The organism is Rhizobium sp. TAL182, assembly GCF_002117725.1.
GTDB classification, from domain to species: domain Bacteria; phylum Pseudomonadota; class Alphaproteobacteria; order Rhizobiales; family Rhizobiaceae; genus Rhizobium; species Rhizobium esperanzae.
Map to the genome: position 1 here is coordinate 3,868,967 of NZ_CP021024.1, position 115,343 is coordinate 3,984,309.

Sequence of the window (115,343 nt, forward strand, 5' to 3'; positions counted from 1 at the left end):
CCATCAACGACGAGCTCGTCTATACTGCGGCGACCGGCCTGACCTGGAACATCAACCGCTATCTCGATCTCACCAGCACGCTCGGCTACGAGCTGACGACGCGCAAGGACGGCGACGACTCGCAGCAATGGCGCGCCGGCGTCGGCCTGAAGCTGAAAAGATAAACGCCGCGCCTCCGGTGGGAGGCGCGGCGCTCGATCGTTCATAGCTGCTCGCAAACCTTAATTCAGGCCGGCAAGCAGTTCCTTGAAGCCGCCTTCGACCGACGGACGGATATCGGCGCGTTCGAGGGCGTAGGCGACATTGGCCAGGATGAAGCCATCCTTGGCGCCGCAGTCGTAGGTCGTGCCACGGAAGTGGTAGCCGGCGAAATCCTGTTCCTTCAGCAGCTTCAGCATGCCGTCGGTAAGCTGGATTTCGTTGCCGGCGCCGCGCTCCTGGGTTTCGAGGATACTGAAGATCTCAGGCTGCAGGATGTAGCGGCCGTTGATGAAGAAATTCGAGGGTGCTGTTCCCTTGGCAGGCTTTTCCACCATGCCGGTGATGCGGAAGCCTTCGCCGATCGCTTCGCCGACGCCGACGATGCCGTATTTATGAGCCTGATCGGGGGCACATTCCTCGACGGCGATGATATTGCCGCCGCTCTGGCCGTAGAGGTCGATCATCCCCTTCATGCAGCCCTTGTCGCCCTTCATGATCATATCCGGCAGCAGCAGCGCAAAAGGTTCGTCGCCGACGATTTCGCGGGCGCACCAGACGGCGTGACCGAGGCCGAGCGGTTCCTGCTGGCGGGTGAAGCTTACCGTGCCGGCCTTCGGCAGTTGCTCGGCAAGAAGGGTGATTTCCGCCTCCTTGGCGCGCTCGCGCAACGTCTGTTCCAGCTCGAAATGAATGTCGAAATAGTCTTCGATAATGTGCTTGTTACGTCCGGTGACGAAGACCAGATGCTCGATTCCGGCTTCCAGCGCCTCATCGACGACATATTGAATGATAGGCTTGTCGACAACGGTCAACATTTCCTTCGGAACAGCCTTCGTTGCCGGCAGGAAACGCGTTCCCAACCCTGCCACCGGAAAAACTGCCTTACGAACTTTATTGTGATGCGCCACACAGGCCTCCTGCTTTGACTAAATCGCCTTTTAAATAAAGCCGTTCACGTCTGACTAGTATAGAATTGCGACTGTTTTGCAATGGTGACCGCCGCGGGCCGCCATGGTAAAGAATTTGTTGACTCCGTTCCTGTAGTCTCGGGTCTGGGCGGACATGATGCCCCTGCTGCACCCAAAAACTGAAGATGACGGATACGACTGTCGATGATCCAGAATCACAAAAACTCCTTTCGTGGTCTTGCTCTCGCCCTCGTTGTCGCCGCCCAGGTAGGGCTGGCCCCCGGCAACGCGAAAGCCGATTCCCGGTTCCAGAAATGGATCGCGGAATTTTACCAAACAGCCGCTGAGAGTGGCATCAGTAAGGCAACCTATCAAAAGGCCTTTTCCGGTGTGAGCGAACCCGACCCGACCGTGCTCGAAAAGGCGGCCTATCAACCGGAATTCACCTCGAAGATCTGGGATTACATTGATTCCCGCGTTAACCCCTACACAGTCAGGATCGGCCGCGAGATGGCCGTCAAGCATGCGCGCACGCTCAATGCGATCGAGCAACGCTTCGGCGTCGACAAGACGATTCTGCTCGCGATCTGGTCGATGGAATCGAATTACGGCGCGATCCTCGACAAGGACGACCGGCTGCACTATGTGCCGCGCGCACTGGCAACCCTTGCCTACGCCGATCCGAGCCGGGCCAAATTCGCCAAGAAGCAGCTGGTTGCGGCGCTGAAAATCCTGCAGAGCGGCGATGTGCCGGCACGTCAGATGACCGGCTCCTGGGCGGGCGCCATGGGCCACACTCAGTTCATCCCGACAAGCTACCTGCTCTACGCTGTCGATGCCGACGGCAACGGCCATCGCGATATCTGGAATTCGGTGCCGGACGCGCTTGCGACCTCGGCCAATCTGCTGATGAAGAACGGCTGGGATACCGGCAAGACCTGGGGCTACGAGGTCGTCGTTCCCGCCGCAGCCGCCAAGCAGGCCGGCAAGACCCATACGCTCGCCCAATGGGCGGAGCTCGGCCTGAAACGGCCGAACGGCAAGGCCTTCCGCGACGGCGGCACCAAAGCCGTGCTGAAAATGCCGGCCGGAGCCGGCGGCCCCGGCTTCCTGATGACGGCAAATTTCTTCACCATCAAGAACTACAATGCGTCGGACAGCTATGCGCTTGCCGTCGGCCTGCTGGCCGACCAGATCGCCGGCTATGGCGGCATGCAGCAGCGCTGGCCGCGTCCCGACGGCGCGCTCGACATCACCGAGAAATTCGAGCTGCAAACTCGTCTCAAGACGCTCGGCTATTACAATGGCGAGGTTGACGGCAATTTCGGCTCGGGGTCGAAAGCGGCGATATCGGCCGTGCAGGAGCGCATCGGCATGCAGCCGGACGGCGAGCCCTCGCTGCCGCTTTTGAACGCACTTCGCCGCTAGGCGCGGACGCCGGACAATAATCTGATTGGAAGCGGCAGAACCGCGACCTAAATAGTAAGCGGAGTGGACGCTGGCCTGCCCTGCGTGCAAGATGCCGGCAGATGCGGAACTGCCTATGACGAAAACTGATCGAACTCCAATCCGCCGGCTCGCGCTCGCCTTGACGACGGCTGCGCTATGCTTCGGCGCGCTTGCACCCGTTCGTATCGCCGAAGCCCAGGAGCAGCGCTACCAGCGTCGCTCGATTCTCGATTTCTTCCTGGGCCGGCGTTATCTCGACGACGAGCCGCAGGCCCCTGATGTCCAGCAGCCGAGACGCCAGCAGCGCAAGCGCCCGCCGGCGCAGAAAGCCGTGATCAATACCCGCACCGCATCGCCTGTGCGGCCGCCCGTGCAGGAAGAGCCGGTCGTGCAGAAGCTTGGCGACGCCCGGAAAATCCTGATCGTCGGCGATTTCCTTGCCAGCGGCCTCGGCGACGGGCTTACCGCCGCCTTCGAGACCTCGCCGGGCGTCATCGTCGACGCCCGCGGCAACATTTCCTCGGGCCTTGTCCGCGACGACTATTACGACTGGCCGGAACAGTTGCCGAAGATGATCGACGAGCTGAAGCCGGCAATGGTCGTCGTCATGATCGGCGCCAATGACCGCCAGCAGATGGTGACCGACACCGCCAAGGAGAAGTTCCGCACCGATGGCTGGTTTGCCGAATATCGCAGCCGTGTCCTTTCTTTCGGCAAGGAAGTCACCAGCCGCAAGATACCGCTGCTCTGGGTCGGTCTTCCCGCCTTCGAATCCGATCAGATGACGGCCGATGCTGTCCAGATGAACCAGCTCTATCGCAACCAGGTCGAGAGCATCGGCGGCGAATTCGTCGATATCTGGGATGGGTTCGTCGACGAAAACGGCACCTTCATCGTCACCGGTTCCGACGTGAACGGCCAGCAGGTGCGCCTGCGCACCTCCGACGGCATCAACCTTACCCAGGCCGGCCGGCGCAAGCTTGCCTTCTATGTGGAAAAGCCCGCCCGCCGGATTCTCGGCACCCAGGCAAGCCCCGATCTGGTGCGCCTCGACGAAAGCAATTTGCCAGGTCTCGGCCTTCCCACCAATCCGGTCGAGCACACCGTTCCGATCAGCCTATCCGATCCCAATCTCGACGGCGGCGCCGAGCTCCTTGGCGCAAGACCGCCACCGGTGACGCTGACGAAATCGCCGCGCGACCTCCTGGTCGAGCAGGGCAAGATGACGCCGGCACCTGTCGGTCGCGTCGACGACTACCGCATGCCGGCAGCCAAGACGCCGGCCGAAGTCTCGGTGAAATGAAAAAGGCTACGCGAGGCGGCCTTCTTACGCCGCCTGTGGCCAGCTCAGATAATAGTAGTTCGAGCCGATCAGCCCGAAGAAGGCATTGCTGTCGTTCGTCTGGTCGACATAGCTGCCGTTCTCCTTGACAAAGGCGCCGTCGGAGCCGCGCTCCAGATGCGCATCGAGGAAATCGCTCCAGCCGCTGATATCGATCGCCTCGCCGGCCTTGCTTTCCGTGTCGGCCTCATCCGGATCATCGACGTCCCAGGCGGGGATCGACACGCCCTGCGTCGGATCGGAGATGGTGAGCGTGCCTGCTTCGAGAGCAGCCAGCATGTCGTGAGCCTTGCCGCTTTCGCCTTCGGCCGCGGCCGCTTCCTGCAACTGCTGCTTCAGCATCGACATGAAGGAGGCGCTGGTCACATCGGCGCTGTCGCCGGTCGTGTCGGTCTCGTCGGAGGTGTCGTCCTTGGACGAAAGCGTGTCGAGCAGCCCCGACAGCGCCTGATTGGAGAGAAGCGACGGGGAACTCGAATCGAGTCCGTAGCTGCTCAGAATGCTTGCCGCCGACGAACTCTGCGTATCCTCCGAGCTTTCGTCGGAGCTACGAAGATTCTTCAAGGCGTATTGGGCCGAAACCATCCTGGTATTATCGAGTGCAGAAACCATTTGAATAATCCTTGTCGATCATTCGCGGCGGCTCCTCCTGAGCCCGCGTCAGGCATAAGCCTCACCGCCCGGCATTGCTTGAGGCTTGCGTCCCACCGAGGCGCGTCAAGCGGTCGCACCGGCAAAAAGAAGTCCCGCCGGACGCGCCGCAAGAAATAAAAAACTCCGCCGGAAAGGCGGAGTTCGTGTCTTCGTCAGCCTCTATGAGAGGCGATCAGTTCGGCAGGACGGTCAAGCCCATCAACGCCTCGTCGATGGCGCGCGCTGCCTGGCGGCCTTCGCGGATCGCCCAGACCACCAGCGACTGGCCGCGGCGCACGTCGCCCGCCGTCCAGAGCTTGTCGACCGAGGTCTTGTAGTCGCGGTCGTTGGCGACGACGTTGGTCGAGCCGCGCTTGTCGGTGTTGAGCGTCAGCTTGCCTTCGAGTTCCTTCAGCACGCTTGTCGTGAACGGGCCGCGGAAACCGATGGCGATGAAGGCGAGATCGGCGCGGATGACAAATTCCGTGCCCGCAACCGGCCGCCGGCGCTCATCGACCTCACAGCATTTAACGCCTGTCAGCACACCGTCTTCGCCGATGAATTCGAGCGTCGCCACCTGGAATTCGCGGACGGCACCTTCGGCCTGCGAGGAGGAGGTGCGCATCTTCGTCGCCCAGAAGGGCCAGACGGCGAGCTTGTCTTCCTTCTCGGGCGGCTGCGGCCGGATGTCGAGCTGGGTGACCTTGACGGCGCCCTGGCGGAAGGCTGTGCCGACACAGTCCGAAGCCGTATCGCCGCCGCCGACGACGACCACATGTTTGGCGCCGGCAAGAATCGGATCCGAGGGCCAGCCGACGCTGTCGATATTCTCGCGTCCGACGCGACGGTTCTGCTGCACCAGATAGGGCATGGCATCATGCACGCCGGCAAGGTCGGTACCCGGAATGCCCGCCTCGCGCGGCGTTTCGGAGCCGCCGCAGTAAAGGACGGCGTCGTGGTCGGCCAGCAATTGTTCGATCTTGAGGTCGACGCCGACATTGACGCCGCAATGGAAGGTGACGCCCTCGCCCTTCATCTGCTCGACGCGGCGGTCGATGAAGTTCTTCTCCATCTTGAAATCCGGAATGCCGTAGCGCAGCAAGCCGCCCGGCTTGGTCTCGCGCTCATAGACATGCACCTCGTGGCCGGCGCGGCCGAGCTGCTGGGCGGCCGCCATGCCAGCGGGGCCGGAGCCGATGACCGCGACCTTCTTGCCGGTATGGACCGTCGCCGGCTGCGGCCGGATGAAACCGAGTTCATAGGCCTTGTCGGCAATCGCCTGCTCCACCGTCTTGATGGCGACGGGCGCATCCTCGAGATTCAAAGTGCAGGCTTCCTCGCAGGGGGCGGGGCAAACGCGGCCGGTGAACTCCGGGAAGTTGTTGGTCGAATGCAGGTTCTGGATCGCCGCTTCCCAGTTGTTGTTGTAGACGAGGTCGTTCCAGTCCGGAATCTGATTGTGAACCGGGCAGCCGGTCGGGCCGTGACAATAGGGAATGCCACAGTCCATGCAGCGCGCGGCCTGTTTCTGCACTTCCGGGTCCGACATCGGGATCGTGAACTCGCGGAAATGACGGATGCGATCCGACGCCGGCTGATACTTCGCCACCTGCCGGTCGATTTCCAGAAATCCTGTAACCTTACCCATGTCTTCGTCCCTTACCCTCATGACCGCCTCACCGCGGCCAGTTGTGTGTCGTCAGTCCCCGGAGTCCCGGGCGGGTTGCTTGTCTTGACCGTCATTGGAACAGATCTCCTGAAGGACAACGCGCGATCCCGGCGGCCTTTCGCCGTCGTCATCGCTACGGGTCGTCGAGATGTTTCCGTCATCCGCCACCTGCAATCGGCAGGTGGCGGATGCTCCGGTTCAAATCATTCCGCGGCGATGCCCATCCTGCTACGCTCCATTTCCTCGAGCGCACGGCGGTATTCCACAGGCATGACCTTGCGGAACTTCGGACGGTAGTCGGCCCAGCTGTCGAGAATCTGCTTGGCGCGGGCCGAGCCCGTATAGTGCAGATGGTTGGAGATCAGCTGATAGAGGCGCTCCTCGTCGTGGCGCGTCATGTCGCCAGAGACGTCTACACGTCCCTTGTGCATGAGGTCGCCGCCATGATGATGCAGCTTCTCCAGCATATCGTCCTCCTCCGGCACCGGCTCGAGTTCGACCATCGCCATGTTGCAGCGGCTGGCGAAATCGCCGGCTTCATCGAGCACATAGGCGACGCCGCCCGACATGCCTGCCGCGAAATTGCGGCCGGTGGCGCCGAGCACGACGACGACACCGCCGGTCATATATTCGCAGCCATGGTCGCCGACGCCCTCGACAATGGCGATCGCACCCGAATTGCGCACGGCGAAACGTTCGCCCGCCACGCCGCGGAAGTAGCACTCGCCCTCGGTCGCACCGTAAAGCACGGTGTTGCCGACGATGATCGAGTTTTCGGCGACAATCCGCGAATTTTCCGGCGGCCGAATGATGATCTTGCCGCCCGAGAGCCCCTTGCCGACATAGTCGTTGCCGTCACCAATCAGGTTGAAGGTGACGCCGCGTGCCAGGAAGGCGCCGAAGCTCTGACCTGCCGTGCCGCGAAGGGTAACATTGATCGTGTCTTCCTTCAGTCCGCGATGGCGGAAGCGCTTGGCGACTTCGCCGGAGAGCATCGCTCCCGCCGAACGGTCGACGTTCTTGATGCCGACCTCGAAGGCGACAGGCGTCTTGTCCGTCAGCGCCGGTTGTGCCTGCTCGATCAGCACGCGGTCGAGAATGTCATCGATCGGGTGCTGCTGCCGGCTCGTCCAGAAGGTTTCCTCCTTGGCGGCATCGACCTTGTGGAAGATGCGGCTGAAGTCGAGACCCCTGGCCTTCCAATGCGCCAGCATCTCGTCCTTCTCCAGCAGTTCCGAAGCGCCGATGATCTCGTCGAGCCGGGTAAAGCCGAGCGACGCGAGAATTTCGCGCACTTCGTTGGCGACGAAGAAGAAGTAGTTGATGACATGCTCCGGCGTGCCCTTGAAGCGCTTGCGCAGCACCGGATCCTGCGTCGCCACGCCCACCGGACAGGTATTGAGATGGCACTTGCGCATCATGATGCAGCCGGCGGCAATCAGCGGCGCGGTGGCGAAACCGAACTCGTCGGCGCCGAGCAGCGCCCCGACGATGACGTCGCGGCCGGTCTTGAGGCCGCCGTCCACCTGCAGTGCAACACGCGAACGCAGACCGTTCAGCACCAGTGTCTGCTGGGTCTCGGCAAGACCGATTTCCCACGGGCTGCCGGCATGCTTGAGCGAGGTCAGCGGCGACGCACCCGTGCCGCCGTCGAAGCCGGCGACGGTGATATGATCGGCGCGCGCCTTGGCAACGCCCGCGGCAACCGTGCCGACGCCGACTTCGGAGACGAGCTTGACCGAGACGTCGGAGGTCGGGTTGACGTTCTTCAGATCGTAGATCAGCTGCGCCAGATCCTCGATCGAGTAGATGTCGTGGTGCGGCGGAGGCGAGATCAGGCCGACACCCGGCGTCGAGTGACGGGTCTTGGCGACCGTCGCATCGACCTTGTGACCGGGCAGTTGGCCGCCTTCGCCGGGCTTGGCGCCCTGCGCCACCTTGATCTGCAGCACATCGGCATTGACCAGATATTCGGTGGTGACGCCGAAGCGGCCCGAGGCGATCTGCTTGATCGCCGAACGTTCCGGGTTCATCGAACCATCCGAGAGCGGCATATAGCGGTCGGATTCCTCGCCGCCTTCGCCGGTGTTCGACTTGCCGCCGATCCGGTTCATGGCGATCGCCAGCGTCGTATGCGCCTCGCGGGAGATCGAGCCGAAGGACATCGCTCCCGTCGAGAACCGCCTCACGATATTGGCGGCCGGCTCGACCTCGTCGATCGATACCGGCTTGCGGCCGAGCGCCTCGGCGCTCTTGATGTTGAAGAGCCCACGGATCGTGTTCATGCGCAGCGCCGAATTGTTCACCATCTCGGCGAATTCGCGGTAGCGATCCTCGGCATTGCCGCGCACCGCATGCTGAAGAGCTGCGACCGCATCCGGTGTCCAGGCATGGCTTTCGCCGCGCATGCGATAGGCATATTCGCCGCCGATATCGAGCGTCGTCGCAAGCAGCGGATCCTTGCCGAAGGCGGCGTTGTGGCGAGCGACGGTCTCTTCGGCGATCGCTTCGAGGCCGATGCCTTCGATCATCGTCGCGGTTCCGAAGAAATACTTGTCGACCAGTTCCGACGACAGGCCGATCGCATCGAAGATCTGCGCACCGCAATAGGACTGGTAGGTCGAGATGCCCATCTTCGACATGACCTTGAGGATACCTTTGCCGACTGCCTTGATGTAGCGGTAGACGATTTCCGAGGCATCCACTTCCTTCGGGAACTCGCCCTTGGCATGCATGTCGAGCAGCGTGTCGAAGGCGAGATAGGGATTGATCGCCTCGGCGCCGTAGCCGGCGAGCAGGCAGAAATGATGCACTTCGCGCGGTTCGCCGGTTTCGACGACGAGGCCGACCGAGGTGCGAAGCCCCTTTCGGATCAGGTGATGATGGACGGCAGCCGTTGCGAGCAGCGCCGGAATGGCAATTCTATCAGGTCCGATCTGGCGATCGGAGAGCACGATGATGTTGTAGCCGCCCTTGACGGCCGCTTCCGCGCGTTCGCAGAGTCGGTCGAGCATCTCAGGCATGCCGGCAGCGCCGCGCTCGATGTCATAGGTGAAATCGAGCGTCTTGGTATCGAAACGGTCTTCCGTATGGCCGATCGAGCGGATCTTTTCGAGATCGCCATTGGTCAGGATCGGCTGACGCACTTCGAGACGCTTGGCATTCGCCATGCCTTCATGGTCGAGAATGTTCGGACGCGGGCCGATGAACGAGACGAGGCTCATGACGAGCTCTTCGCGGATCGGATCGATCGGCGGGTTCGTCACCTGCGCGAAGTTCTGCTTGAAATAGGTGTAGAGCAGCTTCGGCTTTTCCGACATCGCCGAGATCGGCGTATCGGTGCCCATCGAACCGATCGCTTCCTGACCGGTCGTCGCCATCGGCGACATCAGGATCTTGGTGTCCTCGGTCGTGTAGCCAAAGGCCTGCTGGCGATCGAGCAACGATACGTCGCGGCGCAGCGCCCGCGGCTCCACCGGCTTCAGGTCTTCGAGGATGAGCTGGGTGCGGTCGAGCCAGCTGCGATAGGGATGCGCCGTCGCAAGCTGCGACTTCACCTCGTCATCGGAGATGATACGGCCTTCCTCCATGTCGATCAGCAGCATCTTGCCCGGCTGCAGGCGCCACTTCTGGATGATCTTCTCCTCCGGAACCGGCAGAACGCCAGCCTCGGACGCCATGATGACGCGGTCGTCATCGGTCACGAGGTAACGCGCCGGCCTGAGGCCGTTGCGGTCGAGCGTCGCGCCGATCTGCCTGCCGTCGGTGAAGGCGACCGCAGCCGGCCCGTCCCACGGCTCCATCAGCGCCGCATGATATTCGTAGAAGGCCTTGCGTTCGGCCGCCATCGACTGGTTGCCGGCCCAGGCCTCCGGAATCAGCATCATCACGGCATGCGCCAGCGAGTAGCCGCCGCGCACCAGGAATTCCAGCGCATTGTCGAAACAGGCCGTGTCCGACTGCCCCTCATAGGAGATCGGCCAGAGCTTGGAAATATCTTCGCCGAACAGCGGCGAGGAGACGGAGGCCTGGCGCGCCGCCATCCAGTTGACGTTGCCGCGCAGCGTGTTGATCTCGCCGTTATGGGCGACCATGCGATAGGGATGAGCGAGCTTCCACGACGGGAAGGTGTTGGTCGAAAAGCGCTGGTGCACGAGGGCGACCGCGCTTTCGAACCGCGGGTCCGACAGGTCCTTATAGTAGGCGCCGACCTGATAGGCCAGGAACATGCCCTTGTAGACCACGGTCGTCGACGACAGGGACACCGGATAGAAATTGCTCTCTTCGCCTTCGAACTCGTCATAGATGCGGTTGGAGATCACCTTGCGCAGGGTGAACAGCCGGCGTTCGAACTCGTCATTGTTTTCGGCATCCTCGCCGGCGCCGATGAAGACCTGCACGTGATGCGGCTCGGTCGCGGCGATATCGGGCGCCTTTGACAGAGAGGAATTGTCGACAGGCACGTCGCGAAAGCCGATCAGGACCTGGCCTTCCTCTTCAATGACGTCCTTGATCACCTTCTTGAAGTGCTCGATCTGCTTTTCATCGCGCGGCATGAAGATATGGCCGACGCCATATTCGCCGGCCGGCGGCAGGGTGACCCCCTGCCCGGCCATTTCCTCGCGGAAGAAGCGGTCGGGAATCTGCACCAGGATACCGGCGCCGTCACCCATCAGCGGATCGGCGCCGACGGCGCCGCGGTGCGTCAGATTCTCGAGAATGAACAAGCCGTCCTTGACGATCTGGTGCGACTTCTCGCCCTTCATATGCGCGACAAAGCCGACGCCGCAGGCATCATGCTCGTTGCGGGGATCATAAAGGCCCTGCTTCTTCGGCAGGCCGGAGGCGGATTTGGACATATTGGCCGTCGCACGCGTCTTAGCAGCGGCAAATCGGTCAAATTCCATGGATGGCGTCTTCGTCATCGTCTTTCCTCCTGTCGAAACCCGCGGGGCCGCGGGCGGCTTTTTCGTCGCGCGCCGCAACCCGAAGATAGGTTCGGCGCATGACAGCGCTGTTGCATTGTGAAGATCGCCGCAGACATCTGCTTCAAAGGAAAGCAAACCGTCGCGTCCCGCGCCTGCCATTCGCCTCCGCGCGCCGCCCGTCCTGGGGCTTGGCGCTCGGAAGAACTATAGCGTGAAAGCGGGCCTGTTCCAGGGCTTTCGGCGCTTCTTCGGCCGCAAAGGCCAAAATAGGACAGCAACACTGTCCTAATTCATCTGTTCTATGCCAGAAAGCCTTTGGCTTCGCAAGTGCGCCACGGCAAAAATCGTCATTTTGCGAAGGAAGATTACCAAATCGATCGCAACCACGAAATAAAATTACGCGAAAGACGGATATTCTATTAATTGATTGCGCCGTTCAATTTTCGTGATGGATTATGGGCAATAGCCTTGATCCCGTAAAAGATTGCCGTAATGTCCGCTGCGAACCTTCCAACCTGTTTCGCTCCCCACGGTCCGCGCTATGTTCTTTGCTTCCGATAATTGGGCCGGCGCCCACAGATCCATTGCCGAACGCCTGCTGAAGGAATCGGCCGGTTTTGCTCCGGCTTATGGTGCCGGCGATCTCGATAAAAAAGTCGAGGCCCGCTTCTGCGAAATCTTCGAACGGGAGGTTTCCGTCTTCTTCGTCGCCACCGGCACGGCCGCCAATTCCCTGGCGCTGGCAAGCGTCCAGCGCCCGGGCGGCATTACTTTCTGCCATTCCGAGGCCCATGTAATCGAAGATGAATGCGGCGCGCCGGAATTCTTCTCCGGCTCCGCCCGCCTCGTTGCCGTCGACGGCGAATCCGGCAAGATTGATCCGGCCAGACTTTCGGCAAAGATCGCCCACTTCCCCGAGGACGCCCTCCGTCATGGCCGCGCCAGCGCTGTGACCATCACCCAGTCGACCGAGATCGGCACCGTCTATTCACTGCCGGAGATCGGCGAGATCGCCGCCATATCGAGAAAGCGCAATCTGCCGCTCCACATGGATGGCGCCCGCTTCACCAATGCGCTGATCGCACTCGATGCCACCCCGGCGGAGATGACCTGGAAGCGCGGCGTCGACATGCTGTCCTTCGGCGGCACCAAGAACGGCTGCTGGTGCGCGGAGGCGATCATCTTTTTCGATCCGGAGCGGGCTCGGGAGATGCCCTTCATCCGCAAGCGCGCCGCCCAGCTCTTCTCCAAGTCGCGTTTCATCGCCGCCCAGTTCGACGCCTATTTCGAAAATGGCCTCTGGCTCGATCTCGCCCGCCATTCGAACGCCATGGCAGACCGGCTGCGCGCCGGTATTGCCGCCAGTAGCGCCGGGCGCCTCGCCTGGTGGACCGCGACCAACGAGGTCTTTGCCGTCATCAGCAAGAGTGCTGCAAGAACCGCAGAGGAAAAGGGCGCAAAATTCTACGAATGGCCGGTGCCTGCGGCAACGTCGGAACTCGTTTCCGAAAGCGAAACCCTGATCCGCCTCGTCACCAGCTTCGCGACGACGGTGGCCGACGTGGATGGTTTCCTGAGGTGCCTGACCGCCTGATCGCCGACCAGAAGGATTTCCAGCCGGCTCCTCCGTGACGGCGATGATCATGCCGACCTCAGCCCCCTCACCTTTTGCAGAATATCGTCGGAGAGTGCCGAGACCAGCGCCTGATCCGCACCCTTGCGCGGCACCAATACGAATTCCACATCCTCGAGCACCGGCAATTTTCCCGCAGCAATTTCTTTCAGTCCGGAGGGAGCCATACTGCGCGGCTGCACCAGCACGCCCATTCCGGCCCGCGCCGCCGCCGTCAGTCCGCTCAGGCTGCCGCAAGTGCAGACGATCCGCCACGGCACCCCATTGCGCCCAAGTGCTTCCAGGGCGATCGCCCGCGTCACGCTCGGCGGTGGAAAAGCGATCAGTGGCAATGGACCGGAGGCGAGCACTCGTTCAGGATCGCGCGCCAGCCAGACGAGCGGCTCGCGATAGACAAGCTTTCCGCGCGCATCGCCAAGCCGGCGCTTGGCGAGCACCAGATCGATTTCGCCATTGTCCTGCATCTCATAAAGCACGCCTGAAAGCGCCACCGTCAGTTCCAGGTCGACGGACGGATGCGAGCGAACGAAATCCTCCAGCACCGCCGGCAGCTGGCTGGTGACGAAATCCTCCGACACGCCGAGCCGCAGGCTGCCGCGCAGGCTGTTGCTCTTGAACAGCGCCTGCACTTGCCCCTCGATCGAAAGCATGGCGCGCGCATGCGAAAGCAACGCCTCGCCGTCGCCGGTGAGCAGCACCTTATGCGTGTCGCGCGCGAGCAGCTTGCGTCCGAGCGCCGCCTCCAGCCGCTGAATATGCTGGCTGACCGTCGATTGCCCGAGGCCCAGCCTTTCCGCGGCAAGCGTGAAGCTACCCATCTGTTCGACGGCGACGAAACTGCGCAACTGCGAGAGGTCCAGCATAGAAAATCCAGTATCTCGATAACTGTTATTTCTTGCATCCTGGATCATAATGGACGACAGAACAATGGTTGCCTTATTGCTGCGAGACCGTCATGCGCCGCTTTCTGCCAGATACGTTCACGATCCTGCTCGTCTGCACCGTCATCCTCGCCTCCCTGTTTCCGGCGAGCGGCAGTTTTGCGGATTATTTCGGCATCGCCACCGATATTGCCATCGCGGCTTTGTTTTTCCTGCACGGCGCGCGCCTTTCTCGTGGCGTCGTCATTGCTGGTCTGCTGCACTGGCGGCTGCATCTGATCATCCTGCTGACGACCTTCGGCATCTTCCCGCTGCTCGGGCTCGGGCTCGGCTTCATCCCCGACGCGATCCTGCCACGGCCGCTTTATCTCGGCATTCTCTTCCTCTGCGTGCTGCCGTCGACGGTGCAGTCGTCGATCGCCTTCACCTCGATGGCCGGCGGCAACGTGCCCGCCGCGATCTGCTCGGCCTCAGCCTCGAACATTTTCGGCATGTTCCTGACGCCACTGCTGGTCGGCCTGCTCTTTTCCGTCGGCGGCCATGGCGGCTTCTCCTTCGACGCGCTTCAGCAGATCCTGCTGCAGCTGCTTGCCCCCTTTATCGTTGGCCAGATCCTGCAGCCCTGGATTGGCGATTGGATTCGCGCCAAGAAGAAGATTCTGATGCCGGTCGACCGCGGTTCGATCCTGATGGTGGTCTATCTCGCCTTCTCGACGGCGATCGTCGAAGGACTGTGGCACACTTTCTCGATTGCCGACATTGCCGTTGTCGTCGTCGCCGACGTCGTGCTTCTGGCGTTTGTGCTTGTTTTGACGATGTTCGGCAGCCGCTGGCTGGGCTTCGACAAGTCTGACGAGATCACCATCACCTTCTGCGGTTCGAAGAAGAGCCTGGCAAGCGGCGTGCCGATGGCAAACGTCATCTTCGCCGGCCAATCGATTGGTGCGATCGTGCTTCCCCTGATGCTCTTCCACCAGATTCAGCTGATGGTCTGCGCCGTCATCGCCCAGAAATATGCCGCAGCGGCAGCCCGGCGGGTAACGGAACAGCAGATGAAGGATGCCGCCAGCCCGGCCTGAACAATAAGATGAACGGCAATAAAAAACGGCGCCCCGATCGGAGCGCCGTCCATTGTCCCTGAGGAACAGCTGTTAATCGTTGATGACCTGCGCCTCGATCGCCTTCGGAGCCTCGACCGGCTCGGCGGCAATCGTGATCTTGCGGGGCTTCATAGCCTCGGGAATGTTGCGCAGAAGATCGATGTGAAGCAGGCCGTTCTTCAGCGAAGCTGCGGTCACCTCGACATGGTCGGCGAGCTGGAAGCGGCGCTCGAAGGCGCGCTTGGCAATGCCGCGATAGAGGAATTCGCCGCCTTCGGCGGTATCCTCGTTCTTTTCACCCTTCACGGACAGCACATGGGCATGGGCTTCGATCGAAAGTTCGGTCTCGTCGAAACCGGCGACCGCCATGGTGATGCGATAGGTGTTTTCACCGGTGCGCTCGATATTATAGGGCGGATAGGTCTGCGCCTGCTCCGGCTGAGCAAGGCTGTCGAGCATGGTGAAGAGCCGGTCGAAACCGACCGTCGAACGATAAAGGGGAGAGAAGTCTACGTGACGCATGATGTCCTCCTAGGGAAGCGACGTGTTGCGATAAAATGCCCTGAAACCCCATCTTGGCGGTCTCGGGACGGTTGCGCGGGCCCTTTTGGCACCCGCAGGATGGAGATGGTGATGCGATTCGGGGAGTTCAAGACCTTTTCGAAATCCCCTCGACCGGCCGTGAACCGCGCGTGAACGGCCGGTTCGGTAGGCGTTCAGACATGCCTGCCTAGAAATGACGATGTCGGGTGACACTGGCCCCGATGGCTGAAGTGCATCGTCCCTTCTTCTTCAGTCTAAACTTGGGCCGGCCGCGAGCGCCCTCACGCTCCCGCCGGCCCTTTTTCCCCCGCTTTCCAAGCCGGGCGCCATGCGCTATCCCTGATAGGAAAGCATTCAGCAGCGGCGCATTGGCAAGTCATGGATCAGGTTCTCTATTCGACGCCCGACAATCCTGCCCCGGAAAACCGCACCGAAGGGTTCTTCGAAACCCATGACGGCCACCGGCTGCGTTACGCCGTTTTCCGTTCTGGCGCCCAGGTCGCCAAGGGCACGGTCGTCATCATCCATGGCCGCAACGAATATATCGAAAAATATTTCGAGACGATCCGCGACCTGACAAGCAAGGGCCTCTGGGTCGCGACCTTCGACCTGCGTGGTCAGGGCGGTTCGTCGCGGCTCCTCAAGCGCCGCAATCACGGCCATATCCGCCGCTTTTCCGATTACGAGCGCGACCTCGACACCTTCCTCGAAAAGATAGTGCTGCCGGACACCCGACTGCCCTTCTACCTGCTCGGTCATTCCACCGGCGGACTGATTGCGCTGTCGGCCGCCCCCTATCTCACCACCCGCATCGACCGCATGGTGCTATCGGCTCCCTTCATCGGCCTGACCGGCCAGTCGGCCTCGCCCCGCGTCATCCGCACCTTCGCCGGCGCGCTGACGGCCGCCGGCCTCGGCTTCATGCCGCTGACCTCGAAGCTGAAGGAGCCGGATTTCCGCGACAATCCGTTGACCTCGGACGAAACCCGCTTCGAGCGCAATGTTGCGATGATGAAGGCCCACCCGGAACTGACGCTCGGGCCGCCGACGGCCCGCTGGCTGAGTGAAGCCTTCCGGACCATGGACCGGGTCACCTCGCCCAAGCACCTCTTCTCGATCACCATCCCGACCATCGTCATCGCCCCGACACGTGACGGCGTCGTGCCCTACACGGCACAGGAGCGGCTCTCGCGTTATTTCCGCGCCGGCCAGCTGGTGCCGATCAACGGCGCCCGCCATGAGATCTTCCAGGAACGGGATATCTATCGCGCCGCGGCGCTGGCGGCGTTCCACGCCTTCATTCCCGGCAGCGATGCCGAGGAAAACCATGATGTCGCCGCCCTCGGCACCTGAGCCGGATCAACCGAGCCGCCAGCAGAATCGGCTTTGCCGACCCGGGGCATCGGCTTTGCCGAGCCCGGGTTCAGCGCTGCAGGATGGCGATTGCCTGCTCGTAGACCGCGCGGCTGCCGGCGGCGATGATCGAGCCGCCGTTTTCAGGGCGTCCGCCGTCCCAGGTGGTGATGATGCCGCCCGCCCCCTCGATGACGGGAATGATGCCGCCGACGTCATAGGGTTTCAGTCCGTTTTCGATGACGAGATCGATATGGCCGGCGGCAAGCAGCGCATAGGCATAGCAGTCGCATCCATAGCGGAAGAGCCGCACCTGATCCTCGATCTCGCGGTATTTCTCAATCTCCCCGCCGGCGAAGAGATGTGGCGAGGTCGTGAACAGAATGGCGCTCGAAAGCGCCTCGCACTGGCGGGTCACCAGCCGCCTTTCACCCTCCGGGCCGGTATAGATCGAGCCGTTCTCGTCGGCGAAATAACGTTCGCCGGTAAAGGGCTGCTCGATCATGCCCATGATCGCCCGGCCTTCCTTCTGCAGACCGATCAGCGTTCCCCAGACCGGCACGCCCGATATGAAGGCGCGCGTGCCGTCGATCGGATCGATCACCCAGACATAGTCCCGGTCGAGCCCGACATCGCCGTGCTCCTCGCCGAGAATGCCGTGGTCGGGGAAATTCTCCTCGATCAGCGCGCGGATGGCGAGCTCGGCCGCCCGATCGCCCTCCGTCACCGGATCGAAGCCGGAAGAAAGTTTGTTCGTGACGTCGAGGCCGGATCGGAAGCGGGGCAGCGTCTCGGCGCGGGCGACCTCTGCCAGACGATTGAAGAATGAACGGTCAGGAAGCATGGTGACACCGTTTGGCTGGCGGGAATGCGCTTTCATAGCGAAAACGAGCGGGAATGCAAACGAAGCAGCCAACTTCAGGCGAATTGCCCAAAGATATCGCAGCGCAATATATTGCTTGACATTTGTGCAACGCAATAGTAGCGTCATCATTACAGTCTTCTGACTGTAAATACCCTCCTTGGGTGTTTCCTCCCTAGACTTAGCCGCGCTGACAAGCGCGGTTTTTTTTGGCCTGGGGAGGCAAGCGGAGAATCAGGAAATTGTAGATTTACTCGGCGGCCAGCGCCCGGTCACCGGCGAACTTTTCGACGTAATCCGCCATCTGCTGCATGAAGGCCGTCACGGCCTCGGCCACCGCGGCAAAATCCTCGCGCTTCTCCAGCGTCACCTCGTCGACATAGATCGCCCGGTTCACCTCGATCTGCAATGCATGCAGGCCGCGCGAGGGGCGGCCGTAATGTTCGGTGATGAAACCGCCGGCATAGGGCTTGTTGCGGATCGCCGCAAAGCCCATTTCCTCAAGGATAGCGATGGCGGCGCGCGAAAGTTCGGCCGAAGCGCTGGTGCCGTAGCGATCGCCGATAATGAAATCGGGCCGTCCGGTGCAACCGGCGACGCGCACATTGCCGGGCATCGAATGGCAATCGATCAGCACGCCGAAGCCGAACTGCACATGGGTGCGGGCAATCAGTCGGCGCAGCGCCGCATGGTAAGGCTTGTAGACCGCTTCGACCCGATCCAGCCCCTCCTGCACCGGCAGGCGCCGCGCATAGATCTCCATATTCTCGGCAACGATGCGCGGAATGGTGCCGAGCCCGCCGGCGACCCTCAGCGAATTGACATTGGCATAGGGCGGCAGCAGCCCGTCGAACATCCTGGGATCGAGCTCGTAGGGCTCGCGGTTGACGTCGAGATAGGCGCGCGGAAAGTTGGCGGCGAGAAGCGGTGCGCCGAGAGTGACGGCCGAGCCGAAGAGCTCATCGACGTAATGATCCTCGGAACGGCGGATGGCGATGCCTTCGAGCCTCGATTGCGCGATGAATTCTGGTGGATAAATGCGGCCGCTATGCGGGGAGTTGTAGACGAAGGGAATGGTCTGCGACACGGGCTCATGAACCTCAAAAAGCTCGTATTCGCGGATTTCCGGCACTTTCGGCCCTCTTTACCATGTCCTGAACTGACTGCTTCGGCCATGTTGCCAGTTGCCCGCCCTCAAGTCCATACTATGTAGAAGGGATGACCATCACGCACAGGCAATTCACCGGTTGTTTACCGGGCAAAGACTAGTGTAGACGGCTGGCAGCCCACCCAAAACCTATTGATTAGCGGTCTGGATTGATGACTCAGAAGATACTTCTCGCCGAAGACGACAATGATATGCGCCGTTTCCTGGTGAAAGCGCTCGAAAAGGCCGGCTACAAGGTCCTTTCTTACGACAATGGCGCCAGCGCCTACGACCGGCTGCGCGAGGAGCCGTTTTCCCTGCTGCTGACCGATATCGTCATGCCCGAAATGGACGGCATCGAGCTGGCGCGCCGCGCCACCGAACTCGATCCCGATCTGAAGGTGATGTTCATCACCGGTTTTGCCGCCGTGGCGCTGAACCCCGATTCGAAGGCGCCGAAGGATGCCAAGGTCCTTTCCAAGCCTTTCCACCTGCGCGACCTCGTCGACGAGGTCAATAAAATGCTTGCCGCGTAAGGCTTGTCGGGCGGCGCGTCACAAAACTGAAAAAAGCCTATTGACGGCTCCGAAGGTTTTGTGATCTATGCGCCGCCATCGGATGGGCGTGTAGCTCAGCGGGAGAGCACTACGTTGACATCGTAGGGGTCACAGGTTCAATCCCTGTCACGCCCACCATCCTAATTCGCTGAAAAGCAAAGGCCTTTCGAGAAATCGAGAGGCCTTTTTACATAGTGGCCCGCAGGTTCGATAAACCTGCCAATAGGAGTTCTCAGCGTGGCGCAGGTCATTAAACGACGCAAAACTCTCGTGGTGTCCAACGACAAGATTTCGCTGGCAGAAGGTGTCAGCCTTCCCCAGGGACGCTACCCCGTCACTGCCGAATATGTCGTATCTCACCTGCGAGGCAGGCCGGTCGAGCAGGCTGGCCGGGTGATGCTCCATCTGACGCGACAAAACCTCCTGGACTACGGCGTTGATCTGACCGGCAGCGCGATGCTGGGCAGCGACATCGATGTGAGCGGCAATGTGGCGCGCAAGGAAGCTATTCTGGAGTGATTTGCAGGGTATGGATGGTTGACCACTGTCCCCCACAGGGATGCACCTCCTGAGAGTGGCCAAGCCAAATTCGGTCACTAAACCATGTGAATTTTTGCCGATCCGGCGTATGGGGCGTTCGCCTCTCGCAAACGGGTGGGGTCAAAGGCAGGGATTAATTCTCGACCGGCAGCGCCGCAGTTTTTCCGCCCCTCGCCTCGCCGGCTTCCACGGCACCTGCGCCCACAAAGTGCTGCACGAACGAACTTGCAAGCCGTCACCCCACTGCGGCCTGACTTCCATCTTCACCATAGCAACCGGTGGAAAAGGCCAGCAACTGTCCGGTTTTACCCGAGTCATACAGAGGGCGGCTGCGGCGCGCCCGCATATAAGGATGTGCTCACGCCAGCATCAATTGCATACCATTGCTGAGTGCTCAGCCCCTCGTTGCTCGGAGTTCAAAAGTATGATTTTTGTGACAAACAGATGACGAGTTTGTGACAAAACGCGTGTGATTTCAGCAACATAGCGATGCTGCGTGTTGTCATGATCGACAATCACGTTGCGGTGCAACAACCCTTATGTAACTTCCGCGGCGAGGCAGACACCGAGCTAAAAAGGTGCCGCTTCGATCACACGGGGTGAAGACACGTAGGGACTGCCGATGGCAACGGTCTTCATCCTCTCGCATCTGAACTGGAGGTTATTCCATGAACATCAAGAGCCTTCTTCTCGGCTCCGCTGCTGCTCTCGCAGCAGTATCCGGCGCTCAGGCCGCTGACGCTATCGTCGCCGCAGAACCGGAACCGGTTGAATATGTTCGCGTCTGCGACGCTTACGGCACCGGCTACTTCTACATCCCGGGCACGGAAACCTGCCTGAAGATCAACGGCTACATCCGTTTCCAGGTTAACGTTGGCGATCGGGTTGGCAATTCGCTGACGCGCGCTAACGACTCCGACTGGGATGCCGTCACTCGCGGCCAGGTTCAGTTCACCGCCAAGAGCGACACGGAATACGGTCCGCTGACCGGCGTCATCGTCATGCAGTTCAATGCTGACAATGCCACCGACCAGAACGCCAAGCTCGACTCCGCTTACCTCGACATCGCAGGCTTCCGCGCTGGTCTGTTCTACAGCTGGTGGGACGACGGTCTCTCGGGCGAAACCGACGACATCGGTTCTCCGGTCACGCTGCATAACTCCATCCGTTATCAGTACGAAACCGACGCCTTCTACGCTGGCATCAGCGTCGACGAGCTGGAAGACGGCCCGTTCTACAACGACGAAACCGCCAACAACGTCGGCGTTGCCGTCGGTCTCGGCGGCAAGGCCGGTATCTTCAGCTACCAGATCACTGCCGGTTACGACACCGACAACGAAGAAGGCGCCGTCCGCGCCATGGGTACGGTTGCTGTTGGTCCGGGCACGCTCGGCCTCGCAGTTGTCTATGCATCCAATCCCAACGCCTATTACAACAAGGCTGAATGGGCGATCGCTGCCGAATACGCCATCAAGGCAACCGACAAGCTCAAGATCACCCCTGGTGTTCAGTACTACAGCGACTACGGTGTCACCGCTGGCGAATTCAACGACGGAGATGCCTGGAAGGTTGGCCTGACGGTTGATTACCAGATCGTCGACAACTTCTACGCCAAGGCTTCGGTTCAGTACCTCGATCCGGAAGACGGCGACGACTCCACCTCGGGCTACTTCCGCCTGCAGCGTTCGTTCTAATCAAGACTGCCGGTCAGACCGGCAGCTATTCATTCCTGATCTGACTGACCTCCGATCGGGAAAGAATGGGCCTGGACTTCCCTGCCGGGCCCATTCCCCCTTGACCAGAAGTCCAAGACGGCAGGCGCTTGATGAGCGCCGCCATTATTGGGCGTCACATCGCTCCCTTGCCGATGTCCCGCAAATTATGCCAGCAAGCTCAGCCGACGTTCGGCCCGTCGGCGATCGGCGGAATCTTTATGCTGCACGGAACCAAATTTCGGACACAGAGCCATGCCATGGCGAATCGAAGGTGAAGCGGTGATTCGCCTCGCCAGGACATGGGACTTGAGATCGAAATGAAGTTATCCGCGCTTGTTGCCGCCGGCTTTGTTGCCGCCGTCCTCGCCTTGCCAGCCTCCGCCGCGCCGGCCTCCCCGCCTGAGACATTTCCCGGCGCTCCTGGCGTCATTACGCTTTCCGGCAAATGCGCCAGACTGGTCGTCGCCAAGTTTGACGCCACCAAGGGCTGCAAAAACGAGCTTGCCAGCGTCACGCTGGCCAACGGTTCGGTGACCTTCATCTTCACTTCAGATGGAAAGGCGCTCGGCTTCCAGGGCGATGGCAGCGGCATCAAGCCAGCCTCCAACGGCAATGCTCGCCTGCCGTTGAGCCTCGTCACGACGGGCGTCGGCAACAAGATGACCGGCCAGGTCAAGGTCGCCGGCTTCTGCACCTTCGGCAATCCCTACGCCGGCGAGCCGATCGCGATCGAATGCACCGCCGAAAGCAAGGACTCCTCCTTCACCGGCAGCTTCCGCACCGGCGGCAAGCTGGTGAAAAAGGGGAAATAGCTCAGGCGGCGCACCACGCGCCGCCGCCCCCCGGCTGGCGCGCCAGCCCTTCCTTGATCAGCTGCACGCCAAAAGAGCGCCCGTCGCGCGAAACGATCCGCGGCGCGCCTGAGGCCTCGGTCTTTCCGGCGGCATCGATGGTGAAGGGGCCGGCGTTCAGAAGCGCCAGTAGGCGCAGCTTCGCGGCAAAGGCCACCCTGCGTTCGTCATCGCAGCGCGCCTGGTCGGCCACCGGGCTTGCCATATCGGCAATGACGATCTTTTCGCCCTTGTACCAGAAGACGCCGCCGTCGCCGACGCAATTGATGTGCGCGCCCTGCCCGCAATAGCCGAAGGCGCCCGTCGCCGTCTGCTGAGCCCCGGGAGAGGCCGGGGCCGGCACCGCCTTGACCGGCTGGATGGCCGGCGTCGGGATTGCGGCCGGCGGCAGCGGCTGCGGCTGCAGCGCGGCTCTCGGAGTCGGTGCGGCAAGCGCCACCTGCTTCGGCGGCACATCCTTCCTGGCGACAGGTCTCGGCTCCGCCATTTCCCGTGCGATCGGCGCCGACTGCCGTTCAAGCATAGGCCGAAGGCTCTTCCAATTGTCGTGAGCGACGATGCCGCCGATCGCGGCAATGCCGATCACTGCCCAGGGCAGCAATCCGCCGCGGCTGCGCGCTCTGCTCTTTCCTCTCGCCGGCGCCTTCCGGCGGCCGCGTGTCGCTGTCTTGGCCATCTGTTCGAATCCCGTGAGGCCGGGATTATCGCTGCCCAATCCTTTCCGAAAGGTTGGCGTGAGCCGGTTATCTTTGACGGCGTGTCGATTCGCTAGACAGCGAAACGCCCGGCATCGCCGGGCGCCTATCTCTGCAAAACTATCTTCCGCTTATTCCGGACGTGAGGCCGAAGGCTCGTTTTTCCCGGCCGATGCCGCGCCGCTGATGGGCGAACCGATCGGCTGTTTGCGTTTGCCGATCTCGATGCGCTTGTCGGCCCCCTCGCGGATGGCCTGCCATTCATTTTCGTGCCGAATAACAATATCTCGGGGCACAAAGTTCATTGTCATATGTTTCTCACCCTGTTTCGAATCGACCATCAGCACGCCGAGGCGGCTTCCGGAATAGCCGTTATTTCTTGGTTTTCGCATGGCCTTTGATGTCGGGACCACCCTTCGAGAGGTCCGCACCGCTCACATGTGCCGGCACGTGAATGTCGTGGTAGACGCCAGGGGTCAGCGTCAGGTCGACGTGATGCGGCGGCAGCACCTGTGCCTTCTGCATGCGGTTTGGCTTTGCCCGCTTCATGCGGTCGGATGCCTCTGTACGTTTATCGGGAATATGGGTCGAAGTGTGCATCATCCGCATCCTTTTCAGCTCAACCAGGGTTTAACGAGCGGGGGGGCGGATGGTTCCCGAAATTATGCGGTTTTACGTGGGGCGTTTGGCCTTGACTGGTTTGGGAAGTAGATTACCTAAGGCTTATCCCGCAGCCTTCCAGACATCGGCTACGGGGAACATTGGTGCCGGGCCCCTCTGGCGAGAGTTTTTACGGCGCTCTCGTGATGTCGGTACCGCCTGCAACTCAGCCGGCGGATTTTTCATCGATGAAAAAGCTCACCATGCCTCGTCAGCATGCCCGTTGTGGCATGCCGCGTTTTTCCACTATTTCTACCCTCTCCAGCAAGCCTTGCTGCGAGGTGCGGCCATGAACCAGTCCCAGACCACCAAATCCTCGCTCGGCTATTTCCGCTGGGCCTTCATCGTCACGGCTATCGGCCTTGTTCTCGGCGCTGTGCTTGGTTGGCAGACAACCGGCACGATCGGCGGCATGGCGACCGTCTTCTTCATCTGTGCCGTGCTTGCGGTGCTGGAGATCTCGCTCTCCTTCGACAACGCCATTGTCAACGCCAACAAGCTGAAGGAGATGACGCCGATCTGGCAAAAGCGATTCCTCACCTGGGGCATCATCATTGCCGTTTTCGGCATGCGCATCGTCTTCCCTCTGGCGATCGTCGCGATCGCCGCGCGCATCGGCCCCTGGGATGCCTTGGTGCTGGCCGCCCGCGAACCCGAGGAATATGCCCGCATTATGAATGATGCGCATCTGCCGATCGCAGCCTTCGGCGGCACCTTCCTGATGATGGTCGGCCTCAGCTATTTCTTCGACCATGAGAAGAAGATCCATTGGCTTCGCGGCCTGGAGAAGGTGATGGCGCGCTCTGCGACCATCAGGGGCATCGAGATCGCCTTCGTGCTGGCGCTGATGCTTGTCTTCTCCTGGCTGATTGGCGAGGAGGAGGCCAGCGTCTTCGTCCATTGCGCCATCTACGGCCTGCTGACCTTTCTCGCGGTCGAGGTCGTCGGCGAGTTGCTCGATGCGTCGCAGCAGACGATGAGCGCTGCCGCCAAGGGCGGTCTCGGCGCCTTCATCTATCTGGAGGTGCTGGATGCCAGCTTCTCCTTCGACGGCGTCATCGGCGCCTTCGCCTTGACGCAGAATCTCTTCGTCATCGCGATCGGCCTCGGCATCGGCGCCATGTACGTGCGCTCGATGACCATCATGCTGGTGGAGAAGGGAACGCTTGCCGAATACCGCTATCTCGAACATGGCGCTTTCTATGCCATCCTGATCCTCGCAGTGATCATGTATGCGCAGACCCTGGTGCATATTCCCGAGGTGATCACCGGCCTTGGCGGCGCGGCCCTGATCGGCCTGTCGCTCTGGTCATCCATCCGCCACAACAGGCGCGAGCGGGAAGATCATGCCCCCCGGCAGGAAGAACTTCACGCCTGACGTGGCAGACAATTGAAGGTCGCGACGCGCCTCAGCGTCGCGGCTGTCACTCGGACAAAAATAAAGCCCGCGACCATCCGGTTGCGGGCTGTTTCATTCCTGCATGGCTTGAACGGCTTAGCGGATGACCTGACCGAAGGAAGCCGGATCGATGCCGAGCTCCTTGAGGTCGCGGGCGCGCGGACGGCGACCGGCTTCGACAGCAGCGCTGACGGCGTTGGCGGCGCTCAGCGCAGCAAATGCGCGGCCCAGGAAACCGGCGTGGACCGAATTGCGGATGGCGGACATTGTCCTGTTCCTCTTACTCTAATTGACCACTCAGAGATGGCAGTGCGCTGTCGCATCGACAATGCACGTAAAATCACCGCAGCCATGCAAAAGAAGAGGCCGGCGCATGTTTCCATGGCCGGCCTTGAGGCAGGGGTAAGGTTGTCTTTTTCTAGTCTTCGTTTGCCGCCAGTTGCGACAGCACCTGGCCCCGACCGCGGATGCGCAGGATCAGCGGGATCAGGAAAGCGGCCGCCGCAACGATGAGAAGGCCTGCCGCGATCGGTGACATCACCAGCGTCGTCACATCGCCCTGGCTGATCGCCAGCGCGCGGCGCAGCTGCTGCTCGGCCAGCGGCCCGAGGATCAGGCCGACGACGGCAGGCGCGATCGGATAGCCGAAGAGCCGCATCACATAGCCGAGCAGGCCGAAGGCGAGCAGCATGCCGAGCTCGAACACGGAAGGATTGGCGCCGATCGTTCCGAGCGTCGCAAACAGCAGGATGCCGGCATAGAGCCACGGCTTCGGTATCGTCAGCAGCCGCACCCAGAGCCCGATCATCGGCAGGTTCAGGACGAGCAGCATCGCATTGGCGATGAGCAGGCTGGCGATCAGCCCCCAGACGAGCTGCGGATTGGTGGCAAACAGGAGCGGCCCCGGCTGCAATCCGTATTGCTGGAAGCCGGCGAGCATGATTGCCGCCGTCGCCGTCGTCGGCAGGCCGAGGGTCAGGAGGGGCACCAGCGTGCCGGCGGCGGACGCATTGTTCGCCGCCTCCGGTCCGGCCACGCCCTCGATCGCGCCATGGCCGAACTCTTCCGGGTTCTTCGCCAGCCGCTTTTCGGTCGAGTAGGACAGGAACGTGCCGATTTCAGCGCCGCCGGCCGGCATCGCGCCGATCGGGAAGCCGATCAGCGTGCCGCGAAGCCAGGGCTTCCAGGAGCGTGACCAGTCCTGCGCGTTCATCCAGAGCGAACCCTTGACCGCCTCTACCTGCTCCGCGGCCCGGTTGCCCTGCGCTGCGATATAGAGCGTCTCGCCGATCGCGAACATCGCCACGGCAAGCGTCGTCACCTCCACGCCGTCGAGCAGGTCCGGGATGCCGAAGGAAAGCCTGGCCTGCCCCGTCTGCTGGTCGATGCCGACCATGGCAAGCGCGAAACCGATGAACAGCGCGGTCAGGCCTCGCAGCGCCGAATCCCCAAAGGCGGAGGAGACGGTAACGAAGGCGAGCACCATCAGCGCGAAATATTCACGCGGCCCGAAGACCAGCGCCAGCTTGACGATATAGGGCGCGATGAAGGCGAGCCCGAGCGTCGCGATGAGCCCGGCGACGAAGGAGCCGATCGCCGCCGTCGCCAGCGCCGGTCCGCCGCGCCCGGCGCGCGCCATCTTGTTGCCCTCGAGCGCGGTGACGATCGAGGCGCTTTCACCCGGCGTGTTGAGCAGGATCGACGTCGTCGAACCGCCATACATGCCGCCGTAATAGATGCCGGCGAACATGATCAGCGAGCCGCCCGGATCGAGCTTGTAGGTGGCCGGCAACAGCAGCGCCACGGTGAGCGCCGGGCCAATGCCGGGCAAGACGCCGACGGCAGTGCCGAGCGTCACGCCGACCAGCGCATAAACCAGGTTCATCGGCTGCATCGCAACCAGGATCCCCTGCCATAGGAATTCGAATGTGCTCATCTTGGTGTCCCAGGCGGCGTTCCCGTCCGTGCCTTCGCAATGGGTCGCCGCGAAAAATCAAAAGAGCTGACAGCGCGTCCCGCGCGCTGTCAGAAGAACAGGCGTTCGAGCGGGCCGGCCGGCAGCGTCAGCTGCAGCAGCTGCGAGAAGATCGCCCAGACGACGAAGCTGAAGACGATGCCGAACGGCAGCGAGATCCAAAGCTTGCGTTTGCCGAAGCCGCGTGCCGTGAATGCAAACAGCACACCGGTGGCGATCGAGAAGCCGGCAAGGCGCAGAAGCAGCATCTGTCCGACAAGGCCGGCAACGATCCAGATGACCGGCGCCACTTCCTGCCGATCGCGTTCCGGAAACTCGCCGCGCCAGGCTTCGGCGACCGTCCAGACGCCAAGACAGAAAAGCCCGAACGCCACCACCTCCGGCACGGTTGCCGGACCGATGCGGGCATACTGTGCGATCGTTTTCAGATGCGTTGCATCCCAGGCCATCACACCCGCGATGACGAAGAGGAAAACGGCAATGATGAACGCCGCCCGATCAGGGCGGCGCTCGGTTGCCGAGGAGGTGTTATCCTCGCTCATTGAACAAGTCCGATCTCTTTAAGAATGCCCTCGGTGGCGGAGACGTCCTTTTCGAGCTGCGCCTTGAAGGCATCGCCGGACAGATAGGTGTCGGCCCAGCCCTTGGTCTTCAGGGTCTCCTGCCAGGTGGCGGAGCTGTGCAGCTTCTCGAAATCGGCGGTGATCTTGGCGACCTCGTCGTCCGACAGGCCGGGGGCTGCGGCGACCATGCGCCAGTTCTGGATGCTGACGTCGGTGCCGGCTTCCTTCAGCGTCGGGGCATCGACGCCGTCGATACGCTTGTCGCTGGAGACGGCGAGGAGACGGAGCATGCCTGCCTTTACCTGCGATTCGAACTCGCTGTAGCTCGAAATGCCTGCTGTGACCTGGTTGCCGAGAATGGCGGCCAGCGCTTCACCGCCGCCGGAGAAGGCGACGTAGTTGATCTTCGTCGGGTCGACCCCGGAAGCCTTGGCGATCAGGCCTGCGGTGATGTGGTCTGTGCCGCCGGCCGAGCCGCCGCCCCAGGAAACCGAGCCCGGATCCTTCTTCAGCGCCGCGACCAGATCAGCCATCGTCTTGATATCGGACGAGGCGGGAACGACAACGGCCTCATATTCGCCGGTCAGACGGGCGATCGGCGTCACGTCCTTCAGCGTCACCGGCGACTTGTTGGTGAGGATGGCGCCGACCATGACGTAGCCGCCGACGATCAGTGAATTCGGATTGCCGGCAGCCTGGCTGCTGAACTGCGCAAGGCCGATGGTGCCGCCGGCCCCGGGAACGTTCTGGACCTGCACGTTGCCGGCGATCTTCTCCTGCTGCAGCGCGGCCTGCAGCGAACGGGCCGTCTGGTCCCAGCCGCCGCCGGGAGCGGCCGGCGCGATGATGGTGTAGTCGGCCGCATAGGCCGGCAGCGCGATGGCGGCTGCGAGAATGGTTGCGATGAACGTATGCTTCACGATGTGTCCTCCGTGGGCGGCTGAGCGAACCGCCTATTATTCTCGAGTGAATCGGGAGGGTGGCCGGCCAGCGGACGCAGTTGTCCTGAATGACGAGCGGAATGCCTCCCAAGGCTTCAATTCTCCGCCTCCACGGAGAAGAAGTAGCCAAAGCCACCACAACAACCTGTCATCTAGCTGACATCGGCAAGATATCCAGAAGGAGAAGCCACTTTTTTGCCGTAATTGGGCCAGCAGTCCGCCGAGGTGTAACAGATCTTGAGGTCATGAACCGGCCGAAAGCTGGCCTTCTTCACTGCGCCCGCAGAACCTCGTTCCAGTGCGCGATCAGCCGCGCACGCTTTACCTGGTCGAGATAGACCATCAGCCCGGGACTGACCGGCACCGGCCGAAGTTGGGCGCCGAGCAGCTCCTGCAGCGTATTGGCAGTGTTTTCCCCCGCCACCTCTGGGCTGACGGCCGGGATCTGCAGCTCGCGCGCCATGATTGTCTGGCCCACCTTCGACATGAAAAAGGCAAGGTAGCGGCGCCCGAGTTCCGGCTCGGCCGCAGCCTGCGGCACCAGCCCGATGCGCGACATCACCACCGTATAGTCCTTCGGCAGCACGATGCCGACATCGGGGTGCCGCGAAGCCCAGTCAGCGGCGTAGGAACCGAGAATATTATAGCCGAGCACGAAGCGCCCGTCGGCCACGCGTTCGAGAATCGCCGAGCTCGTCGAGTAGAGTTTGACGCCGGCCGCGCCCATCGCGCCGATCACCGACCAGATGTCGCCGAATTGCTCCTGGTCGCGCGCCATGAAGAGAAAGCCGACACCGGAGCGCTCGATATCGTAAGTGCTGATCCGGCCATAGACCGCATCGCCCTTACGCTTCAGATAGTCGACGAGTTCCGCCCGCGAGCTCGGCACCGGCTCGTGCGCGAAGCTCGGCTTGTGATAGACGAACACCGCCGGTTCGAAGGTCAGGGCATAGGCGGTATTGCGCCAATTCGCCCATTTCGGCCAGGCAGCACTCATCGGCAGGTTGCTGATCTGCGCATAGCCGTCGTTGGAAAGCTTCACCTGCAGGTCCATCGCCGAGGAAAAGGCAAAATCCGCCGTTTTGCCGCCGGCATCCGTTTCCCTGACGATCCGGTCGTAGATTTCACCGGTCAGCATATCCTCATATCTGACCGCGACATCAGGATTGGCCTCCTGGAACCCCCGGATCATCGGCTGTGCCAAGGGCTCGTCGAGCGAAGAATAGACCGTCAGCACCGGTGCGGCTGTATTGCCCGACTTCGCCGGATAAAAGGCTTGGTCGGCGAGCACGCAACCCGGCCAGAATGCCAGCAGCAAGATGAAAATTCTCCTCATGCAGCAACAATGCCTGAGCATACAGAGAGGAGCAAGGGCGTGATCGGACCTGCTGCGAGCGTCGCCAGTATTGCGACGGAACCGCAGCAGCCAACGTGTCGGTCCGACACCCCTTTGACCATAAATGATTATGATTCCCCGTCATCCTTCACCCCTTTTGAGTATTGATGAAGATTGGAGACGATATAGGGTGCGCTGCCGCGTCAAAATGTCGAAGCCGCCCGAATTTACTTCTTCGGGAGACGACTATACGCGACAAAAAACTCTAAAAAAGCTAGACTATTCTGGGAAGACCCATGGGAGGGGTCATGGAACGACGACTGAGCGCTATTCTCGCTGCGGATGTCGTCGGCTACAGCCGATTGATGGGCATTGATGAGTCAGGCACCTTGCAGGCGCTGAACCGTCATCGCTGCGAGCTGGTTGACGTTCGTATTTCGGACTACAAGGGCCGGATCGTCAAACTCACCGGCGATGGCATCCTTGCCGAATTCCAGAGCGTGGTGAATGCCGTCGCCTGCGCCGCCGAAATACAGCGCAGCATGTCCGCCCGCAACGAGAACGTGCCGAAGGACGAGCGCGTTGAATTCCGCATCGGCATCAATCTCGGCGATGTCGTCGTCGAGAACGGCGACATATTCGGTGACGGCGTCAATCTTGCCGCAAGGCTCGAGCGTATCGCAGCACCGGGCGGCATCGCCGTGTCGGCCTCCGTGCGCGACCAGGTCGGCTCGCGCCTCAATCTCGGCTTCGAATTCATCGGCGAGCACATGCTGAAGAATATCAGGCAGCCCGTTCACGTCTACACCGTCACCTTGGCGCCGCCCTCATCCACCCGACTGGTGGCACAGAACCGCAATACCTGCTTCATTGCCGTGCTGCCCTTCACAAATATGAGCGGCGACGCCGATCAGGATTATTTTTCCGACGGCATCACCGAAGATATCATCACCGATCTCTCGAAGATCTCGAGCCTGCACGTCGTGCCGCGCAACACCATCTTTACCTACAAGGGCATATCGGTGAAGTTGAAGCGCCTCGCCCAGGAACTCGGAGTGCGTTATGTGCTCGAAGGAAGCGTGCGCATCTTCGGCAAGCGCGTACGCATCTCCGGCCAGCTGATCGACACTGCCAATGGCGACCATCTCTGGGCCGAGCGTTACGACCGCGATCTCACCGACATCTTTGCGATTCAGGACGAGATCACACAGGCGATCGTCAGCCAGCTGAAGGTGCGCCTGCTGCCGGAGGAGAAGAAGGCGATCGCCAACGAACCGACGGCCAATGTCGAGGCCTACACCTATTATCTCAGGGGCCGCCAGCTCTCCCACAGTTGGACGAAATCCTACCTGCAGCTCGCAAGGCGCATGTTCTGCAAGGCGGTGGAACTCGACCCTGATTATGCCCGGGCCTATGCCGGCATCGCCGATTGCGACGCTGCGATCCGCGACTGGGCGCCTGACGATGTGCCGCTGAGGCGCATCCTCGACATGAGCGCCCGGGCGCTTCAGCTCGATCCCGATCTTCCCGAAGCTCATGCCTCGCATGGCTTGGCGCTGCATCAAAGCGGCCTCGATGATCGGGCGGCGGCCGCCTTCGAACGTGCCCTCACGCTCGACCCGAACCTCTTCGAGGCGAATTTCCATTACGCCCGGTTCTTCTTCATGCGCGGCAACTTTGCCGAATCCGTTCAATATTTCACCCGCGCCGCCGAAATCCGCCCTGACGACTACGTCTCGCCGATCCATCTGATGTCGGCCTACCGCTCGCTCGGCCGTCCGGTGGATACGGAAAACTGGGCGCGACTCGGCCTGCTGCGCGCCGAACGTGCGCTGAACCTCAATCCCGAAAACTCCGGACCGGCCCATCGCGGCGCGCTGGCGCTTGCCCATCTCGGCGATGCAACGCGGGCACGCGACTGGGCCGCCCGCGCGATTGCCATCGATCCCGACGACATCGTCGCCCAGTATAATCTTGCCTGCGTCTATTCCGTCCTCGGCGATACCGACCGAGCAATCGACCTGCTCGAGAAGCTGCTGCCGCACAGCTCCGTCTATCACATCAAATGGTTCAACAATGATTCCGACCTCGACAACATCCGCGACGATCCTCGCTTCCGGAGGTTGTTGGCGACCGCAATGACGGAACGTGAGCGGATCGAGAGGACCGGGAGCTGAAATCCCGTTCTCGGCCATTCACCGAATTTTGAAAATCGCTATGACATCGCTCCGCCACCTCTGTAATCTCCTTTGAAAACAGAGGGAACATCCGTGCGCATCCTGCTCACAGAAGACAATATCGCGCTGGCCGACGGCCTGTCGGCGATCTTGCGCGGCACGGGCCATGCCGTCGACGTCGTCCATGACGGCGCATCCGCCAATGCAGTGATCGCCGCCGAAAACTTCGATCTTGTCATTCTCGACCTCAACCTGCCCGAAATGGACGGGCTCGACGTGCTGCGCGCCATGCGCGCCCGGCAGAACCAGGCAGCCGTCCTGATCCTGACGGCGCGCGGCACGCCGGAAGAACGGGTGAAGGGTCTCGATCTCGGCGCCGACGATTATCTGATCAAACCCTTCGATATCGCCGAGTTCGAGGCCCGCGTACGCGTGCTGCTGCGCCGCCAGGCCGGGCTGCGTTCGGCGACCGTCGGTTTCGGCGGCATTTCTTTCGACCTCAATTCCCGCACCTTTTCATCGGGCGACACCCCGCTTGATATTCCCGCCCGCGAACTCGGCTTGCTCGAAATCCTCTTCATGCGGGCTGGCAAGGTCGTGGCCAAGGAGGCGATCATCCAGTCGCTGACGGCCTTTGACGACGACATTTCCGCAAACGCGATCGAGCAATATGTCAGCCGGCTGAGAAAGCGCCTCTCGCCGTACGGCCTGACGGTCAAGACTGCCCGCGGCATCGGCTACTATCTCGACAAGCTGCCCGAGGCCTCATGAAAGTCGCCTACTCCCTCAGGCGCCGGCTGCTCTTCTGGCTGCTCATCTCGACCGCCGTCATCGGCACGGTGGCACTCGCCGATACCTATCGTGAGGCGGTCCAGACGTCGAATATCGTCTCCGACCGCGTGCTCGCCGGCTCTGCTCTGGCAATTGCCGAACGCGTCGTCGTCGCCGAAGACGGGACATTGCAGGTCGACATTCCCTATGTCGCCCTTGAAATGCTGACCTCGGCGGCGCAGGACCGGGTCTTCTACCGTGTTGACGGTCCTCCCGGCCAATTCATCACCGGCTATCAATCCCTGCCGGTCCTGAAGAAGACGCCCGGCAATGCCGCGGCCTTTGCCGACGACAGCTTTCGCGGCGAGCCTATCCGCATCGCCACCCTCGAGCGTTCGGCTTCGACCGGCATCCGCTCCGTGCCCTTCGTCGTGACGGTCGCCGAAACCACCATCGCCCGCCGGCAATTGACGCAGGCGATTCTCGTGCGTTCGGCGCTGCGTCTCGCCTTCATGATCCTGGGCGCGGCGGTCATCGTCTGGATATCGGTCACGGTGGCGCTCCGCCCGCTCTACAAGCTCGGCGACGCCATCGGCGAACGCAGTCCTGACGATCTGCATCCGATCGAACAAACCGTGCCGAGCGAGGTCGAGCCGCTGGTCGATACGGTGAACTCTTTCATGGTCCGCCTGCAGTCGGCCCTCGATGCGCTGCGCAATTTCACCGGCAATGCCAGCCATCAGCTACGCACGCCGCTGGCGATCATCCGTACCCAGCTCGCCCTTTCGGCCCGCGCCGGCACGCTTGATGAAGCCCAGGCGGCAGCGCTGAAGGGAGACCAGGCCGTGGCGCACGCCGAACGCATCCTTGCCCAGCTTCTCCTAATGGCGAAGATCGACGCCGCCACGGCCAAGGAGGCGCTGACCGCCTCCGCCATCGACCTTGCGGCAATCGCCCAGGAAATCACCGGCGAGCAGATCCCGGCGGCCGCCGTCGCCGGCATCGATCTCGGCTTCGAGGGCGAAAGCCCGGCCATGATCCGCGCCGAGCCCCTGCTGATCGGGGAGATGCTGCGCAACCTCGCCGGCAACGCCATCGCCTATGCCGGCAAGGGGGCTGAGGTCACCGTCCGCATCATCGCAGCCGCCGACACGGTTCGCCTCGAAGTCGAGGACAATGGTCCCGGTATTCCCAGCGAGAAGCTGGAGGCAGTCCGCAGGCGCTTTTCGCGCGGCAATGATTCCGGCGCGCCCGGCGCTGGCCTCGGCCTGCCGATCGTTGAAGAAATCGCCAATCTTTTCAACGCCGTCTTGACGCTGGAGGCAGGCGGGGGCGGCAAGGGCCTGAAGGCGGGGGTCACCTTCGCCAAGGCGGCGTAAAAGCCGCCGGGTCCTCGGCCTTCCGCCCTTGCTTTCTTTCGCTGCATTGCACACACTGGCTTCGGGAACAGCAAGCCGCACAATGATGCGCGCCGGATAAAAAAGAGAAATATGTCGATCAAAGCCAGCATCTATCACCTGACGCATTATACCTATGACAAACCGGTCCGGCTCGGCCCACAGATCATCCGGTTGAAACCGGCCTCGCATTCGAAGACGCGGGTGCTCAGCCACTCGTTGAAGGTCACCCCCTCCAACCACTTCGTCAATCTGCAGCAGGACCCTTACGGCAATTACCTCGCCCGCTTCGTCTTCCCGGACCCGGTGACGGAATTCAAGATCGAGGTCGACCTCGTCGCCGACATGACGGTCTATAATCCCTTCGATTTCTTCGTCGAGGAGGAGGCGACCAAGTGGCCGTTCGATTATTCTGAAACCATTCGGGAGGATCTGTCGATCTACATGACGCCGGAGCCGGCCGGCCCGCGTCTCAAGGCGCTGCTGCCGACGCTCGATTGGTCGCCGGGCCAGCCGACGATCGATATGGTCGTCGGCCTGAATGCCCGCCTGCAGCGGCAGATCGGCTATGTCATCCGCATGGAAGCCGGTGTGCAGACGCCGGAAGAGACGCTGGAAAACGCCAAAGGCTCCTGCCGCGACACCAGCTGGCTGCTCGTCCAGATCCTGCGCCACCTCGGCCTTGCCGCCCGCTTCGTCTCCGGCTACCTCATCCAGCTGACGCCTGACCTGAAGGCGCTCGATGGCCCCTCCGGGACCGAAGTCGATTTCACCGACCTGCATGCCTGGGCCGAGGTCTATCTGCCCGGTGCCGGCTGGGTTGGCCTCGATCCGACCTCCGGCCTTCTGACCGGCGAAAGCCATATCCCGCTTGCAGCAACGCCGCACTATCGCAACGCCGCTCCGATTTCCGGCGGTTATTTCGGCGAGGCCGAAACCGAATTCGCCTTCGATATGAAGGTCTCGCGCGTTGCCGAGCATCCGCGCATCACCAAGCCCTTCTCCGATGACAGCTGGAACGAACTCAACGAACTCGGCGAGAAGGTCGATCGCATCCTCGAAGCCGAGGATGTGCGCCTCACCATGGGCGGCGAGCCGACCTTCGTCTCGATCGACGATTTTCAATCCGCCGAATGGAACACCGAGGCCGTCGGCCCGACCAAGCGCGAAAAGGCGGACGCGCTCATCCGCCGGCTTCGCACCCGCTTCGCCCCGAACGGTTTCCTGCATTACGGCCAGGGCAAATGGTATCCGGGCGAAAGCCTGCCACGCTGGACCTTCTCGCTCTACTGGCGCAAGGATGGCTTGCCGATCTGGTCCGATGACAATCTCGTCGCCACCGAGGGCCGCAATTATGAGGTCACGGAGGATGACGCCGGCCGGCTGCTGACGGCGATTGCCGGCGAGCTGGATGTTTCCCCCGAATATATCGCGCCGGCCTTCGAGGATCCCGCCGAATGGCTCACCAAGGAAGCGAACCTGCCGGAGAATGTCGATCCGGCGAATTCCAAGCTCAAGGACGCCGAGGAGCGCAGCCGTATCGCCCGTGTCTTCGATCGCGGACTGACCCGCGCGACCGGTTATGTCCTGCCTGTTCAGGCCTGGAACGCGCGCGCCAGCGGCCGCACATGGACGAGCGAGAAGTGGTCGACGCGGCGCGGCCGCATCTTCCTCGTGCCGGGCGACAGTCCCGTAGGCTATCGTCTGCCGCTCAATTCGCTCGCCTATATCCCGCCCTCGCAATATCCCTATATCAACCCGCTGGATCCGTTTGTGCAGCGCCCGGAACTGCCGGATTTCGGCGAGGATAGCGGGCGTCCGCTGCAAGCCGCGCACTTCCAGCCCTTCACCGACCAGCAGCCGGCGGCACCCCAATCGTTGAACGAGATCGGCGGCCACGTCCGCACCGCGCTTTCCGTCGAGCCGCGCGACGGCCGCCTCTGCGTCTTCATGCCGCCCACAGAAACGCTCGAAGATTATCTCGATCTCATAGCCTCCACCGAACGAGCGGCAGCCGCCCTCGGCCTCGCCGTTCACATCGAAGGCTATCCGCCGCCGCAGGACGAGCGCATCAACGTCATCCGCGTCGCCCCGGATCCCGGCGTCATCGAGGTCAACATTCATCCGTCCTCGACATGGAAAGAGACGGTCGACATCACCACTGCCATCTACGAGGAGGCTCGCCAGAGCCGTCTCGGCGCCGACAAGTTCATGATCGACGGCCGCCACACCGGCACTGGCGGCGGCAACCATGTCGTCGTCGGCGGCAGCAACCCCAACAACAGTCCTTTCCTGCGCCGCCCCGACCTTCTGAAGAGCCTGGTGCTGCACTGGCAACGCCATCCGTCGCTGTCCTACCTCTTCTCCGGCCTGTTCATCGGCCCAACCAGCCAGGCGCCGCGCATCGATGAGGCCCGTCACGACAGCCTCTACGAGCTGGAAATCGCACTGGCGCAGATCCCCGCGCCCGGCCGCGGCCAACCGCCGCTGCGCTGGCTCGTAGATCGCCTGTTCCGCAACCTGCTGATCGACGTGACCGGCAATACCCACCGCGCCGAAATCTGCATCGACAAGCTCTTCTCGCCCGATGGCCCGACGGGTCGCCTCGGTCTCGTGGAATTCCGGGGTTTCGAGATGCCGCCGAATGCCCGCATGTCGCTGGCCCAGCAATTGTTGGTGCGTGCGCTGATCGCCCGCTTCTGGATGAATCCGGCCGACGGCAAGTTTGTACGCTGGGGAACCTCGCTGCACGACCGCTTCATGCTGCCGCATTATGTCTGGGCCGACTTCCTCGATGTGCTGGCGGACTTGCGCGAAAACGGCTTCGATCTCAGCCCTGAATGGTTCAAAGCCCAGCTCGAATTCCGCTTCCCCTTCTGCGGCGAGGTCGAATATGAAGGATCGAAGCTGGAACTGCGCCAGGCGCTGGAACCCTGGCACGTCATGGGTGAGCAAGGCGCGATCGGCGGCACGGTGCGCTATGTCGACTCGTCCGTCGAACGCCTGCAGCTCCGCTTCGAAACAAGCAATACCGCGCGCTACACCGTCACCTGCAACGGCCGCGTCCTGCCGCTGACGCCGACCGGCACGTCGGGCGTATCGGTCGCCGGCGTCCGCTACAAGGCATGGCAACCGGCCTCTGGCTTGCATCCGGTGTTGCCGGTCAACACACCTTTGACTTTTGATATTTATGATACATGGTCGAAACGTTCGATTGGCGGCTGCATCTATCATGTTGCCCATCCGGGCGGCCGGACCTATGACACCTTCCCGGTCAACGGCAACGAGGCGGAAGCAAGGCGGCTCGCCCGCTTCGAGCCGTGGGGGCATACGGCGGGCGGTTTTATCCCGCGCGCCGAGACGGGTTCGCCGGAATTCCCGCTGACGCTGGATCTGAGGCGGCCCGCCGGCATTTGAGGACCGGGGCTAGAGGCCGAGGGTTGAAGTTAGGGTTTGATGGGTAAGAGACCGGCAGTGGAGCGCAGGGAAGAGGCGGAGAGCAGCATCGGCAAGGATGCGGCCTTCGGCTATGCGCCGCTTCCCGGCACCGCCGACGAAATGGTGGACAATAAAGGCGGGGTCCGCCCCGTCTGGCAGCGTTTCCTCTCGCATCTCGGCGCAATGCCGGAAAAGGATCTCGCGGAGCGCTTCGCCCGCGCCGACCGGTACCTCAGAGACGCCGGCGTCTTCTACCGTGCCTATGGCAGCAAGGGTACCGGCGAACGCGCCTGGCCGATCTCGCATATCCCGGTGTTGATCGATGAGCGCGAATGGCAGGCGCTGTCGGCAGGCCTCGTCCAGCGCGCCGACCTGCTGGAGGCGATCATTGCCGATATCTACGGCGAGAACCGGCTGGTGGAGGAAGGATTCCTGCCGCCGGCGCTGATCGCCGCCAATCCCGAATTTCAGCGCCCGCTGGCCGGCATCCGGCCGGCATCCGGCCACTATCTTCACTTCTGCGCCTTCGAGATCGGCCGCGGGCCTGACGGCAATTGGTGGGTGCTGGCAGACCGCACCCAGGCTCCCTCCGGCGCCGGCTTTGCGCTTGAAAACCGCGTCGCGACGACACGAGCCTTCTCGGATATCTACGCCGAAACGCCCGTCCACCGCCTCGCCTCCTTCTTCGGCGCCTTCCGCGATGCGCTGCAGGACATGAAACATTCGGGCGACGACCGCATCGCCGTCCTCACGCCAGGTCCCGCCAACGAGACCTATTACGAACACGCCTACATCGCCCGCTATCTCGGCTTCATGCTGCTCGAGGGTGAGGATCTCGCGGTCGTCAAGGGCCGCGTCATGGTGCGCACCGTCGCTGGCCTGAAGCCGATCGGCGGGCTCTGGCGCCGCCTCGATTCGGCCTTTGCCGACCCGCTGGAGCTGAACCAGAATTCGCATATCGGCACGCCCGGTCTGGTGGAGGCGCTGCGCGCCGAAAGCGTCACCATCGTCAATGCGCTCGGCACCGGCATTCTCGAAACCCGGGCGCTTCTGGCCTTCATGCCGACCATCTGCCGGCATCTGCTCGGGCAGGATCTGAAACTGCCGTCGATCGCCACCTGGTGGTGCGGCCAGAAGGAAGAGCGCGAGCAGGTCGCCAAGAATATCGAAAAAATGGTGATCGGCCCGGCCTATTCCCGCGCCCCCTTCTTCGATGACAATGGCGAATCTGTCCTCGGCTCGTCGCTGCGGGCGACCGCCAAGGAATCCATTGCCGACTGGCTGAACTCGGACGGCCCGAAACTTGTGGGACAGGAGGTCGTCACGCTATCGACGACGCCCGCCTGGGTGAACGGCAAGCTCGTGCCGCGGCCGATGTCGCTGCGTGTCTTCGCCGCCCGCACGGCAAACGGCTGGCAGATCATGCCCGGCGGTTTTGCCCGCATCGGCTCCGGCGCCGACGTCTCGGCGATCGCCATGCAGTCCGGCGGAGCGGCCGCCGACGTCTGGATCGTCAGCGACAAGCCGGTCGAGCGTCACACCCTGCTGCCGGCGGAAGGCAGCTTCACCCGCAACATGCCGGGCAGCCTGCCGAGCCGGGCGGCCGACAATCTGTTCTGGCTCGGCCGCTACATCGAACGCGCCGAAGGGGCGTTGCGCATCCTGCGCGCCTGGCATGCGCGTTTTGCCGAAGCTGCCGATCCGAGCCAGCCGCTGCTCGCCGATGTCTCAGCCTATCTCGCGGCCGTCGATATCGATACCGCCGAGCCCGTGCCCGAGAGGCTCCTGCGCAACATTGACAGCGCCGTCTATTCGGCCAGCAACATCCGCGACCGCTTCTCGCCCGATGGTTGGCTCGCCCTCAACGATCTCGCCAAGACCGCCCGGCGGTTTCACGCCACCATCACGGCCGGCGATGACGCCAGCCATGCGATGACGATCCTCCTGCGCAAGCTGGCGGGCTTTGCCGGCCTCGTGCACGAAAACATGTACCGCTTCATGGGCTGGCGCTTCCTCTCGCTCGGCCGCTATATCGAGCGCGGCCTGCACATGACGCGCCTGCTCGGCCACATGTCCGGCCCGGAAGCGCCCGACGGCGCGCTCGACATGCTGCTCGAGATCGGCGATAGCGTCATGACCCACCGTCGCCGCTACAACGTCAATACCGCGCGGCTGACCGTCACCGACCTGTTGGCGCTCGATCCCCTCAATCCTCGCTCGGTCCTCTTCCAGGTGAACGAGATCCACCATGAGGTCGAGCAATTGCCGAACGCCCTGATCAATGGGCAGATGTCGCCCTTCTACCGGGAGGCGATGCGGCTTCATTCCGGTCTGGCGGTGATGACGCCGGAGGGCATGGGAGTCGAGGTCTACCAGCGGCTCGAACGCGAATTGGAGCAGCTTTCCGATCTGCTCGCCCAGACCTATCTCGGGTGACGGCGTGCTTTACGATCTCTCGCTCCGCATGAGTTACAGCTACGACGTGCCGGCCTCCGGCGCTCGCCATATCATGCGACTGATGCCGCTGTCGCTGAGCAACCGCCAACGCCTGGTCGCCGGTTCGATCACCGTCTCGCCGACACCGGACGAGCAGTCGCATTTCGTCGATTTCTTTCAACATCCCGCCACCTCTTTCATGCTGCGGACGCCGCACGAGACGCTCGACATTCGCATGCAGGCCCGTGTGCAGGTCGAAAGCCAGCCGATCGCCGCCGATTTCTCTCCGCTGCTTGCCGACCTGCCGGAAGAAATATCAGACGTCTGGTCGCTGGCGCCGGATTCGCCGCATCACTTTCTCGGCGACAGCCCGCGCCTGACGCAGGCGCGCGAGATTGGCGATTATGCACGAAGCTGCGTCACGCCCCAGCTGACAGCCATGCAGATCGCTCATGCGCTCTGCGCCCGCATCAATAAGGATTTCACCTACGATTCCGACGCGACGACAGTGGACACGACTCCGCTCGAAGCGTTCAGGCTCAAACGCGGCGTCTGCCAGGATTTCACCCACATCATGATCCTGGCGCTCAGAAGCCTCGGCATTCCGGCCGGCTACGTCTCCGGTTTCCTGCGCACCATTCCGCCCCCCGGCAAGGAACGGCTGGAAGGGGCAGACGCCATGCATGCCTGGGTGCGGGTCTGGTGCGGCGAGACGATCGGCTGGATCGAGCTCGACCCGACCAACAACATTCCCGCCGGTATGGACCATATCGTCGTCGCCTATGGACGGGACTATTCCGATGTCGTCCCCGTCATCGGCGTATTGAAAAGCTATGGCGGCCAGCGCGCCGTTCAGGCGGTCGATGTCATCCCGCTGAAATAATCCCAAAACTGGAAAAATTAGCCGATTCGTTAAAATTCTATTGACGCAGTAAGGACTGCGTAAAGAGGCAGCGTGCGTAAATCACCTCACAGGGTTTCCAGTTGGGTGAACATGATGAGCACCTCGTTTTTGCGTCCCTGCCTGCGTCGCATGTTCAGCGATCGAGGCGGTAATTTCGGTATCATGACGGCGATTTTGGCGCCGGTTCTTCTCGGCGCTGCCGGCATGGCAATCCAGGTCGGAGATATGCTGCTCTCCAAGCAGCAGTTGCAAGAGGCAGCCGATTCAGCCGCGCTGGCAACTGCGACTGCCCTGGGGAACGGCACGATCCAAACCTCCCAGGCGGAAGCCTTCGCGCGGAATTTCGTAGCCGGGCAAATGGCGAATTACCTGCAGAACGGCGTCGATATCAAGAACGCGACTGCCGTCAATGTCCAAACGAGTAACTCGGGCAAATCGGCATCCTACCAGGTAACGGTTACACCGAGCTACGACCTCACGGTCAATCCGCTCATGCAGGCGGTCGGCTTCAGCACGCAGCATCTTTCGACGTCTAGCACGACGGTCAGCGGTCCTTCACAGACCCCGGGCTCCAATAGCCAGGGCTCCATCTCCATGTTTCTCGCGCTCGATAAGTCAGGGTCGATGGGAGACCCTACTGAAACCGTCAACAAGGATGATCCGACGCAAACCTTCACCTATGACTGCAACCCCCACCTCAACAAGAAGGGCAAGTGGGTTTACGACACCTGCACCGGCAGCCGCACCAACTACTATACGAAGATAGAGGCGCTGAAGATGGCCGCCGGCAATCTTTTCGGCCAGCTCACCAGCGCCGATCCCAACGCCCAATACGTACGCACCGGCGCAGTTTCTTACGATATCGTTCAATACACACCCAGCAGTCTTGCCTGGGGGACTGCCGGTGCCTCGAGCTACGTCAACGCGCTTCAGGCAGGAGGTGGCACCAATTCGAGCGGGGCGATGAGCACGGCGTATTCATCGCTGACGGCAAAAAATGCCGCAGGTAACGATGCCGAGGACGCCGCCCACAAGCTGAAGACCGGGCAGATACCCAAGAAGTACATCGTCTTCATGACGGACGGCGACAATAACAACGATAGCAGCGGCGGCCGTTCCTATGACACCCTCACCAAGGCGACATGTGACATCGCCAAATCCAAGGGCATCGAAATCTATACGATCGCCTTCATGGCGCCGCCTGGCGGACAGGCGCTGCTGCAGTATTGCGCCTCCGATGCTGCCCATTATTTCCAGGCGGAACAAATGGAAGACCTCCTGGCCGCGTTCAAGGCGATCGGAGCGAAGGCTTCCGCACAACTCACGCGCCTGACTAACTAGCGACACCGCCAGGTGAAAAGCCGAACAGAAAGCCGCGCCGGAGCAACCCGGCGCGGCTTTTGGTTATCTCTATCCCCACATCGGATCGGGAAAAAGCCATTGAAATCAACACCCCTTTTTCGCGCGAATACGAAGGTTTCGCAAATTTTTCGTTTGTCCAAATCCTTTGTTGCAAGTGCTTCCTAACGATGCATAAACTGTCGCAAGCGCAGGCGACAAATCGATTAGATCAGGCATAACACCCTGATACCAAATTAAAATTGGCGAGATCTGACCATGAGTACCGTTTCCAAGCCGGTTATCCCCTCTCCCGCTCCCCGCAGCTCAAGGCCGGAAATTCTCGCCGAAGAAATCATCGAACGTCTGACCTATCGCATCGGTAAGGATGCCAAGGTGGCCAAGCCGCACGACTGGCTGACGGCGACGATCCTGGTGGTGCGCGACCGCATCATCGACAAGTGGATGGCCTCCACCCGTGAGGTCTATGCGACCGGAGCCAAGCGCGTCTATTATCTTTCTCTCGAGTTCCTGATCGGCCGCCTGATGCGCGATGCCGTCTCGAACCTCGGCCTGATGGAAGAGGTGCGCGATGCTCTTAGTTCCCTCGGCGTCGACGTCAACGTCATCGCCGGCCTGGAGCCGGACGCCGCGCTCGGCAATGGCGGCCTCGGGCGTCTCGCCGCCTGTTTCATGGAAAGCATGGCGACGGTCGATGTTCCGGCCTATGGCTATGGCATCCGCTACGTCCACGGCCTCTTCCGTCAGCAGATGGCCGACGGCTGGCAGGTGGAACTGCCGGAAAATTGGCTCGCCCACGGCAACCCTTGGGAATTCGAGCGCCGCGAGAGCGCCTATGAAATCGGTTTCGGCGGCGCCGTCGAATTCATCACCACCCATGACGACCAGCCGCGCTACGTCTGGAAGCCGGCCGAGCGCGTCATCGCTGCCGCCTTCGACACGCCGGTGGTCGGCTGGCGGGGAAAACGAGTCAACACGCTGCGCCTCTGGTCGGCGCAGCCGATCGATCCGATCCTGCTCGATGCCTTCAACGCCGGCGACCACATCGGCGCGCTGCGCGAAAGCAACAAGGCCGAAAGCCTGACCCGCGTCCTCTATCCTGCCGATGCAACCCCTGCCGGTCAGGAATTGCGGCTACGCCAGGAATTCTTCTTCTCGTCGGCCTCGCTGCAGGACATTCTGCGCCGCCACCTGCAGCAATATGACGACTTTACCTCGCTGCCGGACAAGGTGGCCATTCAGCTGAACGACACCCATCCGGCCGTCTCGGTCGCTGAACTGGTGCGTCTGCTCTGCGACGTGCACGGCATGGATTTCGACCAAGCCTGGGATATCACCCGCCGCACCTTTTCCTACACCAACCACACGCTTCTGCCGGAAGCATTGGAAAGCTGGCCGGTTCCGCTGTTCGAGCGCCTGCTGCCGCGCCACATGCAGATCGTCTACGCGATCAATGCCAAGATCCTGCTCGAAGCCCGCAAGGGTAAGAACTTCTCCGACAGCGAAATCCGCTCGATCTCGCTGATCGAGGAAAGCGGCGACCGCCGCGTGCGCATGGGCAATCTCGCCTTCATCGGTTCGCACTCGATCAACGGCGTCTCGGCGCTGCACACCGACCTGATGAAGGTCACGGTCTTTGCCGACCTGCACAAGCTCTATCCCGACCGCATCAACAACAAGACCAACGGCATCACGCCGCGCCGCTGGCTGCAGCAGTGCAATCCCGGCCTCACCGGTCTGATCCGCGAGGCGATTGGCGATGCGTTCCTCGATGATGCCGAAAAGCTTCGCCCGCTCGAGGCACATGCTTCCGATCCGACCTTCCAGCAGAAGTTCGCGGCGGTGAAGCGGGCCAACAAGGTAGCGCTTTCCAATCTCGTGGCCAGCCGCATGGGCGTGAAGCTCGACCCGTCGGCGATGTTCGACATCCAGATCAAGCGCATCCACGAATACAAGCGCCAGCTTCTGAACATCATCGAAGCCGTCGCCCTCTACGACCAGATCCGCTCGCATCCGGAGCTGGACTGGGTGCCGCGCGTGAAACTCTTCGCCGGCAAGGCGGCGCCGAGCTATTACAATGCCAAGCTGATCATCAAGCTGATCAATGACGTCGCCCGCACGATCAACAACGATCCGGCGGTGCGCGGGCTGCTGAAGGTCGTCTTCGTGCCCAACTACAATGTCTCGCTCGCCGAAGTCATGGTTCCGGCGGCCGACCTTTCCGAGCAGATCTCGACCGCCGGCATGGAAGCATCCGGCACCGGCAACATGAAGTTCGGTCTCAATGGAGCACTGACGATCGGCACGCTCGACGGCGCCAATGTCGAAATGCGCGACAATGTCGGCGAAGACAACATCGTCATCTTCGGCCTCAGGGCCGACGAGGTCGCCAAAGTCCGCAGCGACGGCCACAATCCACGCGCCATTATCGAAGGGTCCCGCGAACTCTCCCAGGCTCTTTCAGCCATCGGCTCCGGCGTCTTCTCGCCCGACGACCGCAATCGCTACACGGCGCTGATCGACGGGATCTATTCGCATGACTGGTTCATGGTCGCCGCCGATTTCGACGCTTATGCCCAGGCCCAGCGCGACGTCGATCAGATCTGGACCAACCAGTCCGCCTGGTACACGAAGACGATCAACAATACGGCACGGATGGGCTGGTTCTCCTCCGATCGCACGATCAGGCAATATGCAGACGAAATCTGGAGAGCCGGATGAAAACGCCGAAAACCGTCCCTGAAGTAAAGCTTTCCTGGGAAATTTCGGCAGATGAAATCACGGCGATCCTTGCCGGCTCGCATTCCAATCCCTTTGCCGTCCTAGGTGTGCACCAGGCCGGCGCGGCTTTCGTTGCCCGGTGCTTCATCCCGGGCGCGGAGGAAGTGACCGCCATGACCCTCGATGGCGGGATTGTCGGCGAATTGAACCAACTCCACGCCGATGGCCTCTTCGCCGGGCCGGTTTCACTCGCCAAACTGCAGCCGGTGCGCTACCGCGCCCGGCGCGGCGACGCCGAATGGGCGGTCACCGACCCCTACAGCTTCGGGCCGGTGCTCGGGCCGATGGACGATTATTTCGCCCGCGAAGGTTCGCATCTGCGCCTGTTCGACAAGATGGGCGCCCATCTCATCAAGCATGACGGCGCGCAGGGCATCCACTTCGCGGTCTGGGCGCCGAACGCCCAGCGCGTCTCCGTGGTTGGCGATTTCAACGGCTGGGACGGCCGCCGCCATGTCATGCGCTTCCGCGCCGACAGCGGCATCTGGGAAATCTTCGCTCCCGATGTGCCGCTCGGCGTCGCCTACAAGTTCGAGATTCGCGGCCACGACGGCGTGTTGCTGCCGCTGAAGGCCGATCCCTTCGCCCGCCGCAGCGAGCTCAGACCCAAGACCGCCTCGATCGCCGCTGCCGAACTGGAGCAGGTCTGGGAGGACGAGGCCCATCTGAAGCACTGGCGCGAAACCGACAAGCGCCGTCAGCCGATCTCGATCTATGAGGTGCATGCCGGCTCCTGGCAGCGCCGACAGGACGGCACCATGCTGTCCTGGGACGAGCTCGCCTCCAGTCTCATCCCCTACTGCGTCGACATGGGTTTCACTCATATCGAATTCCTGCCGATCACAGAGCATCCCTACGACCCTTCCTGGGGCTATCAGACGACCGGCCTTTACGCGCCGACCGCCCGCTTCGGCGAGCCGGAAGGCTTCGCCCGTTTCGTCAACGGCTGCCACAAGGTCGGTATTGGCGTCATTCTCGACTGGGTGCCGGCACATTTCCCGACCGACGAACACGGCCTCGGCTGGTTTGACGGCACGGCGCTCTACGAGCACGAAGACCCGCGCAAGGGCTTCCATCCGGACTGGAACACGGCAATCTATAATTTCGGCCGCACTGAAGTGGTTTCCTACTTGGTCAACAACGCCCTCTATTGGGCCGAGAAGTTCCATCTTGACGGCCTGCGCGTCGATGCCGTCGCCTCGATGCTCTATCTCGATTATTCCCGCAAGCATGGCGAATGGATCCCGAACGAATATGGCGGCAACGAGAACCTCGAAGCCGTCCGCTTTCTGCAGGACCTCAACATCCGCATCTACGGCCAGCATTCCAACGTCATGACCATTGCCGAGGAATCGACCTCCTGGCCGAAAGTCTCGCAACCCGTGCATGAAGGCGGCCTCGGCTTCGGCTTCAAATGGAACATGGGCTTCATGCACGACACGCTGAGCTACATGAAGCGCGACCCGGTGCACCGCAAGCACCACCATAATGAGCTCACCTTCGGCCTCCTCTACGCCTATTCGGAAAATTTCGTCCTGCCGCTGTCGCACGACGAGGTCGTTCACGGAAAGGGCTCGCTGATCGCCAAGATGCCGGGCGACGACTGGCAGAAGTTCGCCAATCTGCGCGCCTATTACGCTTATATGTGGGGCTATCCCGGCAAGAAGCTGTTGTTCATGGGCCAGGAATTCGCCCAGTGGAGCGAATGGAGCGAGGATCGGTCGCTCGACTGGAACCTGCTGCAATACCGTATGCACGAGGGCATGCGGCGCCTGGTGCGCGACCTCAACTTCACCTATCGCAGCAAACCCGCCCTGCATGAGCGTGACTGCGAGGGCGAAGGCTTCGAATGGCTGATTGCCGACGACGGCGAGAATTCCGTCTTCGCCTGGCAGCGCAAGGCGCCGGGCCAGAAGCCGATCGTCGTCATCACCAACTTTACGCCCGTCTACCGCGAGAACTACTTGTTACGCCTGCCTTCCGCAGGCCGATGGCGGGAGATTCTGAATACCGATGCCGACATCTATGGCGGCAGCGGCAAGGGCAATGGCGGGCGCGTGCAGGCCGTCGATGCCGGCGGCAATATCACCTGCTCGATCACGCTGCCGCCCTTGGCGACAATCATGCTTGAACCTGAAAATTAAGACTGGTGGGAGGAGAAAATGGTAGAGAAGCGTATTCAGCCACTTGCCCGCGATGCAATGGCCTATGTTCTGGCGGGCGGCAGGGGGAGCCGTCTCAAGGAACTCACCGACCGACGCGCCAAGCCCGCTGTTTATTTCGGCGGCAAGGCCCGCATCATCGATTTCGCCCTGTCGAACGCGCTGAATTCAGGCATTCGCCGCATCGGCGTTGCGACGCAGTACAAGGCGCATTCGCTGATCCGTCACATGCAACGCGGCTGGAACTTCTTCCGCCCGGAAAGAAACGAAAGTTTCGACATCCTGCCTGCCTCGCAGCGCGTTTCCGAAACGCAGTGGTATGAAGGCACTGCCGACGCCGTTTATCAGAACATCGATATTATCGAGGATTACGGCGTTGAGTACATGGTCATTCTCGCCGGCGACCATGTTTACAAGATGGACTATGAATACATGCTCCAGCAGCATGTCGATTCCGGCGCGGACGTGACGATCGGCTGCCTGGAAGTGCCGCGCATGGAAGCAACCGGCTTCGGCGTCATGCATGTCAACGAAAAGGATGAGATCTTCGCTTTCATCGAAAAGCCGGCCGATCCGCCCGGCATTCCCGACAAGCCGGATTTCGCGCTCGCCTCGATGGGCATCTACGTCTTCCACACCAAGTTCCTGCTCGATGCGCTGCGCCGCGACGCCGCCGACCCGACCTCGAGCCGCGATTTCGGCAAGGATATCATCCCCTATATCGTCAAAAACGGGAAGGCGGTCGCCCACCGTTTCGCCAAGTCCTGCGTCCGTTCCGATTTCGAGCACGAGCCCTACTGGCGCGACGTCGGCACGATCGACGCGTACTGGCAGGCCAATATCGACCTGACGGCCATCGTCCCGGAACTCGATATCTACGATAAGTCCTGGCCGATCTGGACCTATGCCGAGATCACCCCGCCGGCGAAGTTCGTCCATGACGACGACGACCGCCGCGGATCGGCCACGTCCTCCGTCGTCTCGGGCGACTGCATCATCTCAGGCGCCAGCCTCAACAAGAGCCTGCTCTTCACCGGCGTCAGGGCCAATTCCTTTTCCAAGCTGGAGGGAGCGGTCATCCTGCCTAATGTGAAGATCGGACGGCGCGCCCAGCTCAAGAACGTGGTGATCGACCATGGCGTCGTCATTCCGGAGGGTCTTGTGGTCGGCGAGGATCCCGAGCTCGACACCAAGCGCTTCCGACGGACAGAAAGCGGCATCTGCCTGATCACTCAGCCGATGATCGACAAGCTGGATATTTGACTTATGAAAGTTCTTTCGGTTTCGTCCGAAGTCTTCCCCTTGATCAAGACAGGGGGCCTGGCCGATGTGTCCGGCGCCCTGCCCATTACTCTGAAAGACTTCGGGGTCGAGACCAAGACCCTCCTGCCCGGCTATCCCGCCGTCATGAAGGTCATTCGCGACCCAGTCGTCAGGCTTGAATTCCCGGACCTGCTCGGTGAGCGGGCGACCGTGCTCGAGGTTGAACACGAGGGCCTCGATCTGCTCGTCCTCGACGCGCCCGCTTATTACGACCGGCCGGGCGGTCCTTATCTTGATCCGCTCGGCAAGGATTATCCCGACAATTGGCGCCGTTTCGCCGCCCTGTCGCTCGCCGCTTCCGAGATCGCCGCCGGTCTGCTGCCCGGCTGGCGGCCGGATCTCGTCCACACCCACGACTGGCAGGCGGCGCTGACCTCGGTCTATATGCGCTATTATCCGACGCCGGAACTGCCGAGCGTGCTGACCATTCACAACATCGCTTTCCAGGGCCAGTTCGGTTCCGACATCTTTCCCGGTCTGCGCCTGCCCGACCATGCCTTCGCCGTCGACGGCATCGAATATTACGGCACGGTCGGCTTCCTCAAGGGCGGCCTGCAGACCGCTCATGCGGTCACGACCGTCAGCCCGACCTATGCCGACGAAATCCTGACGCCGGAATTCGGCATGGGGCTCGAAGGCGTCATCGCCACCCGCATCGACGATTTGCATGGGATCGTCAACGGCATCGACACCGATGTCTGGAACCCGGCGACCGATCCCGTCGTCCACACCCATTATGGCCCGACAACGCTGAAGAACCGTGAGGAAAACCGCCGCTCGATCGCCGAGTTCTTCCATCTCGACAATGACGATGCGCCGATCTTCTGCGTCATCAGCCGCCTCACCTGGCAGAAGGGCATGGATATCGTCGCCAACGTCGCCGACCAGATCGTCGCCATGGGCGGCAAACTCGTCGTGCTCGGCTCCGGCGAAGCAGCGCTCGAAGGTGCGCTGCTTGCCTCCGCCAGCCGCCATCCCGGCCGCATCGGCGTCTCGATCGGCTATAACGAACCGATGTCGCACCTGATGCAGGCCGGCTGCGACGCCATCATCATCCCGTCGCGCTTCGAACCCTGCGGCCTCACCCAGCTTTACGGCCTACGTTATGGCTGCGTGCCGATCGTCGCCCGCACCGGCGGATTGAACGACACCGTCATCGACGCCAATCACGCCGCACTTGCGGCGAAAGTGGCAACCGGCATACAATTCTCACCCGTGACCGAAACGGGCATGCTACAGGCAATCCGCCGTGCGATGCATTTTTACGCGGACCGAAAACTCTGGACCCAATTGCAAAAGCAAGGCATGAAATCGGATGTCTCCTGGGAGAAGAGCGCCGAACGCTACGCTGCCCTCTATTCAAGCCTCGTCTCGAAAGGCATGTGACCTAAAATGATCAAGTCCGTACCCACCACGCCCTATCTGGACCAGAAACCCGGCACGTCGGGTCTTCGTAAGAAGGTTCCGGTCTTCCAGCAGCCGAACTATGCGGAGAATTTCATCCAGTCGATCTTCGATTCGCTGGAAGGCTATCAGGGCAAGTGCCTCGTCATCGGCGGCGACGGACGTTACTACAATCGCGAAGTCATCCAGAAGGCGATCAAGATGGCCGCCGCCAACGGCTTCGGCAAGGTCATGGTCGGCAAGGGCGGCATTCTGTCGACGCCGGCCGCGTCCCACATCATCCGCAAGTACAAGGCCTTCGGCGGCATCATTCTGTCGGCCAGCCACAATCCCGGCGGGCCGACCGAAGACTTCGGCATCAAATACAACATCAACAATGGCGGCCCGGCGCCGGAGAAGATCACCGACGCGATCTATGCGCGCTCCAAGACGATCGACAGCTACAAGATCGCCGATTTCGCCGACGTCAATCTCGACCGCATAGGCAAGGACGAGCTTCCCGGCGGCATGATCCTCTCGGTTATCGACCCGGTCGAGGACTATGCCGCGCTGATGGAAGAACTGTTCGATTTCGGCGCCATCCGCAATCTGATCAGCCTCGGTTTCCGCATCGCTTTCGATGGCATGAGCGCCGTCACCGGCCCCTACGCCAAGGAAATCTTCGAAAATCGCCTCGGCGCTCCCTTGGGTTCGGTTCGCAACTTCATGCCGCTGCCGGATTTCGGCGGTCATCATCCCGATCCGAACCCGGTTCACTGCAAGGAACTCTTCGATGAGATGATGGGAGAGGACGCACCCGATTTCGGCGCCGCGTCCGACGGTGACGGCGACCGCAACCTCATTATCGGCCGCGGCATCTTCGTCACCCCCTCCGACAGTCTGGCGATCCTTGCCGCCAACGCCAATCTCGCCCCCGGCTATTCCGGCGGCCTCGCTGGCATCGCCCGGTCGATGCCGACATCGGGCGCGGCCGACCGCGTTGCCGAAAAACGCGGCATCGGCATGTATGAGACGCCGACCGGCTGGAAGTTCTTCGGCAACCTGCTCGATGCCGGCATGGCGACGATCTGCGGTGAAGAAAGCTCCGGCACCGGCTCCAATCATGTCCGTGAGAAGGATGGGCTCTGGGCCGTGCTGCTGTGGCTGAACATCCTTGCCGTGCGCGGCGAGAGCGTCGCCGACATCGTCACTCAGCACTGGCAGACCTACGGCCGCAACTATTACTCGCGCCACGACTATGAAGGCCTGGACACCGGCGCGGCGAACGACTTGATGGACAATCTCCGCAGCCAACTCTCCACCCTGCCCGGCAAGAGCTTCGGCAGCTTGAAGGTCGAGAAGGCCGATGATTTCGCCTATCATGATCCGATCGACAAATCGGTCAGCGAGCATCAGGGCATCCGTGTGCTCTTCGAAGGCGGCTCCCGCGTCGTCTTCCGCCTGTCGGGCACCGGCACGTCTGGCGCAACCTTGCGCGTCTATATCGAGCGCTACGAGCCGGATTCGACTCGTCACAACATTGAAACGCAAGATGCGCTCGCTGATCTGATTGCGGCCGCCGAAAGCATTGCCAGCATTCGTGAGCGCACGGGACGCGATGAGCCAACCGTGATCACCTGATCCGGGGGGGGACATGCGGGACAGCAATTCGGCGCGGGGCGCGATCGTCTTCGAGACCGGCGTCGAATTTGCCGTGTGGTCGCATCATGCCGCGCAGATCGAACTCTGCCTCTTCGAAAATGACGGCAACAGGGAATTCGCGCGCCTGCCGATGGCCCGCGATGGCAACCATACCCATCGCCTGTTCGTAGACGGCCTCGGGCAGGGCGCCCGCTACGGCTATCGCGCCGACGGCATCTATGCGCCCGACAACGGCCTCTGGTTCGACCCGTCCAAACTGCTGATCGATCCCTACGCCAGGGCAATCGACCGGCCGTTCCGCTACGATCCCCGCCTCGGCCTCTACGGCGAGGACAGCCAGGATCTGATGCCGAAGGCGATCGTCACCACCGATACCCCAGCCGCAATCGGCAAGCCGCTCTTCAAACCGGGCGGTTTTATCTATGAAGTGGCGGTGCGGCCCTTCACCATTCTTCACCCCGATGTGCCGGAGGCCGAGCGCGGTACCGTCGCAGCCCTTGCCCATCCATCGGTGATCGCGCATCTGAAGCGGATCGGGGTCGATGCCGTCGAACTGATGCCGATCACCGCCTGGATCGATGAGCGCCACTTGCCGCCGCTCGGTCTCACCAACGGCTGGGGCTACAACCCCGTCGGTTTGATGGCGCTCGATCCGCGAATTGTCCCCGGCGGCATGGCCGAGCTGCGCAAGACCGTTGCCGCGCTCCACGCCGAAGGCATCGCCGTCATCCTCGATCTCGTCTTCAACCATACCGGCGAGAGCGATCGTTATGGCGCGACGCTGTCGCTGCGCGGCCTCGACAACCTGCATTATTACCGCCACGCCCCAAACAGCCCCGGCGAACTCATCAATGATACCGGCACCGGCAACACGATCGCCTGCGATCATCCCGAGGTCAGGCGCCTCGTCATCGACAGCCTGCGCCATTTCGTGCTCAACGCCGGCGTCGACGGTTTCCGCTTCGATCTCGCCCCGGTGCTGGGCCGCACCGCGAGCGGCTTCGAGCGCGATGGGGGAACGCTCGCCGCGATCTTGGCGGACACCGTGCTCGCCGACCGCATCATGATCGCCGAACCGTGGGATATCGGCCCGGGTGGTTACCAGCTCGGCAATTTCCCCAGCCCCTTTCTCGAATGGAACGACAGGGTTCGCGACGATCTGCGCTGTTACTGGCGTGGCGACCAATGGAAGACCGGCTCGCTCGCAACGGCGCTTGCCGGTTCCTCCGACATCTTCTCCCGCAATGACGGCAAAGGGACGCGCAGCGTCAATTTCCTCGCCGCCCATGACGGCTTCACGCTGATCGACCTCGTCTCCTATGCCGACAAGCACAATGACGCCAATGGCGAGCACAACCGGGACGGCCACAACGAGAACCATTCCTGGAACAATGGCGTCGAAGGCGAGACCCTCTATCCCACCATTCGCAAGCGCCGGATCAATGACGTGATGGCGCTGATATCAACGCTCTTTGCCACCCGTGGCAGCGTCATGCTGACGGCGGGTGACGAGGGCGGCCGCAGCCAGCACGGCAACAACAACGCCTATTGTCAGGACAATGAGATCACCTGGCTGGATTGGAAGGCGCTGAACGAGGATCTTATCGCCCATACCGCGTTCGTCGCGGGGCTGCGCCGCCGCTTTACGATTTTTTCCGAAACCGACTTCCTCTCCGGCAATGGCGATGTCGAATGGATCTCGCTCTCCGGCGAACCGATGACCGTTGCCGAATGGGAGACGCCATCGCTCTCGACCCTCGGCATGCTGCTCGCCACCGGCGACCGCTCCTCGCGCGGCAGAAAAACCCGGCTTGCCGTGCTTTTCAATCGCTCGGAGAGTCGCCAGCCCTTTACGCTTCCGTCGGAAAACGAGCCGGGCTGGCGCCAGCTGACGCCGGAGGGAGCGAAGAAGGCCGACGCCCGCGTGACCATCGAGCCACGCTCGGTCGCCTTTTTCCTAGAAAAATGACCGCCTCCCCCCACTCACGCAAATCCTTGTCGCAATCGTCATAAATGCACGATAAGGCTTTGCCCGGCGGCTTTTCTCACGAGGAATTCATGGTCACGGAAATTTCACTCTCCGACGTGCGGGGATTGATCGGCATGGAAACGGGTCTTTCGGATTGGATCACCGTCGACCAGACAATGATCGACGCCTTTGCGGGGGCGACCGACGACCATCAGTTCATTCATGTCGATCCCGAGCGCGCGGCAGCCGAAAGCCCCTTCGGCGGCACAATTGCCCATGGTTTCCTGACGCTGTCCCTGCTGTCGGCGATGAACTACAATTGCCTGCCGAAAGTGCGCGAGCAGACTATGGGCATCAACTACGGCTTCGACCGCGTCCGCTTCATGACGCCGGTCAAGAGCGGCGCCCGCGTGCGCGGCCGCTTCCTGCTCTCCGACGCCCGCTTCCGCGGCGGCGGCATGCTGATGACCACCTACGACGTGACGATCGAAATCGAAAACGAGAAGAAGCCGGCGCTGACGGCAAGATGGATCACCATCATCCAGTTTGATCCCAAGGACCGCCCGGAAGACGGATAGGCAATCGAGGCTCTTGTTATTCCGGTGAATTGATCACCGCTTCGAGAGCATGTCCGTCCGGATCGATTACGAAGGCAGCATAATAATGCTCGCTATAGTGGGGCCTCAGACCTGGAGAGCCGTTGTCACGGCCGCCATGCGCGATTGCCGCCGCATGAAACCCGTCAACCGCTTGGCGACTTGGTGCGGCAAAGGCCAGATGAAAACCCGAACCCGGCGGACGCTGGCCATCAGGCCGATGCTTGATCGCCAACTTGTCCCCGCCGCCCGTAAGGCCGTAGCCGATTGCCTGGTCTGCTTCTCCCGGCCTGATATCGTCCCAGACCCTGACATAACCGAGCGCGGCAAGGGCGGCATCGTAAAATGCCGCCGACCGTTCGATATCGGAAACACCGAGGGAGGCATGGTGCAGCATTCGCCTATCCCCTGAACATGTACTTATGCAGTCGCTCAGACCGGTCTCAATGCCCGGCATCTTCCGCCGCCTCGGCCAAGAGGCCGAAGACGTAATCGGAAAACGACCGCCAGCACTCAACCCGGAACGTGTCTTCTTCCGTGCGGAAAAGTATGATCTCCGCCTTGCCGAAGACCGTGCGCGAGGCGGCGCCGACCGGAAAGGACGACAGCGACAGATCCTGCGGGCAGCCGGCCGCAAGCGTGGCCTCCGCACCCGGCCCGGAAACGATGACCGCCACGTTGCGGTGGGAGACGTCTGTCGCGGAATGCGGCGCGCCGGCGCTGGAACATGCCGCCATCAGATCGCCGCCCGCTTCGTCGATCAACAACCACTCGTCCGGCCCGATCCAGAGCGCCGAGCGCGCACCGGCGCGACCGGACGTTTTCGGAGTGGTCGGCACAGACAGGCCGAGAGCCAAAGAAAGTGCTTTGAGCGACCCTGCCGGCGCGCGCAGCGCCACTCGGCTTGCGGGCGGTGCGACGGCCAGGCGCACTGTGGGGGAGCCGCCGAGACGGCCGGCCAGCGCCGGCTTGCGAATTGCGACATCAGCCATGGATGCGGCCTCCTTCCTTGTCAAAGAACACCAGATCCGTCACTTCGACGGCGATCGTCCGGTCCGGCATCGGCACATAAAGCGTCTCGCCCATTCGCGCCCGGCCGCCGGCGACCAGCGCGAAGGCGATCGACCTGCCGCAATTTTCCGACCAATAGGCCGATGTGACGTGGCCGAGCATCGTCATCGGCTTCGGCTCGTTCGGGCTCGCGACCACCTGCGCGCCTTCTTCGAGCACCAGCTTCGGATCCTTGGTGACGAGGCCGACGAGCTGCTTGCGCCCCTCCTTGACGAGGTCCGGCCGCTGCAGCCCGCGAATACCGACGAAGTCCTTCTTCTTCTTCGAAACGGCCCAGGCAACGCCCGCATCGTCAGGGGTCACGGTCCCGTCGGTATCCTGGCCGACGATGATATAGCCCTTCTCGGCGCGAAGAACGTGCATCGTCTCCGTACCGTAGACACAGGCGCCGAGCGGTTCGGCATTGGCCCAGACCGCCTCGAGCACCGACTGGCCGTAATCGGCCGGCACGTTGATTTCGAAACCGATTTCACCGGTGAAGGAAACACGGAAGAGCCGCGCCGGCACGCCGCAGACCGTGCACTCGGCAACGCTCATATGCGGGAAGGCCTCGTTCGAAAGATCGACCCCTTCGACGAGAGGCTCGACGATCGCGCGCGCCTTCGGCCCCTGCACCGCGATGACAGCCCATTGTTCGGTCACCGAGGTCAGCCACACCTTCAGATCCGGGAATTCCGTCTGCAGGTAATCTTCCATGTGATGGAGAACACGCGGCGCTCCGCCTGTCGTCGTCGTCACATGGAAACGGTCCTCCGCCAGGCGGCCGACGACGCCATCGTCATAAACGAAGCCGTCCTCACGCGTCATGATGCCGTAGCGCGCCTTGCCGGGCTTCAGCGTGTCCCAGGCATTGGTGTAGATAAGATTGAGGAATTTCGCCGCATCCGGGCCTACAACCTCGATCTTGCCGAGCGTCGACGCATCGAAGATGCCTGCCGACTCGCGAGCCGTCCGGCACTCGCGCGCAACCGCCTGATGCATGGTCTCGCCCGAGCGCGGATAGAACCAGGCGCGCTTCCAGTTGCCGACATCTTCGAAAACAGCGCCATGGGCTTCTTCCCAGCTGTGCAGCGGCGTCTTGCGCGTCGGATCGAACAGCTTTCCGCGCGAATGGCCGATCAGCGTACCATAGGTCACCGGCGTGTAGGGCGCGCGGAAGGTGGTGAGACCGACCCGCGGGATTTCCTTGCCGAGCATTTCCGCAGCAATCGCCAGGCCATGCATGTTGGAAAGCTTGCCCTGGTCCGAGGCCATGCCATTGGTCGTGAACCGCTTGATATGCTCGATCGAGTGCATGCCTTCGCGCACGGCAAGGCGGATATCCTTGGCGCAGACATCGTGCTGGAAATCGATGAAGGCCTTGGCGTTCGTCTTCGGCCCGGCGCCTTCGGCGGCGCCGATCATCCCGCCCGTCCAGTCATAGGGCTGCTCGGCCGAGATCGTGATTTTCCCGCCGCCGCTCTTGCCGGCGGCCTGCGCCATCAGTTCGCCGGCAGCAAGCGATTCCTCGACCGTCCGCTGCAAGTCGTCGGTGCCGTTGCAGGCGCCGACCGACAGGCAATCCTGCGCATAGGTGCCGGGCAGGAAGCGCTGACTTTCCGCTTCGAAGGCCACCTTGCCGCGCGACTGCGAGAACAGGTGCACGGATGGTGTCCAGCCGGCCGAAACCAGAAGCGCATCGACCGCGATCTTGCGCGCCGAACCGCCGCCGTTGCGTGCCACCGTCATCGATGAGATGCGCAGCCGCCCTGCCGTGTTGACGACCGACTGGCCTGTGAGAACATCGATGCCGAGCGAACGCGCCTCTGCCAGCACCGCCGCTCCCGGCGCCTGCCTGCAATCGACGATTGCGGCGATCGAAACGCCGGCCCGTTTCAGATCGAAAGCCGCCTCATAGGCGGAGTCATGCGCCGTGTAGATGCCGACATTGCTTCCGACGGCAACGCCGTAATGATTGAGATACATCCGCCCCGCCGAAGCCAGCATGATGCCGGGCCGGTCGTTGTTCGGAAATACCATATGCCGCTCGATCGCGCCGTTGGCGAGGATCACCCGCTTGGCCCGGACTTGCCACAGCCGCTCGCGCGGCAGATCGCTCGATGGTTTGGCGATATGATCGGTGACGCGTTCGGCGAGGCCGACGAAATTGTGGTTGTAGTAGCCGAAGGCGGTCGTGCGGATGAGCACCTCGACATTGTCCATTGCCTTCAGCCGCGCCACGGTTTTCTGCGCCCAGGCGTAACCATCCTGCCCGTCGATCCTGACGCCGGCATCGTAGCGCAGCGCACCGCCGGCTTCCGCCTGCTCGTCGCAAAGGATCACCTTCGCTCCGGTCTCGGCCGCGGCCAGCGCCGCCGAAAGCCCGGCAACACCGGCGCCGACCACCAGCACGTCGCAATGGGCGTAGCGGCTGGCATAATGGTCCGGATCCTCCTCCGTCGGCGCGACGCCGAGACCGGCAGCGCGGCGAATGAACGGCTCGTAGACGTGTTTCCAGGCCGCGCGCGGCCACATGAAGGTCTTGTAGTAGAAGCCGGCAGCGAAGAACGGCGACATCAGATTGTTGACCGCACCGACATCGTAGGCCAGCGAGGGCCAGCGGTTCTGCGACTGGACGATCATGCCGTCGAAGATTTCCTGCACCGTGGCGCGCACGTTCGGCTGCTTGCGCGCCTTGTCGCGGGCGACGTCGATCAGCGCGTTCGGCTCTTCGGCCCCTGCCGAGAGGATGCCGCGCGCCCGGTGATATTTGAACGAACGGCCGACGAGATGAATGCCATTGGCGATCAGCGCCGAGGCCACGGTATCGCCTTCGAGCGCCGTATAGCTCTGGCCGTCGAAGCTGAAGCGCGCGGTCTTTGCAGGCGTCAGACGCCCCTTGCCGACGATACGATTTGCGCCGCTCATTGCGCCTCTCCTTCCACGGCTTCATAGGTCTCGACAGGCCCGTGCTGTTCGGCCTCGGCACCGATCCGCGGCTTCGGTTCGCCTGCCTTATAGGTCATGATGAACTTGTCGCTCACCGTATCGCGCGCCGCATTGAAGAAGCGGCCGCAGCCGTGAATATGCCGCCAGCGCTCGAAGATCAGCCCCTTCGGGTTGTCGCGCAGAAAGAAATACTCTTCGAATTCCTCGTCCGAGATCGAGGCGATATCGGCCGGCCGCACGATATGCGCGTCACCCGCGCCGCGGAATTCGAGCTCGGAACGCTCTTCCTGACAATAAGGGCAATGGATCAGCAGCATGTGAGTTTTCCTTCTCCTCCCCTTCTCCCCGGCAGGGAGAAGGTGCCTTCAAGGCGGATGAGGGCGTGAATAACAAAAGAAGCGAGCATCTGAGCGAACACGTTCATCATCAGTGCGCCACCGCCGCAGCCGCCGCTTCATCGATCAGCCGGCCGCTGCGGAAGCGTTCCAGCGTCAGGCCGGCATTGAACTTGTGCGCTTCATCGCGGGCGATCAGATGCGCAAAGAGGTTGGCCGAGCCCGGCGTCGCCTTGAAGCCGCCGGTGCCCCAGCCGCAATTGACGTAAAGCCCCGGAACCGGCGTTTTCGACTGGATCGCCGAACGGTCCGGCGTATTGTCGACGATGCCGCCCCATTGCCGCATCATCTTGACGCGCCGGAACATCGGGAAGAGTTCGCAGATGGCGTCGAGCGTATGCGTGATGATCTGCAACCCGCCGGTCTGGGAATAGGAATTATACTGGTCGGTGCCGGCGCCGATGACGAGCTCGCCCTTGTCGGACTGCGAGATATAGGCATGCACCGTGTTCGACATGACGACGCAGGGGAAGATCGGCTTCAACGGCTCGGAGACCAGCGCCTGCAGCGGGCTCGATTGCAGCGGCACGCGCACATCCGCCATCTTCATGATTGTCGATGTATGGCCCGCGGCCGATACGCCGACCTTTCTGGCGCCGATGAAGCCGCGCGAGGTCTCGACCCCGGTCACCCGTCCGTCCGGACCGCGCCGGATGCCGGTCACTTCGCAGTTCTGAATGATGTGCACGCCTCGATCGGAGGCTGCCCGCGCATATCCCCAGGCCACCGCATCGTGCCGCGCCGTGCCGCCGCGCCGCTGCAGCGCCGCACCGTTGATCGGATAGCGCGCGCTGGCGGAGATGTCGAGCGGCGGACAATAGGCCTTCGCCTGCTCCGGCGTCAGCCATTCATTGTCGATGCCGTAGAGCCGGTTGGCGTGGATGTGTCGCTTGAAGGACTGCTGGTCGTGAATATTGTGCGAGAGCATCATCACGCCGCGCGGCGAATACATCACATTGTAGTTGAGCTCCTGTGAAAGCCCTTCCCAGAGCTTCATCGAGTGCTCGTAAATGTGCATGCTCTCTTCATAGAGATAGTTCGAGCGGATGATGGTGGTATTGCGCCCGGTATTACCGCCGCCGAGCCAACCCTTCTCGATCACCGCCACATTGGTGATGCCGTGCTCCTTGGCAAGGTAATAGGCGGCTCCCAAGCCATGTCCGCCAGCGCCGATGATAACGACGTCGTATTCAGCGCGCGGCTCCGGCGAAGTCCACTGCTTCTCCCAACCTCTGTGGCCGCGAAGGGCCTCCCGCGCCACGGCAAAAACCGAATATTTCCGCATCCGCCTTCTTCTCCTTCGGGCAAGGGCTGTTCTCGCGCCCATACAAATCGCAAATCCAAATGCGGCACAACGGCTCTTTTGCGACGCGCAAGAGCTTTGGTTTTGACACTATGCGACATGATGCCGAAACTGCGCCATTTCCGGAGCCATTCTGCGGATCTCAGCCGACGTCGGAAGATGACGCAAAAGCCGCACGTCGGTCGATCGCCGCCGCGCCCTAGCCCAAGTGGGCGAGAAGACATGCAGTTGCTAAAATGTTAATTCACCCGGTGTTCCCGGGGTACATGTATCATGTGGGGTCGGCGTACATTACTCGCGGCGCTTTGCATCGTGCTTCCCAGCGCGCTGCCGGCGCCCGCCGCAGAACCGGTCGGCCAGGCTGTCGTCATCAGGACGGAGGTGACGGGACAAGGCGGGCCGATTGAGGTCAACACCAGCGTTCACCGCGACGAGCGTATCCGGACATCGCAATCCGGACTCGGCCAATTCCTGTTTCGCGACGGTACCAAGCTGGCGGTCGGCTGGGGCTCTTCGGTCGTCATCGACAAATATGTCTTCGACGATTCACAATCCGTCAAGAAACTCACCATTAAGGCAGCGAAAGGTACCTTTCGCTGGGTCAGCGGCAATTCCCAATCCTCGGCCTACCAGATTCTGACGCCCGCCGGCACAATCGGCGTGCGCGGCACCGCATTCGATTTCTACGTGGGCCAAGACGGCACCACCGCCGTCGTCTTGCTGAACGGTGCGGCCAGCTTCTGCGGCCCGGGCGGCTGCCGCCAGTTGCAGCAGCGCTGCGATTGCGTCGTCGCCAAGCCGAACGGCGATATGTCGCCGGCCCGCCGGGTCGATCCGAGCGTTCTCGATACGCTCGGAAATCCCCGCGCCCTCCCCTTCCTCTCCGGCAACCAGCGGCTTGCAGGCGGCATCGGCATGCTCGGCGGCTGCAATATGGCCTCGGTTGCACCGGAAAGAAAAGACAGATTGCGACCTCCGCCGACAATTGCCCCAGCGCCACAAAGACAGGATCCGCCGCAGAGACAGGCCGAGCCGCAAAAGGAGCGACCGAGCAAGCCCGATAAGCCCCATCATGACCATGACAGGCCCCATCATGACAAGCCGGATAGACCGGACAAACATGATGGCCATGGCCGGCATGACAATGACGGCAAGCCCGGAAATCACGGCGAGGATCATCGCGGACACGACCGCGATCATCATGGACATCGCGATCACAATCATGATCATGATCATGATCACGACAACGATCGCAACCACGACAGGGATCGGAATTTCAATCGCGGGCGCTGAGGCCGTCAGTCTGCAGCGCTCTTTTCGATCCCCTCTGGCACTTCGCGGAAATGATCGGTCCTGCCAGATATGCGCTGGTAGAATTCCGACAAACCGCCGATCACCTGCACTGCCCTGAGCTTTGCCGTACCGATAAGCTTCCGGCTGTTCCTGGAATGCGATTGCAGGGCCTGCATCAGCTGCCGGTGAACGACCTCAAGCGCGGCGAATTCTTGGGATACCGCCACCCGTTCATCGCCGACGACGGCAAGGATCTGTGTCCGGCTGCTCTTCCCCTTGAGCGCAAGGGCGCCCGCTTCGATCAGCGCCATTCCCTGCACTGACCGTGCGGTGCTGTCGGAGATGAGAATATCGAAGCCGACTTCCTTGCAGGACGATTCAATGCGGGCTGCGACGTTGACCGCATCTCCGACTGCCGAATAGTTGAAGCGGGTCTTGGCGCCCATATTGCCGACGCAAGCAACGCCGGTATGGATGCCGATGCCGATGCCGACCTCCTGACCGGGTCCGAAGCCGAAGGCGTCGCTGGCGTTCAGTTCGGCGAGTGTCTCACGCATGGCGAGCGCCGTGCGAACCGCCTTGGTTTCGTGATCCGCAACATCAACCGGCGCATTCCAGAATGCCATGATCGAATCGCCGATAAACTTGTCGAGAGTACCTTCGTTAGCCACGACATGACGGCTCAGCGCGTCGAGCAATGTATTCAGGAAGGCAACGACATCAGTCGGCGCCAGCCGTTCGCTGATCTCGGTGAAGTTCCTGACGTCGACGAACATCACCGTCAGCTCCCGGTCATCTCCACCGAGGCGCAAGGCATCGCGGTTATGCTCGATGCGATGGAGCAGTGACGGAGAAAGATAATGTCCGAAGGCGCGCCGCACCTCGCGCCTTTCCCGGTCGATCACCAGAATGCGGAACGAGGTTGCCGCAAAATGGGTGATCGATCCGCTGATGATCGGAGCCAACGGATCGAGAAGAAGCCCCGCATAGAGGAAGGAGAACCAGGAGGCCACGAGCGCCATTGCGGTAATGAGCAGGCCGCAGACCAATGCGACGGCGGGACTGACGAAGGTTGTCACCACGACGAGTAGGCATCCGAGCACCGCGATCGTGAGGATTTCCAGCCCGTCCGCCCAATCGGGCCGCGACAGGAAACGGCCGGAGAGAATCTGTTCGACGGCCTGCGCATGCATCGAAACGCCGGGAACATTCTCGCCGAGCGCCGTGACACGGATGTCCTGCAGGCCTGCCGCCGAGGTGCCGACGAAGACGATGCTGCCGTCAATGGCGGCAGCGACCTCGGGAGAGGCGCCTCCGGCGGCGAGCACCTTGCGGGCGGAGATATAGCGCTCGGCCCGGTCGGGGCTGACATAGAGCCAGAATTCGCCCGCCGCCGTCAGCGGCACGACGAAATCGCCGATCTTTGCCGATGTCATCACGCCGGCGCGATCGGGCGCCCCGGTCAATACATACGTCGATACACCCTGCGCGACGCGCAGCGCTTCCACCGCGAGATTGGGATAGAGCTGCACGCCGTCGGTCAGGAACAACGGCACCGCCCGCACCACCGGCGAAGGATTGCCGGGATTGAGGCTGATGTGGCCGAGCCCTGCGGCATTGGCTTCCAGTTGCGGCCTGAGCGGCGTCGATGCGGCAAGGTAGGGCGGAGCCGAGACTGGGCTTTCCCCGGTGAAAGCAAAGCCCGCTTTGACAGGCGGCCGGTAACTGCCCTCGTTGGAAAGCCCGAAGCCGAGCACGACGGGTTTGCCGGAGATCGAGCGGGCAAAGATCTCGTCATTGTCGGGAAACTTCTCGGCCAGGGATGGATCAACCCCCGCGACCTCGCGCACCACGTTGCGCGGCGACAGCCGGTCCGGCTCTGAAAAGAGGACATCGAAGGCGATGGCCGCCGCGCCCATGTCAGAAAGCCGGTCCACCAGCAGAGCCAACCGATCCCGTGGCCACGGCCATTGACCGAATTCACGCAACGACGCCTCGTCGATATCGATCACGCGGACCGGCATGGGCTCGAATGTTCTCGGAAGCAGGCGCTGATACTCGTCGAAGGTCACGCCACGGATCAGCTTGAAGATCCCCGGATCGTCTGCCCGCAGCATCGTCAGGGCAGCCACGATCACCAGGCCGATAACGACACCGATTTGCTGCACGCGCGTCATCATCCCAACCGGTGTCCCCCCTGCCAACCGACAGGCTACGCCGCTTTCTATCCGAACGCCATTCGTCCACGCGCTTGCGGCGCTTCTTTTCGCTTTCCAGCCTCCCGCTTCCCGCCGGTCGGCGCAACAGCGCCTTCAAATTCGGCGACGCCGTCAGTTCGGCCACGCTTTTGCTTGGACGACATGGCTTCGATCTTGCCGGGCGCGCGGTGAAATGTTCTTGTAACGGCGCGAAGCGCGAATGCTTTTAGATGGAAGAGTGAGGGGCTCCCGTGATTTCCGAAACCGCCGTGCGCCGCAGCGGCTATTGGCTGATCGTCGTCGTGCTGGCGATGCTTGCAGGACTGCCGCTTGCCGTCTGGCTCGACATCAGCGATCTCTCCGGAAATACCCTCAGACGCCAAGCACGCGATATGAGCTCGCTGATATCGAGCATCCGCTCCTATTATTCCGCCAATGTCGTCGGACGCGTTCTGGCCGCGCACGCCAGCGGCGCGACCGCAGGCACGGTCGTCTCTCACAACTACACCAATATCCCAGGCGCCATCCCACTGCCGGCAACACTTTCGCTGGAACTCGGCGACGTCATCAAGGAGCAGCAGGCCAACATCACATACCGCTTCGTCTCCGATCTGCCGTTCAAAAGCCGCGCTTCCCACGAGCTCGACGATTTCGAGAAACGAGCGCTTGCCGCGTTGCGCGCCAATCCGCAGCAGACGTTGAGCGACCTCAACCGCGTCGGATTGACCGATACCTTGCGGTTCATCACGCCCGTCGTCATGGGCCAGGCCTGCGTTGCCTGTCACAACAGCCACCCGGAAAGTCCGAAGACCGATTGGAAGGTCGGCGATGTGCGCGGCATTCAGGAAGTGGTCATCAAGCAGCCCTACGCAAGCAACGTCTTCGCCTTCAAATATCTGCTCTGCTATTTTCTTTTTGTCGCTATCATCGGCCTCAGCTTCATTCTGCTGCAGCGCCAGCAGGCCCGCGCGATCCACGGCGCCAATCGCGATCTCGAAGCGGCGAACGAATTTCTGGCGAGCGTTTCCCTGAAGATTTCGCGTTATCTCTCGCCGCAGATCTACAAAAGCATCTTCAGCGGACAGAAAGACGTCGTCGTCCATACCGAACGCAAGCGCCTGACGATTTTCTTCTCCGACATCAAGGATTTCACCGCGACCACCGAGCGGCTGCAGCCGGAAGCGTTGACGGAAATGCTCAACGAATATCTGACCGAAATGTCGAACATTGCCCTCGCCCATGGCGGCACAGTGGACAAGTTCATCGGCGATGCCATGCTGGTCTTCTTCGGCGACCCGGAGACGAAGGGTCCGGAGGAAGATGCGAAAGCCTGCCTGCGAATGGCCGTCGACATGCAGCGCCGCCTCGGGGAGCTCAAAGACAGATGGCGCAGAAACGGCACCGAGGAGCCTTTCGTCGTGCGCATGGGAATTAACAGCGGTTATTGCAACGTCGGCAATTTCGGCAGCAGCGATCGCATGGACTATACGATCATCGGCGCGGAGGCCAATCTCGCGGCCAGGCTGCAGTCGATCGCCCAGGGCGGAGAAATCGTCATCAGCTACGAAACCTATGCGCTGGTGAACGAGATCGTCGACGCTCACCCTTTGCCGCCGATCACCATGAAGGGCATCCAGCGCGAGGTCGTGCCCTATGCCGTCGATGGACTGACGCTCGGCGCCGACCACAAGAGCCGGGTTCTGAGCGAACATCTCTCGGGTCTCGACCTGCATCTGGATATGAGCCGGCTGGAGCCTGCCGATCGACTCCGGGTCAGAACGGCGCTCAAGGAGGCAATCGCCGCCCTGGACGACGCCCTGCCGGAAGCGGCTCGCTTGAGACAGGATGCCGGGCAGATGTGATTTTTCCAGCTGCCTCCGATATCCATCTGGACTTCCCCTACTCGATCTGCTATCCCGCATCACCAATCGCAAGGCCGCGGCCGCGCGAACGTTATATTTTTGCCCCTGGCGCTGCGCTGCCTCAGGCATCAACCAAACCAAAGGAACGTGATTCTCGTGCAGGTACTTGTCCGCGATAACAATGTCGATCAGGCTCTCCGCGCTCTCAAGAAGAAGATGCAGCGCGAAGGCATTTTCCGCGAAATGAAGATGCGCGACTACTACGAGAAGCCGTCGCAGAAGCGTGCTCGCGAAAAGGCCGAGGCTGTTCGCCGCGTTCGCAAGCTGGCCCGCAAGCGCGCCCAGCGCGAAGGTCTGGTCGCACGCTAAGCGTTGCCGTCGTTTTTTCGACGTTTTCAGATGCATTGTGGCGGGGGCGATGGGTTCGCCGCCGCCTTTTTAGTTTGCCGCTGAAGATCAGCATATCCCAGTGTTGGATATGCCGCATGGGGAAAGCGAGCCCGAATGGCTGATACCACCTTCAATCCGTCCCGCGCCTGGCGCTTTCAGAAAACCGCATTCCTGCCGGCTTTGACGCTGGCGGCCATGGTCGGTCTCGCCGGCTGCGAGACGACCAATACGACGGATGCCGTAATCCGCATCGACAAGGCGCAGGGCTCGGAAGAAAACATCGCGTCGCTGACGGCTGTTATCAACGCCAATCCGAGGGATCCCGAAGGGTATAATGTCCGCGGTTCCGCCTACGGCCGTGGCGGCCAGTTCCGCCAGGCGCTGAACGATTTCAACACGGCATTGCAGATCAATCCGCGCTTCTTCCAGGCCTACGCCAATCGCGCGCTCGTCTATCGCAACATGGGCCAGCAGCAACAGGCGATTGCCGACTACAATGCCGCCCTGCAGATCAATCCGAGCTACGACGTCGCCTATATCGGCCGCGGCAATGTCTATCGCATGGCCGGCCAGGACGATGCAGCTTTCAATGATTTCAGCAAGGCGATCCAGCTCGGCACGACCGATGGCCGCGCCTATCACAATCGTGGCCTGATCTACCAGAAGCGCAATCAGCAAGACAAGGCCATCGATGATTTCTCGAAGGCCATCTCGCTCGCGCCGAATTCGCCCGAGCCCTATAATGGCCGCGGCATCTCCTACATCGCGCTGAATGACGACGACAACGCGTTTGCCGATTTCAATCACGCAATCGATCTCAACGGCAACATCGCCGAATCCTGGGCCAACCAGGCTCTTGTCTACGAACGCCGCGGCGACAAGGCCAAGGCTGCCCGCTCCTATCGCCATGCGGTCGGGCTTGACCCGAAATACCAGCCGGCCCGTGATGGTCTCGCCCGAGTCGGCGCTCCAGCCGGCTAAGGATGTGAATTGGGGCGGCCGGAACATCGGATGCCCCAGAATCTTGGCATTGCAAGAAAATCTCCGGCAAACCGCTTAATCGATGACCGGCCGGTGCGCGCGCAGCAACGGACAGCGGGAGCGTGCCGTCATGAAGGCGGCCGCATCACTTTGAAAAGAGGGGCGGAAAACCCGCTGCGGTCTTCGATGGCATGTCATACGATGTTGCAACCTGCTTTTGCTCCCCCTAACATGCGGCTGCTTCGATAGCCCGCTATCGGGGTGTGCGAAAACATGGTGAGGGCGGTTTGCGAGAGATGCGGATCTTTGCTTTCCTGACCGCAGACGAAAACTGTTGCGGACAGCGCGCACAGCAGCGCCGCGCGTCTTTCAGGACGCACAAAGGACGCGGCAATACCGGGACTTGTAGCGGCGGCGCGCAATAAATGAAGATCGTCGCACTGTTTTTTCCCAAAGCCTCGATCGGCACCTATCTGGTCGCCATGGCGGTGGCGATCGCGCTGCCGATCTTCGCCTTCGTGGCGCTGCTTCTGCTGCAGCTGGAGGACAACCAGCGCTCGACGCTGAAGCGCGAGACGGCGCAGGACGCGCTTGCCCTTTCGCGCATCATCGATCGCCAGCTTCAGGACATGGCGACAACGTTGCGGCTGCTGTCGAGCTCCCCGGAGCTCGAAAACGGCGACCTCGCCTCCTTCCACGAACGCACAGAAACGGCTCTGCGGAACAATGCGTTCTATGTCCTCGCCGTCGACCGCAATGGTCAGCAACTGCTGAACACGCGCCGGCCCTTCGGCACTCCGCTCGGAAAGACGGCAAACATCGCCGCCCTCGATGCCGCAATGAAATCCGGCCAAATCGAGGCGTCCGATGTTTTTCGCGGCAGAACCAGCGGCGAGTGGGTCTACAACGTCACTTTGCCAAGAGAGGGCGATCCTGTCGCCGCCCTCATCATCACCCAGGACGCCAGGGATCTCGGCCGGCTGGTGACGACCCAGGGTCTTGCCCCCGGTTGGTCGGCCGCCGTTCTCGACCAAAGCGGCCACGTGGTCGTTGCCGCAGGTCCCGCCGCCCTCAAGCCCGGCACCCCCTTCGATCCGCGCATCCTGCCGGCGCTTGGTTTTTCCCGAGGGGTCTTCGAAGATAAGTCGATCCTGCCGCACATGCTTCTCGGTTATGCACAAATTCCCGGCTGGTCTTGGAAGACGGTGATCTGGGGGCCGGTGGCGCAGGCTTCGATTCTCAGCACCTGGCGTTTCCTCATCATCGGCGGCGTCGCGCTCGTGCTCGTCGCGGTGCTGGCCGCCTATGCCGTCGCTAGACAGGTCCGCACCACCATCCGCGAGATCGCCGACATGGCGAACCGCATGGGCCAGGGCCATATCGTCTCACCCGTTGAAACGAGCGTCATCGAGGCGAACCAGGTGGCGATCGCTCTTTCGAATGCCTCATTCGATCGCAGCCAGACCGAAGACCGGTTGCGCTTCGTCATGCATGAACTCGTCCACCGCACCAAGAACCTTCTCACGCTTGCTCAGGCCATGATGCGCCAGCTCGCCAAACAGGCCGACAGCGTCGAAACCTTTCAAGCCGCCGTCGCCGACCGCCTTGAGGGCCTGGTGCGTTCGATCGAGCTTCTGACCAGCGAGCAATGGGGAGGCGTGTCGCTCCGGCGGGTCGTTGACATCCATCTGCAGGCCTTCCCGCAATCGCGCGAACAGATCGAAATCACCGGCGATGATTTCGTCCTGAAGCCGGATGCAGTGCAGAATCTCGGCCTTGCCCTGCATGAGCTCGCCACCAATTCTGTGAAATATGGTGCGCTCTCCGTCCCGCAGGGCCGCGTCCGCTTCGACTGGCACGATGTCAGGGACGAAGACAAGGCGGATGCCCTGCTCCGCTTCACCTGGGAAGAGCGCGGCGGCCCGCCGGTCACAGAGCCCTCGCGCTCTGGCTTCGGCACGACCGTCATCAAGGCGCATGCCGCTTCCGCCTTCCGAGGCACGGTTCAGGTCGATTTCCGGCCCGAAGGCCTGTTATGGGTGCTGATAGCCCAGCGCGCCGCGCTGGAGCGGGAATAACCCAGGAACAATCGCCACCGCAACCCGTTTCGAACAGGTCGTTTCCAAGGAGAAGGACCATGTTCAAGCAAACGATGATCGCCGCCGCGGCACTGGTTGCCGCTGCCTTGGCAAGCCCGGCGAGTGCGGAAAGTTATGTGACGCTTGGCCGTCTGGTCTGCGGATCGGATGGCGGTCAGGGCCTGATCGTCACCTCGCAGAAGAACCTCATCTGCACCTATACGCCGGCATCCGGCGGCGGCAAGGCCGTCTATGCCGGAAAAATCGAGAAGTTCGGCCTCGACATCGGCCAGACGGGCAAGAGCGTGATGATCTGGCAGGTCCTGGCAAAGACCGGCACCGATATGCCGCAATTCGCCCTTGCCGGCGAATATTACGGTGTCGGCGCCGATGCGAGCATCGGTGCGGGCGCCGGCGCCAAAGTGATCGCCGGCGGCACCAATAAGGCTTTCATGCTGCAGCCGCTGAATGTCCAGGCGCAGGAAGGGCTGAACCTGGCGATCGGCGTCGAGAAGATGACGCTGGCGCCGGGCGAGATATGAGAAAAGCCGCCCAAAAAGGGCGGCTCATCGGCTCAATGCGCGATCGCCTTATTAATGTCTTCGGTCATTTTCTTGGCGTCCCCGAGCAGCATCATCGTGCCGTCCTTGTAGAACAGCGTGTTGTCGATGCCGGCATAACCCGAACCAAGCGAGCGCTTGACGAACAGGCAGGTCTTCGCCCGGTCGACATCGAGGATCGGCATGCCGTAGATCGGCGAGGTCTTGTCGTCGCGCGCCGCCGGATTGGTGACGTCATTGGCGCCGATGACATAGGCGACATCGGCCTGGGCGAACTCCGAATTGATGTCTTCGAGCTCGAAGACCTCGTCATAGGGAACATTGGCTTCGGCCAGCAGCACATTCATATGGCCGGGCATGCGGCCTGCGACCGGGTGGATCGCATATTTCACCTCGACGCCGTTCTTCTTCAGATTGTCGGCAAGTTCACGCAGCGCATGCTGGGCCTGGGCGACCGCCATGCCATAACCCGGCACGATGATGACCTTCGAGGCATTCGCCATCAAATAGGCCGCATCCTCGGCGGAGCCGAGCTTGACCGTCTTGTCTGATGTGTCCGGCCCGCCGGATGCAGTCTCGCCGCCGAAACCGCCGAGAATGACCGAGACGAAGGACCGGTTCATGCCCTTGCACATGATGTAGGAGAGGATGGCGCCGGAGGAGCCGACGAGCGCGCCGGTGATGATCAGCGCCAGATTGCCGAGGGTGAAGCCGATGCCGGCCGCAGCCCAGCCGGAATAGGAGTTCAGCATGGAGACAACGACGGGCATGTCGGCGCCGCCGATCGGCACGATCAGCAGGACACCGAGCGCCAGCGACAGCGCCACGACGGCCCAGAAGTCGAAATGGCTTTCGCTAGCGGCAAGGCCGATGATGAAGAGCACGATCAGCGCCAGCAGGGTTGCATTGATCAAATGCCGGTAGGGCAGCAGGATCGGCTTGCCGGACATGCGCCCGTCGAGCTTCAGGAAGGCGATGATCGAGCCGGTGAAGGTGAGCGCCCCGATCGCGACGCCCAGCGCCATTTCGATGCGCGCCTCGGTGTGGATATGGCCGATCTCGCCGATGCCGAAGGAGGCGGGCGTATAGAGCGCGGAGGCGGCCACCAGCACGGCGGCGAGGCCGACCAGTGAGTGGAAACCGGCGACGAGCTGCGGCATCGAGGTCATGGCGATGGTGCGAGCGACATAGGCGCCGACGCTGCCGCCGATGGCAAGGCCGAGGATGATCAGCACGAAGCCGCCGAAGTTCGGGGTCGCCAACACCAGCGTCGTCAGGATGGCGATCCCCATGCCGATCATGCCGTAGAGATTGCCCTTGCGGCTGGTGGCCGGATGCGACAGGCCGCGCAGCGCCAGGATGAAGAGCACGCCGGAAACGAGGTAGAGGAAAGCTGCGATATTGGTCATCGATCCCTCACCGGTCCTTCTTGCGGTACATCGAAAGCATGCGCTGAGTGACCAGGAAGCCGCCGAAGATGTTGACCGAGACCAGCACCAGGGCAACGAAGCCGAAGCCGGTCGCAAGCCCGCTCGTGGAGATGCCGACCGCCAGAAGCGCGCCGACGACGATGACCGAGGAGATCGCGTTGGTCACCGCCATCAGCGGCGTATGCAGCGCCGGTGTCACTGACCAGACGACGTAATAGCCGACGAAAATCGACAAGACGAAGATCGCCAGCTGGAAGACGAAGGGATCGATCGCCCCGCCCGTTGCCGCACTTGCCGCTTCGGGGGCATGCGCGGCTGCGGTGGCGACGGCCGTCACGGCGTCGTTCAACTGCTGCAGCGCTCTGTCCATTGCTTCACTGGCCATCACATGTCTCCCTTCTTCGCGCCGCCGAAGGCGGGATGCACCACGTCGCCGGCATAGGTCAGCATCGTTGCCTTGACGAGCTCGTCATCGAGGTTGACGACGACAGCCTTCGTTTCCTTGTTGACCATCGTCTCGAGGAAGGTGACGAGGTTCTTGGCGTAAAGCGCCGAGGCGCTGGCCGCGACCCGGCCAGGCATATTGGCGAAGCCGATCACGCTGACGCCTTCGACATCCGCGATCTCGCCGGTAACGACGCCCTCGATATTGCCGCCGCGCTCGACCGCGAGGTCGACGGCGACCGCACCCGGCTTCATCGAGGAAAGCATGGCGCGCGAAACGAGCCGCGGCGCCGGCCGGCCGGGAATAAGAGCGGTGGTGATGACGATATCCTGCTTGGCTATGTGTTCGGCGACGAGCGCCGCCTGCTTCGCCTGATAATCGGCCGACATTTCCTTGGCATAACCGCCGGCCGTTTCCGCCGCCTTGAACTCCTCGTCCTCGACGGCGATGAACTTGGCGCCGAGCGAGGCAACCTGCTCCTTGGCGGCCGGGCGAACGTCGGTGGCCGAGACCGCAGCACCGAGGCGCCGCGCCGTGGCGATCGCCTGCAGACCGGCGACGCCGGCACCCATAACGAAGACCTTGGCAGCCGGCACGGTGCCTGCCGCCGTCATCATCATCGGCATGGCGCGGTCATAGACCGCGGCCGCCTCGATGACGGCCTGGTAGCCAGCGAGATTGGCCTGAGAGGAGAGCACGTCCATCGACTGGGCGCGGGTGATGCGCGGCATCAGCTCCATGGCGAAAGCCGAAAGCCCGGCACTCGCGAGTGCGGCAATCGCCTCGTCATTGCCGTAGGGGTCCATGATCGCGATGACAACAGCGCCGCTCTTATAGCCCGCGATTTCCGATGGGCTCGGGCGGCGCACCTTGAGCACCACGTCGGCGGAGGCTGCATCGGCAAAACTGCCGATCCTGGCGCCTACGGCCTCGAACTCAGCGTCCGGAATGCGCGAAGCCGCACCGGCGCCCGCCTCGACGATGACGTCGAAGCCGAAGCCCTTCATCTTCTTCACGGTCTCGGCGGAGGCCGCGACACGCGCCTCCCCGTCCGTGACTTCCTTTGCAACGAAAACAATATTGCCCAACTGCCCCCTCCTCCGGGTCAGCCAGACCGCCGCAGGCTCGCCTGCGCAGGCCAAGCATCTAATTCAGAAGGCTTCGGAGAAGCCTCCCCTTAGAGCGCCTGCGTCCCCCCGGACGCACAAAGACGCTCCAACTCCCTGAATAGACACATCGTGTTTGCCGAAAATCGATTGCGATTTTCAGGGCCGATGCGCCAGCCGATCAGCGGAACAGGAAGATGCCGGCGGCGAGAAGAACGATGAAGACGAAGAGGCCACCGAGAAGGCCGGCGCCGCCGAAGAAACCGGCGGTCATCGCGAGCAGGAGAACAACGAGAAGCATCGTGCCGTATTTCGTGCCGGCAATGAACATGTTGTAGGTCTGCTCATGTTCCTTGTAATCCATCGGCGCGCCGGTCTCGACCGGTCCGGTATGATGTTCGGCCATAAATATCGTCTCCCTGAAATGCTTTTGCGCTGCCTGATTCCCTCTTAGGCCGAGGGAAGTCCCTGCCTGCAGGAATTACACAATGACAGGCGAAAGCGCAATGCATGAGAATGCCGCAGCCGCGGTTCCAAACCACCTTCTTCCGCAAGGAAAAACGTGAGGGCGCCGGCTGCGGATTTTGTCACCGCTGCATAACCTCTCCTCATTCGCAGAGCAGGAGAAATTACAGCGGCAGGTCGGTGCCGAGTTCACCTTGCGGCACGAAGCGCGCCGTCGGGATGATGGTAAGCGGCGGCAGCGTATCGTGGGGAGTGCGCGAAAACATCATGCGCTGTTCGCTGGCGCTGGAGATGAAGAAGGGATAGCGCGTCAACAGCTTGCGCCCGACCTCCACCACATTCGTCGCCATCAGCGTCACATCAACCCCGTAACTCTCCGCCAGTCGGCCGGGCACGATGGTATCGGCATAGAAGACCCGCTTGTAGAAGGCGGCATGCGGGGGCCGGACGGACTGAATGACGCGGTCAGCCCGAAAATACGCTGCCGCGACGATGGCGGGTCTCAGCGTCAGATAGGGAACCCATGGCATGTTGGCGGTGAGCTCCGGATCGGCCGCGAAACGCGCCGGGTCGATCAAGGTCAGCCCGGCGTCCAAAAGCTCATCCATCGCCTCGGGAAAGGCCTCTCCGGACCGGCTGATACGATGCTCCGGCGTCACATAATGAATTCGGATCGTACTGACCAGTTCGCCATAATAGTAGAGACCGAAGATATAGGCATGGCTGTCGAAATCGACATCGTCCAATAGGCCTTCCGGGGCAAGCGACAGCGCGCCGTGGGCCTTGTAGGCCTTGTAGCGCAGCCGCTCCACCTCCTCCATGTCTTCGCTGCTTTCGACACGGCGATATTCGACATGATCCAGAATTTCCAAAATTTTCGTACTGAAATCACTACGCGTGAACAGTGTGTCTGACATATTTTGATCCACTCGTTAACGGATCATTAATCATACAGCAGCGAAATTTAGGCAAGGAAATCCGGTAATTCGGACCGTTTATAAACTATTAAGGTTAACGGCGGGGGCGTCACGAGGAAAATCGGCGGCTGCCGAGTGCTCAGGCGACCTTGTTGCGGCGACGTTGGACGGCGCGGCGGCCGACGCCCTGTTGCAGGAGCGGGATGTTCTGGGAAGGCACCGGCTGCGAGAAAACATAGCCCTGCACCAGATCGGTGCTGCGGTGCTTGTTGAGCAGAGCGAGCTGCTCCTCGGTCTCGACCCCCTCGATGACGATCTTGAGGCCGAGCTCGCGCGCAAGATTGACCGTGCCGCGCAAGAGCTTGAGGCGACGGGTATCCTCGACGATATTACGCACGAAGGAACGGTCGATCTTGACGATATCGAGCGGCAGCGTGTCGAGGTAGCTGAGGCTGGAGAAGCCGGTGCCGAAATCGTCGATCGCGATGGTGATGCCGCGGGCTCTGAGTTCCGCCAGGATGGCGCGCACAGCCTGCGGCTCGTCGATGAGGCAGCTTTCGGTGACTTCGAGATGCAGCCGCGCCGCGTCGAGCCCGGAATGGGCAAGCGCGTCGGCGACCACCGACAGAATGTCGGCATCGCGCAAATCTCGCGCCGAGAGGTTGACTGAGACGGCGATGTGCTCCGGCCAGGTCATGCATTCGCTGCAGGCCTTGAACAGCACGAAACGGGTGATGTCGGAGATGATGCCCATATCCTCGGCGAGCCGAATGAAGACATCAGGCGGAATCGAGCCCTTCTCCGGATGCACCCAACGCGCCAACGCCTCGGCGCATTCGATGCGCGAGCCGTCGGCTCGGAACATTGGCTGGAAGACGAGATGCAGCGCCTGGGCAGAGACCGCCTCGCGAAGGTCTGCTTTCAGCTTCTGCTGCTCGATATAGCGCCCGTCCATCTCACGCTCGAAGCCTGATATGCCGCCCCTGAAGCGCGACTTGCTCTCGAACAGCGCAAGATCCGCCTTGACGCTCCATTCGTCCATCGCGAAAGCGGAACTTTCGAGAATGGCGTAACCAGCACTGAGCGAAATGAGGAAGGTCAGCTCATCGACCTCATAATGGCCTTGGATCGCAGCGTGCACGCGGCGGATCTCGAGGTCGAGTGAGGCCGGCTCCTTCGCATGCGGGAAGAACAGGATGAACTGGTCGCCCATCAGCCGGCCGAGGATGGCGTTGCCACAGACCTGTTTGATGCGCGCGGCGATGGCGCAAAGCAGATGGTCGCCGGTGACGTGACCGCGCATGTCGTTGACATGTTTGAACTCATCGATATCGAGCACCATAAAGCCGAGTGGCCCCGATTTCCTCGAATGTTTGGCGAGATACTCCTGCACCAGCTGGCCGAAATATTCGCGGTTCGGCAGGCCGGTCAGCGCATCGAAGCGGACCATGTGCATGATCTTCTGCTCGGCCTTCACACGGCTGGATACGTCTTCGAAGATCAGCACCGCGCCACCGTCGGCCCTGCGGCTGGCGGAGAATTCGAGCGACAGGCTCTCGGGAAAATGAACGAGCGTGCGCGACAGGTTGCCTTCGGCCACCTGGGTGAGCTGGCGCAGGATGAGCTCCGGCTGTGAGGCGTCCATGAAGCTGTAGCGCGCGCCATAGCGCAGCACGGCGCCAAGATCGCGATCCTTCAGCCGCTCCGGCGCACCGATTTTCAGCAGTTCGCAGGCCTTGCGGTTGACAACCTGGATGCGGTTTTCGGCATCGACCATGACAAGGCCATGCGGCATGTTGTTGAGCGCCGTGTCGAAACGGTCGGCGATGATGGTGATTTCCCGGCGCGCGATAACATTCTCATACAGGAATTCGCGCACGCCGTTCGCCATCGCCCGCGTCGTCAGCCAGAAGGGGATGAGAAAGATCGACAGGACGCCGCGATAGAAATCCAGCGCCAGCAGGCTGCAGACGATCATCGGCAGGCAGCAGAAGAACGTCTGGAGGTCGACTGCGAAGCGAGAGCCGTAGTTGCGCCCGACAACGGAAACCATGGTCGCCATGGTGACGGAAATGCAGGCAAGCTCCGCAAAGGAATCATGCACGACGAAGATGGCGTAGCCGCTGGCGAAGCCGAGAAGAGCGGTGGTGCAGGATCCAGCGGCAACGAGAACCCGCTCCCAACGCTCAATTCCGGCGCGCGACAGGCTTTGCTTGTCGACACGATCGAACTGCCGGAAGATGGCCATGCGAGCGCTGAAGACCAGAAGGAAGGCGACCGACAGCAGGATGTAGATGGAGTACTGCGTCTTGGCAGCCACCGCAAGGCATGTCGCGACATGGACGATCACGCCGACGAGAAGCGTCATGCGGTTCCCGGAAAGGGAGCTCACAAACGACAAATACACATCAATAGGGACCCTGTTCGGGTTATCTGGCTTCATCCACACTTTCCCTGTGCGCGGGGATTCTAAGCCCAACCCTTTAAAAATTGATTTCAATCGAATCAAACATTTGGTCAAATTTTCTAAAACCAGCGGATGAACACCACAGCTTACGCGAGATAATGCATCCTACTGGCGAGATTCAGAAAATAATTTATCCACGCTTGGGTTGTTAAAACATTGGCAGACCATAGAGGCTGCCTGTTGCGACTTAGACTATGCTCCAACGCGAGGCATTTATCCTTCCAATTTCAAAAGCCGTGGTCTACACCGATTCCAAAGAGGGAAAGCTGCCGAAAAACGGCAGGACAAAAATAAGGGAAACGAATGTCGAGACTTCTGGCGGCAAGCCGGCTGATTGATTCGGTCAGTCGGATCATGGGCGAACTTTCCGAATATATGATCCTGTTCTGCTGTCTCATCAGCGCCGGTAATGCCATCGTCCGCTACACCTTCAACTACAGTTCGAACGGTTGGCTTGAGATCCAGTGGTACCTCTTCGCCTTCGTCGTCATGCTCGGCGCCTCGCATGCGCTGCGCAACAATGAGCACGTTCGTGTCGACCTGATTTATGGCGCAGTGTCCGAGAAGGCGAAGATCTGGATCGACATCGTCGGCCTCATCCTGTTCCTCATCCCCGTCTGCGTCTTTCTGACCTGGCTCTGCTGGCCCTTCTTCGCGCTATCCTTCCGGCAGGGGGAAATATCGGGCAATGCCGGTGGGCTGATCCGCTGGCCCGTCAAGCTGATCCTCGTCGCCGGCTTCGCACTGCTTTCCCTTCAGGGCGTTTCCGAGCTGATCAAACGGATCGCAGCGCTGACCGGCCAAATCAGCATCGACACCAAATACGAAAAGCCGCTGCAGTAGCGCGCCTGGGGGGAACGGTTTTGTTTGATTTCGGCATCATTCCGCCGGCCATGTTCCTGGGCATGGTCATTTTCATGCTCTACGGCTTTCCGGTCGCATTTTCGCTTGCCGCCGTCGGTATGTTCTTCGGCATCATCGGCATCGTTACCGGCCATTTCAGCGAAGCCTTTCTGCAAGCGCTGCCGCTGCGCTTTTTCGGCATCGTCTCCAACGACCTCTTGCTCGCCATTCCCTTCTTCACCTTCATGGGAGCGATATTAGAACGCTGCGGCCTCGCCGAGGATCTGCTCGAAGGCACCGGCAAGCTCTTCGGCGGCATTCCCGGCGGCCTCGCCTATGCCGTCATCCTCGTCGGCGCCGTGCTCGGCGCCATCACCGGCACGGTAGCCGCCTCCGTCATCACCATGGGGGTGATCTCGCTGCCGATCATGCTGCGCTACGGCTACAGCCCGCGCCTTGCCACCGGCGTCATCGCCGCTTCCGGCACCATAACCCAGGTGATCCCACCCTCGCTCGTGCTCGTCGTTCTCGCCGACCAGCTGGGCAGATCGGTCGGCGACATGTATCTCGGCGCCATCGGCCCCTCGATCCTGCAGGTGACGATTTTCGTGCTCTTCATCCTGGTGATGTCGATCATCCAGCCGAAATCGATGCCGCCGCTGCCGAAAGAGGTGCGCGGCGATTTCAACTGGGCGCTTTTGGCGAAAGTGCTGATGGGCATGGTGCCCTCGATCGTGCTGATCTTCCTCGTGCTCGGTACGATTTTTATGGGCCTTGCCACGCCAACGGAAGCCGGCGCGCTCGGCGTCGTCGGCGCCATGGCGCTGGCAGCCATGAACCGCCGTCTCACCTGGCCGCTGATCCGCGAAGCAATGACATCGACCACCCATATTACGTCAATGGTGGTGATGATCCTGATCGGCTCCACCTGTTTCAGCCTCGTCTTCCAGGGCATGGATGGTTCGCGCTGGATCGAGCACATGCTGTCGGGCATTCCCGGCGGCCCGGTCGGTTTCCTGATCTTCGTCAACATCTTCATCTTCGTGCTTGCCTTCTTCCTCGATTTTTTCGAGATCGCTTTCATCGTCATTCCGATGCTCGCCCCCGTTGCCTCCAGCCTTGGGATCGACCTGATCTGGTTCGGCGTCCTGATCTGCGTCAACATGCAGACCAGCTTCATGCATCCGCCCTTCGGCTTTGCGCTGTTCTACCTCCGCTCGATCGCCAGCAAGGACGTCAAGACCTCGGATATCTATATGGGCGCCCTGCCCTGGGTCGGCATGCAGATCATCCTGGTTGCGATCGTGATCTTCTGGCCGCAATCGGTCACCTACTGGCTGGACCATGGCCCGAAGGTCGATCCGAACTCGATCAAGATCGAAGTGCCCGGCTTCGGCGGCCAGCTCGGCCTGCCGCCGGTGGGCGGCGGCAACGGCTCGCCGCAGATACCGGGCCTCACCCTGCCGCCGCTGAACGGCCTTCCCGGAGCAACACCGGCGCCTGGCAAATAGCCAAACAAAAAAACCCCGGATCAACGATCCGGGGTTTTTGCTTGCATTCGCCTAAAGCGTCGATGCCGGTCGCGGAAAGCCTAGAGCTTTCCGGCCCGCTGCTGAATCATCATGAACGTATCGAAGGTGTATTCCGAAAGCTGCATCCACAGATAGGCGTCGCGCTTGAAGGCGGTCTGATCCTCGTAGATCTTCTTGAAATACTGGTTGTTGGCCGAGATTTCGCCGTAGATGCCCATTGCCGCCTGGAAGCAGGCTTCCATGATCTCCTGGCTGAACGGGCGCAACGTCGCACCCTCCGCAACGAGCTGTTTTAGCGCCGTCGGGTTCTTCATATCGTATTTCGCCAGCATGTTGGTGTTGGCGAAGGCGCAGGCGTCGGTGAGCGCTGCCTGATAATGCTTCGGCAGGTTGCTCCATTTATCCAGATTGAAGAAGGCGTGCACCGTCGGGCCGCCTTCCCACCAGCCCGGGTAATAGTAGTATTTCGCCACTTTGTGGAAGCCGAGCTTCAGGTCGTCATAGGGACCGACGAACTCAGCCGCATCGATCGTGCCCTTTTCAAGCGCCGGGTAGATGTCGCCGCCGGCGATCTGCTGCGGGACGACGCCGACCTTCTCCATGATGCGTCCGGCAAGGCCGGCAATGCGCATCTTCACGCCCTTCAGATCGTCAAGCGTATTGATTTCCTTGCGGAACCAGCCGCCCATCTGTGCGCCGGTATTGCCGGCCGGCAGGGCATACATGCCCTGCGTGGCGTAGAACTCGTTCATCAGCGTATTGCCGTTGCCTTCGTAGAACCAGGCGTTGGTCAGGCGGCTGTTCAATCCAAACGGGATGGCTGTTCCGAAGGCATAGGCCGGATCCTTGCCGACGAAATAATAGGAGGTGGTGTGGGCTGCCTCGACGGTCCCGGCGGCCACCGCATCGACAGCCTGCAGGCCCGGCACGACTTCACCGGCCGCGAAAGGCTGGATGGTGAAATTGCCGTCGGTCGCGGCGGCAACATGCTTGGCGATGTCTTCGGCACCGCCATAGATCGTATCCAAGCTCTTCGGAAACGACGACGTCATGCGCCACGCGATCTTTGGATTCTCTTGCGCGATCGCAGGCGCTGCCAGCGCCGTTGCGGCAACCGCGCCGGCACTGGCGGTTCCCGCCTTCTTGAAAAACGAACGACGATCCATCAAAAAACCTCCCGTATAGATGGCACTGCGCGGCCAATCTTCATCCCTACCCGCAGCGAGGGCAGAGCTAAGCATGGAGGGGGCCGCGATTCAAGCTTTAGTCTATTAGCCTTTGGCATCAGGATAGCAATAGGGAGTGCGCGAGGCGCCCATCAAAATCAGCAGCTTAGCGCGAGCCCCGGAGCCGCGGCGTCGTTTGCGGCGCAATGGGTCATCGGACAAAACCAGACGTTGACTTCACGGTGGTTCTGGCGGCAAAAACGACGAGCAGAAGATTTTACCGGTGCAAACATGACGAAACCGATCGTTGCCATTCCTGCCGATATCCGCAGCTTCGACGGCGCGACCTGGCATGCCGTCCAGCATCAATATCTCAGTGCCGCATTGAATGCGGCCGGCGTCATGGCCTTCATGATCCCTGCCTTCGAGGCAGGCTACGATCCCGACGCGGTGCTCGACCGCGTCGATGGTCTGCTCGTATCGGGCTCAGCCAGCAATGTGCATCCCTCGCTTTACGGCGCCGAGGCGACCGACCGGGACGGCCCCTTCGACCCGGCCCGCGATGCCACCAGCCTGCCGCTCATTCGCCGCGCCATCGACCGCGCCATCCCGCTGCTCGCCATCTGTCGCGGCATTCAGGAACTGAACGTCGCTCTCGGCGGTTCGCTGGCAAGCGAGATCCACGAGCAGCCCGGAGTCTGGGACCATCGCCGGCCGGAGGGCGTCGACCGCGACGGCATGTACGCCATCCGCCAGACCGTCCATGTCAAGGAAGGCTCCTGCATATCAGGCATTCTCGGCCCGGGCGATATCCGCGTGAATTCGCTGCATCGCCAGGCGATCGCCAGAACCGCGCCGCGCCTGCAGGTGGAAGCGACCGCCGAAGACGGCACGGTGGAGGCCGTTTCCGTCATCGATGCCGGGGCCTTCGCCGTCGGCGTACAATGGCATCCGGAATATTGGGCCGAAACCGACAAGGCGTCGAACCGGCTGTTTGCCGCCTTCGGCGACGCCGTCCGCGGCTACGCCGCCGGCAAACTGGCGGCTGTCGCCGCGCAGGCGATCGCCTAGCGCATCGAACATCGGTGCCGATTTCCGGAAAGAACAAGCGTCTTTTGTGCGTCCTCAGGGACGCACGACGGTCTCGGAGGCAGCTGAACTCAGTCTCGGTCGAACTTTTGCGGCGTTTCCGGCACCGGCGTCAGCGCCGCCCCCCTCTCGAACCAGGCGATAAGATTGTCGGCGACCAGGTCGGCCATCGCCATGCGCGTGGGCACGGAGGCCGAGGCAACGTGCGGCAGCAGCACGGCGTTGGCCGGCTCCAACAGTCCGGACGGCACGCTCGGCTCTTCGTAAAAGACGTCGAGGCCGGCAGCACCGAGCGCGCCTGACGCGAGGGCGGCACTCAGCGCTTCTTCATCAACCGTCCAGCCGCGGCCCACATTGACGAGAATTCCGTTCGGACCGAGAGCGGCCAGGATATCGGCATCGATCGTCTTATGCGTCTGCGGCGTCTTCGGAACAATGGCGATCAGCGTGTCCACTGCCTCCGCCAATCCCTTCAACGTCGGGTGATAATCGTAGGGCGCGTCCGCATGGCGCGAACGTGTGTGATAACTGATCTTCACCTTGAACGGCTCCAGCCGCCTGGCGATCTCGAGCCCGATGCGGCCAAGGCCGTAGAGCCCGACATGACGGCCCTTGAGGGAGAACCGTGACAGCGGATAAGCCGTGCCCGGCTTCCAGTTGCCGGCACGCAGCCAGGCTTCGGCCCGCGGCAATTCGCGGACCGTGTTCAGGAGCAGGCCGATCGCCGTATCGGCAACCTCGTCGTTCAAAACGTCTGGCGTATTGGTGACGACGATGCCCTTTTCGGCCGCACGCTTCACATCCATGCCGTCATAACCGACGCCGAAACTGGCGATCACCTCGACACCAGGCAACTGGTCCATCCAGGCGCCGGGAAAAGCGCCGGAGACGGCGACGCCGCGGATGCGGCCGGCGGTGTCGCTGTCGAGCGCCAGCTTTTCCTCGCGGGCGACAGCGATGATTTCAAAACGATCATTCAGCCTTTCGAGAACACGTTCGTGTATCTTCCCGGGAACGAGAATGGCGATGCGGGACATGGCTTTCCTCTTGGACAGAGTCTGGTTCAGGCGCGGGGCCGATGGGGACTGGTCGACTGGCGGATGCGCATTTCCGGCTTGATCAAATGCATGCCGTCCGGTTCGTGGCTGCCGGCAAGACGGTCGAGAAGCGCGCGCGCGGCCAGACGGCCGACTTCGGTCTGGCCGTTCCAGACGGTTGTCAGCGCCGGCGTGGCAATCGAGGCCTCCTCGAGATCGTCATAACCGGTGACGGAGATATCCCGGCCCGGCACCAGGCCGGCGCGGGCAATGCCGTTCATCAGGCCGATCGCGACGAGATCGTTCCAGCAAACGGCCGCCGTCGGCTTCTGCGGCAGCGAGAGGAAATGCACCGCCGCCTCGAAACCGCCCTGCTTCGAGCGGGGCCCCGGAATGCGCAGATTCGGATCGACTTCGATGCCCGCCTTGCGCAGGGCGTTGACATAGCCCTGGTAGCGGTCGCGGCCGGTGGATGTCTGGTCCGTACCGCCGATCATGGCGATCGAGCGGTGGCCGAGGCCGATCAGGTGGTTGGTGGCAAGCGAGATGCCGTAGCTGTCGTCGCCGCGATAGGTCGGCAGGTCCTGCCCCTCCATCGAGCGGGCAACGAGGATCGCCGGCATACCGTTTTCTTCCGCCAGTTGCACGTCCTCCGGCGGCGTGCCGATCGCCGGCGACATGATGACGCCGTCGCCGCCGAGCTGCAGGAGCGTCTCGATGAAGGTGCGCTGTTTCTCGACATTGTCGTAGTGATTGGAAAGGATGAAGGTGTGGCGGCTGCGATCGAGCTCGCTTTCAATCGCCTTCAGGATCTCACCGTAGAACGGATTCATGATGTCGTGGACAACGACGCCGATGATGCCGGAGCGCGAGGTACGCAGGCTGGCGGCACGGCGATTGTAGATGTAGCCGAGCGCGCGCGCCTGCTCCTTGATCTTCTCCCGCGTATTGCCGGCAACCAGCGGACTGTCGCGCAAGGCGAGCGACACGGTCGCCGTTGAAATGCCGAGCGTCTCGGCAATTGTCGAAAGCTTGATCTTCTGGGCCACGTGTCCTCCTCCAGGCAGCACGCAAGACAGCAAGACCACGCCGGAAACCGGCGCGGCCCTTAAACTGTTTAATTAAAAGATTTAACCGGCGGACGCAATTCGTCTTTCAGGAGAAATTTCAGTCTTCATCCGGCTCTTCGATGGCATGCGCTTCGGCCTGCAGATTGGCGTCGATCGCCTTCAGCAGGCGAACCAGATTGCGGATTTCCTTTTCTGAAAATTCCTGCGTCGCCAGCCTGTCGCAGGCCGAGGCCGCCATCTCGATCGCCCGCACGCTCTCACGGCCGAGCGCAGTGAGATAGACCTTGGTGAGGCGCGCATCCTCGGCATCGGGCTTGCGCTCGAGAAAGCCCTGCGCCTCCATGCGGCCAATCGTCCGTGTCATCGTCGGCGCCTTGACGCCGAGCTTTTGCGCAAGACCGCCCGCCGTCATGCCATCGCTCTCGGCAAGCGAGAGAATGACGCCGTCCTGGCCGGCATAGAGACCGCTTTCGAACAGGTTGCGCGAGAGCACCGTGCGCATGGAACGGGCCGCCTGGGTGAGCGCCGGAGAAAGATCGACAAGCGTGTACTCCGTCTGGTCCTTCTTCTTGGACTTGCTCTTCTTGCCGTCCTTATGCTTCTTTCCCATAGCCATCCCTTTGATCTTTAAGCCCCGACGCCGCTGCGATATGACATTGCCCATGATCTCGTCATAAACAAGAGGCAACGACCGGATGATGACGCCTTCGCCCCGCTTCGACGACAGCGGCTCGGTTCGCGCCCCCGGCGCACGCCGCCCGATCGCCGTGCTGCCGCTCGGCGCCCATGAGCAGCACGGCCCTCACCTGCCCTTCGAAACCGACACGCTGATTGCCGAAGGCATCGCCGGACGATTGAAGGCGGCCCTGCCCGCCGGCCTGCCGGTCACCTTCCTGCCCGCCGAATCGGTCGGCTATTCCATAGAGCACATGGATGTTGAAGGAACGAAGACGCTCGCCTTCGACGAAGCGGTTAACCGGTGGCTCGGCATTGCCGAAAGGCTGGCGAAGAGAGACATTCGCAAATTCGTGATGCTGAACGCCCATGGCGGCAATTCGCCTCTGATATCAGTCGTCGCGACCGAGGCGCGGGTCCGCTTTGCCATGCTGGCTGTGGCGACGAGCTGGACCCGTTTCGGCTTGCCGGATGGCGTGATTGCACCGGAGGAAAAGGCGATCGGTATCCATGGCGGCGATATCGAGACCTCCGTCATGCTGGCGCTTCACCCCGACAAGGTAGACATGGCAAAGGCTGAGGATTTTCCCTCGCGGCAGACGGAATTCGCCACCCGCTTCAAGCACCTGCGCGCCTACGGCCCGCATGCCTTCGGCTGGAAGATGTCGGATCTCAATAAATCGGGCGTCGCAGGCAATGCCGCGGTTGCGACGGCCGAAAAGGGCGAGGCGCTGATTGCCCATGCGGTGAAGGGGCTGGTGGAACTTCTGGAGGATGTCGATGTATTCGACCTCGGTGAGCTCCGTTGAAAAGCGATCATCCGCATCGCGCGGCGATGTGATCTTATAACATATAAAATCCTTTGAACTGCCGTGCCCATGCCATTATATGAGACCAACCGCTCAAGCGGCCGATCCTACGCCGTTCGGCCGTACGCCTAATTTAGAGGTTCTCATGACCGACGCGATCTCCACCCAGAAGCCTATTCCCGTCACCGTGCTCACCGGTTATCTCGGTGCCGGAAAGACGACCTTGCTCAACCGCATCCTCTCCGAAAACCACGGCAAAAAATATGCGGTTATCGTCAACGAGTTCGGCGAAATCGGCATCGACAACGACCTGATCGTCGAGTCGGATGAAGAAATCTACGAGATGAATAACGGCTGCGTCTGTTGCACGGTGCGCGGCGACCTGATCCGCGTCGTCGAAGGCCTGATGCGCCGCCCCGGCCGTTTCGACGGCATCATCGTCGAGACGACCGGCCTTGCCGATCCGGTACCGGTCGCCCAGACCTTCTTCATGGACGATGACGTTCGCGCCAAGACCGAGCTCGACGCCGTCATCGCCCTCGTCGACGCCAAGCACTTGCCGCTGCGCCTGAAGGACAGCCGCGAGGCCGAAGACCAGATCGCCTTCGCCGACGTCGTCGTCATCAACAAGAGCGACCTCGTGACCCCGGACGAACTGGATGTGATCGAAGACATCGTCCGCGCCATCAACCCGGCTGCCCGCGTCTACAAGACCAGCCGCTCCGGCGTCGATCTCGCCCGCGTGCTCGATCAGGGCGCCTTCAACCTGGAGCGCGCGCTCGAAAACGATCCGCATTTTCTGGAACACGGCCATGACGACCACGTCTGCGGCCCGGATTGCGATCATGATCACCATGATCACGACCACCACCATCATGGCCATGATCACGATCATCATGGGCACGACCATCATCATGGCGCGATGTCCGCGATCCATGATGTGACGGTGCAGTCGGTGTCGCTGCGCGGCGGCGAGATGAATCCCGAGCGCTTCTTCCCGTGGATTCAGAAAGTCACCCAGGTGCAGGGCCCGAACATTCTTCGCCTCAAGGGCATCATCGCCTTCAAAGACGATCCCCAGCGTTACGTCGTCCAGGGCGTGCACATGATCATCGAGGGTGATCACCAGCGGCCGTGGAAGGATGGCGAGAAGCATGAAAGCCGTCTCGTCTTCATCGGCCGCGATCTCGACCGCGAAAAACTCGAGGCTTCGTTCAAGGCCTGCGAGGCAGCCGCCTGATGCCGACAGTTGCGCCGCTTGATCTCGACGGCCACATTCTGGCCGTCGAATTTTTAGGTGATGTTCCCTTCTTCGCAAACGCAAACGGCACGTTTCACCGGCTGGACGGCGGCGAGAGGGTTTCAGAAGCCCATCTGGGCATGCTCACCGCGATCCGCGATCCTTATACCGACAGCCTGATCTCCGGCGGCGAGGACGGCAAGGTCCTGCGCACCGCCGCCGACGGCAGCGTCAGCGAACTCGCGACCGCACCGCGCAAATGGATTTCGCAGGTCGCGGCCGGCCCGCAAGGCGCCATCGCTTATTCTTACGGCAAAAGTTCGCTCGTGCGCCTTGCCGACGGCACGACCAAGGAATTTCCCGAGGAGCGCACCGTCGAAGGCCTCGCCTTCGCGCCGAAGGGTCTACGCATCGCCGCTGCCCGTTACAACGGCGTGTCGCTGCATTGGGTCGGTATGAGCGCTAAACCGGTCGATCTCGAATGGAAGGGCGCGCATACCGGCGTCACCTTCTCGCCGGATGGTAATTTCCTCGTCACCTCGATGCAGGAAAACGCGCTGCACGGCTGGAAGCTCGATAGCAAGCCCGGCGCCGAAGCCCGCCACATGCGCATGACCGGCTATCCCGCCAAGGTGAAATCCCTCTCTTGGTCGGTCAAGGGCAAATGGCTCGCCTCCTCGGGCGCGCCGGCGGCCATCGTCTGGCCTTTCCAGGGCAAGGACGGGCCGATGGGCAAGGCGCCGCTGGAACTCGGCACCCGCGCCAACATCATGGCGACCTCGGTGAAATTCCATCCGCTGGAAGATATCCTCGCCATCGGCTTCGTTGACGGCATGATCCTGGCTGTGCGCGTTGCCGACAACAAGGAAGCGCTGCTGCGCCGCCCGGGCAAGGGCGCGATCACGGCGATGAGCTGGAGCAGGGACGGCAAGCTGCTTGCTTTCGCCTCGGAAGCCGGCGATTGCGGCGTCGTCGACATTTCGGCCTGAGGCCGCCTTGCCGGCAATGGATGGCGCCTTGACGGAACCCGAACTCGTGACGCTCGGCGCCGACCACATGCGGGCTGCGGTTGAGATCAGGCGCGTGGCGCTCTGGCAGCGCCTGCCCTGGCTGCCCGTTCTGCACACGCCTGAGGAAGAAGAGCAGTATTGGCGCATGCATCTCCTGCCGAACTGCACGATCCTCGGCGCCGCCATGGCAAACAAACTCGTCGGCGTCATCGCCTATGGCGATAACTGGATAGAGCAGTTTTACGTTCTCCCCGACTTCCAGGCCATGGGCATCGGCTCCCTCCTCCTCGGCTGCGCCAGGGAGGAGATGAATGAGATCCGGCTCTGGACATTCCAGCGCAATACGGGCGCACGCGCTTTCTACGAGCGGCATGGCTTTACCGCCGAGGAAGAGACCGACGGCGCCGACAACGAGGAAAAAGAGCCTGACGTGCTCTATCATTGGCGCCGTCTTCCCAAACCGACGCTCAGCCTGAAACCGTCCGATTAGAAGATCGGGCTTGCCAAATGCCTTGGCCGGGCGAAACATGAAAATCCACGCAGGCATTGCCTGCGCCGTGGCTGACAGAGGAAACGTCAATGCCGAAATCGACCGGCCTCGGCTTGGCCGAGCAACAGCCGCAATCCTCGGGCGGCGTATCCATCTGGGCCGTGATCCGCGCCGAGGCGGGCGAGCTTGCCGTGCGCGAGCCGATATTGCAGCGACTGCTTGCCGAGCAGGTGACGGACGCTGCCGGCAGCAATGAGATCCTCGCCCGTGTGCTGACCGCGCGGCTTTCGGTGCCGCAAGTTGAAACGGGCGATTTGTTCGACCTCATCCTGTCCACGCTTGATGACGACATCATGCGGAAAGTCGAGGCAGATCTCGCCGCCGTGCGCGAGCGTGATCCGGCCTGCACGACGTTTCTGCACGCGCTTCTGAACCTCAAGGGCTTCCATGCGCTGCAGACCCATCGCATCGCCCATGCGCTCTGGAACGGCGGCCGCCCGGAAATCGCCACATGGCTCGCCAATCTGGCCTCGCTGGTCTTCGGCCCGGATATCCATCCGGCAGCCCAGATCGGCGCCGCCATCATGCTCGACCATGGCTCGGGCATCGTCATCGGCGAAACGGCGGTGATCGAAGACGAAGTATCGATCCTGCAGAACGTCACGCTCGGCGGCACCGGGAAGGAGACGGGCGACCGTCATCCGAAGATCCGCCACGGCGTCATGATCGGCGCGGGCGCCAAGATCCTCGGCAATATCGAAATCGGCGCCTTCAGCAAAATCGCCGCCGGCAGTGTCGTGCTGAAGCCGGTCCCCGAACATTGCACGGTCGCCGGCGTGCCGGCCGCCGTCGTTCGTATCCACCGTACCGACGAAATCCCGGCCGAGACGATGGATCAGAATATTTAGGTAATCCCTACAGGGTCGAGCGCACGCGCTATGCCGCTTGCTGGTTTTCCCAAAAGGCTTCAACGCGATTTCGGCCTTCGCGCTTCGAGCGATAGAGCGCCTCATCGGCCTTGTGCACGAGCCGTTCGAAATCTCCGCCGCCTTCCCGCGTGGCGACGCCGATGCTGAGCGTCGGAAAGACGGCGAGATCCGGCCGCTGCATGGCGGCGGCGGCGAAGTCGAGACGGATGCGCTCGGCAATCGCCATCGCATCTTCCTGTGAGATGTTTTTCAGCACCGCCAGGAACTCGTCCCCGCCTTGGCGGGCGAGCAGATCGCTTGAGCGCATGATGCCCTTGGAAAGGCTGGCAAAAAGCCGCAGGATGTCATCACCAGCGGCGTGGCCGTGCCTGTCGTTCAGCTGCTTGAAATGATCGATATCGATGATCAGCAGTGATATCGGCTGGGAAGCGAGAGCGGGTAAATGCTGGGCAAGGCCGCCCCGATTGAGCGCGCCGGTCAGCAAATCGTGATGGGCGAGTTCGGTCAGCTGATTGCGGCTGCACTCGGCCGCCATCAGCACCATGGCCATGCTGCGCAGCATGATGAAAGCCACCGCCGATACCGCCATCCAGCTATGGACCACGCTGCCGCCGAATGGATCCGGCCCGCCGATCTCACCGGTTGCCGCGAGCATGCTGCGCACCGCAAAGATCATGGCGGTGCAGACATAGAGGCCGACGAGCAGACCGGCTGAATAGAGCTTCTCGCGGCGGACGATGCTGATCGCCTCCCTTGCGACCGCAAGATCGCAAAGGCAGCAGATGACGGAGGCGTAGAGGAGCCTTGCCGAGACCGCTGCGGGATCGCTGACGATAAGCACGACAGGCACGCTGACGAGAACGATGGCAAGCCAGAAAGTGCGCTGGTCGAGAACCCGTCCTGAAAAGACGCGCACGGCAAAAAACATCAGCATATAGCCGATGATCGTGACGACGTTACCGCCGTCGACCGAAACCGCATAGGGAACGAGATTGCGCAGCGCGACGAGGAAGGAACCGACACCGACGAAGAGGTTGCTCAAGCCCCACCAAAGCGGCCACCTCTCGAAGCGCCCCGTCGCATAGGCTGCAAGCTGGAGAATGCCCAGCACGAAGCAGCTTACGGCAACAATGAAATAGATCGTCCTGAGATCCAGTAGCATGGTGCTTTTCCGAGGTTCTGGTCGCGGAACCTACAGCAAGCATTTTGCGGTTTGATTGGAGCCTTCGTTAAGAATTGAACGAAAGGCGGTTTTCCCTGCGCCGCTGTGGTCAAGCCGCCCGCACCGTGCCGATAATGTCGGCCAGCAGACCGTGCAGCAAATCGCGGTAGCCGTTTCGGGCCGAAGGACCGCTCTCTTCCGAGGTCATCACGACGGTCAGATCGAGCGACGGCACGATGTAAAGCATCTGGCCGCCATAACCCCAGCCGAAATGCACCTGCTCGCCGCCGATCTCACGTGTGAACCAGCCATAGCCATATTCGTCGCCGGAGAAGCGTGAATTGGTGCGGCGCTGCCAGGATTGCACGATCCAGTCGGCGGGCACCACCTGCACTCCCTCCGCTGTGCGCCCGCCATTGCGATAAAGCTCGCCGAAAGCAAGCAGGGAGCGTGCGCTCATCGCCATCTGATTGCCGCCGAGATAGATGCCCTGCGGGTCGCGCTCCCATGCGCCGATGCGGAAACCCTCGATTGGGCCGAGCCAATCGCGCGCCAGCGCCAGGGTCGACCTGCCGCTGACCTTGGTTAGAATGGCCGAAAGCAGATGCGTGGATGCGGTGGAATAGAGCATCTCTCCGCCGGGCTGATCGACAAAAGGCTGCGAAAGGGCAAAGCGCACCCAGTTGCGCGACGAGACCCAGCGGCCATAATTCGGTCCGGACATGCGATCGAGTCCCGCCTGCATGGAGAGAAGATTGCCGATGCTGATGTCGTTGAGGCGCGGATCAGGCGATGAGGGAAGATCGGCCTTCAGGATCGGCGCGATCTTCTGGTCCGGCCCATCCAGCAGTCCTTTGCCGATCGCGATACCGACAAGCGCCGAAATGATCGATTTCGAAGCGGATTTGATATTGGTCGTTTCCGACGGCGAATGACCGTGGAAGCCGCGTTCGGTGAGAACGCGTCCGTTGCGAGCGACGACCACCGTCTTGAGCGGTCGCAGCGCCGGATCGCTCGCCGCTTGGTCGAGACGCGGACCAAGCCCGGCGGCGGACGCCGTGCTCTGGGCGGACGCCAGGCCTGTTGCGCCAAACGGCAGGCAGAAGAAAAGCAGAAGGGAAAAAATCCGGATCATGCGACGCATGATAGGGTATCGCCGCAGCATCTTCGTGTGCCCATGGCACTTTTCACGCGATCGTGTCTGCTGGTGAGCCGATTATTCGCACGCCTCACCGCCCTGCCACGGAAAGACAATCCGCGCCGCAACCATGGCAGACCCGCCTGCCTGCATGATCAAGCGGCGCGGACGTCGCCGGCCTGGGAAAGAGATTCCCCACTTGCCGGCGGCGCGCATCTCAAGCTGCGCGGCGAACCGGCGCGCTGGCCAGCATGCGTCCCGAGGGGACGATCATGCCAGCCGCGCCATCAAGCCAGCCTTCGGTGAGCTCAAGCGCGAGAAAGCGCGAGCGTTCGAACGGACCCGGCATGACAAGATGGCGAGCCTTTTCAGCGAAGAAGCCGAAGCGCTCGTAATAGGCGGCATCGCCGACGAGCAGGACGGCGCCATGCCCGCGGTTCTTCGCCTCGAGGATCGCCGCGCGCATTAGGGCCGAGCCGACGCCCTTGCCGCCGTGACGGCAATCGACGGCCAGCGGACCGAGCAGCAGCGCGTTGATCGGCGTGCCTTCGGCGTTGACGCCGGCCTCGACGTTCCAGAGCCGCACCGTGCCGATCAGATGGCCGTCGCGGTCACGCGCGACCAGCGCAAGTCCTTCGGCCGGAATACGGTTGCGGCGGATTTTCTCCGACGACTTCTTGCGGCGGTCAGTGCCCATGACGCGATCGAGCAGGTTTTCACGCGCGACGACATCCGACGGATTTTCGGCGTCGATGGTGAAAATGGAGGGCGCAAAGAATGCGCGGACAGAATCAAGAACAGCGGCCATCGTGGCCTCCCGCACTCAAAACCGTTTCAGACGGTGACTTCGGAGAATTGTGGATTTGCCGCCCCGGCTGGTTACGGGACTAGCAGAGACAAGACCTTAAATGACGTAGGCCTTCAGCGGCTCGAAGCCGTTGAAAGCGACTGCCGAGTAGGTCGTCGTATAGGCGCCGGTGCCTTCGATCAGGACCTCGTCGCCGATCGTCAGAGACAGCGGCAGCGGATAGAGGTTCTTTTCATACAGCACGTCGGCCGAGTCGCAGGTCGGGCCAGCGATCACACAGGGCTCCATCTCGTCGCCGTCGCGCTCGGTGCGGATCGGGTAACGGATGGCCTCGTCCATGGTTTCGGCGAGACCGCCGAACTTGCCGATGTCGAGGAAGACCCAGCGGGCGTCGTCATTGTCCGACTTCTTGGAGATCAGCACGACTTCCGCCTTGATGACACCGGCATTGCCGACCATGCCACGACCCGGCTCGATGATCGTCTGCGGGATCTGGTTGCCGAAATGCGTGCGCAGCGCCTGGTAGATCGACTTGCCGTAAGCTTCCGCGGACGGAACGTCACGCAGATACTTGGTCGGGAAGCCGCCGCCCATGTTGACCATCTGCAGGTGGATGCCCTGCTTGGCAAGCTGAACGAAGACACGCTTGGCATCGGCAAGAGCCGAATCCCAGGCATCGACCTTGGTCATCTGCGAACCGACATGGAACGAGACGCCGTAGGACTGCAGGCCGAGTTGGTGGGCGTAGACAAGAACGTCGACCGCCATCTGCGGAACGCAGCCGAACTTGCGCGACAGCGGCCATTCGGCGCCTTCGCCATCGGTGAGCACGCGGCAGAAGACACGGGCGCCGGGAGCGGCGCGCGAGATCTTCTCGACTTCCTCGTGGCTGTCGACCGCAAAGAGGCTGACGCCGAGCGCATGAGCGCGAGCGACATCACGCTCCTTCTTGATCGTGTTGCCATAGGAGATGCGGGCGGCGGTCGCACCGGCTTCCAGCGCCATTTCGATTTCGGCAACGGATGCGCAATCGAAATTGGAACCAAGGTTGGCGAGCAGCTTCAGCACTTCCGGAGCCGGATTGGCCTTGACGGCGTAGTAGATGGCGCTATCCGGCATGGCGTGGCGGAAAGCGTGGAAATTGTCTCTGATAACATCGAGGTCAACCACGAGGCAGGGACCGTCGGGACGTCGGGTTGCGAGAAAGTCGCGGATGCGCTGGGTGGTCATATCAGTTCCCTCTTCCAGTTCCAGAGCTCCGGCATGAACCGGAGGACAAAGGGCATACGAGAACTCGCATTGGAACCAGCCGGTGGAGACCCCGGAACCATAGCAAGCGCTTGATGCGCGGATAATGAACCAACGCCGCAAACGCGGTGTAAGTTCGGCTTTGTCTGCCATGGATTGGAGGGAGAGTCCCAACCGCACTTCCGGCAATGATGGTGTGCCTCTTCAGTAACCCCCGCTGATGGAAAGCAGGGAGAGAACAAAAAGGCCCGCACCGTCGTTGCTTCAGGCGTCCTCGCATTTTCCGGTTGGCCGGAATAGCGACTGGAGGGGTTAATTCCAGGTACCTTACCGATTTCCTCACCAATTCGAGGGTTCGGCGGACACCCATGGGCACGTGCGACTTTGGGCTGACTGGGAGATAAGAATATTCGCCTTCATAATCAAGCGTTTTTTTCATCTTGCGGCCAAAAAATAATTGAACAAAACGGCCCGATTTGTTCAATATTCCAAAACACCTGTGGGGATTTCATGGACACCTTGACCCGCATACGCGCCTTCATCGATGTCGTCGAGGCTGAGGGCTTTTCCGCCGCCGCCCGGCGCACCGGCCGCTCGAAGGCGCTGCTGTCCAAATATGTGCGCGAACTGGAAGACGAGCTCGGCGCGTTGCTGCTCAACCGCACGACCCGGCAGTTCTCCATGACGGAGGCCGGCCACACCTATTATCGCAGCGCCTCCGATATTTTGAAAGAGATCGACAACCTTGCGGATCTCGTGCGCGAAAACAATGCACAGCTGAAGGGACGGTTGCGCGTCTCCGTTCCCCGCACCTTCGTCGACGCCGACGTCGGCCAGTCGCTGATCGATTTCGCCGGCGAAAACCCGGACCTTTCGCTGGAGATCGCCGCCGATGACCGGTTCGTCGATCTGATCGAGGAAGGCTTTGACGTCGCGATCCGCATCAGCAAGCTCGAAGATTCCGGCATGATCGCCCGCAAGATCTCCGATTTCCGCGTCCATCTCTGCGCCACCCCGGATTTTCTCGAGCGTCATCCCGATCTGGAGCATCCAAGCGACATTTCCAATCTTCCCTTTATCGTCGATACCAATTCACGCACCCAGGGCAGCATCCGCTTCCACAATCCTGACAACACAACCTTCGCCGTCGCCGTCTCGGGGCCAATCGAGGTCAACAGCCCGCACGCGACACTCCGCGCTGCCCTCGCCGGCATCGGCATCGCCCTCATTCCCGATTTCATCGCCCGTAAGCCGATCGAAAGCGGCGAGCTGGTGACGCTATTCAACGATTACATTCCGACCGACCGCGGCATCTATGCCGTCTACCCGCACCGGCGCTACCTGCCGGCCAAGGTGAGGATCTTTGTCGATTACCTGCACAACTGGTTCAAGAAGCATCCGTGAGATCTGCACGGCAAGACCGGCCCGGCCGGACGATGGAGTGGAGCCGATCGGAACTCAACCGGCAAACCGGTCCCAATTCCGTCCCAATTTCTGGCAAGAACTCGGGTCGAGCGAATATGGCAGCGGGACGCATGAACAAATCCATAGCATTGATGACCGCGCTTCTTTCGCTCACACCGGCAGTTGCCTTTGCGCATCCGCACATCTTCGTGGAGGCGCGGCTCGAAGTCGTGGCCGGCGCTGATGGCAGCGTCGAGGAACTGCGCAATGTCTGGCGCTTCGACGAGGTCTTCTCCTCCTCGGTCGTCATGGATTTCGACAAAAACACCGATCTGAAGCTGGAGCCGAACGAACTCGCGGAGGTCGGCAAAACGGTGAAGCAATCGCTTGCCGATTACGACTATTACATGAACCTGACGATCAACGGGAAGAGCATCACCGTCCAGCAGCCGGACATCATCCATGTCGACTATAAGAACGGCCAGCTCCTGATGTTCTTTGCGGTCAAGCCGGCGGAGAAGATGCCGCTCAAGGGCAGGCTTACCTTCGGCGTCTACGATCCGACGCTCTATACGTCGATCGATTTTCCCACAGACAACGAGCTGGCAACGGTGGGCGACGGCTTAAAGGCCTGCAAACACCAGGTGGTAAGGCCGGATGCCGACGAGGTGATCTCGCAAAACAAGCAGTCGCTGACGGACGCCTTCTTCAACGATCCCACCGGCACCAACATGTCCAAACTCTTCGCCACACGGCTGGAGCTCACATGCTGATAAAACGCCCGTCCCTCGTCCTTTCCGCAGCACTGCTCGCGCTCGTGACGGCGGCAAGCCTCGCCCACGCGCAATCGCCGCTCGGCATCGGCACGGCCGAACCGAGTTTTCAACCGACGGGCGGGCCTTTCGCGCCGCTTTTGCTCTATGTGAACTATGAACAGCAGGCCTTCTATCGGGCGCTGACCGGTGCGTTGAAGGGAATGCGGGAGGATCCGTGGCAGCTGACATCGCTGGTCGGCCTTTCCTTCGCCTACGGCGTCTTCCATGCCGCCGGCCCCGGCCACGGCAAGGCGGTGATCTCCTCCTACATGATCGCCAACGAGGTCGAGCTGAAACGCGGCGTGGTTATTTCCTTCATTTCGGCTTTCATCCAGGGCGTCGTTGCCGTGGCGCTGGTCGGCGGCGCCTGGCTGGTGCTGCGCGGCACCGGCATTACGCTGACGACAGCCACTCATGCCATGGAAATCATAAGCTTCGTCATGGTGATCCTCTTCGGCGGCTGGCTGCTGTTCCGCAAACTGCGTTCGATGGCAAGCAATCTGCCGCGCCGCCGGCTGGTGGCGACGTCGGCCGGTCCGGTGTCCATGATGCTGGATTGGAAGGATAACGCAGCCGAACGCCAGTCCTATGCCTTCAACGGCAAGGCGCAGGCCGTGAAGGCCGGCCACAGCTTCGTTCCCGGCATGGTCTGCGAGACCTGCGGCAATACGCACGTGCCTGATCCTGCCCTGCTCGCCGGCGACAGGTTCAGCGTCCGCGAGGCTTGGTCGGCGATCATAGCTGTCGGCCTTCGACCCTGCTCCGGGGCTTTGCTTGTCATGACTTTCTCGCTGCTGAACGGCCTCTATCTCGGCGGCGCGCTTTCGGTCGCCGCCATGTCGCTCGGCACGGCGATCACCGTTTCCGTGCTCGCGACGCTTGCCGTCACCGCCAAGGGCGCGGCAGTCCGCCTCTCCGGACGAGGCTCGACGGCTTCGGTCTGGGTTGGCAACGCCATTGAAATCCTCGGCGCCCTGCTCGTCATCCTGATGGGCGCCGTCCTGCTCGGGGCCTCCCTGCAAGGATAGACTATTTTCCTCTGCGACGCTGATAGCGCGCCCGCAGCCAGAAAACCGCAAAAAACGCCATGATCAGGCAGATGCCGACGAGGATCCCCAACGTCGGCGAGAAATTGCCGATCCAGAGAACGATGGTCGGCAGAAAATAAAGGACGAGGCCGGCGCCGAGCAGGATGACAGCGGCGGCGATCGCCTGCGAGCGGCTTTCCGGGCTCACGCCAGCCTTTCCTTCTCCATATCCGCACGAATATCCTGCAGGCGGCGGATCTGATTGCCGGCCGCGTCGAAATTTTCGGGCGAAAGCCAGGCCTCGAAAGCATCGTTAATCAGCGGCCATTCGGCGTCGATCATCGAGAACCAGGCGGTGTCGCGGTTGCGATGCTTGGAGATCATGTGCTGACGGAACACCCCTTCGAAGCTGAAGCCGTAGCGCAGTGCCGTCGTCTTGCTCGCCTCGTTCTTATTGTCGCATTTCCATTCGTAGCGGCGATAGCCGAGATCCTCGAAAACATGTTTGGCCATCAGGTAGTGCGCTTCGGTGGACAGCGGCGAACGGCTCATGTCGGGACCATGAGCCACGCCGCCGATTTCGACGACGCCATTTGCCGGGTCGGCGCGCATGTAGTTCGCCATGCCGACAACCTTGCCGGTGGCGTTGTCACGAAAGATATGGGTGAGCCAGCCGGATTTGGTGTAGACGTTTTCCAGCCAGTTGGCGAAGTCCTCGATGCCCGAGAAATCATCCTGCGAAAAATAAAGAAGCAGTGGGTTGATGCCCATGCCGCCGAGCCCGTCCCACAGCGCTTCGAGATGTTCCTCGCGGCGATAGGGCTCGATGGTGACGAAACGGCCTTTCAGCGTAACCGGCTTCGGCGCCGGGCAGCCCTTGAAATTTGCAAGATCGCGCATGTTCACTCCCCCTATTCCAGAGCCTTCCCCGGTTAAATTGACGAAAGCGTCGATTTAACCGGGGAAGGCTCCGGGAGTGGATAGGCCAGTCGCCCGATAAACGCAACCAGCCTGGATGTCACTGTGACAAGGTCGTCTTGGCGGATGACACCGTCGCCTCGATATGGTCGACCAGCTGATCGGCGAGGCCGAGCCGGCCGGCGAGCAGATCGAGATAACCGCGCTCGGCGCGCGAATCCGGATCGATGGTCAGCCGCGAGGCGGTGTAGAGCTCGACGCGCTGTTCTTCCGTCACCGCCGCAGCCACGAGCGCATCGATGTCCGTCGGTGACGCAAGTTCGCCCTCGATGAAAGCAGCGGCCTCGCCGCTGACGTCAGCGGCCTTGATCTTGTCCATGATCAGGGCGCGTTCGGCGTCGTCGATATGGCCGTCGGCCTTGGCTGCGGCGATCATCGCCCGAATCAGCACCAGCACGAATTCGTTGCTGCCGGCAGGCGATGCCGGTCCGAAACCGGATTCGACGGGCGGCGGCAGGAGTACCGGATTGTTTGCCGACGGCGCATCCGAGGGGGCCGCGGGCGCTTGGCCCGCCTGATAGTTCTTGTAAGCCTGATAGCCAAGGCCGGCGATAGCGGCAAGACCACCGATCGCCAATGCATTGCCGGCAATACTGCGGCCGGTTTTGGTGCCGAGAAGCACGGCTGCGATCGCGCCGGTCTTCATCGGATTGTTCTTTGCCGTCTGTATGGCCTCGCCCGCCCTGTCGCGGACTGAACCGCCGAGACCCGGCACCTGCGAACCCAAGAACTGGTCGAGAAGCTTCTTTGCGTCGAACATTCCTCGTCGTCTCCCTGTTTGAGGCCGGAGGAGAACATAGGTTTGCGACGGCTGAAATACAAATATTGGGCGTGGGGCTGCCTGGCGCTCATGCCCCGCCCATGCAACCTCAGGCCTTCAGAGCGGCGGCCTCCGCCGCAAGCTTGGTAATGCCGGCCCAGTCGCCGGCTGCGACCAGTTCCTTCGGCGCAACCCACGAACCGCCGACACAGACGACGTTCGGCAGCGAAAGATAATCCGTGGCGTTCTTCAGCGAAATGCTGCCGGTCGGGCAGAACAGCGTGCCGGCGAGCGGCGAAGAGAGTGCCTTGAGATAAGCAGCGCCACCGGCCTGCTCGGCCGGAAAGAACTTCAGCACCTGATAGCCTTCCTCACGCAGCGCCATGACTTCGCTGGCGGTCGCAGCTCCAGGAAGCAGCGGCACGTCGGAATCGGCAGCGGCATCAAGCAGCTCCTGCGTCGTTCCCGGGCTGACGATGAACTTCGAGCCGGCCTCGACAGCCGCTTCCCAATGGGCGGCATTCAGGATGGTGCCGGCGCCGACTTCGGCGCCCTCGACCTCGGCGGCAACGGCGCGCACGGCCTCGAGTGCCGCCGGCGTGCGCATGGTGATCTCGATTGCTTTCAGGCCGCCTGCGACGAGGGCGCGGGCCAGCGGCACCGCCGACCTGGCATCGTCAACGATCAGGACCGGAACGACCGGCTGGAGTTTCAGGATGGAAAGGAGCTTCTCTGTTTTCTCGCCCATGGTCGCACGACCTCCTTGAAACGATTGAAATTTGCATCCCGAATAACGCCCTCGCCGAACCTTGTCGAGATAAAACCCGGCTGCGTGAGAAGAAGGGTATGAAATGTCTGGAAATTGGTCTACCGTGCGGCGATCGTCACAAAAGGTTCACCGACATGGCGAAAGAGATCGAGCGGAAGTTTCTTGTACGAGGCGATGGATGGCGTTCCGCCGTCGAGAGCAAGTCTGTCCTGAGGCAAGGTTACATCGCCTCGATGGACGACCGTTCCGTCCGCGTTCGCATCCTCGACGGCAGGAAAGCGAAGCTGACGATCAAGATCGGCCGCAGTGCCATCACCCGTGACGAATTCGAATATGACATCCCGATTGCCGATGCCGAGGAGCTGTTGCAGAGCGCGATCGGCGTCGTCATCGAGAAGACGCGCTACCGCGTTCCGCATCAAGGCTTCGTCTGGGAAGTCGACGTCTTTGCCGGCGAGCATCGCGGGCTGGTGATTGCCGAAGTGGAGATGACGGCGGAAACCGACAAACCCGTCCTGCCCACCTGGCTTGGCCGCGAAGTGACCGGCGATTTCCGCTACTCCAACCAGGCCCTTGCCACAGAATACGGGCACGACAGGCATGGCCTATCGCATTCGGCCTGACGTCGATTTCACTGAGGCATTCCGGAGCATCGCGACCGAGCAGTTGGAAGGCGCCATTACCTTTCTCGAAGAGCGGCCGGACGGTACGCACGAGGCGATCCATTCCTTCCGAAAAAACCTGAAGCGATTGCGCTCGCTCTACCGGCTCGTCGCGCGCGAGGTGCCGGATTTCCAGGAACAGGAAAATGCAAGGCTGCGCGATGCCGCGCGCTCGCTTTCGGCCATCCGCGACGCCGCCGCGCTTATCGGCACCGCGCAATATCTGCAGTATTCAGCCCGCGGGAAAGAGGAAAGCGAGGCGCTCGGCCGGATCGTCACCATTCTCGAGGGGCGCCGCGACTGGATGGCGGAGGCCGAGAGCGGCCTGCGACAGCGGCTGATGGAAACCCCAGGCGTACTGAAGGAGGCGATCGCCGCTTTGGATGGCATTTCCTTCGATGGCAGTCACCGCAAGAATGCCCGCATGCTGGCGAAGAGCTGGCGCCGCACCGCGCGCAAGGCCAAGGCTGCACTTGCCAGGTGCCACGGCGATGCATCGGCCGGGGATTTCCATGATCTGCGCAAACGCACCTACGATTATCGGCTCTACCACGGTCTTTTGCGGGACATCTGGCCGGGCGCGATGAAGGCGAAGCGCGATGCGGCCAAGGAGCTCGTCGAGGATCTCGGCCACATCCATGACCTCGCCGTGCTCTGTGAACTGGTCGAAGCCGAGCCGCAGCTCTTCACCCGTAACGACGATCTGGCGCATCTTCTTGACGCGATCATCTTCCGCCAGCAGGAAGACCGGCGGCAAGCCCTCCTCAAAGCCGAAACCGTCTTCGCCGATGATCCCGACGAGGAATCGGAGCGTATCGAGCTTCTCTGGCTGACGGCTGCAAATTGAGCGATAGCAGGGCGATCCTGGAGACGGCCGGCCGCCTGCGCGGAAGGCAATTGCGCGACCGGTCAATTTTCTGTATTTCCCGCCCATGACCGACAGCCTGACACACACCGGCCCGTTCCTCGTAGCGGCGCTCTACCATTTCGTATCCGTGCCGCGCTTTGCCAGCTTGCAGGCCCCGCTGCAGGCGCTGTGCGAGGAAAACGGCGTCAAGGGAACGCTGCTTCTGGCGCATGAGGGCATCAACGGTACGATCGCGGGATCGGACGCCGGCATTCACGCGGTGCTCGCCTTCCTGCATGCCCAACCGGAATTTGCGAGCCTGGAGCACAAGGAAAGCCGCGCCTCGAAAATGCCCTTCCTGCGCATGAAGGTGAAGCTGAAGAAGGAAATCGTCACCATGGGCGTCGACGACATCGACCCCAACAAAGTGGTTGGCACCTATGTCGCGCCCAAGGACTGGAATGCGCTGATCTCCGATCCCGATACGATCGTCATCGACACCCGCAACGACTATGAGACGGCAATCGGTACCTTCCGCGGCGCGGTCGACCCCAAGACCAAGACGTTCCGCGAATTTCCGGATTGGGTGCGCCGGAATACCGGGCTGCACAACAAGCCGAAAGTCGCCATGTATTGCACCGGCGGCATACGCTGCGAGAAGGCCACGGCCTTCATGAAAGCCGAAGGTTTCGACGAGGTCTATCATCTGAAGGGCGGCATCCTGAAATATCTGGAGGAAGTGCCGCAGGAACAAAGCCTTTGGGAGGGCGCCTGCTTCGTGTTCGATGAGCGTGTATCCGTCGAACACGGCCTGAAGGAAGGTGAGCACCGGCTGTGCCACGCCTGCCGCAATCCGATCACATCAGAGGAAATTGCCTCGCCGCTTTATGAGGAAGGGGTTTCCTGCAGCCACTGTTATGACATGCGGACAGAGGAAGACCGGCTGCGCTACCGTCAGCGGCAGCATCAGATCGCGCTGGCGAAAAAACGCGGCCAACGGCATATCGGCAGCTGATGAGCTCGCGCCCCGGGAATCTCGCCGTCAGGCCGCGCCGAGGCGGCGCCGGGTTGGCTGCTCCGCAGTACGAAGCTCGTTGAGCATCTCGGTAATTCGTTCGGCCGCCAGAGGCTTTCCGAACAAATAGCCCTGCAGACAGTCGCAGCCGAACAGGCGCATGGCGACCGCCTGCCCCTCGGTCTCGATGCCTTCCGCCGTCACCGGTATGTCGAGCGAGCGGGCGAGCGCCACCGTCGCCTGCAGCATTTCGCGCTGGCGCTTGTCTTCGTTGACGCCCATGACCAGCGAGCGGTCGATCTTGATGCGATCGAAGCCGAACTGCCTGAGATAGCCGATCGAGGAGAAGCCGGAACCGAAGTCATCGAGCGCCACCTTGACCCCCAGCCCCTTCAGCCGTTCGATCGACTGGCGGGTACGCTGCGGGTTCTGAATCATATAACCTTCGGTGATCTCGAGGGTGATGCGGCTGGCCTCGATCTCCGTCTGCTTCAACACGTAGCGCACATAGTCGGTGAAGGCGGGATTGCGGAACTGGCCGGGCGAGACATTGACCGAGACGTTCAGTTCCGGCCACTGCTTGGCTGTCTCGCAGGCCTTGCGCAGCACGAACAGGCCGAGCGATTCAATGAGGCCGCTGGTCTCGGCGATCGGAATGAACACCTCGGGCGAAACCGGGCCGTGGCCCGGACGGTTCCAGCGCACCAGCGCCTCGACGCCGGTCAGCGCATGCGTGCCCGCATCGACCAACGGCTGATAGGCAAGCGTCAGGTCGCCGCTTTCGATGGCGATTCTGAGATCGAGCTCCAGTGCATTGCGCTGCTGCCGGTCCGCGTCCATCGACGGATCGTAGAGCGTCATGCGCGCACGGCCCGCCTCCTTCGCCTTATACATGGCAAGGTCGGAACGGCGCACCAGTTCCTCGCGATCGAGTGCGCCGGCAGGCGACATGGCGATGCCGATGCTGGCGCCGACGACGACGACACGGCGACCGATCTCCAGCGGCTCGACGAGAAAATCGAGGATCTGCTCGGCAAGCTGCAGGGCGGCGGCGTTCTCGCCATCGGAGAGAAAGGCGATCGCAAATTCATCTCCGCCGATGCGGGCGAGAACCGCGCCTTGCGGAATCAATACCTTGAGGCCCGCCGCGACCGCGCGGATCAACTGATCGCCTGTGCCATGTCCATAGCTGTCATTGACTTCCTTGAAACCGTCGAGGTCGAGATAGAGGAGCAGCACGTTGCGCTTGCTCTGGCGCGCTTCGAGGACATAACGATCGACGGCGAGCCCGAGGCCGTCGCGATTGGAAAGGCCGCTCAGCCTGTCGCGCAGCGCCTCTTCTCGTGCGCTGTTTTCCTCCGCCTTCAGGCGTCGGCCGGCCAACCAGCCGATGGCCAGCAGAACCACGAAGAAAAGCCCGACGAGACCGAGTGCCTGAATGACCATCGGCCGCACCTGCGCGTAGGCAATATTGCCGGGTGAGCGCGAATTCCAGACGAGCTTGCCGATCGTTGCCCCCGTCGGATCGTCGATCGAGACGAGATATTCGGCCGCGAAACTCGGCGGCGCCAGCCTCAGTCCGCCGATCACATAGGTCTGGCCGAGTCCAGCCACCCTGTCGTCATCGAGATGCCGGGCGAAAATGAGATAACGGTGCTGGCCGGCGGGTGCATCAAGCGCGCCGGATTTCTTCCGCACCAATGCCACGCCGACAGCGGCAATGCCGCGTTTGGTGGTGATGAAACCAACCGCCTGCGGAGTATCGGCCGGGCCGGCCGCCTTCACCGCGTCGAGCAATTTCCAGAGCGACGGCGAGAAGAAATCCGCGAGCGGCTCCTCCATCGGCTTGCCGTCGCGATAGGCGATGATCGAATTCTTCGCATCATCGATCACAATCGCCATGTCGAACAGCGAGCTGTTGACCGACATTTCGCCGTAGTTGCTGACCGTCCATGCCATGCCATCGGGCGCATAGACATTGGCGGCGGCGTCGTCCCAGGCGGCGTAATCGTCGAGAGTCGCACCGAGCTGATCCTCGAAGGTCTTCAACGCGCCGATCGTCGTTTCGCGCGAGCGCTCGTCATCAAGCACATTGGCGTTCTCAGCCACGCGTTCGATTGCCGTCAACACCATGATGGTGGCGACGGCGACGATGACGGCAAAGGAGAACAGCACGCCCGTGACGGTGATGTGACGGCCTATGCCCGATCCCCTGCCCTGCAATTTTTGGAGTATTTGCATTCCGGCTCCCTGACCAGCGGAGTTTGCCAGTCAAGGGTTCAGAAACGTTTAAGCAACCGCCTGTTGCAGCTTTCCGCTGGTCTATTTTTTGAGTTTGCTATGCTGAGCCGGCGTGTGATTGCCTTTCGGAAATTCAGCCGCCAGTTCGCGATACCATTTGCCGCTCTTCTTCACCGTGCGCCGCTGCGTCTCATAATCGACATGGACGAGACCGAAGCGCATGCGATAACCTTCCGCCCATTCGAAGTTGTCCATCAGGCTCCAGGCAAAATAGCCGCGCAGGGGGTAGCCATTCTTGATGAGGTCGGCCACGACATCGAGATGATCGCCGAGATAATCGAGGCGCATCCTATCATCGACCTCGCCATCGACAACACCGCTATTGTCGCAGGCGCCGTTCTCTGTGATGTAGCATTCCGGCAGGTCATAGCGGCGATAGAGGTTCTCGACCAGGAGCTTCAAGCCCGGCGCATAGATTTCCCAGCCGATATCGGTCTTGACGTCACTTGCCGGCGGAGCTTTCATCGTCCAGGGGAAATCGCCCTTTCGTTCGGCATCGTCGGTGACGCGCTCGGGCGTGTAGTAATTCAGGCCCCACCAGTCGAGTTTCTGGCTGATCAGCTTCAGGTCGCCATCCCCGATGACGGGCATGCGGTCACCGAGCGCCTCGACGAATTCCTTCGGATATTCGCCCTTGAAGACAGGATCAAAGAAGGCGCCGTTGTGGAACTGATGCGCCCGTTCGGCGGCTGCCAGATCGGCCGGGCTGTCGGAGCCCGGGATGACCGAGGCGGCGTTGAGCACGAGCCCGACCGGCACATTGGGAGCTTCCGAACGGATTGCCTCAACCCCGAGGCCATGGGCAAGGTTCATATGATGCATGGCGTGAAGGGCAGCCTGCATGTTGCGCTCACCGGGAGCATGGATGCCGTAGAGATGGCTCAGCCAGACGATGCACCAGGGCTCGTTGAAAGTCGCGACGGCGTCGAGGCGATCGCCGAGGCGGCTCATGACAGTCTTGGCGTAACGCTGGTAGGCATAAGCGGTCGAACGCGCCGTCCAGCCGCCGTCGCCGGCGAGCAGCAAGGGCAGGTCCCAGTGGTAGAGCGTCGCGAAGGTCTTGATCCCACGCGCCTTGCAGCCATCAACAAGCCGATCATAGAAATCGAGGCCCGCCTCGTTTACAGGGCCAGTGCCCTCCGGGATGATGCGTGGCCAGGCAATGGAAAAACGGTAGGCCTCGACTCCCATATCCTTGATGAGATCGAGGTCCTGCTCCAGGCGGTTATAGTGGTCGCAGGCAATGTCGCCGTTGTCGCGGTTATGGACGCGGCCGGGCATATTGCAGAAGGCATCCCAGATGGACGGCTTGCGGCCATCGGCCTTGCCGGCGCCTTCGATCTGGAAGGCGGCGGTGGCAACGCCGAAGGTGAAATCACCGGGAAAGCGGCTTGCAAGCGTCTTCGCGTCGATCATCTGTAAATCCCGTCTCTCAGCATCTGAATTGACCGTGGGGGTCGGATTTAGCCAAGCCGGCAAGCAAAGTACAGGCCCGGCAGGAGAAAAACTGCAACGTTACAGTATAGGCGGCCGAGCGGCGGCGGCGCAGGTCAGCCGCCTCGACCTGCAGCATTCTTTCGCCTCCAATTGCTCTCATAACGCGAATGTCAGCAGTCGTGATTTGCTGCAGGGGCCATGATCACTACACAGCGGAGATATTCGCAAGCATGAAAGGAATCCAATGCTGTCTTCGATCCATCTGCTGCAGCCGCATCTGCTGAGCCACTTTCCGGCAGCGGCAAGCGTGCCGCCGATGGGCTCGCTCTCCTGGATTGCCGGATTGATCGAACTCACTCTCGGCTTTCTCGTCCTGGTGGGATTCCAGACGCGCATCACAGCCTTCGTGCTCTCGGGCCTGATGGCTTTCGCCTATTTCATCGGCCATGCGGGAAAGAGCTTTTATCCCGCGCAGAACGGCGGCGTCGCCGCGATCCTGTTTTGCTTCGTGTTTCTCTATTTGGTGGCGGCAGGCGCCGGGCCGCTCAGCGTCGACGCGCTCATGCAGCGCAACCGCGATACGGCCTGACGCATGACGGACAAGCCGAGGCGGCCCAAAACTGCCTCGGCATTTCTCGCGACTCCGCGCTATCGAGGCGCGATCGCCAAAGCTCAGAGCTTGACCCAGGCGCCGTTTTTCTTGGACGAGGCAACACAGGCCTCGACGAAGGCCACGCCCTTCACGCCATCGTCGACTGTCGGGTAGACCACTGCCTTGTCCACGTCCTTGCCCTTCTTGCGGGCGTTGATCGCATGCGCAGCTTCCGTATAAATCGTCGCGAACGCCTCGAGGTAACCTTCCGGATGCCCCGACGGCACGCGCGAGACACGACCGGCTGCCGCTCCGGCGCCGGCGCCGCCGCGGGTGATCAGCCGCTTCGGTTCGCCGAACGGCGTGTACCAGAGGTAGTTCGGGTCCTTCTGGGTCCATTCCAGCCCGCCCTTGCTGCCGTAGACACGCACCATCAGGCCGTTCTCATGGCCCGGCGCCACCTGGCTGCACCAGAGCATGCCCTTGGCCGGCTTCTCCGAACCCTTTGCCTTGAAGCGCAGCATGACATGGGCATTATCATCCAGCCGGCGGCCGGGAACGAAACTGTCGAGATCGGCGGCCAGGCTGTCGAGTTCCAGCCCGGTGATGAAGGAGGCGAGATTATACGCATGCGTGCCGATATCGCCTGTGGACCCGCCGACGCCGGACTGGGCCGGATCAGTGCGCCAGGCAGCCTGTTTCTGGCCGGTCTGCTCGACCGCTTCCGTCAGCCAATCCTGCGGATATTCGGCCTGGACGACTCTTATATCCCCAAGTTCGCCGTTCGCGATCATCTCGTGCGCCTGACGAACCATCGGGTAACCGGTGTAATTATGCGTCAACACGAACAGCGCGCCGCTCTCGTCGGCCACCTTTTTCAGCTTCTTCGCATCCGCCAGGTTTGACGTCAGCGGCTTGTCGCAGATGACATGAATGCCGCGCTTCAGGAATTCCTTGGCCGCGTCGTAATGCACATGGTTCGGGGTAACGATCGCCACCGCCTCGATGCCGTTCTTCAGCTTCGCCTCCCGGATCGCCATCTCGCGATAGCTGGAATAGGTCCGCGACGGGTCTAGCCCGAGATCGCGTCCGGACTGAACCGCCTTCTCAGGTGTCGACGACAGCGCGCCTGCAATAAGATCGTACTGATCGTCGATGCGGGCCGCGATGCGGTGCACCGCACCGATGAACGCGCCCGCGCCGCCGCCCACCATGCCGAGCCGAATGCGCGGCTCGCGGGTCTGTTCGGATGATGCTTCGATTGCCATTTTGTCCTCCTGGAATTTGATCTTGGCGCGGATGCGCCCCTCATCCGACTGCCGCCACCTTCTCCCCGCTCGCGGGGAGAAGGCATATGCGGCGACGTCGATGCCAACTCCGTCGCCCGGCGTGGCAAGTTCCTCTCCCCGTCAAAACGGGGAGAGGGTTAGGGTGAGGGGCAGCCTCACGGCACACCTTTTATTTAAAGCCCGAGCATCCGCCGATTGGCCGCCTGATCGGTGCCGCTGCCGGCAAAATCGTCGAAAGCCTTTTCCGTGACGCGGATGATATGGGCGGCGACGAATTCGGCCCCCTCGCGGGCGCCGTCCTCCGGATGTTTCAGCGCGCATTCCCATTCGACCACGGCCCAGCCGTCGAAATTATTGGCCGTCATCTTCGAGAAGACCGCACCGAAATCGACCTGACCGTCACCGAGCGATCGGAAGCGGCCGGCGCGTTCCACCCAGCCCTGGTAACCACCGTAGACGCCCTGGCGCCCGGTCGGATTGAACTCAGCATCCTTGACGTGGAACATCTTGATGCGGTCCTTGTAGATGTCGATGTTCTCGAGATAGTCGAGGCATTGCAGGATGTAATGCGAGGGATCGTAGAGCATGTTGGCGCGCGAATGGTTCTTCACGCGCTCCAGGAACATCTCGAAGGTGATGCCGTCATGCAGGTCCTCGCCCGGATGGATCTCGTAGCAGACATCGATGCCGTTCTCATCGGCATGGTTGAGGATCGGCGTCCAGCGGCGGGCAAGCTCGTCGAAGGCCGTCTCCACCAGACCGGCGGGACGCTGCGGCCAGGGATAGATGAAGGGCCAGGCAAGCGCGCCGGAGAAGGTCGCATGCGCCTTGAGGCCGAGGTTTTTCGATGCCGTCAGCGCCATCTTGACCTGCTCGACCGCCCATTCCTGACGAGCTTTCGGATTGCCGCGCACCTCGGGCGCCGCAAAGCCGTCGAATGCTTCGTCATAGGCGGGGTGAACGGCAACCAGCTGGCCTTGCAGATGGGTCGAAAGCTCGGTGATTTCGATGCCGTTTTCACGGGCCTTGCCGGCGAACTCGTCGCAATAATCCTTGGAGGTTGCGGCCTTTTTCAGATCGATCAGCTGGCTCGCCCAGGTCGGAACCTGAACGCCCTTGTAGCCGATGTCGGCCGCCCATTTGGTGATCGCGTCCCAAGAATTGAAAGGCGCGGTATCGCCTGCAAACTGGCCAAGGAAAAGGCCGGGACCCTTGATCGTCTTCATGTCAGATTCCTCCCTGAATATCGACCGTAAACGTTTCTGAAGAACTTGTAGCACGCATTTCGGCGGGGGCAAGGTGCCTCCTCGCACTTGCGGCCGGATTTGGCGCGAGGCCAGATGCGGTATGGCTGCGACCTAATCATGATGGGCTGTGGCGGGCAAGAGGTACGTGCAGCATTTTCGCCGTCCGCCGCGTGAGGGCATAAAAATGCGCCCATCCTTGCGAATGGGCGCACCCTCTTGATCGGGTGATCAGAACGGAGAATCCGGGAAGTAGAAGTTCTTGGCATTCTCTTTGGTGACGAGCGTCGCGTCGAGGATGTAGTTGCCGTGAACCGGGACCTGGTCGTAGAGCGCCGCTGCTGTCAACTCCATTGCCGTACCGACCATCGCCGGCGGATAGAGAACGTCGACCGGGATCAGCTTGTCGCCATCCATGACCTTCTTGACCATGTCCTTGGAGCCGGCGCCGGCGACGACATACTGAATGTCGGTGCGCTTGGCCTGCTCGATCGCCTGAAGAACGCCGACGGCCATATCATCGTCCTGGCACCAGACGACGTCGATCTTCGGGTACTTCGTCAGATAGTCCTGCATCACCTTGAAGGCGTCGTCGCGGTTCCAGTTGCCATACTGGCGGTCGAGAACCTTGACCTTGGAGCCGGCAATACCCTTGTCGAAGCCGTCCTGGCGCTGCTGATCGATCGGGATCGGCAGACCGCGGATAACGACAACTTCGGCTTCCGGCGTCTTTTCGGCAATATATTTGCCGGCGACTTCGCCGAGCGCCGGGTTGTTGCCGGCAACGTAAAGATCGCGCACGGAATTGTCGTTATTCGACGGGGCGCGGTCGACAAGCGCGACGAACTTGCCCTTGTCCTTGACTTCCTTGATGGCGTTGACAAGCGGATCCGGATCCGACGGCAGGATGACGAGTGCATCGATGCCTTGCGTATCGAGGTCCTGCACGGCGTTTGCCTGCGTCGCGGCATCCGGCGAGGTCTTGACGATGACGTTCAGGCCCGGATGCTCGGCCATCAGCTTCTTGGCAATACGCTCGGCATGGAACACGACGCCGGATGTCCAGCCGTGATCGGCGGCCGGAATGGACACACCGATCGTGTAGTTCTTGTCCTGGGCGTAGGCTGCACCGGCAAAAGCCACCCCCGCAACCGCCAGACCCAACATGAGCTTGCGCATGCTATTTCCTCCCAAAAATATCAGGGACTTGTCCAATCCGAACCGGGTGCCCTGTCAAGCCCGGCCAATCCGAGAAGTTTTTTGCCTTAGGATTTGCGAACCAGCGACCGCTGCACCAGCATGGCGATGATGATGATTGCACCCTGGATCGCGCCGATGAGATATTCGCTGATGAAGTTCGAAAGCAGCATGATGTTGCCGACGAGCTCGAGAATGAAGGCGCCGCAGATGGTGCCCCAGACCCGGCCGGCGCCACCCTTGAGAGCCGTGCCGCCGACGACGACGGCGGTGATGGCCTGCAACTCCCACAGGATGCCGGTCGTTGCCGAGGTGGATCCGAGACGCGGCACATAGAGCAGCACGGCGATCGCCACACAGAGGCCCTGGATGACGAAGGCAATGGTGCGCACGCGGTTGACGGCAATGCCCGAATAGCGCGCGACGTCACTGTTCGAACCGACAGCCACGACGTGGCGGCCGTAACGGGTGCGGTAGAGGATGAAGGCTGCAATCGCGGTGACGACGAGGATCACCACGATCGGCACGGGAATACCGAGAATATTGCCGAAATATGCCGGACGGTAGAGCGTCTGGATTTCGCTCGAGCGCAAGGTGATCGCGCCCCCCTGCGACAGCCAGGTGGTCAAGCCGCGATAAATGCCCATTGTGCCGAGTGTGGCGATGAAAGGCTCGATCTTGCCGACGGTGGTGATGAGGCCGTTTGCGAGGCCGCAAAGAGCCCCCGCAATCACCGTAAACACCACCGCGGCCGTCAGCATCAGCACCGGATCGGCAATGACGCCCGAATTGATGAGCAGGATCATCAGGCTGGCGACGAAGGCGACCATCGAGCCAACGGAAAGGTCGAGATCTCCGGCCGAGATCACGAAGGTGGCGCCGACCGCGATAATGGCGATGAAAGCGCAGCGTGTCGCGACGTTGGCAAGATTGGTGATGCCGATGAAATTCGGGTTGACCAGTGCGCCGACAATCAGGAGCAAGGCCAAGGCGGCAAACGGTGCAACCGCGCGCAGATCAACGTCACGCCAGGACCTGCGCCGGATCGCCCTGGTCTCCTCGTTAATGCTCATGTCCAAAACCAACCTCCCGTCCCAGTTCGTCTGGGCATCCTATCTATTGTCCGCGTCGACGAAGTCTCGCTCCGGCCTCACGCAGCCACCTTCTTTTTGAGCCCGGCGGCGTAACGCATGATCTCCTGCTCGGAAATCTCGTCGCCCTCGAGCACGCCGACAATCCGTCCTTCGCGCATCACGGCCACTCTTGTGCAGAGACCGATAACTTCGGGCATTTCCGACGAAACGACGATGATTGACCGGCCGTCCCGGGCGAGCGCCGAGATGAAATGATAGATCTGCTGCTTGGTGCCGACATCGATGCCGCGCGTCGGCTCGTCGATGATGATGATGTCAGGATCCGTCTCCATGACTTTGGCGAGCAGCAGCTTCTGCTGGTTTCCGCCCGACATGCGACCGGCGACGATATTGGTGTCGCGAACTCTGATGTCGAAACGACGCTTGGCTTTCGCCAGTGCGGCCGCCTCGCTGCTCGGGCTGAGATAGCCGTGGCGCGAATGTCTTCCGAGCGATTGCAGCGTCAGATTGGTCGCCATGCCAGAGCGCAGCAATAGACCCTTCGACTTGCGATCCTTGGTCATATAGGCAAGACCGCAGCGATTGGCCGCGTGCACGTCGCCGGAGGGGACCGCTTGCCCCTTGATGACCACCTCGCCCTCGAGGCGGGGCCGCAGCCCGGCAATCGCCTCCATCAACTCGGTACGGCCGGAGCCGATCAGGCCGGAAAACCCGATGATCTCGCCCTTGCGTACTTCGAAGCTCGCATCCCTGACATAGCCGGTTGACACCGAGGCGATGCTCAAGACGATCTCCTCGTCGACATCCGGCTCGACTTTGGCGGGATAGAGGCTGGAAAGTTCGCGGCCGACCATCAGCTGTGCGATCGATTCCCCGTCGAGAATGGAGGTCGGCGACGTCTTGATCCACTGGCCGTCGCGCAGCACCGTCACCCGATCGGTCAGTTCCATCACCTCGTCGAGCTTGTGGGACACGAAGACGAAGCTCGTGCCCTGGTCGCGCAGCTTGCGGACCTGCTTGAACAGCATATTGGTCTCTTCCCGCGACAACACGGCGGTCGGCTCGTCCATGAACACGACGCGCGCATCGCGGCTGATCGCCTTGGCGATCTCGACCATTTGCTTGTCGGCGATGGAAAGCGTGCTGATCAAAGCATTCTCATCGACATGCGAACCGAGCACGTCGAGAACCTTGCGCGTCTCGGCGCGCATATATTTGCGGTCGAGCACGCCGAGACGCGTCACTTCGCGACCGAGGAAAAGGCTCTCCGTCACGGTCAGATGTTCGGCGAGGTTGAATTCCTGGTGAATGATGACGATGCCGAGCGCTTCCGCGGCACCATTCGGCGGCAGCACCACAGGCTTGCCGTCAAGCAGGATCTCGCCGGAACTCGGCTGTTCGAAACCTGAGAGCACCTTGACGAGCGTCGATTTGCCAGCGCCGTTTTCACCCATGAGCGCATGGATTTCGCCGGCGCGGAGATCGAAGTTGACGCTGAAGAGGACCTGCACGCCGCTGAAGGATTTGCATATGCGCCTGGCGGACAGCACCACGGGTGCGGTGTCGGCGATCTCCACGGTCATTATGCCCTCCCCCTAGAGCGCCGCACTCCGGCAACGCTCCGTTTTGAACTAGCGCACATTTTCCTTCTGAAAACCGCCTCAGGCCCTCAAACAGGCACGCGCACGCGGCTCCCGTCCGCTTCGAGCCTTATGTAAACCTTTACATAAGGCATGTAAAGGTTTACATCGTGGATTAACACAGATCAGTTGACGCTTGCCTTTGACCTCTCGGCAAGTCTGTGTAGTGTCGCGGCGAAGACAGCCCCAAGGCAGAGCGCAGTGTCGAATTCCACGCCCGCAACCATCGAAGACGTCGCCCGGATCGCCGAGGTCTCCATCGCGACGGTTTCCCGGGCAATCCACACGCCGGAGAAGGTCGCCAACTCGACGCGGCTCAAGGTCAACCAGGCGATCGCCATCACCGGTTATACGACCAATGCCATGGCGCGCAGCCTGAGGCTCGGCCGCTCCAACATGATCCTCGTGGTGGCGCCCGATATCGGCGATCCCAATTTTTCCAATATTCTCGTCGGACTGGAGAACGAGGCCCGCGCCCACGGCTACGGCGTCCTGATCGGCCACACCCAGAACGATGCCCAGCGCGGCCTGGAATATCTGAAATTCTTCAACTCGAACCAGGCGGCCGGGCTCATCCTCTTCACCGGCATCCTGCCCTTCGGTCATCAGACCATGACGGCGCGGCTGCCGCCGAGCGTCGGGGTTTTCGAACCGGTCTTCAACGGCGGCATTCCCTATGTCGGCGTCGACGATACCGAGGGCGCTCGGAAAGCGGTGGACCTGCTGCTGGCGGAAGGGCATCGCAAAATCGCCTTCATCGGCGATTCCCGCACCCGGCTCGCCTATGCCAGGCGCCGCATGGGGTACGACGCCGGTCTCGATGCTGCTGGCGTCCCGCCCGACTTGCGGATCGTGCTCGAGGGCGACGGCACGATCGAAAGCGGCCGGCACGCGGTCGAGCAGCTTTTCATGCGCGACACGCTTCCCACAGCCTTCATGTGCGTGAACGACCAGACGGCGATCGGCGTCATGGTCGGGCTCGGGGCGCGTGGGTACGACATTCCACGCGATTTCTCGGTGACCGGTTTCGACGACGTGCCGCAGGCCGTCTTCATCTCCCCGTCGCTGACAACGATCCGCCAGCCGCGAACGGCGATCGGCAAACAGGCGATGGCGCTGCTGTTGGAACTCTTGTCCGATGGCCGCCCGGCCGAGACGGAAATCTTGCTGCGGCCGGATTTGGTGGTTCGCAACTCCGTCTCCGCACCGTCGCGTCAATGGTTGAAACGCTGAAGACGCTATAATAGCCGGCTACAAAGAGCTGCGCCGGCGACCGCTGGCCGCCGGCGCGCTTTATCAAACGTAACGGTTGACGACGTTTTCGAGCAGTTCCTGCTTGCCGGATTTCGGCTGCGGGTTGACGTCGTGGCTCTCGACCCAGTTGGTGATCTCATCCAGCGAATACTCACCGCGGAAGAGCTTCTGCGCCTCGGCCGATTCCCAGCCGGCGTAACGATCGGCGAGCGGCTGCGACAGGGCCTTGTCCTCGATCATCTTGGCAGCCGCCTTCAGGCCGCGGGCACAGCAATCCATGCCGCCGATATGACCGATCAGGAGGTCTGCCGGGTCGAGTGACTGGCGGCGCAGCTTCGCATCGAAGTTGGTGCCGCCGGTCTTGAAGCCGCCGCCTGCCAGAACGTGGTAATAGGCAAGCGCCATTTCCGGAACATTGTTCGGGAACTGGTCGGTGTCCCAGCCGGACTGGTAGTCGTTGCGGTTCATGTCGATCGAGCCGAAGATGCCAAGCGCATTGGCAAGCGCCAGCTCGTGCTCGAAGGAATGGCCGGCAAGGATTGCATGGCCCTGCTCGATATTGACCTTCACCTCGTTTTCGAGACCGTGCTTCTTGAGGAAGCCGTAGACGGTCGCGACGTCGTAATCATACTGGTGCTTGGTCGGCTCCTGCGGCTTCGGCTCGATCAGGATCGTGCCCTTGAAGCCGATCTTGTGCTTGTATTCGACGACGAGGTTGAGGAAGCGGCCGAGCTGGTCGAGCTCGCGCTTGAGATCGGTGTTGAGCAGCGTCTCATAACCTTCGCGGCCGCCCCAGAGCACGTAGTTCTCGCCGCCGAGCTTCTGCGTGGCGTCGATGCAGGTCTTGACCGTTGCAGCGGCGAAGGCAAAGACGTCTGGATCGGGGTTGGTCGCCGCACCCGACATGTAGCGGCGGTTGGAGAACAGGTTCGCCGTACCCCAGAGCAGCTTGGCGCCGGTCGCCGCCTGCTTCTCGGCGAAATAATCGACGATCTCATTGAGGTTCCTGGTGTTCTCGGCAAAATTCTTGCCCTCCGGGCGCACATCGGCGTCATGGAAGCAATAGTAGGGTGCGCCCAGCAGCGAAAAGAATTCGAAAGCGACATCGGCTTTGAGTTTGGCCGCCTTCATCGTATCTTCGAACCAGGGACGCAGGAAGGTCTGGCCGCCGAAGGGGTCGCCACCCGGCCAGGTGAAGGTGTGCCAGTAGGCTACCGCAAAACGCAAATGGTCTTCCATCCGCTTGCCGAGAACGATCTCGTCCGGCTTGTAATAGCGGAAGGCCAGCGGATTGGTGCTGTCCGGGCCCTCATATTTGATCTTCTGGATATCGCCGAAAAATCCGGTGCTCATGTTGGGGTCTCCTTGGGTTCGTCGTTCAGTCTTATCGTTCGTGCCACCATCCCCCTCATCCGACCCTTCGGCCCACCTTCTCCCCGAGGGGAGAAGGGGAATGGGGCGCTCCAGCGAGTCTCTTCTCCCCTCGGGGAGAGGGTGCCGGCAGGTGGATGAGGGGGCCGCCGGCTCCAGTTCTCAACGCGCCAGCGACTTGATCGCCGGATAGAGCGCCCGATAGCGCTTGTAAGCGTCCTCGTAAGCGTCCTTCAGCGCCGCGACCGGTTCGATCGTGCCTGCTGTCATCGGCGGCGTGCAGACGGCGATCGGATCGGCACCCGTCGCCGCGATCAGACCGAGACGAGCAGCTCCGAAGGCCGCGCCGAAATCGCCGTCAGCCGGCAGGTCGACCGGAACGCCGAGCGCGGTGGCGATCGACGCCAGCCAATAGTGCGAGCGCGAACCGCCGCCGATTGCGGTCACGCGCGCGATGCCGGTGCCGGCCGAACGCAACGCTTCGAGGTTGTCGCGGATGGCGAAAGCCACACCTTCGAGCACGGCCTGGGTTAGCACCGCGCGGCTGCTCTCATGTCCGAGGCCGATGAAGGCGCCGCGGATGACAGCGTCATTGTGCGGCGTACGCTCGCCTGAGAGATAGGGTAGGAAGGTGACGCCGGAAGGCGCCTTCAGCGTCTCGCCGAGTTCGCCTGTGAGATCGGCGGCCGATTTGCCGGTCACACCGGAATGCCAGTTGAGCGCATCGGTGGCCGAGAGGATAACGCCCATCTGATGCCAGGTGTTGGGCAGCGCATGGCAGAAGGCATGCACGGCGCTTTCCGGCTTCGGCAGATAGGAGCCGTTGGCGGCAAAAAGCACGCCCGAAGTGCCGAGCGAGACGAAAGCCGCGCCATCGCTGACCGTGCCCATGCCGCAGGCCGAGGCTGCATTATCGCCCGCGCCGCCGGCAACGACGACCGAGCCTGATATGCCCCACTGGGCCGCGAGGTCGGACCGCAGTCTGCCGGCCTGATCGGTGCCTTCGACAAGCGCCGGCATCTGCTCCCTGGAAAGGCCGGTGGCGGCAAGCAGTTCGGACGACCAACCGCGCTTGCCGGTATCGAGCCAGGAGGTGCCCGCGGAATCCGACATTTCGGAAATATATTCGCCGGTCAGCCAGAGACGCAGATAATCCTTCGGCAGCAGCACCTTGGCAACCCTTGCGAAAGTCTCAGGCTCATGCTTCCTGACCCAGGCGAGCTTGGGCGCCGTAAAGCCGGGAAACACGATATTGCCGGTCAGCACCCGGAA

The 115,343-nt window shown here is 61.8% G+C and carries 96 protein-coding genes and 1 tRNA gene (2 of these 97 running past the window's edge); 48 read left to right on the forward strand and 49 right to left on the reverse strand.

The window, feature by feature from the left end; all coding sequences use genetic code 11:
• Nucleotides 1-164 carry the end of an outer membrane beta-barrel protein gene (locus tag Tal182_RS19385; protein WP_085860446.1) on the forward strand. It extends 1,375 nt beyond the left edge of the window, so only the last 164 of its 1,539 coding nucleotides appear in the window; its start codon lies off the left edge, out of view; its stop codon occupies nucleotides 162-164.
• A gap of 57 nt (nucleotides 165-221) precedes the next feature.
• Here the strand turns inward: Tal182_RS19385 and galU are convergent, their stop codons facing one another.
• Nucleotides 222-1,109 (reverse strand): UTP--glucose-1-phosphate uridylyltransferase GalU, encoded by an 888-nt coding sequence (galU, locus tag Tal182_RS19390; protein WP_085860447.1) that lies wholly within the window; start codon nucleotides 1,107-1,109, stop codon nucleotides 222-224.
• Between the two features lie 204 nt (nucleotides 1,110-1,313).
• On the opposite strand from galU, the gene Tal182_RS19395 reads away from it, so the two are divergent.
• Together Tal182_RS19395 and Tal182_RS19400 are read left to right on the forward strand one after the other, a co-directional pair.
• Nucleotides 1,314-2,537: a lytic murein transglycosylase gene (locus tag Tal182_RS19395; protein WP_085860448.1), complete on the forward strand. Its 1,224-nt coding sequence runs from the start codon at nucleotides 1,314-1,316 to the stop codon at nucleotides 2,535-2,537.
• Between the two features lie 91 nt (nucleotides 2,538-2,628).
• Nucleotides 2,629-3,861, forward strand: a complete 1,233-nt coding sequence (locus tag Tal182_RS19400; RefSeq protein WP_085860449.1) for a DUF459 domain-containing protein — start codon at nucleotides 2,629-2,631, stop codon at nucleotides 3,859-3,861.
• Between the two features lie 24 nt (nucleotides 3,862-3,885).
• Here the strand turns inward: Tal182_RS19400 and Tal182_RS19405 are convergent, their stop codons facing one another.
• From Tal182_RS19405 to gltB, 3 genes are all read right to left on the reverse strand, one after another.
• Nucleotides 3,886-4,512, reverse strand: coding sequence for a hypothetical protein (locus Tal182_RS19405; RefSeq protein WP_064811326.1), 627 nt, complete (start codon nucleotides 4,510-4,512; stop codon nucleotides 3,886-3,888).
• A gap of 214 nt (nucleotides 4,513-4,726) precedes the next feature.
• The gene (locus Tal182_RS19410) at nucleotides 4,727-6,181 is read right to left on the reverse strand and encodes a glutamate synthase subunit beta (protein ID WP_085860450.1); all 1,455 of its coding nucleotides are present in this window, start codon (nucleotides 6,179-6,181) and stop codon (nucleotides 4,727-4,729) included.
• A gap of 224 nt (nucleotides 6,182-6,405) precedes the next feature.
• On the reverse strand, nucleotides 6,406-11,127 hold the full coding sequence (gltB, locus tag Tal182_RS19415) for a glutamate synthase large subunit (protein WP_085860993.1): 4,722 nt from the start codon (nucleotides 11,125-11,127) through the stop codon (nucleotides 6,406-6,408).
• A gap of 544 nt (nucleotides 11,128-11,671) precedes the next feature.
• Here gltB and Tal182_RS19420 point away from each other — a divergent pair.
• Nucleotides 11,672-12,724, forward strand: coding sequence for a low specificity L-threonine aldolase (locus Tal182_RS19420; protein WP_085860451.1), 1,053 nt, complete (start codon nucleotides 11,672-11,674; stop codon nucleotides 12,722-12,724).
• A 47-nt stretch (nucleotides 12,725-12,771) separates the two neighbouring features.
• Here Tal182_RS19420 and Tal182_RS19425 read toward each other — a convergent pair whose 3' ends face one another.
• Nucleotides 12,772-13,626 carry a LysR substrate-binding domain-containing protein gene (locus tag Tal182_RS19425; RefSeq protein WP_085860452.1) on the reverse strand — a complete coding sequence of 285 codons (855 nt, stop codon included), beginning with the start codon at nucleotides 13,624-13,626 and terminating at the stop codon, nucleotides 12,772-12,774.
• A gap of 92 nt (nucleotides 13,627-13,718) precedes the next feature.
• Between Tal182_RS19425 and Tal182_RS19430 the strand changes: the two genes are divergently transcribed.
• The gene (locus tag Tal182_RS19430; protein ID WP_085860453.1) at nucleotides 13,719-14,723 is read left to right on the forward strand and encodes a bile acid:sodium symporter family protein; all 1,005 of its coding nucleotides are present in this window, start codon (nucleotides 13,719-13,721) and stop codon (nucleotides 14,721-14,723) included.
• Nucleotides 14,724-14,795: 72 nt separating this feature from the next.
• Here Tal182_RS19430 and Tal182_RS19435 read toward each other — a convergent pair whose 3' ends face one another.
• Nucleotides 14,796-15,266: an Hsp20 family protein gene (locus Tal182_RS19435; RefSeq protein ID WP_085860454.1), complete on the reverse strand. Its 471-nt coding sequence runs from the start codon at nucleotides 15,264-15,266 to the stop codon at nucleotides 14,796-14,798.
• Between the two features lie 399 nt (nucleotides 15,267-15,665).
• On the opposite strand from Tal182_RS19435, the gene Tal182_RS19440 reads away from it, so the two are divergent.
• Nucleotides 15,666-16,640, forward strand: a complete 975-nt coding sequence (locus Tal182_RS19440) for an alpha/beta hydrolase (RefSeq protein ID WP_085860455.1) — start codon at nucleotides 15,666-15,668, stop codon at nucleotides 16,638-16,640.
• A 70-nt stretch (nucleotides 16,641-16,710) separates the two neighbouring features.
• Here the strand turns inward: Tal182_RS19440 and hisN are convergent, their stop codons facing one another.
• Together hisN and Tal182_RS19450 are read right to left on the reverse strand one after the other, a co-directional pair.
• A complete protein-coding gene (gene hisN / locus Tal182_RS19445) occupies nucleotides 16,711-17,484 on the reverse strand; it encodes a histidinol-phosphatase (protein ID WP_085860994.1) in 774 nt (257 codons plus the stop codon).
• 268 nt (nucleotides 17,485-17,752) lie between these two features.
• Entirely contained in the window at nucleotides 17,753-18,634 is an 882-nt protein-coding gene (locus Tal182_RS19450) for an N-formylglutamate amidohydrolase (protein ID WP_010033008.1), read from the reverse strand.
• Nucleotides 18,635-18,822: 188 nt separating this feature from the next.
• On the opposite strand from Tal182_RS19450, the gene cpdR1 reads away from it, so the two are divergent.
• The 5 genes from cpdR1 to Tal182_RS19475 all read left to right on the forward strand — a co-directional run bounded on the left by cpdR1 (nucleotide 18,823) and on the right by Tal182_RS19475 (nucleotide 22,273).
• A complete protein-coding gene (gene cpdR1 / locus Tal182_RS19455) occupies nucleotides 18,823-19,185 on the forward strand; it encodes a response regulator CpdR1 (protein ID WP_003542883.1) in 363 nt (120 codons plus the stop codon).
• An 84-nt stretch (nucleotides 19,186-19,269) separates the two neighbouring features.
• A tRNA-Val gene (locus tag Tal182_RS19460) sits at nucleotides 19,270-19,344 on the forward strand.
• A gap of 99 nt (nucleotides 19,345-19,443) precedes the next feature.
• On the forward strand, nucleotides 19,444-19,725 hold the full coding sequence (locus Tal182_RS19465) for a hypothetical protein (protein WP_245344795.1): 282 nt from the start codon (nucleotides 19,444-19,446) through the stop codon (nucleotides 19,723-19,725).
• A 689-nt stretch (nucleotides 19,726-20,414) separates the two neighbouring features.
• The gene (locus tag Tal182_RS19470) at nucleotides 20,415-21,440 is read left to right on the forward strand and encodes a porin (protein WP_085860457.1); all 1,026 of its coding nucleotides are present in this window, start codon (nucleotides 20,415-20,417) and stop codon (nucleotides 21,438-21,440) included.
• Between the two features lie 338 nt (nucleotides 21,441-21,778).
• The gene (locus tag Tal182_RS19475) at nucleotides 21,779-22,273 is read left to right on the forward strand and encodes a hypothetical protein (protein ID WP_088396255.1); all 495 of its coding nucleotides are present in this window, start codon (nucleotides 21,779-21,781) and stop codon (nucleotides 22,271-22,273) included.
• A 1-nt stretch (nucleotide 22,274) separates the two neighbouring features.
• Here the strand turns inward: Tal182_RS19475 and Tal182_RS19480 are convergent, their stop codons facing one another.
• The 3 genes from Tal182_RS19480 to Tal182_RS19490 all read right to left on the reverse strand — a co-directional run bounded on the left by Tal182_RS19480 (nucleotide 22,275) and on the right by Tal182_RS19490 (nucleotide 23,610).
• Entirely contained in the window at nucleotides 22,275-22,988 is a 714-nt protein-coding gene (locus Tal182_RS19480) for a hypothetical protein (protein WP_085860995.1), read from the reverse strand.
• A 150-nt stretch (nucleotides 22,989-23,138) separates the two neighbouring features.
• Nucleotides 23,139-23,318, reverse strand: a complete 180-nt coding sequence (locus tag Tal182_RS19485; protein ID WP_041678755.1) for a hypothetical protein — start codon at nucleotides 23,316-23,318, stop codon at nucleotides 23,139-23,141.
• Nucleotides 23,319-23,379: 61 nt separating this feature from the next.
• On the reverse strand, nucleotides 23,380-23,610 hold the full coding sequence (locus tag Tal182_RS19490) for a hypothetical protein (RefSeq protein ID WP_020922260.1): 231 nt from the start codon (nucleotides 23,608-23,610) through the stop codon (nucleotides 23,380-23,382).
• A 346-nt stretch (nucleotides 23,611-23,956) separates the two neighbouring features.
• On the opposite strand from Tal182_RS19490, the gene Tal182_RS19495 reads away from it, so the two are divergent.
• Nucleotides 23,957-25,045 (forward strand): DUF475 domain-containing protein, encoded by a 1,089-nt coding sequence (locus Tal182_RS19495; RefSeq protein ID WP_085860996.1) that lies wholly within the window; start codon nucleotides 23,957-23,959, stop codon nucleotides 25,043-25,045.
• Between the two features lie 117 nt (nucleotides 25,046-25,162).
• On the opposite strand, the gene Tal182_RS32345 is transcribed toward Tal182_RS19495, so the two are convergent.
• From Tal182_RS32345 to Tal182_RS19515, 5 genes are all read right to left on the reverse strand, one after another.
• The gene (locus Tal182_RS32345; protein ID WP_094299101.1) at nucleotides 25,163-25,333 is read right to left on the reverse strand and encodes a hypothetical protein; all 171 of its coding nucleotides are present in this window, start codon (nucleotides 25,331-25,333) and stop codon (nucleotides 25,163-25,165) included.
• 151 nt (nucleotides 25,334-25,484) lie between these two features.
• On the reverse strand, nucleotides 25,485-27,002 hold the full coding sequence (locus Tal182_RS19500; RefSeq protein ID WP_064804942.1) for a tripartite tricarboxylate transporter permease: 1,518 nt from the start codon (nucleotides 27,000-27,002) through the stop codon (nucleotides 25,485-25,487).
• An 89-nt stretch (nucleotides 27,003-27,091) separates the two neighbouring features.
• The gene (locus tag Tal182_RS19505) at nucleotides 27,092-27,583 is read right to left on the reverse strand and encodes a tripartite tricarboxylate transporter TctB family protein (RefSeq protein ID WP_064804943.1); all 492 of its coding nucleotides are present in this window, start codon (nucleotides 27,581-27,583) and stop codon (nucleotides 27,092-27,094) included.
• Nucleotides 27,580-28,524: a tripartite tricarboxylate transporter substrate binding protein gene (locus Tal182_RS19510; protein WP_064804945.1), complete on the reverse strand. Its 945-nt coding sequence runs from the start codon at nucleotides 28,522-28,524 to the stop codon at nucleotides 27,580-27,582. Before Tal182_RS19510 ends, Tal182_RS19505 begins: the two co-directional genes overlap by 4 nt.
• 292 nt (nucleotides 28,525-28,816) lie before the next feature.
• On the reverse strand, nucleotides 28,817-29,863 hold the full coding sequence (locus Tal182_RS19515; RefSeq protein ID WP_085860458.1) for an ABC transporter substrate-binding protein: 1,047 nt from the start codon (nucleotides 29,861-29,863) through the stop codon (nucleotides 28,817-28,819).
• Nucleotides 29,864-30,189: 326 nt separating this feature from the next.
• On the opposite strand from Tal182_RS19515, the gene Tal182_RS19520 reads away from it, so the two are divergent.
• The 14 genes from Tal182_RS19520 (at nucleotide 30,190) to Tal182_RS19585 (ending at nucleotide 54,221) form a co-directional block, all read left to right on the forward strand.
• Nucleotides 30,190-32,058 carry an adenylate/guanylate cyclase domain-containing protein gene (locus tag Tal182_RS19520; RefSeq protein ID WP_085860459.1) on the forward strand — a complete coding sequence of 623 codons (1,869 nt, stop codon included), beginning with the start codon at nucleotides 30,190-30,192 and terminating at the stop codon, nucleotides 32,056-32,058.
• A gap of 93 nt (nucleotides 32,059-32,151) precedes the next feature.
• Nucleotides 32,152-32,829 (forward strand): response regulator transcription factor, encoded by a 678-nt coding sequence (locus tag Tal182_RS19525; RefSeq protein ID WP_064694315.1) that lies wholly within the window; start codon nucleotides 32,152-32,154, stop codon nucleotides 32,827-32,829.
• A complete protein-coding gene (locus Tal182_RS19530) occupies nucleotides 32,826-34,208 on the forward strand; it encodes a sensor histidine kinase (protein ID WP_085860460.1) in 1,383 nt (460 codons plus the stop codon). The genes Tal182_RS19525 and Tal182_RS19530 overlap by 4 nt, the downstream gene beginning before the upstream one ends.
• Before the next feature lie 111 nt (nucleotides 34,209-34,319).
• Complete coding sequence (locus tag Tal182_RS19535) at nucleotides 34,320-37,643, forward strand: transglutaminase family protein (protein ID WP_085860461.1); 3,324 nt, start codon at nucleotides 34,320-34,322, stop codon at nucleotides 37,641-37,643.
• A 39-nt stretch (nucleotides 37,644-37,682) separates the two neighbouring features.
• Nucleotides 37,683-40,100 carry a circularly permuted type 2 ATP-grasp protein gene (locus Tal182_RS19540; RefSeq protein WP_085860462.1) on the forward strand — a complete coding sequence of 806 codons (2,418 nt, stop codon included), beginning with the start codon at nucleotides 37,683-37,685 and terminating at the stop codon, nucleotides 40,098-40,100.
• A 4-nt stretch (nucleotides 40,101-40,104) separates the two neighbouring features.
• Nucleotides 40,105-40,983: a transglutaminase family protein gene (locus Tal182_RS19545; protein WP_085860463.1), complete on the forward strand. Its 879-nt coding sequence runs from the start codon at nucleotides 40,105-40,107 to the stop codon at nucleotides 40,981-40,983.
• Nucleotides 40,984-41,097: 114 nt separating this feature from the next.
• Complete coding sequence (locus Tal182_RS19550; protein WP_085860464.1) at nucleotides 41,098-42,345, forward strand: TadE/TadG family type IV pilus assembly protein; 1,248 nt, start codon at nucleotides 41,098-41,100, stop codon at nucleotides 42,343-42,345.
• 276 nt (nucleotides 42,346-42,621) lie between these two features.
• Nucleotides 42,622-45,084 (forward strand): glycogen/starch/alpha-glucan phosphorylase, encoded by a 2,463-nt coding sequence (locus Tal182_RS19555; RefSeq protein WP_085860465.1) that lies wholly within the window; start codon nucleotides 42,622-42,624, stop codon nucleotides 45,082-45,084.
• Complete coding sequence (gene glgB / locus Tal182_RS19560; RefSeq protein ID WP_085860466.1) at nucleotides 45,081-47,288, forward strand: 1,4-alpha-glucan branching protein GlgB; 2,208 nt, start codon at nucleotides 45,081-45,083, stop codon at nucleotides 47,286-47,288. Before Tal182_RS19555 ends, glgB begins: the two co-directional genes overlap by 4 nt.
• 18 nt (nucleotides 47,289-47,306) lie before the next feature.
• Nucleotides 47,307-48,569, forward strand: a complete 1,263-nt coding sequence (gene glgC, locus Tal182_RS19565) for a glucose-1-phosphate adenylyltransferase (protein ID WP_064804961.1) — start codon at nucleotides 47,307-47,309, stop codon at nucleotides 48,567-48,569.
• Between the two features lie 3 nt (nucleotides 48,570-48,572).
• A complete protein-coding gene (gene glgA / locus Tal182_RS19570; RefSeq protein ID WP_085860467.1) occupies nucleotides 48,573-50,015 on the forward strand; it encodes a glycogen synthase GlgA in 1,443 nt (480 codons plus the stop codon).
• Between the two features lie 6 nt (nucleotides 50,016-50,021).
• Nucleotides 50,022-51,653, forward strand: coding sequence for an alpha-D-glucose phosphate-specific phosphoglucomutase (locus Tal182_RS19575; RefSeq protein WP_085860468.1), 1,632 nt, complete (start codon nucleotides 50,022-50,024; stop codon nucleotides 51,651-51,653).
• A gap of 13 nt (nucleotides 51,654-51,666) precedes the next feature.
• A complete protein-coding gene (gene glgX, locus Tal182_RS19580; RefSeq protein ID WP_085860469.1) occupies nucleotides 51,667-53,643 on the forward strand; it encodes a glycogen debranching protein GlgX in 1,977 nt (658 codons plus the stop codon).
• Between the two features lie 89 nt (nucleotides 53,644-53,732).
• Nucleotides 53,733-54,221, forward strand: a complete 489-nt coding sequence (locus Tal182_RS19585; protein ID WP_085860997.1) for a MaoC family dehydratase — start codon at nucleotides 53,733-53,735, stop codon at nucleotides 54,219-54,221.
• 16 nt (nucleotides 54,222-54,237) lie between these two features.
• Here the strand turns inward: Tal182_RS19585 and Tal182_RS19590 are convergent, their stop codons facing one another.
• The 5 genes from Tal182_RS19590 to Tal182_RS19610 form a co-directional block, all read right to left on the reverse strand.
• Entirely contained in the window at nucleotides 54,238-54,636 is a 399-nt protein-coding gene (locus Tal182_RS19590) for a VOC family protein (RefSeq protein WP_085860470.1), read from the reverse strand.
• Between the two features lie 46 nt (nucleotides 54,637-54,682).
• Nucleotides 54,683-55,231: a sarcosine oxidase subunit gamma gene (locus Tal182_RS19595; RefSeq protein WP_085860471.1), complete on the reverse strand. Its 549-nt coding sequence runs from the start codon at nucleotides 55,229-55,231 to the stop codon at nucleotides 54,683-54,685.
• Nucleotides 55,224-58,217: a sarcosine oxidase subunit alpha gene (locus tag Tal182_RS19600; RefSeq protein WP_085860472.1), complete on the reverse strand. Its 2,994-nt coding sequence runs from the start codon at nucleotides 58,215-58,217 to the stop codon at nucleotides 55,224-55,226. The genes Tal182_RS19595 and Tal182_RS19600 overlap by 8 nt, the downstream gene beginning before the upstream one ends.
• Nucleotides 58,214-58,555, reverse strand: coding sequence for a sarcosine oxidase subunit delta (locus tag Tal182_RS19605; RefSeq protein WP_064804970.1), 342 nt, complete (start codon nucleotides 58,553-58,555; stop codon nucleotides 58,214-58,216). Before Tal182_RS19605 ends, Tal182_RS19600 begins: the two co-directional genes overlap by 4 nt.
• A gap of 109 nt (nucleotides 58,556-58,664) precedes the next feature.
• On the reverse strand, nucleotides 58,665-59,918 hold the full coding sequence (locus Tal182_RS19610) for a sarcosine oxidase subunit beta family protein (protein ID WP_011426818.1): 1,254 nt from the start codon (nucleotides 59,916-59,918) through the stop codon (nucleotides 58,665-58,667).
• Between the two features lie 291 nt (nucleotides 59,919-60,209).
• Between Tal182_RS19610 and Tal182_RS19615 the strand changes: the two genes are divergently transcribed.
• The gene (locus Tal182_RS19615; RefSeq protein WP_085860473.1) at nucleotides 60,210-61,229 is read left to right on the forward strand and encodes a FecR domain-containing protein; all 1,020 of its coding nucleotides are present in this window, start codon (nucleotides 60,210-60,212) and stop codon (nucleotides 61,227-61,229) included.
• Nucleotides 61,230-61,234: 5 nt separating this feature from the next.
• Here Tal182_RS19615 and Tal182_RS19620 read toward each other — a convergent pair whose 3' ends face one another.
• A complete protein-coding gene (locus tag Tal182_RS19620; protein ID WP_064811766.1) occupies nucleotides 61,235-63,406 on the reverse strand; it encodes an adenylate/guanylate cyclase domain-containing protein in 2,172 nt (723 codons plus the stop codon).
• 332 nt (nucleotides 63,407-63,738) lie between these two features.
• On the opposite strand from Tal182_RS19620, the gene Tal182_RS19625 reads away from it, so the two are divergent.
• From Tal182_RS19625 to Tal182_RS19645, 5 genes are all read left to right on the forward strand, one after another.
• Nucleotides 63,739-65,289, forward strand: a complete 1,551-nt coding sequence (locus Tal182_RS19625; RefSeq protein ID WP_237350483.1) for an adenylate/guanylate cyclase domain-containing protein — start codon at nucleotides 63,739-63,741, stop codon at nucleotides 65,287-65,289.
• A 156-nt stretch (nucleotides 65,290-65,445) separates the two neighbouring features.
• Nucleotides 65,446-65,658, forward strand: a complete 213-nt coding sequence (gene rpsU / locus Tal182_RS19630) for a 30S ribosomal protein S21 (RefSeq protein ID WP_003585885.1) — start codon at nucleotides 65,446-65,448, stop codon at nucleotides 65,656-65,658.
• 135 nt (nucleotides 65,659-65,793) lie between these two features.
• The gene (locus Tal182_RS19635; protein WP_064804978.1) at nucleotides 65,794-66,660 is read left to right on the forward strand and encodes a tetratricopeptide repeat protein; all 867 of its coding nucleotides are present in this window, start codon (nucleotides 65,794-65,796) and stop codon (nucleotides 66,658-66,660) included.
• A gap of 425 nt (nucleotides 66,661-67,085) precedes the next feature.
• Nucleotides 67,086-68,738 carry a sensor histidine kinase gene (locus Tal182_RS19640; RefSeq protein ID WP_085860474.1) on the forward strand — a complete coding sequence of 551 codons (1,653 nt, stop codon included), beginning with the start codon at nucleotides 67,086-67,088 and terminating at the stop codon, nucleotides 68,736-68,738.
• 59 nt (nucleotides 68,739-68,797) lie between these two features.
• Complete coding sequence (locus tag Tal182_RS19645) at nucleotides 68,798-69,280, forward strand: DUF992 domain-containing protein (protein WP_085860475.1); 483 nt, start codon at nucleotides 68,798-68,800, stop codon at nucleotides 69,278-69,280.
• A 32-nt stretch (nucleotides 69,281-69,312) separates the two neighbouring features.
• Here Tal182_RS19645 and Tal182_RS19650 read toward each other — a convergent pair whose 3' ends face one another.
• The 6 genes from Tal182_RS19650 to Tal182_RS19675 all read right to left on the reverse strand — a co-directional run bounded on the left by Tal182_RS19650 (nucleotide 69,313) and on the right by Tal182_RS19675 (nucleotide 76,104).
• On the reverse strand, nucleotides 69,313-70,707 hold the full coding sequence (locus Tal182_RS19650) for an NAD(P)(+) transhydrogenase (Re/Si-specific) subunit beta (protein ID WP_085860476.1): 1,395 nt from the start codon (nucleotides 70,705-70,707) through the stop codon (nucleotides 69,313-69,315).
• A gap of 7 nt (nucleotides 70,708-70,714) precedes the next feature.
• On the reverse strand, nucleotides 70,715-71,113 hold the full coding sequence (locus tag Tal182_RS19655; protein ID WP_003582338.1) for a proton-translocating transhydrogenase family protein: 399 nt from the start codon (nucleotides 71,111-71,113) through the stop codon (nucleotides 70,715-70,717).
• A complete protein-coding gene (locus Tal182_RS19660; protein WP_085860477.1) occupies nucleotides 71,113-72,261 on the reverse strand; it encodes a Re/Si-specific NAD(P)(+) transhydrogenase subunit alpha in 1,149 nt (382 codons plus the stop codon). The genes Tal182_RS19655 and Tal182_RS19660 overlap by 1 nt, the downstream gene beginning before the upstream one ends.
• Before the next feature lie 199 nt (nucleotides 72,262-72,460).
• Entirely contained in the window at nucleotides 72,461-72,685 is a 225-nt protein-coding gene (locus Tal182_RS19665; protein WP_011426827.1) for an aa3-type cytochrome c oxidase subunit IV, read from the reverse strand.
• Between the two features lie 223 nt (nucleotides 72,686-72,908).
• Nucleotides 72,909-73,661 (reverse strand): hypothetical protein, encoded by a 753-nt coding sequence (locus Tal182_RS19670; RefSeq protein WP_064811354.1) that lies wholly within the window; start codon nucleotides 73,659-73,661, stop codon nucleotides 72,909-72,911.
• A gap of 139 nt (nucleotides 73,662-73,800) precedes the next feature.
• Nucleotides 73,801-76,104: an EAL domain-containing protein gene (locus tag Tal182_RS19675; RefSeq protein ID WP_064811355.1), complete on the reverse strand. Its 2,304-nt coding sequence runs from the start codon at nucleotides 76,102-76,104 to the stop codon at nucleotides 73,801-73,803.
• A 327-nt stretch (nucleotides 76,105-76,431) separates the two neighbouring features.
• On the opposite strand from Tal182_RS19675, the gene Tal182_RS19680 reads away from it, so the two are divergent.
• Together Tal182_RS19680 and Tal182_RS19685 are read left to right on the forward strand one after the other, a co-directional pair.
• Nucleotides 76,432-76,971, forward strand: coding sequence for a TRAP transporter small permease subunit (locus tag Tal182_RS19680; protein ID WP_085860478.1), 540 nt, complete (start codon nucleotides 76,432-76,434; stop codon nucleotides 76,969-76,971).
• 20 nt (nucleotides 76,972-76,991) lie between these two features.
• Nucleotides 76,992-78,482, forward strand: a complete 1,491-nt coding sequence (locus tag Tal182_RS19685; RefSeq protein ID WP_064811357.1) for a TRAP transporter large permease subunit — start codon at nucleotides 76,992-76,994, stop codon at nucleotides 78,480-78,482.
• An 80-nt stretch (nucleotides 78,483-78,562) separates the two neighbouring features.
• Here the strand turns inward: Tal182_RS19685 and Tal182_RS19690 are convergent, their stop codons facing one another.
• Nucleotides 78,563-79,669 carry a TRAP transporter substrate-binding protein gene (locus tag Tal182_RS19690; protein ID WP_064804998.1) on the reverse strand — a complete coding sequence of 369 codons (1,107 nt, stop codon included), beginning with the start codon at nucleotides 79,667-79,669 and terminating at the stop codon, nucleotides 78,563-78,565.
• A gap of 291 nt (nucleotides 79,670-79,960) precedes the next feature.
• Between Tal182_RS19690 and Tal182_RS19695 the strand changes: the two genes are divergently transcribed.
• Nucleotides 79,961-80,740 (forward strand): gamma-glutamyl-gamma-aminobutyrate hydrolase family protein, encoded by a 780-nt coding sequence (locus Tal182_RS19695; RefSeq protein WP_064805000.1) that lies wholly within the window; start codon nucleotides 79,961-79,963, stop codon nucleotides 80,738-80,740.
• Between the two features lie 89 nt (nucleotides 80,741-80,829).
• Here the strand turns inward: Tal182_RS19695 and Tal182_RS19700 are convergent, their stop codons facing one another.
• The 3 genes from Tal182_RS19700 to Tal182_RS19710 form a co-directional block, all read right to left on the reverse strand.
• Nucleotides 80,830-81,795, reverse strand: a complete 966-nt coding sequence (locus Tal182_RS19700; protein ID WP_085860479.1) for a 2-hydroxyacid dehydrogenase — start codon at nucleotides 81,793-81,795, stop codon at nucleotides 80,830-80,832.
• A 26-nt stretch (nucleotides 81,796-81,821) separates the two neighbouring features.
• Nucleotides 81,822-82,844, reverse strand: coding sequence for a LacI family DNA-binding transcriptional regulator (locus Tal182_RS19705; RefSeq protein ID WP_064805004.1), 1,023 nt, complete (start codon nucleotides 82,842-82,844; stop codon nucleotides 81,822-81,824).
• 118 nt (nucleotides 82,845-82,962) lie between these two features.
• Nucleotides 82,963-83,475 carry a MarR family transcriptional regulator gene (locus Tal182_RS19710; RefSeq protein ID WP_064811359.1) on the reverse strand — a complete coding sequence of 171 codons (513 nt, stop codon included), beginning with the start codon at nucleotides 83,473-83,475 and terminating at the stop codon, nucleotides 82,963-82,965.
• An 85-nt stretch (nucleotides 83,476-83,560) separates the two neighbouring features.
• On the opposite strand from Tal182_RS19710, the gene Tal182_RS19715 reads away from it, so the two are divergent.
• The 5 genes from Tal182_RS19715 (at nucleotide 83,561) to cysE (ending at nucleotide 87,997) form a co-directional block, all read left to right on the forward strand.
• The gene (locus Tal182_RS19715) at nucleotides 83,561-84,349 is read left to right on the forward strand and encodes a creatininase family protein (protein WP_085860480.1); all 789 of its coding nucleotides are present in this window, start codon (nucleotides 83,561-83,563) and stop codon (nucleotides 84,347-84,349) included.
• A 145-nt stretch (nucleotides 84,350-84,494) separates the two neighbouring features.
• On the forward strand, nucleotides 84,495-85,589 hold the full coding sequence (locus Tal182_RS19720; RefSeq protein ID WP_064811361.1) for a GTP-binding protein: 1,095 nt from the start codon (nucleotides 84,495-84,497) through the stop codon (nucleotides 85,587-85,589).
• Nucleotides 85,589-86,578 (forward strand): WD40 repeat domain-containing protein, encoded by a 990-nt coding sequence (locus tag Tal182_RS19725; RefSeq protein ID WP_085860481.1) that lies wholly within the window; start codon nucleotides 85,589-85,591, stop codon nucleotides 86,576-86,578. Before Tal182_RS19720 ends, Tal182_RS19725 begins: the two co-directional genes overlap by 1 nt.
• Nucleotides 86,579-86,594: 16 nt before the next feature.
• Nucleotides 86,595-87,089, forward strand: a complete 495-nt coding sequence (locus Tal182_RS19730; protein WP_085860482.1) for a GNAT family N-acetyltransferase — start codon at nucleotides 86,595-86,597, stop codon at nucleotides 87,087-87,089.
• An 89-nt stretch (nucleotides 87,090-87,178) separates the two neighbouring features.
• Nucleotides 87,179-87,997: a serine O-acetyltransferase gene (gene cysE / locus Tal182_RS19735; RefSeq protein WP_085860483.1), complete on the forward strand. Its 819-nt coding sequence runs from the start codon at nucleotides 87,179-87,181 to the stop codon at nucleotides 87,995-87,997.
• A gap of 28 nt (nucleotides 87,998-88,025) precedes the next feature.
• Here the strand turns inward: cysE and Tal182_RS19740 are convergent, their stop codons facing one another.
• The 4 genes from Tal182_RS19740 to odc2 form a co-directional block, all read right to left on the reverse strand.
• Entirely contained in the window at nucleotides 88,026-89,180 is a 1,155-nt protein-coding gene (locus Tal182_RS19740) for a GGDEF domain-containing protein (protein WP_085860484.1), read from the reverse strand.
• Between the two features lie 109 nt (nucleotides 89,181-89,289).
• A complete protein-coding gene (locus Tal182_RS19745) occupies nucleotides 89,290-90,315 on the reverse strand; it encodes a serine hydrolase (RefSeq protein ID WP_064806345.1) in 1,026 nt (341 codons plus the stop codon).
• Between the two features lie 220 nt (nucleotides 90,316-90,535).
• Nucleotides 90,536-91,126: an N-acetyltransferase gene (locus Tal182_RS19750; protein ID WP_064811366.1), complete on the reverse strand. Its 591-nt coding sequence runs from the start codon at nucleotides 91,124-91,126 to the stop codon at nucleotides 90,536-90,538.
• Nucleotides 91,127-91,222: 96 nt separating this feature from the next.
• On the reverse strand, nucleotides 91,223-92,356 hold the full coding sequence (gene odc2 / locus Tal182_RS19755) for an ornithine/lysine decarboxylase (RefSeq protein ID WP_085860485.1): 1,134 nt from the start codon (nucleotides 92,354-92,356) through the stop codon (nucleotides 91,223-91,225).
• Between the two features lie 528 nt (nucleotides 92,357-92,884).
• Here odc2 and Tal182_RS19760 point away from each other — a divergent pair.
• The 3 genes from Tal182_RS19760 (at nucleotide 92,885) to Tal182_RS19770 (ending at nucleotide 95,621) form a co-directional block, all read left to right on the forward strand.
• A complete protein-coding gene (locus Tal182_RS19760; RefSeq protein WP_064805022.1) occupies nucleotides 92,885-93,778 on the forward strand; it encodes a LysR family transcriptional regulator in 894 nt (297 codons plus the stop codon).
• Nucleotides 93,779-93,909: 131 nt separating this feature from the next.
• Nucleotides 93,910-94,551 carry a DUF1007 family protein gene (locus Tal182_RS19765; protein WP_085860486.1) on the forward strand — a complete coding sequence of 214 codons (642 nt, stop codon included), beginning with the start codon at nucleotides 93,910-93,912 and terminating at the stop codon, nucleotides 94,549-94,551.
• On the forward strand, nucleotides 94,545-95,621 hold the full coding sequence (locus tag Tal182_RS19770; protein ID WP_085860487.1) for a nickel/cobalt transporter: 1,077 nt from the start codon (nucleotides 94,545-94,547) through the stop codon (nucleotides 95,619-95,621). The genes Tal182_RS19765 and Tal182_RS19770 overlap by 7 nt, the downstream gene beginning before the upstream one ends.
• Before the next feature lies 1 nt (nucleotide 95,622).
• Here Tal182_RS19770 and Tal182_RS19775 read toward each other — a convergent pair whose 3' ends face one another.
• From Tal182_RS19775 to Tal182_RS19790, 4 genes are all read right to left on the reverse strand, one after another.
• Nucleotides 95,623-95,829, reverse strand: coding sequence for a hypothetical protein (locus Tal182_RS19775; protein WP_085860488.1), 207 nt, complete (start codon nucleotides 95,827-95,829; stop codon nucleotides 95,623-95,625).
• Entirely contained in the window at nucleotides 95,826-96,521 is a 696-nt protein-coding gene (locus Tal182_RS19780) for a GNAT family protein (protein ID WP_085860489.1), read from the reverse strand. The genes Tal182_RS19775 and Tal182_RS19780 overlap by 4 nt, the downstream gene beginning before the upstream one ends.
• Before the next feature lie 118 nt (nucleotides 96,522-96,639).
• Nucleotides 96,640-97,359 (reverse strand): tellurite resistance TerB family protein, encoded by a 720-nt coding sequence (locus Tal182_RS19785; protein WP_085860490.1) that lies wholly within the window; start codon nucleotides 97,357-97,359, stop codon nucleotides 96,640-96,642.
• Between the two features lie 109 nt (nucleotides 97,360-97,468).
• Complete coding sequence (locus tag Tal182_RS19790) at nucleotides 97,469-98,107, reverse strand: 2-dehydro-3-deoxy-phosphogluconate aldolase (protein WP_085860491.1); 639 nt, start codon at nucleotides 98,105-98,107, stop codon at nucleotides 97,469-97,471.
• A gap of 155 nt (nucleotides 98,108-98,262) precedes the next feature.
• Between Tal182_RS19790 and Tal182_RS19795 the strand changes: the two genes are divergently transcribed.
• From Tal182_RS19795 to Tal182_RS19805, 3 genes are all read left to right on the forward strand, one after another.
• Nucleotides 98,263-98,751: a CYTH domain-containing protein gene (locus Tal182_RS19795; protein WP_064806347.1), complete on the forward strand. Its 489-nt coding sequence runs from the start codon at nucleotides 98,263-98,265 to the stop codon at nucleotides 98,749-98,751.
• Nucleotides 98,729-99,637 (forward strand): CHAD domain-containing protein, encoded by a 909-nt coding sequence (locus Tal182_RS19800; RefSeq protein WP_085860492.1) that lies wholly within the window; start codon nucleotides 98,729-98,731, stop codon nucleotides 99,635-99,637. The genes Tal182_RS19795 and Tal182_RS19800 overlap by 23 nt, the downstream gene beginning before the upstream one ends.
• Nucleotides 99,638-99,722: 85 nt before the next feature.
• Nucleotides 99,723-100,652 carry a rhodanese-related sulfurtransferase gene (locus Tal182_RS19805; protein WP_085860493.1) on the forward strand — a complete coding sequence of 310 codons (930 nt, stop codon included), beginning with the start codon at nucleotides 99,723-99,725 and terminating at the stop codon, nucleotides 100,650-100,652.
• Nucleotides 100,653-100,679: 27 nt separating this feature from the next.
• Here Tal182_RS19805 and Tal182_RS19810 read toward each other — a convergent pair whose 3' ends face one another.
• Nucleotides 100,680-102,893, reverse strand: coding sequence for an EAL domain-containing protein (locus Tal182_RS19810; RefSeq protein WP_064805040.1), 2,214 nt, complete (start codon nucleotides 102,891-102,893; stop codon nucleotides 100,680-100,682).
• Between the two features lie 81 nt (nucleotides 102,894-102,974).
• On the reverse strand, nucleotides 102,975-104,369 hold the full coding sequence (locus Tal182_RS19815) for a GH1 family beta-glucosidase (RefSeq protein ID WP_085860494.1): 1,395 nt from the start codon (nucleotides 104,367-104,369) through the stop codon (nucleotides 102,975-102,977).
• 265 nt (nucleotides 104,370-104,634) lie between these two features.
• On the opposite strand from Tal182_RS19815, the gene Tal182_RS19820 reads away from it, so the two are divergent.
• Nucleotides 104,635-104,979: a DoxX family protein gene (locus Tal182_RS19820; RefSeq protein ID WP_085860495.1), complete on the forward strand. Its 345-nt coding sequence runs from the start codon at nucleotides 104,635-104,637 to the stop codon at nucleotides 104,977-104,979.
• Between the two features lie 83 nt (nucleotides 104,980-105,062).
• Here Tal182_RS19820 and Tal182_RS19825 read toward each other — a convergent pair whose 3' ends face one another.
• From Tal182_RS19825 to Tal182_RS19845, 5 genes are all read right to left on the reverse strand, one after another.
• Nucleotides 105,063-106,250 (reverse strand): Gfo/Idh/MocA family oxidoreductase, encoded by a 1,188-nt coding sequence (locus tag Tal182_RS19825; protein WP_085860496.1) that lies wholly within the window; start codon nucleotides 106,248-106,250, stop codon nucleotides 105,063-105,065.
• Between the two features lie 194 nt (nucleotides 106,251-106,444).
• Nucleotides 106,445-107,497, reverse strand: a complete 1,053-nt coding sequence (locus tag Tal182_RS19830) for a sugar phosphate isomerase/epimerase (protein ID WP_064811377.1) — start codon at nucleotides 107,495-107,497, stop codon at nucleotides 106,445-106,447.
• Nucleotides 107,498-107,746: 249 nt separating this feature from the next.
• The gene (locus tag Tal182_RS19835; protein WP_011426857.1) at nucleotides 107,747-108,694 is read right to left on the reverse strand and encodes a substrate-binding domain-containing protein; all 948 of its coding nucleotides are present in this window, start codon (nucleotides 108,692-108,694) and stop codon (nucleotides 107,747-107,749) included.
• 86 nt (nucleotides 108,695-108,780) lie between these two features.
• Nucleotides 108,781-109,785, reverse strand: coding sequence for an ABC transporter permease (locus Tal182_RS19840; protein ID WP_085860497.1), 1,005 nt, complete (start codon nucleotides 109,783-109,785; stop codon nucleotides 108,781-108,783).
• Nucleotides 109,786-109,862: 77 nt separating this feature from the next.
• Nucleotides 109,863-111,389 (reverse strand): sugar ABC transporter ATP-binding protein, encoded by a 1,527-nt coding sequence (locus Tal182_RS19845; protein WP_085860498.1) that lies wholly within the window; start codon nucleotides 111,387-111,389, stop codon nucleotides 109,863-109,865.
• A 258-nt stretch (nucleotides 111,390-111,647) separates the two neighbouring features.
• Between Tal182_RS19845 and Tal182_RS19850 the strand changes: the two genes are divergently transcribed.
• Nucleotides 111,648-112,679, forward strand: coding sequence for a LacI family DNA-binding transcriptional regulator (locus tag Tal182_RS19850; protein ID WP_085860499.1), 1,032 nt, complete (start codon nucleotides 111,648-111,650; stop codon nucleotides 112,677-112,679).
• Nucleotides 112,680-112,742: 63 nt separating this feature from the next.
• Here Tal182_RS19850 and xylA read toward each other — a convergent pair whose 3' ends face one another.
• Both xylA and xylB read right to left on the reverse strand, forming a co-directional pair.
• On the reverse strand, nucleotides 112,743-114,053 hold the full coding sequence (gene xylA / locus Tal182_RS19855) for a xylose isomerase (protein ID WP_064811379.1): 1,311 nt from the start codon (nucleotides 114,051-114,053) through the stop codon (nucleotides 112,743-112,745).
• A gap of 180 nt (nucleotides 114,054-114,233) precedes the next feature.
• Nucleotides 114,234-115,343 carry the 3' portion of a xylulokinase gene (gene xylB, locus Tal182_RS19860; RefSeq protein ID WP_085860500.1) on the reverse strand. It continues 345 nt past the right edge of the window, so the window shows 1,110 of its 1,455 coding nt (coding positions 346-1,455); the start codon falls outside the window, past its right edge; its stop codon occupies nucleotides 114,234-114,236.

What these genes read in the sequence shown, in the direction of transcription:
- Tal182_RS19710 (WP_064811359.1), bottom strand. Translation starts at nt 83,475, where the DNA reads ATGGGAAAGAAGCATAAGGACGGCAAGAAGAGCAAGTCCAAGAAGAAG.
- Tal182_RS19555 (WP_085860465.1), top strand. Translation starts at nt 42,622, where the DNA reads ATGAGTACCGTTTCCAAGCCGGTTATCCCCTCTCCCGCTCCCCGCAGC.
- Tal182_RS19760 (WP_064805022.1), top strand. Translation starts at nt 92,885, where the DNA reads ATGGACACCTTGACCCGCATACGCGCCTTCATCGATGTCGTCGAGGCT.
- Tal182_RS19825 (WP_085860496.1), bottom strand. Translation starts at nt 106,250, where the DNA reads ATGGCAATCGAAGCATCATCCGAACAGACCCGCGAGCCGCGCATTCGG.
- Tal182_RS19750 (WP_064811366.1), bottom strand. Translation starts at nt 91,126, where the DNA reads ATGGCCGCTGTTCTTGATTCTGTCCGCGCATTCTTTGCGCCCTCCATT.
- Tal182_RS19420 (WP_085860451.1), top strand. Translation starts at nt 11,672, where the DNA reads ATGTTCTTTGCTTCCGATAATTGGGCCGGCGCCCACAGATCCATTGCC.
- Tal182_RS19490 (WP_020922260.1), bottom strand. Translation starts at nt 23,610, where the DNA reads ATGATGCACACTTCGACCCATATTCCCGATAAACGTACAGAGGCATCC.
- Tal182_RS19425 (WP_085860452.1), bottom strand. Translation starts at nt 13,626, where the DNA reads ATGCTGGACCTCTCGCAGTTGCGCAGTTTCGTCGCCGTCGAACAGATG.
- glgA (WP_085860467.1), top strand. Translation starts at nt 48,573, where the DNA reads ATGAAAGTTCTTTCGGTTTCGTCCGAAGTCTTCCCCTTGATCAAGACA.
- Tal182_RS19470 (WP_085860457.1), top strand. Translation starts at nt 20,415, where the DNA reads ATGAACATCAAGAGCCTTCTTCTCGGCTCCGCTGCTGCTCTCGCAGCA.
- Tal182_RS19610 (WP_011426818.1), bottom strand. Translation starts at nt 59,918, where the DNA reads ATGCGGAAATATTCGGTTTTTGCCGTGGCGCGGGAGGCCCTTCGCGGC.
- Tal182_RS19500 (WP_064804942.1), bottom strand. Translation starts at nt 27,002, where the DNA reads ATGAGCACATTCGAATTCCTATGGCAGGGGATCCTGGTTGCGATGCAG.
- Tal182_RS19730 (WP_085860482.1), top strand. Translation starts at nt 86,595, where the DNA reads ATGGATGGCGCCTTGACGGAACCCGAACTCGTGACGCTCGGCGCCGAC.
- Tal182_RS19635 (WP_064804978.1), top strand. Translation starts at nt 65,794, where the DNA reads ATGGCTGATACCACCTTCAATCCGTCCCGCGCCTGGCGCTTTCAGAAA.
- Tal182_RS19745 (WP_064806345.1), bottom strand. Translation starts at nt 90,315, where the DNA reads ATGATCCGGATTTTTTCCCTTCTGCTTTTCTTCTGCCTGCCGTTTGGC.
- Tal182_RS19700 (WP_085860479.1), bottom strand. Translation starts at nt 81,795, where the DNA reads ATGTCCCGCATCGCCATTCTCGTTCCCGGGAAGATACACGAACGTGTT.
- Tal182_RS19815 (WP_085860494.1), bottom strand. Translation starts at nt 104,369, where the DNA reads ATGATCGACGCGAAGACGCTTGCAAGCCGCTTTCCCGGTGATTTCACC.
- Tal182_RS19535 (WP_085860461.1), top strand. Translation starts at nt 34,320, where the DNA reads ATGTCGATCAAAGCCAGCATCTATCACCTGACGCATTATACCTATGAC.
- Tal182_RS19665 (WP_011426827.1), bottom strand. Translation starts at nt 72,685, where the DNA reads ATGGCCGAACATCATACCGGACCGGTCGAGACCGGCGCGCCGATGGAT.
- Tal182_RS19770 (WP_085860487.1), top strand. Translation starts at nt 94,545, where the DNA reads ATGCTGATAAAACGCCCGTCCCTCGTCCTTTCCGCAGCACTGCTCGCG.
- Tal182_RS19540 (WP_085860462.1), top strand. Translation starts at nt 37,683, where the DNA reads ATGGGTAAGAGACCGGCAGTGGAGCGCAGGGAAGAGGCGGAGAGCAGC.
- xylA (WP_064811379.1), bottom strand. Translation starts at nt 114,053, where the DNA reads ATGAGCACCGGATTTTTCGGCGATATCCAGAAGATCAAATATGAGGGC.
- Tal182_RS19475 (WP_088396255.1), top strand. Translation starts at nt 21,779, where the DNA reads ATGAAGTTATCCGCGCTTGTTGCCGCCGGCTTTGTTGCCGCCGTCCTC.
- Tal182_RS19810 (WP_064805040.1), bottom strand. Translation starts at nt 102,893, where the DNA reads ATGCAAATACTCCAAAAATTGCAGGGCAGGGGATCGGGCATAGGCCGT.
- Tal182_RS19670 (WP_064811354.1), bottom strand. Translation starts at nt 73,661, where the DNA reads ATGTCAGACACACTGTTCACGCGTAGTGATTTCAGTACGAAAATTTTG.
- Tal182_RS19780 (WP_085860489.1), bottom strand. Translation starts at nt 96,521, where the DNA reads ATGCGCGATCTTGCAAATTTCAAGGGCTGCCCGGCGCCGAAGCCGGTT.
- Tal182_RS19530 (WP_085860460.1), top strand. Translation starts at nt 32,826, where the DNA reads ATGAAAGTCGCCTACTCCCTCAGGCGCCGGCTGCTCTTCTGGCTGCTC.
- Tal182_RS19645 (WP_085860475.1), top strand. Translation starts at nt 68,798, where the DNA reads ATGTTCAAGCAAACGATGATCGCCGCCGCGGCACTGGTTGCCGCTGCC.
- Tal182_RS19430 (WP_085860453.1), top strand. Translation starts at nt 13,719, where the DNA reads ATGCGCCGCTTTCTGCCAGATACGTTCACGATCCTGCTCGTCTGCACC.
- hisN (WP_085860994.1), bottom strand. Translation starts at nt 17,484, where the DNA reads ATGCTTCCTGACCGTTCATTCTTCAATCGTCTGGCAGAGGTCGCCCGC.
- Tal182_RS19575 (WP_085860468.1), top strand. Translation starts at nt 50,022, where the DNA reads ATGATCAAGTCCGTACCCACCACGCCCTATCTGGACCAGAAACCCGGC.
- Tal182_RS19640 (WP_085860474.1), top strand. Translation starts at nt 67,086, where the DNA reads ATGAAGATCGTCGCACTGTTTTTTCCCAAAGCCTCGATCGGCACCTAT.
- Tal182_RS19845 (WP_085860498.1), bottom strand. Translation starts at nt 111,389, where the DNA reads ATGACCGTGGAGATCGCCGACACCGCACCCGTGGTGCTGTCCGCCAGG.
- Tal182_RS19740 (WP_085860484.1), bottom strand. Translation starts at nt 89,180, where the DNA reads ATGCTACTGGATCTCAGGACGATCTATTTCATTGTTGCCGTAAGCTGC.
- Tal182_RS19805 (WP_085860493.1), top strand. Translation starts at nt 99,723, where the DNA reads ATGACCGACAGCCTGACACACACCGGCCCGTTCCTCGTAGCGGCGCTC.
- gltB (WP_085860993.1), bottom strand. Translation starts at nt 11,127, where the DNA reads ATGACGAAGACGCCATCCATGGAATTTGACCGATTTGCCGCTGCTAAG.
- Tal182_RS19625 (WP_237350483.1), top strand. Translation starts at nt 63,739, where the DNA reads ATGCTTGCAGGACTGCCGCTTGCCGTCTGGCTCGACATCAGCGATCTC.
- Tal182_RS19485 (WP_041678755.1), bottom strand. Translation starts at nt 23,318, where the DNA reads ATGACAATGAACTTTGTGCCCCGAGATATTGTTATTCGGCACGAAAAT.
- odc2 (WP_085860485.1), bottom strand. Translation starts at nt 92,356, where the DNA reads ATGACCACCCAGCGCATCCGCGACTTTCTCGCAACCCGACGTCCCGAC.
- Tal182_RS19690 (WP_064804998.1), bottom strand. Translation starts at nt 79,669, where the DNA reads ATGGATCGTCGTTCGTTTTTCAAGAAGGCGGGAACCGCCAGTGCCGGC.
- Tal182_RS19715 (WP_085860480.1), top strand. Translation starts at nt 83,561, where the DNA reads ATGATGACGCCTTCGCCCCGCTTCGACGACAGCGGCTCGGTTCGCGCC.
- Tal182_RS19820 (WP_085860495.1), top strand. Translation starts at nt 104,635, where the DNA reads ATGCTGTCTTCGATCCATCTGCTGCAGCCGCATCTGCTGAGCCACTTT.
- Tal182_RS19595 (WP_085860471.1), bottom strand. Translation starts at nt 55,231, where the DNA reads ATGGCTGATGTCGCAATTCGCAAGCCGGCGCTGGCCGGCCGTCTCGGC.
- Tal182_RS19680 (WP_085860478.1), top strand. Translation starts at nt 76,432, where the DNA reads ATGTCGAGACTTCTGGCGGCAAGCCGGCTGATTGATTCGGTCAGTCGG.
- Tal182_RS19600 (WP_085860472.1), bottom strand. Translation starts at nt 58,217, where the DNA reads ATGAGCGGCGCAAATCGTATCGTCGGCAAGGGGCGTCTGACGCCTGCA.
- Tal182_RS19650 (WP_085860476.1), bottom strand. Translation starts at nt 70,707, where the DNA reads ATGACCAATATCGCAGCTTTCCTCTACCTCGTTTCCGGCGTGCTCTTC.
- Tal182_RS19725 (WP_085860481.1), top strand. Translation starts at nt 85,589, where the DNA reads ATGCCGACAGTTGCGCCGCTTGATCTCGACGGCCACATTCTGGCCGTC.
- Tal182_RS19585 (WP_085860997.1), top strand. Translation starts at nt 53,733, where the DNA reads ATGGTCACGGAAATTTCACTCTCCGACGTGCGGGGATTGATCGGCATG.
- Tal182_RS32345 (WP_094299101.1), bottom strand. Translation starts at nt 25,333, where the DNA reads ATGTCCGCCATCCGCAATTCGGTCCACGCCGGTTTCCTGGGCCGCGCA.
- Tal182_RS19400 (WP_085860449.1), top strand. Translation starts at nt 2,629, where the DNA reads ATGCCGGCAGATGCGGAACTGCCTATGACGAAAACTGATCGAACTCCA.
- glgB (WP_085860466.1), top strand. Translation starts at nt 45,081, where the DNA reads ATGAAAACGCCGAAAACCGTCCCTGAAGTAAAGCTTTCCTGGGAAATT.
- Tal182_RS19520 (WP_085860459.1), top strand. Translation starts at nt 30,190, where the DNA reads ATGGAACGACGACTGAGCGCTATTCTCGCTGCGGATGTCGTCGGCTAC.
- Tal182_RS19720 (WP_064811361.1), top strand. Translation starts at nt 84,495, where the DNA reads ATGACCGACGCGATCTCCACCCAGAAGCCTATTCCCGTCACCGTGCTC.
- Tal182_RS19615 (WP_085860473.1), top strand. Translation starts at nt 60,210, where the DNA reads ATGTGGGGTCGGCGTACATTACTCGCGGCGCTTTGCATCGTGCTTCCC.
- Tal182_RS19605 (WP_064804970.1), bottom strand. Translation starts at nt 58,555, where the DNA reads ATGCTGCTGATCCATTGCCCTTATTGTCAGGAAGAGCGTTCCGAGCTC.
- Tal182_RS19840 (WP_085860497.1), bottom strand. Translation starts at nt 109,785, where the DNA reads ATGAGCATTAACGAGGAGACCAGGGCGATCCGGCGCAGGTCCTGGCGT.
- Tal182_RS19440 (WP_085860455.1), top strand. Translation starts at nt 15,666, where the DNA reads ATGGATCAGGTTCTCTATTCGACGCCCGACAATCCTGCCCCGGAAAAC.
- Tal182_RS19830 (WP_064811377.1), bottom strand. Translation starts at nt 107,497, where the DNA reads ATGAAGACGATCAAGGGTCCCGGCCTTTTCCTTGGCCAGTTTGCAGGC.
- Tal182_RS19495 (WP_085860996.1), top strand. Translation starts at nt 23,957, where the DNA reads ATGAACCAGTCCCAGACCACCAAATCCTCGCTCGGCTATTTCCGCTGG.
- Tal182_RS19590 (WP_085860470.1), bottom strand. Translation starts at nt 54,636, where the DNA reads ATGCTGCACCATGCCTCCCTCGGTGTTTCCGATATCGAACGGTCGGCG.
- Tal182_RS19395 (WP_085860448.1), top strand. Translation starts at nt 1,314, where the DNA reads ATGATCCAGAATCACAAAAACTCCTTTCGTGGTCTTGCTCTCGCCCTC.
- Tal182_RS19695 (WP_064805000.1), top strand. Translation starts at nt 79,961, where the DNA reads ATGACGAAACCGATCGTTGCCATTCCTGCCGATATCCGCAGCTTCGAC.
- Tal182_RS19435 (WP_085860454.1), bottom strand. Translation starts at nt 15,266, where the DNA reads ATGCGTCACGTAGACTTCTCTCCCCTTTATCGTTCGACGGTCGGTTTC.
- Tal182_RS19675 (WP_064811355.1), bottom strand. Translation starts at nt 76,104, where the DNA reads ATGAAGCCAGATAACCCGAACAGGGTCCCTATTGATGTGTATTTGTCG.
- Tal182_RS19790 (WP_085860491.1), bottom strand. Translation starts at nt 98,107, where the DNA reads ATGGGCGAGAAAACAGAGAAGCTCCTTTCCATCCTGAAACTCCAGCCG.
- glgC (WP_064804961.1), top strand. Translation starts at nt 47,307, where the DNA reads ATGGTAGAGAAGCGTATTCAGCCACTTGCCCGCGATGCAATGGCCTAT.
- Tal182_RS19655 (WP_003582338.1), bottom strand. Translation starts at nt 71,113, where the DNA reads ATGGCCAGTGAAGCAATGGACAGAGCGCTGCAGCAGTTGAACGACGCC.
- Tal182_RS19480 (WP_085860995.1), bottom strand. Translation starts at nt 22,988, where the DNA reads ATGGCCAAGACAGCGACACGCGGCCGCCGGAAGGCGCCGGCGAGAGGA.
- Tal182_RS19505 (WP_064804943.1), bottom strand. Translation starts at nt 27,583, where the DNA reads ATGAGCGAGGATAACACCTCCTCGGCAACCGAGCGCCGCCCTGATCGG.
- Tal182_RS19405 (WP_064811326.1), bottom strand. Translation starts at nt 4,512, where the DNA reads ATGGTTTCTGCACTCGATAATACCAGGATGGTTTCGGCCCAATACGCC.
- Tal182_RS19800 (WP_085860492.1), top strand. Translation starts at nt 98,729, where the DNA reads ATGGCCTATCGCATTCGGCCTGACGTCGATTTCACTGAGGCATTCCGG.
- Tal182_RS19620 (WP_064811766.1), bottom strand. Translation starts at nt 63,406, where the DNA reads ATGACGCGCGTGCAGCAAATCGGTGTCGTTATCGGCCTGGTGATCGTG.
- Tal182_RS19785 (WP_085860490.1), bottom strand. Translation starts at nt 97,359, where the DNA reads ATGTTCGACGCAAAGAAGCTTCTCGACCAGTTCTTGGGTTCGCAGGTG.
- Tal182_RS19795 (WP_064806347.1), top strand. Translation starts at nt 98,263, where the DNA reads ATGGCGAAAGAGATCGAGCGGAAGTTTCTTGTACGAGGCGATGGATGG.
- Tal182_RS19410 (WP_085860450.1), bottom strand. Translation starts at nt 6,181, where the DNA reads ATGGGTAAGGTTACAGGATTTCTGGAAATCGACCGGCAGGTGGCGAAG.
- glgX (WP_085860469.1), top strand. Translation starts at nt 51,667, where the DNA reads ATGCGGGACAGCAATTCGGCGCGGGGCGCGATCGTCTTCGAGACCGGC.
- Tal182_RS19835 (WP_011426857.1), bottom strand. Translation starts at nt 108,694, where the DNA reads ATGCGCAAGCTCATGTTGGGTCTGGCGGTTGCGGGGGTGGCTTTTGCC.
- Tal182_RS19765 (WP_085860486.1), top strand. Translation starts at nt 93,910, where the DNA reads ATGAACAAATCCATAGCATTGATGACCGCGCTTCTTTCGCTCACACCG.
- Tal182_RS19550 (WP_085860464.1), top strand. Translation starts at nt 41,098, where the DNA reads ATGAGCACCTCGTTTTTGCGTCCCTGCCTGCGTCGCATGTTCAGCGAT.
- cpdR1 (WP_003542883.1), top strand. Translation starts at nt 18,823, where the DNA reads ATGACTCAGAAGATACTTCTCGCCGAAGACGACAATGATATGCGCCGT.
- cysE (WP_085860483.1), top strand. Translation starts at nt 87,179, where the DNA reads ATGCCGAAATCGACCGGCCTCGGCTTGGCCGAGCAACAGCCGCAATCC.